The 113,813-nt window shown below is 71.9% G+C and carries 95 protein-coding genes, 3 pseudogenes and 2 riboswitches (1 of these 100 running past the window's edge); of the genes and pseudogenes, 45 read left to right on the top strand and 53 right to left on the bottom strand.

The window, feature by feature from the left end; translation table 11 throughout:
• The 5 genes from ACIA8X_RS33290 to ACIA8X_RS33310 all read right to left on the bottom strand — a co-directional run.
• A partial coding sequence (locus ACIA8X_RS33290) for an SDR family NAD(P)-dependent oxidoreductase (protein WP_399459929.1) occupies positions 1-10,267 on the bottom strand: 10,267 nt, incomplete at its 3' end.
• A 224-nt stretch (positions 10,268-10,491) separates the two neighbouring features.
• The gene (locus ACIA8X_RS33295) at positions 10,492-12,081 is read right to left on the bottom strand and encodes an aspartate aminotransferase family protein (RefSeq protein ID WP_399459855.1); all 1,590 of its coding nucleotides are present in this window, start codon (positions 12,079-12,081) and stop codon (positions 10,492-10,494) included.
• Positions 12,078-14,462 carry a BTAD domain-containing putative transcriptional regulator gene (locus ACIA8X_RS33300; RefSeq protein WP_399459930.1) on the bottom strand — a complete coding sequence of 795 codons (2,385 nt, stop codon included), beginning with the start codon at positions 14,460-14,462 and terminating at the stop codon, positions 12,078-12,080. The genes ACIA8X_RS33295 and ACIA8X_RS33300 overlap by 4 nt, the downstream gene beginning before the upstream one ends.
• 137 nt (positions 14,463-14,599) lie before the next feature.
• Positions 14,600-15,592 (bottom strand): hypothetical protein, encoded by a 993-nt coding sequence (locus ACIA8X_RS33305; protein ID WP_399459856.1) that lies wholly within the window; start codon positions 15,590-15,592, stop codon positions 14,600-14,602.
• A 171-nt stretch (positions 15,593-15,763) separates the two neighbouring features.
• Positions 15,764-16,552 carry a thioesterase II family protein gene (locus tag ACIA8X_RS33310; protein WP_393456944.1) on the bottom strand — a complete coding sequence of 263 codons (789 nt, stop codon included), beginning with the start codon at positions 16,550-16,552 and terminating at the stop codon, positions 15,764-15,766.
• A gap of 162 nt (positions 16,553-16,714) precedes the next feature.
• Here ACIA8X_RS33310 and ACIA8X_RS33315 point away from each other — a divergent pair, with 162 nt between their 5' ends.
• Positions 16,715-17,623, top strand: a complete 909-nt coding sequence (locus ACIA8X_RS33315) for a zinc-binding alcohol dehydrogenase family protein (RefSeq protein WP_393456941.1) — start codon at positions 16,715-16,717, stop codon at positions 17,621-17,623.
• A 298-nt stretch (positions 17,624-17,921) separates the two neighbouring features.
• Positions 17,922-18,944, top strand: coding sequence for a DNA-directed RNA polymerase subunit alpha (locus tag ACIA8X_RS33320; protein ID WP_393456938.1), 1,023 nt, complete (start codon positions 17,922-17,924; stop codon positions 18,942-18,944).
• A 128-nt stretch (positions 18,945-19,072) separates the two neighbouring features.
• Here ACIA8X_RS33320 and ACIA8X_RS33325 read toward each other — a convergent pair whose 3' ends face one another.
• A complete protein-coding gene (locus tag ACIA8X_RS33325) occupies positions 19,073-19,819 on the bottom strand; it encodes a zinc-binding dehydrogenase (RefSeq protein ID WP_399459857.1) in 747 nt (248 codons plus the stop codon).
• Here ACIA8X_RS33325 and ACIA8X_RS33330 point away from each other — a divergent pair.
• On the top strand, positions 19,811-19,978 hold the full coding sequence (locus ACIA8X_RS33330; protein WP_399459858.1) for a hypothetical protein: 168 nt from the start codon (positions 19,811-19,813) through the stop codon (positions 19,976-19,978). The genes ACIA8X_RS33325 and ACIA8X_RS33330 overlap by 9 nt on opposite strands.
• A gap of 45 nt (positions 19,979-20,023) precedes the next feature.
• Positions 20,024-21,838 (top strand): APC family permease, encoded by a 1,815-nt coding sequence (locus tag ACIA8X_RS33335; RefSeq protein ID WP_399459859.1) that lies wholly within the window; start codon positions 20,024-20,026, stop codon positions 21,836-21,838.
• On the opposite strand, the gene ACIA8X_RS33340 is transcribed toward ACIA8X_RS33335, so the two are convergent.
• From ACIA8X_RS33340 to ACIA8X_RS33355, 4 genes are all read right to left on the bottom strand, one after another.
• Positions 21,822-23,495, bottom strand: coding sequence for a hypothetical protein (locus ACIA8X_RS33340; RefSeq protein ID WP_399459860.1), 1,674 nt, complete (start codon positions 23,493-23,495; stop codon positions 21,822-21,824). The two genes, ACIA8X_RS33335 and ACIA8X_RS33340, sit on opposite strands and share 17 nt — an antisense overlap.
• On the bottom strand, positions 23,492-24,520 hold the full coding sequence (locus ACIA8X_RS33345) for a hypothetical protein (protein WP_399459861.1): 1,029 nt from the start codon (positions 24,518-24,520) through the stop codon (positions 23,492-23,494). Before ACIA8X_RS33345 ends, ACIA8X_RS33340 begins: the two co-directional genes overlap by 4 nt.
• Positions 24,521-24,525: 5 nt before the next feature.
• Positions 24,526-24,870: a hypothetical protein gene (locus ACIA8X_RS33350; RefSeq protein WP_399459863.1), complete on the bottom strand. Its 345-nt coding sequence runs from the start codon at positions 24,868-24,870 to the stop codon at positions 24,526-24,528.
• Positions 24,871-25,082: 212 nt separating this feature from the next.
• Positions 25,083-25,442, bottom strand: a complete 360-nt coding sequence (locus tag ACIA8X_RS33355; protein WP_393456923.1) for an NAD(P)-dependent oxidoreductase — start codon at positions 25,440-25,442, stop codon at positions 25,083-25,085.
• Between ACIA8X_RS33355 and ACIA8X_RS33360 the strand changes: the two genes are divergently transcribed.
• The 7 genes from ACIA8X_RS33360 to ACIA8X_RS33390 are packed head-to-tail and all read left to right on the top strand — an operon-like array spanning position 25,441 to position 31,683.
• On the top strand, positions 25,441-26,253 hold the full coding sequence (locus ACIA8X_RS33360; RefSeq protein WP_399459864.1) for an MFS transporter: 813 nt from the start codon (positions 25,441-25,443) through the stop codon (positions 26,251-26,253). The two genes, ACIA8X_RS33355 and ACIA8X_RS33360, sit on opposite strands and share 2 nt — an antisense overlap.
• Before the next feature lie 35 nt (positions 26,254-26,288).
• Positions 26,289-27,095 carry a LamB/YcsF family protein gene (locus ACIA8X_RS33365; RefSeq protein WP_393456917.1) on the top strand — a complete coding sequence of 269 codons (807 nt, stop codon included), beginning with the start codon at positions 26,289-26,291 and terminating at the stop codon, positions 27,093-27,095.
• A gap of 10 nt (positions 27,096-27,105) precedes the next feature.
• On the top strand, positions 27,106-27,837 hold the full coding sequence (locus ACIA8X_RS33370; protein WP_393456914.1) for an allophanate hydrolase subunit 1: 732 nt from the start codon (positions 27,106-27,108) through the stop codon (positions 27,835-27,837).
• Positions 27,834-28,835: a biotin-dependent carboxyltransferase family protein gene (locus tag ACIA8X_RS33375; RefSeq protein ID WP_399459865.1), complete on the top strand. Its 1,002-nt coding sequence runs from the start codon at positions 27,834-27,836 to the stop codon at positions 28,833-28,835. The genes ACIA8X_RS33370 and ACIA8X_RS33375 overlap by 4 nt, the downstream gene beginning before the upstream one ends.
• Positions 28,836-28,885: 50 nt before the next feature.
• Entirely contained in the window at positions 28,886-29,863 is a 978-nt protein-coding gene (locus tag ACIA8X_RS33380; protein WP_393456908.1) for an SDR family oxidoreductase, read from the top strand.
• Between the two features lie 26 nt (positions 29,864-29,889).
• Positions 29,890-31,062, top strand: a complete 1,173-nt coding sequence (locus ACIA8X_RS33385) for a pyridoxal phosphate-dependent aminotransferase (RefSeq protein WP_393456905.1) — start codon at positions 29,890-29,892, stop codon at positions 31,060-31,062.
• Positions 31,063-31,095: 33 nt separating this feature from the next.
• Complete coding sequence (locus ACIA8X_RS33390; protein WP_393456902.1) at positions 31,096-31,683, top strand: TetR/AcrR family transcriptional regulator; 588 nt, start codon at positions 31,096-31,098, stop codon at positions 31,681-31,683.
• Between the two features lie 87 nt (positions 31,684-31,770).
• On the opposite strand, the gene ACIA8X_RS33395 is transcribed toward ACIA8X_RS33390, so the two are convergent.
• Both ACIA8X_RS33395 and ACIA8X_RS33400 read right to left on the bottom strand, forming a co-directional pair.
• On the bottom strand, positions 31,771-32,466 hold the full coding sequence (locus ACIA8X_RS33395; protein ID WP_393456899.1) for a M24 family metallopeptidase: 696 nt from the start codon (positions 32,464-32,466) through the stop codon (positions 31,771-31,773).
• Between the two features lie 57 nt (positions 32,467-32,523).
• Positions 32,524-33,006, bottom strand: a complete 483-nt coding sequence (locus ACIA8X_RS33400; RefSeq protein WP_399459866.1) for a hypothetical protein — start codon at positions 33,004-33,006, stop codon at positions 32,524-32,526.
• A 166-nt stretch (positions 33,007-33,172) separates the two neighbouring features.
• On the opposite strand from ACIA8X_RS33400, the gene modA reads away from it, so the two are divergent.
• The 3 genes from modA to ACIA8X_RS33415 are packed head-to-tail and all read left to right on the top strand — an operon-like array spanning position 33,173 to position 36,032.
• Positions 33,173-34,015: a molybdate ABC transporter substrate-binding protein gene (modA, locus tag ACIA8X_RS33405; protein WP_399459867.1), complete on the top strand. Its 843-nt coding sequence runs from the start codon at positions 33,173-33,175 to the stop codon at positions 34,013-34,015.
• Positions 34,012-34,890 (top strand): ABC transporter permease, encoded by an 879-nt coding sequence (locus tag ACIA8X_RS33410; protein ID WP_393456890.1) that lies wholly within the window; start codon positions 34,012-34,014, stop codon positions 34,888-34,890. Before modA ends, ACIA8X_RS33410 begins: the two co-directional genes overlap by 4 nt.
• The gene (locus ACIA8X_RS33415) at positions 34,887-36,032 is read left to right on the top strand and encodes an ABC transporter ATP-binding protein (protein ID WP_399459868.1); all 1,146 of its coding nucleotides are present in this window, start codon (positions 34,887-34,889) and stop codon (positions 36,030-36,032) included. Before ACIA8X_RS33410 ends, ACIA8X_RS33415 begins: the two co-directional genes overlap by 4 nt.
• 62 nt (positions 36,033-36,094) lie before the next feature.
• On the opposite strand, the gene ACIA8X_RS33420 is transcribed toward ACIA8X_RS33415, so the two are convergent.
• Complete coding sequence (locus ACIA8X_RS33420; protein WP_399459869.1) at positions 36,095-36,685, bottom strand: TetR/AcrR family transcriptional regulator; 591 nt, start codon at positions 36,683-36,685, stop codon at positions 36,095-36,097.
• Between the two features lie 140 nt (positions 36,686-36,825).
• Between ACIA8X_RS33420 and ACIA8X_RS33425 the strand changes: the two genes are divergently transcribed.
• Both ACIA8X_RS33425 and ACIA8X_RS33430 read left to right on the top strand, forming a co-directional pair.
• Positions 36,826-37,749 carry an NAD(P)-dependent oxidoreductase gene (locus tag ACIA8X_RS33425; RefSeq protein WP_399459932.1) on the top strand — a complete coding sequence of 308 codons (924 nt, stop codon included), beginning with the start codon at positions 36,826-36,828 and terminating at the stop codon, positions 37,747-37,749.
• Positions 37,746-38,525, top strand: a complete 780-nt coding sequence (locus tag ACIA8X_RS33430) for an enoyl-CoA hydratase/isomerase family protein (protein ID WP_399459870.1) — start codon at positions 37,746-37,748, stop codon at positions 38,523-38,525. The genes ACIA8X_RS33425 and ACIA8X_RS33430 overlap by 4 nt, the downstream gene beginning before the upstream one ends.
• Before the next feature lie 65 nt (positions 38,526-38,590).
• Here ACIA8X_RS33430 and ACIA8X_RS33435 read toward each other — a convergent pair whose 3' ends face one another.
• The gene (locus tag ACIA8X_RS33435; protein ID WP_393456878.1) at positions 38,591-39,034 is read right to left on the bottom strand and encodes a DUF6299 family protein; all 444 of its coding nucleotides are present in this window, start codon (positions 39,032-39,034) and stop codon (positions 38,591-38,593) included.
• Positions 39,035-39,272: 238 nt separating this feature from the next.
• On the opposite strand from ACIA8X_RS33435, the gene ACIA8X_RS33440 reads away from it, so the two are divergent.
• Positions 39,273-39,467 (top strand): DUF5999 family protein, encoded by a 195-nt coding sequence (locus tag ACIA8X_RS33440; RefSeq protein ID WP_393456875.1) that lies wholly within the window; start codon positions 39,273-39,275, stop codon positions 39,465-39,467.
• A gap of 15 nt (positions 39,468-39,482) precedes the next feature.
• Here ACIA8X_RS33440 and ACIA8X_RS33445 read toward each other — a convergent pair whose 3' ends face one another.
• Both ACIA8X_RS33445 and ACIA8X_RS33450 read right to left on the bottom strand, forming a co-directional pair.
• Positions 39,483-39,881, bottom strand: a complete 399-nt coding sequence (locus tag ACIA8X_RS33445; protein ID WP_393456872.1) for a RidA family protein — start codon at positions 39,879-39,881, stop codon at positions 39,483-39,485.
• Entirely contained in the window at positions 39,878-41,047 is a 1,170-nt protein-coding gene (locus ACIA8X_RS33450) for an acyl-CoA dehydrogenase family protein (RefSeq protein ID WP_393456869.1), read from the bottom strand. The genes ACIA8X_RS33445 and ACIA8X_RS33450 overlap by 4 nt, the downstream gene beginning before the upstream one ends.
• Before the next feature lie 96 nt (positions 41,048-41,143).
• Here ACIA8X_RS33450 and ACIA8X_RS33455 point away from each other — a divergent pair, with 96 nt between their 5' ends.
• From ACIA8X_RS33455 to ACIA8X_RS33475, 5 genes and pseudogenes are all read left to right on the top strand, one after another.
• Positions 41,144-42,853, top strand: coding sequence for an AMP-binding protein (locus ACIA8X_RS33455; protein ID WP_393456989.1), 1,710 nt, complete (start codon positions 41,144-41,146; stop codon positions 42,851-42,853).
• 25 nt (positions 42,854-42,878) lie between these two features.
• Positions 42,879-43,691 carry a PaaX family transcriptional regulator C-terminal domain-containing protein gene (locus ACIA8X_RS33460; protein WP_393456866.1) on the top strand — a complete coding sequence of 271 codons (813 nt, stop codon included), beginning with the start codon at positions 42,879-42,881 and terminating at the stop codon, positions 43,689-43,691.
• 15 nt (positions 43,692-43,706) lie between these two features.
• Positions 43,707-44,258, top strand: a complete 552-nt coding sequence (gene cysC / locus ACIA8X_RS33465; protein WP_393456863.1) for an adenylyl-sulfate kinase — start codon at positions 43,707-43,709, stop codon at positions 44,256-44,258.
• Positions 44,255-44,493, top strand: a pseudogene (locus ACIA8X_RS33470) (phosphoadenosine phosphosulfate reductase family protein); the annotation flags it as partial. The gene cysC and the pseudogene ACIA8X_RS33470, both read left to right, overlap by 4 nt.
• Positions 44,475-44,674: pseudogene (locus ACIA8X_RS33475) on the top strand (hypothetical protein); the annotation flags it as partial. The pseudogenes ACIA8X_RS33470 and ACIA8X_RS33475, both read left to right, overlap by 19 nt.
• A 2-nt stretch (positions 44,675-44,676) precedes the next feature.
• Here the strand turns inward: ACIA8X_RS33475 and ACIA8X_RS33480 are convergent.
• On the bottom strand, positions 44,677-47,040 hold the full coding sequence (locus ACIA8X_RS33480) for a bifunctional salicylyl-CoA 5-hydroxylase/oxidoreductase (RefSeq protein ID WP_393456860.1): 2,364 nt from the start codon (positions 47,038-47,040) through the stop codon (positions 44,677-44,679).
• Positions 47,025-47,852: an enoyl-CoA hydratase family protein gene (locus ACIA8X_RS33485; RefSeq protein WP_393456857.1), complete on the bottom strand. Its 828-nt coding sequence runs from the start codon at positions 47,850-47,852 to the stop codon at positions 47,025-47,027. Before ACIA8X_RS33485 ends, ACIA8X_RS33480 begins: the two co-directional genes overlap by 16 nt.
• Positions 47,853-48,182: 330 nt before the next feature.
• On the opposite strand from ACIA8X_RS33485, the gene ACIA8X_RS33490 reads away from it, so the two are divergent.
• A complete protein-coding gene (locus ACIA8X_RS33490; RefSeq protein WP_399459871.1) occupies positions 48,183-48,635 on the top strand; it encodes an ATP-binding protein in 453 nt (150 codons plus the stop codon).
• 1 nt (position 48,636) lies between these two features.
• Here ACIA8X_RS33490 and argF read toward each other — a convergent pair whose 3' ends face one another.
• Positions 48,637-49,644 carry an ornithine carbamoyltransferase gene (gene argF, locus ACIA8X_RS33495; protein WP_399459872.1) on the bottom strand — a complete coding sequence of 336 codons (1,008 nt, stop codon included), beginning with the start codon at positions 49,642-49,644 and terminating at the stop codon, positions 48,637-48,639.
• A gap of 85 nt (positions 49,645-49,729) precedes the next feature.
• Positions 49,730-50,953, bottom strand: a complete 1,224-nt coding sequence (locus tag ACIA8X_RS33500; protein ID WP_393456848.1) for an arginine deiminase — start codon at positions 50,951-50,953, stop codon at positions 49,730-49,732.
• A 175-nt stretch (positions 50,954-51,128) separates the two neighbouring features.
• On the opposite strand from ACIA8X_RS33500, the gene ACIA8X_RS33505 reads away from it, so the two are divergent.
• Together ACIA8X_RS33505 and ACIA8X_RS33510 are read left to right on the top strand one after the other, a co-directional pair.
• A complete protein-coding gene (locus ACIA8X_RS33505; protein ID WP_393456845.1) occupies positions 51,129-52,166 on the top strand; it encodes an SPFH domain-containing protein in 1,038 nt (345 codons plus the stop codon).
• Positions 52,163-53,062 carry a hypothetical protein gene (locus tag ACIA8X_RS33510; protein ID WP_399459873.1) on the top strand — a complete coding sequence of 300 codons (900 nt, stop codon included), beginning with the start codon at positions 52,163-52,165 and terminating at the stop codon, positions 53,060-53,062. The genes ACIA8X_RS33505 and ACIA8X_RS33510 overlap by 4 nt, the downstream gene beginning before the upstream one ends.
• 3 nt (positions 53,063-53,065) lie before the next feature.
• On the opposite strand, the gene ACIA8X_RS33515 is transcribed toward ACIA8X_RS33510, so the two are convergent.
• Positions 53,066-55,606, bottom strand: coding sequence for a polynucleotide kinase-phosphatase (locus ACIA8X_RS33515; RefSeq protein WP_399459874.1), 2,541 nt, complete (start codon positions 55,604-55,606; stop codon positions 53,066-53,068).
• The gene (locus ACIA8X_RS33520; protein WP_399459875.1) at positions 55,603-57,087 is read right to left on the bottom strand and encodes a 3' terminal RNA ribose 2'-O-methyltransferase Hen1; all 1,485 of its coding nucleotides are present in this window, start codon (positions 57,085-57,087) and stop codon (positions 55,603-55,605) included. Before ACIA8X_RS33520 ends, ACIA8X_RS33515 begins: the two co-directional genes overlap by 4 nt.
• Before the next feature lie 181 nt (positions 57,088-57,268).
• On the opposite strand from ACIA8X_RS33520, the gene ACIA8X_RS33525 reads away from it, so the two are divergent.
• Positions 57,269-58,069, top strand: coding sequence for an SAM-dependent methyltransferase (locus ACIA8X_RS33525; protein ID WP_399459876.1), 801 nt, complete (start codon positions 57,269-57,271; stop codon positions 58,067-58,069).
• A gap of 107 nt (positions 58,070-58,176) precedes the next feature.
• On the opposite strand, the gene ACIA8X_RS33530 is transcribed toward ACIA8X_RS33525, so the two are convergent.
• Positions 58,177-59,100, bottom strand: a complete 924-nt coding sequence (locus ACIA8X_RS33530) for an LLM class F420-dependent oxidoreductase (protein ID WP_393456830.1) — start codon at positions 59,098-59,100, stop codon at positions 58,177-58,179.
• A gap of 241 nt (positions 59,101-59,341) precedes the next feature.
• Between ACIA8X_RS33530 and ACIA8X_RS33535 the strand changes: the two genes are divergently transcribed.
• Positions 59,342-59,515, top strand: coding sequence for a hypothetical protein (locus tag ACIA8X_RS33535; RefSeq protein WP_393456827.1), 174 nt, complete (start codon positions 59,342-59,344; stop codon positions 59,513-59,515).
• 174 nt (positions 59,516-59,689) lie between these two features.
• On the opposite strand, the gene ACIA8X_RS33540 is transcribed toward ACIA8X_RS33535, so the two are convergent.
• The 4 genes from ACIA8X_RS33540 to ACIA8X_RS33555 all read right to left on the bottom strand — a co-directional run bounded on the left by ACIA8X_RS33540 (position 59,690) and on the right by ACIA8X_RS33555 (position 62,519).
• Positions 59,690-60,160 carry a DUF6099 family protein gene (locus ACIA8X_RS33540; RefSeq protein WP_393456986.1) on the bottom strand — a complete coding sequence of 157 codons (471 nt, stop codon included), beginning with the start codon at positions 60,158-60,160 and terminating at the stop codon, positions 59,690-59,692.
• Positions 60,161-60,409: 249 nt separating this feature from the next.
• Positions 60,410-60,736, bottom strand: a complete 327-nt coding sequence (locus tag ACIA8X_RS33545; protein ID WP_093909631.1) for a nucleotide pyrophosphohydrolase — start codon at positions 60,734-60,736, stop codon at positions 60,410-60,412.
• A complete protein-coding gene (locus tag ACIA8X_RS33550; protein ID WP_399459877.1) occupies positions 60,733-62,043 on the bottom strand; it encodes an AAA family ATPase in 1,311 nt (436 codons plus the stop codon). Before ACIA8X_RS33550 ends, ACIA8X_RS33545 begins: the two co-directional genes overlap by 4 nt.
• An 86-nt stretch (positions 62,044-62,129) precedes the next feature.
• Positions 62,130-62,519 (bottom strand): cell division protein SepF, encoded by a 390-nt coding sequence (locus ACIA8X_RS33555; protein ID WP_399459878.1) that lies wholly within the window; start codon positions 62,517-62,519, stop codon positions 62,130-62,132.
• Positions 62,520-62,750: 231 nt separating this feature from the next.
• On the opposite strand from ACIA8X_RS33555, the gene ACIA8X_RS33560 reads away from it, so the two are divergent.
• Positions 62,751-66,830 (top strand): molybdopterin-dependent oxidoreductase, encoded by a 4,080-nt coding sequence (locus ACIA8X_RS33560; protein ID WP_399459879.1) that lies wholly within the window; start codon positions 62,751-62,753, stop codon positions 66,828-66,830.
• A 148-nt stretch (positions 66,831-66,978) separates the two neighbouring features.
• Positions 66,979-68,679 carry a hypothetical protein gene (locus ACIA8X_RS33565; RefSeq protein WP_399459933.1) on the top strand — a complete coding sequence of 567 codons (1,701 nt, stop codon included), beginning with the start codon at positions 66,979-66,981 and terminating at the stop codon, positions 68,677-68,679.
• Here the strand turns inward: ACIA8X_RS33565 and ACIA8X_RS33570 are convergent.
• Positions 68,657-69,175 (bottom strand): YceI family protein, encoded by a 519-nt coding sequence (locus tag ACIA8X_RS33570; RefSeq protein ID WP_393456814.1) that lies wholly within the window; start codon positions 69,173-69,175, stop codon positions 68,657-68,659. The two genes, ACIA8X_RS33565 and ACIA8X_RS33570, sit on opposite strands and share 23 nt — an antisense overlap.
• Before the next feature lie 122 nt (positions 69,176-69,297).
• On the opposite strand from ACIA8X_RS33570, the gene ACIA8X_RS33575 reads away from it, so the two are divergent.
• On the top strand, positions 69,298-69,852 hold the full coding sequence (locus ACIA8X_RS33575) for a MarR family winged helix-turn-helix transcriptional regulator (protein WP_399459880.1): 555 nt from the start codon (positions 69,298-69,300) through the stop codon (positions 69,850-69,852).
• On the opposite strand, the gene ACIA8X_RS33580 is transcribed toward ACIA8X_RS33575, so the two are convergent.
• Positions 69,798-70,565 carry a carbonic anhydrase gene (locus ACIA8X_RS33580; protein ID WP_393456808.1) on the bottom strand — a complete coding sequence of 256 codons (768 nt, stop codon included), beginning with the start codon at positions 70,563-70,565 and terminating at the stop codon, positions 69,798-69,800. The genes ACIA8X_RS33575 and ACIA8X_RS33580 overlap by 55 nt on opposite strands.
• Before the next feature lie 208 nt (positions 70,566-70,773).
• Between ACIA8X_RS33580 and ACIA8X_RS33585 the strand changes: the two genes are divergently transcribed.
• Positions 70,774-71,238 (top strand): DUF6174 domain-containing protein, encoded by a 465-nt coding sequence (locus ACIA8X_RS33585; RefSeq protein WP_399459882.1) that lies wholly within the window; start codon positions 70,774-70,776, stop codon positions 71,236-71,238.
• Positions 71,239-71,383: 145 nt separating this feature from the next.
• A complete protein-coding gene (locus ACIA8X_RS33590; RefSeq protein WP_393456802.1) occupies positions 71,384-73,909 on the top strand; it encodes an ATP-grasp domain-containing protein in 2,526 nt (841 codons plus the stop codon).
• Positions 73,910-74,238: 329 nt separating this feature from the next.
• On the opposite strand, the gene ACIA8X_RS33595 is transcribed toward ACIA8X_RS33590, so the two are convergent.
• The 8 genes from ACIA8X_RS33595 to ACIA8X_RS33630 form a co-directional block, all read right to left on the bottom strand.
• Complete coding sequence (locus ACIA8X_RS33595; RefSeq protein ID WP_393456799.1) at positions 74,239-74,532, bottom strand: hypothetical protein; 294 nt, start codon at positions 74,530-74,532, stop codon at positions 74,239-74,241.
• Between the two features lie 137 nt (positions 74,533-74,669).
• On the bottom strand, positions 74,670-75,347 hold the full coding sequence (locus ACIA8X_RS33600; protein WP_393456796.1) for a 4-carboxy-4-hydroxy-2-oxoadipate aldolase/oxaloacetate decarboxylase: 678 nt from the start codon (positions 75,345-75,347) through the stop codon (positions 74,670-74,672).
• 9 nt (positions 75,348-75,356) lie between these two features.
• On the bottom strand, positions 75,357-76,556 hold the full coding sequence (locus ACIA8X_RS33605; protein ID WP_393456793.1) for an aspartate transaminase: 1,200 nt from the start codon (positions 76,554-76,556) through the stop codon (positions 75,357-75,359).
• Positions 76,557-76,560: 4 nt separating this feature from the next.
• Positions 76,561-77,304, bottom strand: a complete 744-nt coding sequence (locus ACIA8X_RS33610; protein WP_399459883.1) for an SDR family oxidoreductase — start codon at positions 77,302-77,304, stop codon at positions 76,561-76,563.
• Between the two features lie 70 nt (positions 77,305-77,374).
• On the bottom strand, positions 77,375-78,685 hold the full coding sequence (locus ACIA8X_RS33615; RefSeq protein ID WP_393456787.1) for an MFS transporter: 1,311 nt from the start codon (positions 78,683-78,685) through the stop codon (positions 77,375-77,377).
• A 142-nt stretch (positions 78,686-78,827) separates the two neighbouring features.
• The gene (locus tag ACIA8X_RS33620; RefSeq protein WP_393456784.1) at positions 78,828-79,838 is read right to left on the bottom strand and encodes a biotin-dependent carboxyltransferase family protein; all 1,011 of its coding nucleotides are present in this window, start codon (positions 79,836-79,838) and stop codon (positions 78,828-78,830) included.
• Positions 79,831-80,544 (bottom strand): allophanate hydrolase subunit 1, encoded by a 714-nt coding sequence (locus ACIA8X_RS33625; RefSeq protein WP_393456781.1) that lies wholly within the window; start codon positions 80,542-80,544, stop codon positions 79,831-79,833. The genes ACIA8X_RS33620 and ACIA8X_RS33625 overlap by 8 nt, the downstream gene beginning before the upstream one ends.
• A gap of 37 nt (positions 80,545-80,581) precedes the next feature.
• Entirely contained in the window at positions 80,582-81,364 is a 783-nt protein-coding gene (locus ACIA8X_RS33630; RefSeq protein ID WP_393456778.1) for a LamB/YcsF family protein, read from the bottom strand.
• A 263-nt stretch (positions 81,365-81,627) separates the two neighbouring features.
• On the opposite strand from ACIA8X_RS33630, the gene nac reads away from it, so the two are divergent.
• Both nac and ACIA8X_RS33640 read left to right on the top strand, forming a co-directional pair.
• Positions 81,628-82,572 carry a nitrogen assimilation transcriptional regulator NAC gene (gene nac / locus ACIA8X_RS33635; protein WP_393456775.1) on the top strand — a complete coding sequence of 315 codons (945 nt, stop codon included), beginning with the start codon at positions 81,628-81,630 and terminating at the stop codon, positions 82,570-82,572.
• 101 nt (positions 82,573-82,673) lie between these two features.
• A complete protein-coding gene (locus tag ACIA8X_RS33640; protein ID WP_393456772.1) occupies positions 82,674-83,651 on the top strand; it encodes a 2-hydroxyacid dehydrogenase in 978 nt (325 codons plus the stop codon).
• Positions 83,652-83,778: 127 nt separating this feature from the next.
• Here ACIA8X_RS33640 and ACIA8X_RS33645 read toward each other — a convergent pair whose 3' ends face one another.
• Positions 83,779-84,420, bottom strand: coding sequence for a superoxide dismutase (locus ACIA8X_RS33645; protein WP_393456769.1), 642 nt, complete (start codon positions 84,418-84,420; stop codon positions 83,779-83,781).
• Positions 84,421-84,603: 183 nt separating this feature from the next.
• Entirely contained in the window at positions 84,604-88,197 is a 3,594-nt protein-coding gene (gene cobN, locus ACIA8X_RS33650; protein ID WP_399459885.1) for a cobaltochelatase subunit CobN, read from the bottom strand.
• A 47-nt stretch (positions 88,198-88,244) separates the two neighbouring features.
• A riboswitch (cobalamin riboswitch) is annotated at positions 88,245-88,357 on the bottom strand.
• Between the two features lie 76 nt (positions 88,358-88,433).
• Here cobN and ACIA8X_RS33655 point away from each other — a divergent pair.
• From ACIA8X_RS33655 to ACIA8X_RS33665, 3 genes are read left to right on the top strand one after another with little or no spacing between them, the layout of a single operon-like run.
• Positions 88,434-89,708 carry a cobalamin biosynthesis protein CobG gene (locus tag ACIA8X_RS33655; protein ID WP_399459934.1) on the top strand — a complete coding sequence of 425 codons (1,275 nt, stop codon included), beginning with the start codon at positions 88,434-88,436 and terminating at the stop codon, positions 89,706-89,708.
• Positions 89,709-89,722: 14 nt separating this feature from the next.
• Entirely contained in the window at positions 89,723-90,403 is a 681-nt protein-coding gene (locus ACIA8X_RS33660) for a precorrin-8X methylmutase (protein ID WP_393456977.1), read from the top strand.
• Positions 90,400-91,908, top strand: a complete 1,509-nt coding sequence (locus ACIA8X_RS33665; RefSeq protein ID WP_393456763.1) for a precorrin-2 C(20)-methyltransferase — start codon at positions 90,400-90,402, stop codon at positions 91,906-91,908. Before ACIA8X_RS33660 ends, ACIA8X_RS33665 begins: the two co-directional genes overlap by 4 nt.
• Positions 91,909-91,922: 14 nt before the next feature.
• On the opposite strand, the gene ACIA8X_RS33670 is transcribed toward ACIA8X_RS33665, so the two are convergent.
• Together ACIA8X_RS33670 and ACIA8X_RS33675 are read right to left on the bottom strand one after the other, a co-directional pair.
• Complete coding sequence (locus tag ACIA8X_RS33670; protein WP_399459935.1) at positions 91,923-93,137, bottom strand: HoxN/HupN/NixA family nickel/cobalt transporter; 1,215 nt, start codon at positions 93,135-93,137, stop codon at positions 91,923-91,925.
• Between the two features lie 35 nt (positions 93,138-93,172).
• Positions 93,173-93,928, bottom strand: coding sequence for a cobalt-precorrin-6A reductase (locus ACIA8X_RS33675; protein WP_399459886.1), 756 nt, complete (start codon positions 93,926-93,928; stop codon positions 93,173-93,175).
• An 18-nt stretch (positions 93,929-93,946) separates the two neighbouring features.
• On the opposite strand from ACIA8X_RS33675, the gene ACIA8X_RS33680 reads away from it, so the two are divergent.
• Complete coding sequence (locus tag ACIA8X_RS33680; protein ID WP_399459887.1) at positions 93,947-95,065, top strand: cobalt-precorrin-5B (C(1))-methyltransferase; 1,119 nt, start codon at positions 93,947-93,949, stop codon at positions 95,063-95,065.
• A gap of 13 nt (positions 95,066-95,078) precedes the next feature.
• On the opposite strand, the gene ACIA8X_RS33685 is transcribed toward ACIA8X_RS33680, so the two are convergent.
• The 3 genes from ACIA8X_RS33685 to cbiE are packed head-to-tail and all read right to left on the bottom strand — an operon-like array spanning position 95,079 to position 97,495.
• Positions 95,079-95,414, bottom strand: coding sequence for a glyoxalase superfamily protein (locus ACIA8X_RS33685; RefSeq protein WP_393456754.1), 336 nt, complete (start codon positions 95,412-95,414; stop codon positions 95,079-95,081).
• Positions 95,415-95,429: 15 nt separating this feature from the next.
• The gene (gene cobM, locus ACIA8X_RS33690) at positions 95,430-96,179 is read right to left on the bottom strand and encodes a precorrin-4 C(11)-methyltransferase (RefSeq protein WP_393456751.1); all 750 of its coding nucleotides are present in this window, start codon (positions 96,177-96,179) and stop codon (positions 95,430-95,432) included.
• A complete protein-coding gene (cbiE, locus tag ACIA8X_RS33695; protein WP_399459888.1) occupies positions 96,176-97,495 on the bottom strand; it encodes a precorrin-6y C5,15-methyltransferase (decarboxylating) subunit CbiE in 1,320 nt (439 codons plus the stop codon). The genes cobM and cbiE overlap by 4 nt, the downstream gene beginning before the upstream one ends.
• A 156-nt stretch (positions 97,496-97,651) precedes the next feature.
• Between cbiE and tsaD the strand changes: the two genes are divergently transcribed.
• Together tsaD and ACIA8X_RS33705 are read left to right on the top strand one after the other, a co-directional pair.
• Complete coding sequence (tsaD, locus tag ACIA8X_RS33700) at positions 97,652-98,713, top strand: tRNA (adenosine(37)-N6)-threonylcarbamoyltransferase complex transferase subunit TsaD (protein ID WP_393456745.1); 1,062 nt, start codon at positions 97,652-97,654, stop codon at positions 98,711-98,713.
• Between the two features lie 173 nt (positions 98,714-98,886).
• Positions 98,887-99,024, top strand: a complete 138-nt coding sequence (locus tag ACIA8X_RS33705; RefSeq protein WP_393456742.1) for a hypothetical protein — start codon at positions 98,887-98,889, stop codon at positions 99,022-99,024.
• 24 nt (positions 99,025-99,048) lie between these two features.
• On the opposite strand, the gene ACIA8X_RS33710 is transcribed toward ACIA8X_RS33705, so the two are convergent.
• The gene (locus tag ACIA8X_RS33710; RefSeq protein ID WP_393456739.1) at positions 99,049-100,455 is read right to left on the bottom strand and encodes a short-chain fatty acyl-CoA regulator family protein; all 1,407 of its coding nucleotides are present in this window, start codon (positions 100,453-100,455) and stop codon (positions 99,049-99,051) included.
• 402 nt (positions 100,456-100,857) lie between these two features.
• On the opposite strand from ACIA8X_RS33710, the gene aceA reads away from it, so the two are divergent.
• The 5 genes from aceA (at position 100,858) to ACIA8X_RS33735 (ending at position 108,840) form a co-directional block, all read left to right on the top strand.
• Entirely contained in the window at positions 100,858-102,141 is a 1,284-nt protein-coding gene (gene aceA / locus ACIA8X_RS33715) for an isocitrate lyase (protein WP_393456736.1), read from the top strand.
• Between the two features lie 98 nt (positions 102,142-102,239).
• Positions 102,240-103,838, top strand: a complete 1,599-nt coding sequence (gene aceB, locus ACIA8X_RS33720; RefSeq protein ID WP_399459889.1) for a malate synthase A — start codon at positions 102,240-102,242, stop codon at positions 103,836-103,838.
• On the top strand, positions 103,835-104,707 hold the full coding sequence (locus ACIA8X_RS33725; protein WP_393456730.1) for a 3-hydroxybutyryl-CoA dehydrogenase: 873 nt from the start codon (positions 103,835-103,837) through the stop codon (positions 104,705-104,707). The genes aceB and ACIA8X_RS33725 overlap by 4 nt, the downstream gene beginning before the upstream one ends.
• A riboswitch (cobalamin riboswitch) is annotated at positions 104,701-104,925 on the top strand. Its footprint overlaps the gene before it by 7 nt.
• Positions 104,926-105,079: 154 nt before the next feature.
• Complete coding sequence (metE, locus tag ACIA8X_RS33730) at positions 105,080-107,407, top strand: 5-methyltetrahydropteroyltriglutamate--homocysteine S-methyltransferase (RefSeq protein ID WP_399459890.1); 2,328 nt, start codon at positions 105,080-105,082, stop codon at positions 107,405-107,407.
• Between the two features lie 77 nt (positions 107,408-107,484).
• The gene (locus ACIA8X_RS33735) at positions 107,485-108,840 is read left to right on the top strand and encodes an MATE family efflux transporter (RefSeq protein ID WP_399459891.1); all 1,356 of its coding nucleotides are present in this window, start codon (positions 107,485-107,487) and stop codon (positions 108,838-108,840) included.
• Positions 108,841-108,871: 31 nt separating this feature from the next.
• Here the strand turns inward: ACIA8X_RS33735 and ACIA8X_RS33740 are convergent, their stop codons facing one another.
• The 8 genes and pseudogenes from ACIA8X_RS33740 to ACIA8X_RS33775 all read right to left on the bottom strand — a co-directional run.
• Positions 108,872-109,936 carry an enoyl-CoA hydratase/isomerase family protein gene (locus ACIA8X_RS33740; protein WP_399459892.1) on the bottom strand — a complete coding sequence of 355 codons (1,065 nt, stop codon included), beginning with the start codon at positions 109,934-109,936 and terminating at the stop codon, positions 108,872-108,874.
• Positions 109,933-110,097 (bottom strand): annotated as a pseudogene (locus tag ACIA8X_RS33745) (acyl-CoA dehydrogenase family protein); the annotation flags it as partial. The pseudogene ACIA8X_RS33745 and the gene ACIA8X_RS33740, both read right to left, overlap by 4 nt.
• Before the next feature lie 5 nt (positions 110,098-110,102).
• Positions 110,103-110,318 (bottom strand): hypothetical protein, encoded by a 216-nt coding sequence (locus ACIA8X_RS33750; RefSeq protein WP_399459893.1) that lies wholly within the window; start codon positions 110,316-110,318, stop codon positions 110,103-110,105.
• Positions 110,319-110,591: 273 nt separating this feature from the next.
• Complete coding sequence (locus ACIA8X_RS33755) at positions 110,592-111,140, bottom strand: DUF1062 domain-containing protein (protein ID WP_399459894.1); 549 nt, start codon at positions 111,138-111,140, stop codon at positions 110,592-110,594.
• A gap of 186 nt (positions 111,141-111,326) precedes the next feature.
• Positions 111,327-112,070, bottom strand: a complete 744-nt coding sequence (locus ACIA8X_RS33760; RefSeq protein WP_399459895.1) for a class II glutamine amidotransferase — start codon at positions 112,068-112,070, stop codon at positions 111,327-111,329.
• Between the two features lie 39 nt (positions 112,071-112,109).
• A complete protein-coding gene (locus ACIA8X_RS33765) occupies positions 112,110-112,961 on the bottom strand; it encodes an amino acid ABC transporter permease (RefSeq protein ID WP_393456711.1) in 852 nt (283 codons plus the stop codon).
• A complete protein-coding gene (locus ACIA8X_RS33770; protein WP_399459896.1) occupies positions 112,958-113,605 on the bottom strand; it encodes an amino acid ABC transporter permease in 648 nt (215 codons plus the stop codon). The genes ACIA8X_RS33765 and ACIA8X_RS33770 overlap by 4 nt, the downstream gene beginning before the upstream one ends.
• 8 nt (positions 113,606-113,613) lie before the next feature.
• Positions 113,614-113,813 carry the 3' end of a glutamate ABC transporter substrate-binding protein gene (locus ACIA8X_RS33775; RefSeq protein ID WP_399459897.1) on the bottom strand. The gene runs 754 nt beyond the window's last position, so the window shows 200 of its 954 coding nt (coding positions 755-954); the start codon falls outside the window, past its right edge; its stop codon occupies positions 113,614-113,616.

Genomic DNA, 113,813 nt, shown 5'->3' on the forward strand with positions numbered 1-113,813 from the left:
GACCCCGCTCCGCCACCAACACACACGCATCCGCCAGCCCCAACACCCCCGACACATGCGCCGCCACCACCTCACCCACCGAATGACCCAACAGGTAATGCGGGGTCACACCGTGGTGCTCGAAGAGGCGGAACAGCGCCACCTCCAGGGCGAACAGGGCGGCCTGCGTGTACGCGGTCTCGTCCAGCAGCGCGGCCCGCGCCGACCCTTCCTCGGCGAACAGGACGTCCTTGAGCGGGTGTTCCAGGCGGGTGTCCAGCTCGGCACAGACCTCGTCCATGGCACGGGCGAAGACCGGCTGGGCCGCGTACAACTCCCGTCCCATGCCCAGCCGTTGCGCCCCCTGGCCGGTGAACAGGAACGCGGTCTTGCCCGGCTGCTTGGCCCGGCCCCGTACCACCTGGGGCGAGGACGTTCCGTCGGCCAGGGCGTCCAACGCGGCCAGCAGCGAGGTCCGGTCGCTGCCGAGTACGGCGGCGCCGTGGTCCATGACGGCGCGGCCGGTGGCCAGGGAGTACGCGATGTCGGCGGGGGCGAGTTCGGCGTGCTCACCGACGTGGGCGTGCAGGCGTCGGGCCTGTGCGCGCAGAGCCTGCGGGGTACGTGCCGTGAGGATCCACGGCACCGTGGTTCCGTCGGCGGGAGCGGCGTCGTCTGACGGTGCGGGCAGTGCGGCCGGTGTGGACGCCTGCGGCGTCTCCTCGATGATGACGTGGGCGTTGGTGCCGCTGATCCCGAAGGACGAGACGCCGGCCCGGCGCGGCCGCCCCTGGACGGCCGGCCACTGCCGGTCCTCGGTCAGCAGGGTCAGCGCGCCCGATTCCCAGTCGACGTGCTGCGAGGGCTCGTCCACGTGCAGCGTCCTGGGCAGGACGCCGTGGCGCATCGCCTGGACCATCTTGATGATGCCGCCCACACCCGCGGCGGCCTGGGCATGCCCGATGTTGGACTTCAACGACCCCAGCCACAAAGGCCGATCCGCGCCCGGTCGCTCCTGACCGTAGGTGTTGAGCAGTGCCTGCGCCTCGATCGGATCACCCAGCGTCGTACCCGTACCGTGCGCCTCCACCGCATCCACATCCGCCGCACTCAACCGCGCGTTCGCCAACGCCTCACGAATCACCCGCTCCTGCGACGGACCGTTCGGCGCCGTCAACCCATTGCTCGCACCGTCCTGGTTCACGGCCGAACCCCGCACCACCGCGAGCACCGTGTGCCCATTGCGCCGCGCATCCGACAACCGCTCCACCAACAGCAACCCCACACCCTCCGACCAGCCGGTGCCGTCCGCCGACGCGGAGAACGCCTTGCACCGCCCGTCCTCGGCCAAGCCACGCTGGCGGGAGAACTCGACGAAGGTCGTCGGCTGTGCCATGACGGTCACGCCGCCGGCCAGCGCGAGATCGCACTCACCGCCGCGCAGGGCATTCGCCGCAAGGTGCAGAGCCACCAGCGACGACGAGCACGCCGTGTCCACCGTCATCGCGGGCCCTTCGAGGCCGTAGGTGTAGGCGATGCGGCCGGACAGGACGCTGGAGAGGTTGCCGGCGAGCAGGAAGCCCTCCAACTCGCCGGCGGAGGAGGCGATCCGGGCGGCGTAGTCGTCGTACATCGCGCCGGTGAAGACGCCGGTGCGTGACCCCCGCAACGAGCCCGGATCCACCCCCGCGCTCTCGAACACCTCCCACGCCGTCTCCAACAACAACCGCTGCTGCGGATCCACCGCCGTCGCCTCACGCGGAGACATCCCGAAAAACTCCGGATCAAACAGATCCGCATCATGCAAAAACCCACCATGCCGCGTGTAACTCGCCCCCACACGCTCCGGATCAGGGTCATACAACCCCTCCAGATCCCACCCCCGATTCGAAGGAAACCCACTCACCGCATCCACCCCACCGGCCACCAACCGCCACAACCCCTCCGGCGACGCCACACCACCCGGATAACGGCACGCCATCCCCACAATCGCGATCGGCTCGTCCGCGGCGCCCCGGGGCAGGGTGCGTCCGGTCGTGGCCGGCTTCCCCTGCTCGACGACGCGTTCCAGCAGGTAGGTGGCCACGGCGTCCGGCGCGGGGTGGTCGAAGACGAGGGTGGCGGGCAGCCGCAGGCCGGTGGCCCGGGTGAGCTGGTTGCGCAGTTCGACGGCGGCCATGGAGTCGAAGCCGATGTCGCTGAAGGCCCGCTCCGGGGCGATGGCACCGGCGCCCGTGTGTCCCAGGACGGCGGCGACCTTGCCCCGGACGAATTCGAGGACGGCTTCCTTGCGCGCCTCGGCGGGGAGCTCGGCGATACGGCGCGTCCAGTCCGACGACGTTGCCGCGGCGGTCGGCCGGGACTGTGCCGCGGTCGGCCGTGTGCGCGGTGCGAGGTCGCGCAGGAGCGGATGCGTCGCGTCGGCCGCCGTCCTCGCCGCCCGCAGGGGTACGAGGGCCAGCAGTGGGGTGTCCGCGGCCAGGGCGGCGTCGAACAGGGCCAGGCCGCGCTCGGGGGTGAGCGGGTTGATGCCGGCGCGCTCCCAGCGGGCCGTCTCCGCGTCGCCGAGGGTGGCGCCCATGCCGCGATCCGTGTCCCACAGGCCCCAGGCCAGGGAGGTCGCGGGCAGGCCGTGGGCACGCCGGTGCTGCGCCAGGGCGTCCAGCGAGGTGTTGGCGGCCGCGTAGTTGGCCTGGCCGGCGGTGCCGAGGAGGCCGGTGACCGAGGAGAACAGCACGAAGGCGCGCAGATCGAGGCCCTCGGTGAGGTCGTGCAGGTGCCGAGCGGCGTCCGCCTTGGGCGCCAGGACGGCGTCCAGGCGCTCGGGGGTCAGCGAGAGGACGGTCGCGTCGTCCAGGACGCCTGCGGTGTGCACCACTGCGGTCAGGGGCCGGTCCTGCGGGACGGAGTCCAGGAGCGCCGCGAGGGCCGCGCGATCGGTGACGTCGGCTGCGGCGATGCGTACCTGTGCGCCCAAGTCGGCCAGTTCGGCGGCGAGTTCGCTCGCGCCGGGCGCGTCGGGGCCGCGTCGTGCGGCCAGCAGGAGGTGGCGTACGCCGTGTTCGGTGACCAGGTGGCGGGCGAGCAGCGCGCCGAGGGCGCCGGTGCCGCCGGTGATCAGGACCGTGCCGTCCGGGTCGAGGCGGGTCGGGTCCGCATCCGTGCCGGGGGCGGCCGGCCCGAGTCGGGGCGCCCTCAACCGGCCTGCGCGCACGGCGATCTGGGGCTCGCCGGTGGCGAGTGCGGCGGCGAGCTGCTCGTCGGTGGAGTCGGTGTCGAGGTCGACGAGCACCAGTCGGTCGGGGTGCTCGGACTGTGCGGCGCGCACGAGGCCCCACACCGGGGCCGTGGCAAGGTCGGTGACGTCCTCGCCGGGCAGGACACCGATCGCCGCACGCGTCACCAGGGCCAGGCGCGCTTCGGTGAACCTCTCCTCGGCCAGGAACTCCTGGACCAGGCGCAGGGCGCGGTGCACGGCGGCGTGCGGGCCGTCCTCGGGCGACGGCAGGTCGTGGAGACGTACGACGACGGTGTCGGCAGGTGCGACGGCGCCGAGGTCGTCGGCCGCCTCGACCCAGTCGGCGGGCGCCTGCCCGGGTGCCGGGGCGAGGGCCGGCCACCGCACCTCGTACAGCGCGGAGTCGGTCGCGGGGGCGAGGGTGGCCGGGAGGTTCCTGGCGACGGGGCGCAGCGTCAGGGCCGCCACGTCGGCCACCGGGGCGCCGGTGGGGTCGGTGAGGGAGAGGGCGAACGTGTCGGTGCCCTGGGGGCTGATGCGGACCCGCAGTTCGGTGGCGCCCGTGGCGTGCAGCGTGACACCGGACCAGGCGAAAGGCAGCCGGATCGACTCGCCGGGGTCGGCGGGTGCGGCGCGCAGGACCAGAGGGTGCAGGGCGGCGTCGAGCAGGGCGGGGTGCAGGGCGAAGCGGTCGGCGCCGTCCTGGCCGGGCTCGGGCAGCCGTATCTCGGCGTACAGGTCCTGGCCGTCGCGCCAGGCGGCCACCAGGCCCTGGAAGGCGGGGCCGTAGCCGTAGCCAAGTCCGGCCAGGCGGGGGTAGACGTCGGTGAGCGGTTCGGGTTCGGCCGTGGCGGGCGGCCAGGGCGCCGGATCGCCGGCCGCCGGTGCCGGGACGTCCTGCCGGGCGAGGGTGCCCGTGGCGTGCCGGGTCCACTGGCGGCGGGCGGCGTCGTCGGTGTCGGGGCTGGCGTGGATGGTGAAGGCCCGCCGGCCCGAGGCGTCGGGCGCGCCGACCGTCACCTGGACCCGGACGCTCTGTCCGGCGGCCAGCGGCAACGGGGCCTGCAGCGTGAGGTCCTCGACGTGCGGTGCGTCCGTGACGTCGCCCGCGGCGACGGCGAGTTCCAGGAAGGCGGTGGCCGGCAGCAGCACGGTGCCGTCGATGGCGTGGTCGGCGAGCCACGGGTGGCTGTTCAGGGAGAGACGGCTGGTGAGGACGGTGTCGTCGCTGTCGGCCAGTTCGACGACGGTGGCGAGCAGGGGGTGGTCGGGAGTGTCGAGGCCGAGGCCGCGCGGGTGCACGGGGGGCTGGGGGGCCAGCCAGAAGTGTTCCCGCTGGAACGGGTAGGTGGGCAGGTCGAGGAGGCCCGCGCCGGGGAAGAACCCGGTCCCGTCGAGGGGGGCGCCGGCGGTGCGGGCGCGGGCGACGCCCTCGGCCAGGGCGAGGGGCTCGGGGCGGCCCGGGCGCAGCAGGGCGACGGCGGTCGTATGGTCGCCGGTGTCGTCGAGGGCGCCGTGGACGAGCGCGGTGAGCACGGCGTCGGGGCCGAGTTCGACGAAGACGTCGGTGCCGTGGCGGGCCAGTTCCCGGGTGGCGTCCAGGAAACGCACTCCGGCGCGGATCTGTCCGCTCCAGTAGTCCGGCGACGTCAGCTCGGCCGCATCCGCGAGCCTGCCGGTCACGGTGGACACCAGGGGGATGGCGGCCGGCTGGAAGGCGAGACCGGCGGCGATCTCACGGAACTCGTCGAGGATGCCGTCCATGTGCGGCGAGTGGAACGCGTGGCTCACCTTCAGCTCGGTGGTCTTGCGCCCTCGCGCCCGCCAGATCTCGGCGACGGCCCGTGCGGTGTCGGCGTCGCCGGAGATCACCACGGAGCGCGGCCCGTTGACGGCGGCGATGGACACCGCGTCCTCGTGGCCGGCCAGCGTGGGCAGCACTTCCTCCTCGGCGGCCTGCACCGCGATCATGGCGCCGCCGGAGTCGGCGGAGGCCATCAGACGGGCGCGGGCGGTCACGAGGGCGGCGGCGTCGTCGAGGGTGAGCACCCCGGCCGCGTGGGCGGCGGCGACTTCGCCGACGGAGTGTCCGGCCACGAAGTCCGGCGTCATGCCGTGGTGGGCGAGGAGCCGGAACAGGGCGACTTCGAGGGCGAACAGGGCGGGCTGGGTGTAGGCGGTCCGATGCAGCAGGGCGGCGTCCGGCTCGTCCTCGGCGGCGAACATAACGGCGCGCAGGGGCCGTTCCAGGCGGTCGGCGAACGCGGCGCACACCTCGTCCAGCGCCTCGGCGAAGACGGGGTCGGCGGCGTACAGCTCACGGCCCATGCCGCCCCGCTGGGCGCCCTGGCCGGTGAACAGGAAGGCCGTGCGGGTGGCGTCGGCGGCCCGGCCGGTGATCAGGTTCGCCGCCATGTCCCCGGCGGCCAGCGCCTCCAGGGCCGTCAGGCGCTCCTCGACCGTGTCGCCCAGGACGGCGGCCCGTTCGGCGAAGGCGGTGCGGGTGGCGGCCAGCGACCGGCCGACGGCGGTGGCGTCGGCGTCCGCGCCGAGCCGCGCGCGCAGCCGTGCGGCCTGGGCGCGCAGCGCCGGAAGGTCGCGGGCGGACAGCAGCCAGGGGCCCGGAACGCCGGTGCGCGGGCCCGGCTCGGGTTCGGTCACCGCCTCGGCGGCGGGGTCGTGTTCCAGGACGACGTGCGCGTTGGTGCCGCTGATCCCGAAGGAGGAGACGGCCGCCCGGCGCGGCCGCTCGCCCGTGTCGGGCCAGGCCGTGGTGTCCGTGAGCAGGGAGACCGGGCCGACGGACCAGTCCACGTGCGGGGTGGGCTCGTCCACGTGCAGTGTCCTCGGCAGGACGCCGTGCCGCATGGCCTGCACCATCTTGATGACCCCGCCGACGCCGGCGGCGGCCTGGGTGTGCCCGATGTTGGACTTCAGCGAGCCCAGGCGGAGCGGCGCGGAGGCGTCCCGGCCCCGGCCGTAGGTGGCCGTGATCGCCTCGGCCTCGATCGGGTCGCCGAGCCGGGTGCCGGTGCCGTGTGCCTCCACGGCGTCCACGTCGGTGGCGGTGAGGCGGGCGTCGGCCAGGGCCTGGCGGATGACGCGCTGCTGGGCCAGCCCGCTGGGCGCGGTCAGCCCGTTGCTCGCACCGTCCTGGTTGACCGCTGAGCCCCGGATGACGGCGAGGACCTGGTGGCCGTGGCGGCGGGCGTCGGAGAGCCGCTCGATCAGCAGCATGCCCACGCCCTCGCTCCAGCCGGTGCCGTCGGCGGCGGCCGCGAAGGACTTGCAGCGTCCGTCGGGGGCCAGACCGCGCTGGCGGGAGAACTCGACGAACATGCCGGGCGAGGACATGACGGTGGCGCCGCCGGCCAGGGCCAGGTTCGTCTCACCGGCGCGCAGGGAGCGGATCGCGAGATGCAGGGCGACCAGGGAGGACGAGCATGCCGTGTCGACCGTCACGGCCGGGCCGAGCAGACCGAGCTGGTAGGCGATGCGCCCCGACATCACACTGGACGTGCTGCCGGTGAGGACATGGCCGTGGACGCTGTGCGGCGCGTCCTGCAGCCGGGGCCCGTACTCCAGCGCGGTCGCGCCGACGAAGACGCCGGTACGGGTGCCGTGCAGGGCGGCGGGCAGCACGCCGGCGCGTTCGACGGCCTCCCACGAGGTCTCCAGCAGCAGCCGCTGCTGCGGGTCCATGGCCAGCGCCTCGCGCGGTGAGATCCCGAAGAAGTCGGCGTCGAACTCCCCGGCGTCGTGCAGGAATCCACCGTGGCGTACGGCGCTCTTGCCCTGCCGGCCGGGGTCGGGGTCGTACAGGTCGGCGTCCCAGCCCCGGTTGTCGGGGAAGGCGGAGATGGCGTCGACCTCGTCGACGAGGAGCCGCCACAGGTCTTCGGGCGACGCGACGTCGCCGGGGTAGCGGCAGGCCATGCCGATGATCGCGATGGGCTCGTCGCCCGCGGTGCCCGGGCCGTCGGAACCCTCGCGGTCGGTGCCGAGGAGTTCGGCCGTGACGAACTCGGCGAGGCCGGCGGGCGTGGGGTGGTCGAAGAGCGCTCCGGTGGGCAGCCGCAGGCCGGTGGCGGCGGCCAGGGAGGCACGCAGTTCGGTGAGCATCAGGGAGCTGAAGCCCAGCTCGCTGAAGGCGGTGCGGGGGGCGACGTGCTCGTCGGGCGCGTAGGCCAGTACGGCCCTGATGTGGGCGTCGACGAGGTCGCGCACGGCATGCGCGCGGTCGGCGGCGGGCAGCCCCGCCAGGTGCGCGCCGAGCTCGCCGCGCGGGCTCGGCACGGTGTCGGCGTCCGCGCCCTCCGCACCGGCGAGGGCCTTCGGCGCCGCGGCGGGCCCGGACGGCCCGGCTGCCGGGGTGTGCGTCGCGCCGGCGCGTGCGGTGGTGTCGAACCAGTGGTGCCTGCGCTGGAAGGCGTAGGTCGGCAGGTCGACGCGGCGGGCGCCGTGCGCCTCGTACAGGGCGCCCCAGTCCACGTCGGCGCCGTGGACGAACGCCGTTGCCAGCGCGGTGAACAGGCTCTGCGGCTCGGGCCGGTCCCGGCGCAGCACGGAGACGGCCGTGGCGGCGTCGGGGTCCTGGAGGCTGTCGTGGGTGAGCGCGGACAGGACGCTGTCGGGCCCGGCCTCGACGAAGGTGGTGACGCCTTCCGCCTCCAGCCGGCGGATGCCGTCGGCGAAGCGGACGGTCTGCCGGATGTGCCGGACCCAGTACCCCGGTGTGGTCAGGTCCCGCTCGCCGGCGAGCGCGCCGGTGACGTTGGAGACCACGGGGATGGCCGGGGCACGGTAGGTGAGGCCGGAGATCGCCTCGTGGAACTCGTCGAGGACGTCGTCCATGTGCGGTGAGTGGAAGGCGTGGCTGACGGTGAGCCGCGTGGTCTTGCGGCCCTGCGCGCGCAGCCGCTCGGCGACGGCCTCGACCGCCTCGGCGTCACCGGAGATCACGGTGGAACGCGGGGAGTTGACGGCGGCGACGGCCACGGTCCCCTGATGGTCCGCGAGCAGGGAGGAGACCTCGTCCTCCGTCGCCTGTACGGCGATCATCGCGCCGCCGGCCGCGGCGGACTGCATGAGGCGGGCGCGTGCGGTGATCAGGACGGCCGCGTCGGCCAGGTCCAGGACTCCGGCCACGTGGGCGGCGGTGACCTCGCCCACGGAGTGGCCCGCGACGTAGTCCGGGCGGACGCCGAAGGACTCCAGGAGCCGGAAGAGGGCCACCTCCACGGCGAACAGGGCGGGCTGCGTCTGTGCCGTCTCCTCCAGGCCGTCGCCGGTGCGCACGGTGTCCGCCACCGGCCGGTCCAGATACGGGTCGAGGGCGGCGGCCACCTCGTCGAACGCGGCCGCGTAGACGGGGAACGCCTCGTACAGCTCCTGTCCCATGCCGAGGTGCTGGGCGCCCTGCCCGGTGAACAGGAAGGCCGTATGTCCCTCGCGGACGCCGCCGGTGACCACGGCGGGCGACGGGGAGTTCCCGGCGAGGGCGGCGGTGCCCGCGAGCAGGCCCGGTGCGTCGGGTGCGAGGACCACGGCGCGATGCCGCAGGACGGCTCGGGTGCGGGCCAGGGACCAGCCCACGTCGACGGGTGAGGCCTCGGTGACGGCCGGGGAGGTGCGCAGACGGTCCGCCTGGGCGCGCAGGGCGGCCTGGTCGGCGCCCGAGATCACCCAGGGCAGCACGGGTGGCACGGTGCCGGCCCGGCGCAGTTCCGTGACGCTCGCCACGGGGTTCTCGGCGACCACGACGTGGCAGTTGGTGCCGCCCATGCCGAATGAGCTGACGCCGGCCACCAGGGGGCGCCCGGGGTGGGGCCAGGCGGTCAGTTCGCCCTGCACGCGCAGGCCCAGCTCGTTCAGGTTGATGGCGGGGTTGGGGGTCTCGAAGTTCAGGCTGGGCGGCAGCGCGCGATGGTGGATGCTCAGCAGGGTCTTGATGAGCCCGGCGATGCCCGCCGCGCCCTCCAGGTGCCCGATGTTGGTCTTCACCGAGCCGACGCTCAAGGCGTCGCCGGCCGGTCGGCCGGCACAGGCGCCGAGGGCCGAACCCAGCGCCGTGGCCTCGATGGGGTCGCCGACGGGGGTGCCGGTGCCGTGCAGTTCCACGTACTGCATGTCCTCGACGTCGACGCCGGCCCGTTCGCGGGCGGTGCTCAGGACCTGCTCCTGGGCGATCCGGCCCGGCACCGTCAGATGGGTGGTGGCGCCGTCGTGGTTGACCGCGCTGCCGCGGATGACGCCGTAGATCCGGTCACCGTCGGCCAGGGCCCGCCGCAACGTCTTCAGTACGACGACGCCGCCGCCCTCGCCGGGCACGAAGCCGTTGGCGCGCGCGTCGAAGGTGTACGTCGTCCCGTCCGGGGACAGCGCGCCGAACAGCTGCTCGGTGACGGTGTGCTCGGCGAGCAGGTTGAGGTTGACCCCGGCGGCGAGCGCGGCGGTGGACTCGCCGCCGCGCAGGCTCTCGCAGGCCAGGTGCACGGCGACCAGCGAGGAGGACTGGGCGGAGTCCACGGTCATGCTCGGCCCGCGCAGCCCCAGGTGGTGGGAGACCCGGTTGGCGATCAGGCCGCGGTTGACGCCGGTCATGGTGTGCTGGGTGAGGGCGTCGACGCCCTGCTGGTGGAGCAGGGTGGTGTAGTCGTCGCGCAGGGTTCCCACGAACACGGCGGTCCTGCTGTCCCGCAGGGACGCCGGCACGATGCCCGCGTCCTCCAGGGCCTCCCAGGCGAGTTCCAGGACGAGCCGCTGCTGCGGGTCCATGGCGGCCGCCTCGCGGGGCGAGACGGCGAAGAACGCGGCGTCGAAGTCGCCGACGTCCGGGAGGAATCCGCCGCGGGTGATCGCGGGGGGCACGGCCGGGTCGAAGCGGCCCTCGGGTACGTCGGTGATGGCGCTGGTGCCGCTGCGCAGCAGCTCCCAGAACGCCGCGGCGGACGAGGCCCCGGGGAATCGGCAGGAGAGTCCCACGACGGCGATCGGCTCGTCGCGCTCGGGAGAGCCGTCAACGGCCGCCGGACCATGCTCGCTCATCATGAACTTCCGCTGCCCTTTCACTACTGGATTCCTGTGCGGGCCGACCTGGAGTTTTCGCGGGCGCCGGAGATCGGCGCGGTCGGCATCAGCGCGGTTGGGGAAGAAAGGGCGCCGCACAACCGGAAAGGCGGCCCCTGTGGCATGGGTGCGGACAGTTCCAAGCCCGCACACCACGCGGTAATCGGGTATTCGAGGAATTCACCACACGCTGTGCTGGAAAAGACTCAGGAGGCAAGAACCAGGCGGTCGCCGGCCTGGTCGCGCACCAGGGCGCAGACGTCCCGCAGGGCGTGTTCCAGGCGGTCGATCTCCTCGTCGGTGAGGAGCACGGACGGCTCGAAGCGCAGCGTGTGCACGGCGCTGGCGGTCGGGAAGGTCCGGATGGCGTGCCCGTGCAGGAGGTGCCCGGCGATGACGTAGCCGAACAGCGAGGAGCGCGCCGCCTCCCGCAGCGTGTCGTCGGCGGCGTCGGACTGGTCGTGGAACTCGAAGCCCAGCATCAGGCCGTGTCCGCGCACCTCCTTGACCACGTCCGGGAAGTCGGCGCGGATCCCGTGCAGCATCCCGGCGAGCGCGGCGCCGCGCTCGTGCGCGAGGCGGTAGCCGCGGCCGCCGTCGGCCTCCAGCATCTCGATGACCTTGAGGGCGATGTGGCAGGAGAAGCTGTCCTTGGCGAAGGTCGAGCTGTGCAGCAGCTCGAACTCCGGGCGGTAGCGACCTTCACGCACCAGCGTCACGGACGCCTTGGCGATGCCGCCGCCCAGGGACTTGGCGAAGACGTAGTAGTCGCCGCGCAGGCCGAGGCGGGTGGCGCCCAGGAAGGTGCCGGTGCGGCCCAGGCCGCTCTGGATCTCGTCGATGACGACGGGACAGTCGGCCTCTTCGGCGAACGCCTTGATCTCCTGGGCGAATTCGGCCGACAGCGGCCGGATGCCGCCCTCGCCCTGGATCGGTTCCAGCAGAACGGCGCAGATGGTGTGGTGGCCGCGTTCGACGAGCCGCACCGTGCCGTCCCGCACGGTCGGCTCCAGGAGCGTGCCGCGCTCCTCCTGGAGCACCTCCTTGAGCGCCGCGGGGTCGTCGCACGGCACGAACCGGGCCTGTGCGCCGAGCGCCGCGAACGGGGTGCGGTAGGACTCGTTGTGCGTCAGCTGGACGCTGCCCATCAGCTTTCCGTGGAAGCCCGCCTTCAGCGCCACGAACACGGGAGGCTTCGCACGCCGCAGCTGGTTGCGGCGGCCGATCTCCGCGATCAGGAGGTCGGCCTCGTCCTGTCCCGCCGTGGGGCGGGGCAGGCCCAGGCGGTTCCACAGGGCGTCCGGCACCGTGGCCGCTCCCGCCCGCACGGTCTCCCGTACGCGCTGTGCGCTCGCCTCGATCTCCTCGAAGACCTTCGACAGGCGCATCACCCGGTCCAGTTCGGCGTGTTTGACCGCCGCTTCGATGCCTTCGGCGCCGCTGTTGGCGAAGGTGGCGTAGTACGGCTCGTCGGAGCCGGTCTCGCGGTGGATGATCCGGTTGAGTTCGGCGGCGAGCCGGTTCGCGTACGGGTGCGAGGAGAACTGCGCGAGCACCGGGGTCTGTTCGTCGAGGAGTTCCCGTGCGCGGGCCACGATGTCGGGATGGTTGTGCCCGAAGATGAGCGCCCCGTAGCCGGCCGCGTAGTCGAGGACGGGTATCTCCTCTCCGTTCGCGCCTTTGCGGTAGAGCGTGTTGCCGCTCGCACGCACGTACTCGACATCCAGACCGGCCGTGGAAAGCAGCCTACGCAAATTGGGTTCCGCGAGCTCACGGACCACGGATTCGGAATTCATGCCACTCCTTTTCGGATGCCCCGCAGATGCTTCCTGACATCCTGTTCCAGGTCGTCCCAGCGCGCGGTCATACCGAGGTCATTCCGCACGGCCGGTGGCGGAGTGGGCGCCGAATTACCGGATATGTGCTGGGAGTGTTGCCGACGAGCGGCCGACAGCAGCAGTGCCACCAATTGCTCGCCGGTGGCCCGCGTTGGCTGCACCAGGGTCACCGACGTGGCGTGGCTCCTGCCGCCGGCCCAGGTCGGCCGGCGCAGCAGCAGCTCGGGCGTCGCGGCCGCGACCACGAACAGGCGCCCCGACTCCGCGGAGCCGACGAGATCCTCGATGGCGTCCAGCACCCGGTCGTCGGCGCGGTGCAGGTCGTCGACGCACAGCACCAGCAGCATGTGCCGGGTCGCCGTGAGGAACAACTCCCGCCAGGCGTCGAGTACGTCGCTCATCGCGTCCGCTCCGGCAGGCGCCTCGTGCACGGCATCGGGCGCCGCGAGGAGTGGGGCGAGCCGGGACGACATCCGCTGCGCCGCCGCGGGCGAGTCGATGACCTCGCGCACCTTGTCCGCCAGGGCGTCGCGTGCGGCGTCCGGCGTGGCGTCGGGCCCGATGCCACAGAACGCCGACAGGATCTCGGCCTGGGCCCGCAGCGGATGGTCGGTGGGCGCCGCCGGTGAGTTGCCGGTCAGGAACAGCGGCGCGTCCGGCCGGTTGCCGGCCCACCGGCCGAACTCCCTGAGCAGCTCGCTCTTTCCCGAGCCGTCCTCGCCGAGGAGGGTGACCAGATGGGGCACCAGACGGTGCCGGGTCCGCTTCAACAGGCCCTGGAGCACCTCCAGTTCATGGGCCCGGCCGGAGTCCGTGGCGTCGTCGGCGTTCCGCTCCTGCACTTCGACCGCCTGCCACGAAGCGGGCGAGGCCGCGGTGGGCAGGTAGGAGACGGCGCTCTCGGTGGCCGTCCGGACCGCGTCGCTGGCCCACACCTGTCCGGCGGGCACCTCGGACAGCAGGAACTGGGAATCGTCGAGCGTCGTACCGACCACCGTGGGCACGCCGTCCTGGCCGCGGCGACGCAGCCGCACCTCCCCCATGGTGACGCAGACGTGCACGGTCAGCCGCAGCTGCCCGGCGTCGCGGGGCGTGGCGACATCCAGGACGTCACGCACGGCGAGCGCCGCCAGGGTGGCCTGCCGGACGTCGTCCGCGCCCGCCTCGTTCAGGCCGAACACGGCCAGCGACACCGATCCCAGGCAGGCCGTCACCGTCCCCCCGAATCGTTCGATCTGTTCCCTGACGACCTCGGCCGCGCCGTCCAGCAGCTCGTCCAGGTCGTCACGGGCCTCGGCTCCCGCCTCCTGGGCGATCCGGGTGCGCACGGAGACCACGCTGACCGTGCGACGGTCGCTCCCGGTCTGCGGCGCGGGGGCGTCGGGAGCGTCGGGAGCGTCGGAGACGGACGGGGCAGCCGTGAGCGGGGTGTCCGGCGCGGGTGTCCGCGGGGTGCTGCGCCCGGTGCCGTCGCGCGGATCGGACGCCGGTTTCCCGCCACGGGAGGGCACCAGCGCGGGGCGCAGCCGGACAGCGGGCCGTGCGACCCGCGCGTCCGGTCCGGCCAACGCCCCCCGGTGGACGGGGCGGTCCATCGACAAGGACGGGTCCTGGGTGAGGATCGCCTGCTGGAGCTGCTGAAGACCACGGCCGGGTTCCAGACCCAGGTTCTCCACCAGCGCCGCACGCACCTGGCTGTAGGCGTTGAGCGCGTCGGCCTGCCGGCCGCACCGGTACAACGCGAGCATCAGCTGCGCCGAGGATCGTTCCCGCAGCGGCTCGGCCTGCACCATGGTCTCCAGTTCGGGCAGGATCTCGTAGTGGCGACCGCACAGCAGCTGGGCTTCGAAGTAGTCCTCCGTGACATCGAGCCGGGTGCTCTGCACGGCCGCCAGTTCGGGCCAGTCCAGACCGGCCTCCACCAGATCGGCCAGGGCGGGCCCCCGCCACAGGGCCAGCGCCTCGCGCAGCAGCCCGGCCGCCGCCTGCGCGTCGCCCTCGGCCTGTTTTCGCCGGCCGAGGCCCACCCAGGTGTGGAACAGATGCAGGTCGACCTGCTCCGGGTCCACGCGCAGCACATAGCCGGGGGCCTGCGTCAGCAGCGCGGGAGCCTCGTCGCCGCCGGCACCGCGATACGAGGCGAGTACGCCGCGCAGCCCGTAGACCGCGTTCTGCAGGATCTTCCGTGCTGTCGCCGGGGCCTCCTCGACCCCCCACAGGGCGTTCAGCAGCCGGCTGGTGGCGACCACCCGGTTGGCCTGGAGCAGCAGATAGCCGAGAGTGGCGCGCTGTTTCGTTCCGCCCAGAGCGACGGTCCGCTCATCGGCGACGACCTCCATCGGACCCAACAACCGGAATTGCATCGTTCCCCCAGATCGACAGCCGAGCGGTCAAAATCCGGTCACCATGCTGCAAGGGAGCGATCCAAGCCCACACAAATCTGATACAAGCTCCAACCAATGCCATCACCTGGCTGTCAGAGCATCTCCAGTACCGCGCACCCCGGACTGTCGGCGGAACCGCCCCCGACCAGCACCACCTTGTCCCCGGCGGCGAGTTCGGCGGACTCCAGCAGATGGATGAGACCGGCGGCCTGGTCACCGGACGGAAGATGCCCGACCCCGGTGCCCCAGTCCCACGTGGTGCGTTTCTCGTCGACACCCCACGCCGCGCGCCTGTCCCAGCGTTGCAGACCGGAGCCCAGGTGCGGGAAGACGAACCGCGCGACGTCGTCGATATCGAGCCCCGAATCCGTCAGAGTCCGCTCCACGACCTCGCGCTCCCGGTCGGCGAGCGGTGCCGCGAGGTCGTCGGGGCGGACCGCCGTCGCGGCCGCCTTGTCACGTGCCCGTTTCCGTACGGCCGACGGAATCCGCCACGGCAGGTCGGAGCGCAGCAGACACTGCGGCTGCTCCTCCGCCACCGCGGTGGCCAGAACGCGCGCCAGTCCGCCGCCGGTTCTCAGCACCACGCCCGTCGCACCGTCGGCGAGCACCCGGCCCGGCCCCGTACGGAACCGGTCGCCGGTACGCGCGGCCGCGCAGTCTCCGGTGGTGATCACCGCGGCGGTCATGTCCGGGGACGCGGAGAGATACCGGGCCGCCAGATGCAGACCCAGGACGCCGCTGCCGGCGGCGCCGCGGACCTCCAGCGCGGTGGCGCGCGGGCACCGGAGCGCCTGCCGTACCACCTCGGCACGGCAACCGGCCGCCTGCGCCGACCAGGAGGAGGCGTGCAGGACCAGGTCCACGTCACCGGCCGGCACACCCGAGCGGCGGCGCGCCAGATCGGCGGCCCGCGCAACGAGGCCCGGCAGCGCGCCGTCCTGCGCCACGCGCACCGCGCGGTAGGCGTCCCGCCGGCACTGCCGGGCGTCGTACAACCCGGCGGCGACGGCCTGCTGGACGTCCTGGCTGTGCCCCAGCGACATCGCGGCCGCGCCGATGAACAGACCTTCCCAGCGCGTCACGCGCTCACCCCCTTCACCTCACGGACAGCACCCGGGCCGGCGTGCCGGCGCGCGGCGGCTCGGCCGGGCACCCGGGCTAGGTCCTGTCGTCAAATTCCCGTCGTCGCCCGAAGGGCGGCCGTGCGGCGCGTGCCGGGCGTCGCACGGCAGACGGGAATTTGACGACAGGACCTAGCGGCCCTCGGCCGCCGCGAGGCGCCCCGCGTCGGTACGGCTCAGGGCGGCGGTGACCGCCTCGGCCACCCCCGGCAGTTGGGTGTCGAGGAAGAAGTGCCCGCCGCCGAAGACCCGGGTCGTGGTGGTGGCGGTGGTCAGCTCGCGCCAGGCCCTGGCCTCGTCCACGCTCACCACGGGATCGTCGTCCGCGACCAGCACGGTGAACGGCACGTCGAGGCGCGGGCCGGGTCGCCAGACGTATCCGCCGATCGCCCGGTAGTCGGCCCGCAGCGCCGGCATGACCATCTCCCGCAGCTCCGGGTCCTCGAGCACCCGCGGAGTGGTGCCTCCCAGCAGCCGAACGACCCGCAGGATGTCCTCGTCCGTGCGCAACGCGTCGTACCGGGCGGGCCGGGCGGTGGGGGCGCCCCGGCCGGAGAGGATCAGTGCCTCGGGCCCGGGCAGGGACCGCTCGGCGAGACGGCGGGCCACCTCGTAGGCCGCGACGGCGCCCATGCTGTGCCCGAACAGGACGTACGGACCCGTCATCGCGCTCCGTACCTGTTCGGTCAGCGCGTCGGCGAGGCGGCCCATGTCGTCGACGGGCTGTTCGCTACGGCGGTCCTGACGGCCGGGATACTGCGCCGCCAGCACCTCCACCGCCGGAGCCAGCGCCCGCGCCAGCGGCAGGAAGGCGCTCGCCGCGCCACCGGCGTGCGGGAAGCAGATCAGCCGCGGTGCCTCACTGCCCTGCCGCGGCGCCGGATCCTGCGGATGGAACCTGCGCAGCCACTCGCCCGCCATTCCCACTCCCTCGGTCTGCCCGCTCAAGTCCGCCCCGTGCGGCGCACGGCCGCGCCCAGCGTGCCGCACGCCGTTCAAAGAGCGCACAAACCGCGCACAAGTCCAGCCATTGCGCTGAGCAGTTCGGCCGCCCGCTCGCCAGGGAGCGCGATACTGAGCCTCATGATCGCGATCCGGTTCGACCGCTTCGGCGGCCCCGAAGTCCTCCAGACAGTTGAACTTCCCGTCCCGGAACCCCAGCCCGGACAGGTCCGGATCACCGTCGAGGCCGTGGGCGTCAACTTCGCGGACACCCACCAGACCGACGGCTCCTATCTGAGCGCCGACCTGCTGCCCTACATACCCGGAAGCGAGGTCGTGGGCCGCACCCCGGACGGCCGGCGCGTCCTCGCCCGTGTCTCGGGCGGGTACGCCGAACAGGTCCTGGCGTCCGAGACCGCACTCGTCGACATCCCCGAGGACCTTCCGGCGGCTCACGCGCTCGCCCTGCTCACCCAGGGCCTGACCGCCTGGCACCTGCTGCGCACCGCCGCCCGGCTCGCGCCCGGCGAGAGTGTCGTCGTCCATTCCGCGGCCGGCGGTGTGGGCAGTCTGGCGGTACAACTGGCCCGGCACTTCGGCGCCGGACGCGTCCTCGCCCAGGCCTCCACGCCCGACAAGCGTCGACTCGCCCTCGAACTGGGCGCCGACGGCATCGCGGAGTACCCCCTCTCCGAGAAGGCGGACGTCATCCTCGACGCGGTGGGCGGCCCCCTCTTCGACCAGGCCCTCGACTCCCTCGGCCTCTCCGGCCGCCTGGTCACCTACGGCAACGCCGCCCGGCTCCCCTTCACCCCTGTCGACCCGGCCCGTCTCAGCCGCCTCAACGCGGCCGTCATCGGCTTCTGGCTACGCCCCGCCCTGAAGGCCCCCGATGGCTACACCGAGCCCCTCCGCGAACTCCTCGGCCTCACCCGCCGCGGCGTGCTCCGACCGGTCACCGGCCCCAGCCACCCGCTGACACAGGCCCGCCGCGCCCACGAGGACCTCCTGGCACGCCGCACCACCGGCAAGGTCACCCTGCACCCGTGAACCGCTCAAAGCCCGGTCAAAAGGGCGTCGTCCGCGTGACATACCCACGCCCCGGCCCTTTGCCTCCACACCGCCCCCACGCCATGATCAACCACGGCACACCACGCCCCCAGAACGTGACCGGGCCGTCCGAATCCCCCGTTGAGTCGGCCCGGTCACCACTCCCTCAAGCCTCCCCGCGGGGATGGAGTCGGGCGGTTCGGCCTCTTTCGGAGGCAGTATCGCCCGAACCGCCCGTACCCTTCATGGTGTCTACGGCGCCACGAAACGGGCGCCAAACCACTGGAGGCAACACCTCGTGCTGATTGCTCAGCGTCCGTCCCTGACCGAAGAGGTCGTCGACGAGTTCCGTTCCCGGTTCGTGATCGAGCCGCTGGAGCCGGGCTTCGGTTACACCCTCGGCAACTCCCTGCGTCGAACCCTCCTGTCGTCGATTCCCGGCGCTGCTGTCACCAGCATCCGTCTCGACGGTGTCCTGCACGAGTTCACCACCGTGCCGGGCGTCAAGGAGGACGTCACCGACCTGATCCTCAACATCAAGCAGCTGGTCGTCTCCTCGGAGCACGACGAGCCGGTCGTGATGTACCTGCGCAAGCAGGGCCCGGGTCTGGTCACCGCCGCCGACATCGCGCCCCCGGCCGGTGTCGAGGTACACAACCCCGACCTCGTCCTCGCCACGCTCAACGGCAAGGGCAAGCTGGAGATGGAACTCACGGTCGAGCGTGGCCGTGGTTACGTCTCCGCCGTGCAGAACAAGCAGGTGGGCCAGGAGATCGGCCGTATCCCGGTCGACTCCATCTACTCGCCGGTGCTGAAGGTCACGTACAAGGTCGAGGCCACCCGTGTCGAGCAGCGCACCGACTTCGACAAGCTGATCGTCGACGTCGAGACCAAGCAGGCGATGCGTCCGCGTGACGCCATGGCCTCGGCCGGCAAGACGCTGGTCGAGCTGTTCGGTCTCGCCCGCGAGCTGAACATCGACGCCGAGGGCATCGACATGGGCCCGTCCCCGACGGACGCCGCCCTCGCCGCCGACCTGGTGCTGCCGATCGAGGAGCTCGACCTCACTGTCCGGTCGTACAACTGCCTCAAGCGTGAGGGCGTCCACTCGGTGGGTGAGCTGGTCGCGCGCTCCGAGGCCGACCTGCTCGACATCCGCAACTTCGGTGCGAAGTCGATCGACGAGGTCAAGGCGAAGCTGGCCGACATGGGCCTGGCCCTCAAGGACAGCCCGCCCGGATTCAATCCGACGGCCGCCGCCGAGGCCTTTGACGCGGGCCATGACTCGGACGCGGGCTTCGTGGAGACCGAGCAGTACTGAACGCCTCGCCACGGCCGGGTCATCCCGGCGGGGAGCCGATGAGGAGGGGGCGGCGCGGCATGCGACCGCCCCTTTCCGCGGGAAGCCCCGGGAAGCCCCGGGAGGCTTCGGGATGCCTCCGAAAGACCTCAGGGAGTGAGCACGACCCTGCCGAACACCTGGCCCACGTCCATGTCGCGGTGGGCCGACACCGCCTGGTCCAGTGGCAGCACTGCGTGCACGACCGTGCGCAGGTTCCCGTGGGCGGCATCGGCGAACTGGGACGACCGCACGGCCTGCCGGTCGGGGCCGGGCACGGTGTCGGAGCTGAAGGTGGCGAACGACAGGGACCGGCGGAAGGCGTCCATCAGCCGCATGCCGAAGTCCGCCGGCGGCTGCCCACCGAGCACGCCGACGGCCACATAGCGCCCGTTGGAGTTCAGCCTGTCCAGGAAAAGGGAGAGCTGGGGACCCCCCACGACATCGATCACCACGTCGAAGCCCGACGGCGCGTCCGAGCCGCCCTCGCCGGAGCGGTCGAGGACGTGGGTCGCGCCCAGGTCCCGCAGGCGGGCGCCCCGCTCGGCCGATGAGGTGGTGACCACCACCGCGCCGGCCCCGCCTCCGACCGCGAGCTGGACCGCCGTGATCCCGATGCTGCCTGCCGCCCCGCGCACGAGCACGGTCTCGCCTGGCGCGAAACGGGCGCGGTCCAGGGCGAAGTGGGCGACCACACCGGAGCCGCCGAGAGTCACCGCGTCGGTGCCGGTCAGTCCGGCGGGCAGCGGAAGCGGACCACCCGCGCCGTCGCCGAACTGGCCCACCGCGCCCAGACGGCCGGCCGGTTGCGCCCCGGCTTCGTCGTCGACGACCTGATCCTCATGCTCATGGCCCACCGGGGCCTCCAGGACGTGCCGCGTGCCGCCCGGATCACGGCGTCCCGCCGCTTCGCCGCCTACGTCATCGAGGCGTTCCGCGCCATACCGGAGACGGGAACGCCTGCGCCACCACCGAACCCGGCGCGTCCCCTGCCCCACCGCCGCCCGCGCGGCTAGCGTTGCTCCTTCGCAACTGCGGTGGAGGGGGCGGAGTTGGGGCGGTTGAGCGGCGGCCGGGGTGCTGTGCGGGCGGGGTCGGTCCAGGACGCGGACGAGCGGCGGCGGCTGTCCACATCGGACCTCGTGGGGCTCGCCGCCGGTGGGGTTCTCGGGTCCGGGTGGCTGCTGGCCGCCGGTCCGGCCTTCTGGGGGCTCGGTAAGTACGCCGTGTGGGGGTGGGTGGCCGGCGCGGCGCTGATGCTGCTGATCGCCGCCGTGATGGTCGAGCTGGGGATCGCCGTCCCGAAGACGGGTGGGCTGATCTTTCTTCCGCTGCAGGCCGCCGGCCCGCTCGTGGCCTCCGTGGTGGCCGCGGGGCTGTGGATCGTGTACGCGGTGAACCCGGCGAGCGAGGCGGCCGCCATGGTCCGCGGGCTGGCGTACAAGTTTCCGTCGCTGCTGGAGAACTCGGGTGAGCTGAAGAGAGCGGGCAAGCTCACGACGGGCGTGGACCAGCCCTACGACCTCTCCCACACCGGCCTCCTGTGCGCTGTCGTCTTCATGGCGCTGATCGTGGGGCTCAACCTGCTGCCGCCCCGCCGGCTGATCAGGCTGAACCTCTTCATCACCCTGGTGAAGATCGTCATCCCGTTGCTGGTCGTCGTCTGTCTGTGGCTCGCCGCGCTCGACACCGGGCACAGCTGTCAGCCACGCGACGTCTGGTATCTCAGCGGCGGGACGGAGAGCGCCAAGGTCCTGAAGGAACAGGCCGGGAATTCCTCGCACTTCCTGTACACGGTGCTGGGCGGCAGCATCATCTACGCGTACATCGGCTTCCAGGCCCCGCTCGACTTCGCCGGCAACGTCAAACGGCGCGGCATGGGCGAGGCCGCACGGCTACGCTGGGCGGTGTACGGCACCCTCGTCGGCGCGTTCCTGCTGTACGCGGCGTTGCAGTGGGTGTTCGGCCAACAGTGCGGGCTGCTCAAGGGGAACATGCTCGACTCGCCGTACGCCAAGATCGCCTTCGTGTTGGAGATGACCGGTCTTGGCTGGCTGATTCGCGTGAACGCGTTGCTGTCCCCGATGGGCTCCGGCATCGTCTTCACGCACGCCCTGACCCGCGAGGTCGCCGCCCTCAGTCGCGCCCACCTCACCCACCGGGGACTGCAGACGGCACGCCGGGCCTCGTTCCGGTTCCGGGGCGGCGCGATCGACGCGTACTGGATGATCCTGCTGGTCAACTTCTCGATAGGGCTGGTGATGCTGGCCCTGACGCGGGGCAGCTGGGAGGAGCTGGTCGCCCTCAACAGCGTGCCCGCGCTGGTGGTGTACGCCATGCCGGGCGTCGTCCTGGTGGCGCTGAAACCGCCGGGGTTCCGGGGAACGCGGCGGATCCTGCACCTGGCCCTGTCCTACACCGCGTTCGTGGCGATCGCCGTCGTCATCCACGAGGCCAGGTGGGACGACGTGTGGCGGGGCATGGCCGCCGTGGGGATCGGCGCGGCGCTGCTGCTCGGGCTGCCGTGGCTGGCGGGACTCGACCTGCCCTTCGTGGGACGCCTGTTGCGGCGCTACGACGCCCGGGAACACGTCTCCCGCCTGGCCGACCCGGACGACCCCGCCGTACGGCCGGTGCTGCTGTTCCTCGCGTATCTGGCGGTACTCGTGACGTGCACGCTGCTCGGGCACGAGTACGACCTCTCCCGGGTGACGCTGCCGGTCACCGCTCTGTCGGCCGCTGTTGTGTTCCCCCTATTGGTCCGGGCCTGCCGGCGCTACATGGCGGCCGTACCGCCCACCCTGCCCGCTCCCCGCCAGGAACCTCGGATGAAGCCGTCCGCCACCGCGGAGCCGTCCGTCACCGCAGAGACTTGACGACCCACTCGGCCGCCTCGCTCCGCCCGGCCGCCCGCAGCGCGGCCACCGTGTCATCGCGGTGGCCCACGTCCGACCAGCGGCCCACCGTGGCCCGCAGCAGCAGCTCCGCGTCCGGCAGCGGCAGCTCCAGCACCTGGCCCACGACCTCCACCACGTCGGCCCGCGTCACCAACTGCTCGTTCTCCAGGAACCGTTCGAGCAGCGTCCAGGCCACGTTGTCGAGGCCTGCCCGGTGCAGCCGGCCCGCGACATCGGCGACCAGCTCGGCGTCGACCGTCCCGGGCGAGGCGGGGTCGGAGAGTTCACGGCAGGCCGCGCGCACGGCGACCGAGTGGCGGGCGTCGTGCAGCGCCCGCAGACAGTCCACGAACCCGTCCCGGTCCGCGTCCGAGCGCATCACGGCCACGGCCAGCCGGCGCCCCGCCTCCAGCGCGGCCCGGGTCCGGTCCCGGCTGCGCTCGACGCGGTCCAGCAGGGTCACCAGGTCGGCGCCGGAGCGCCCCTCGACGCGTACGGCGGCGGCGTGGCGCAGCAGCCGGGAGCACTCGGGGGCGGCGTCCTCCAGGGGCAGCCACTCGTCCAGCTGTCGCAGTTCTTCCAGCGGGCGGGGCGCGGAGCCGGAGGCGGACGGGCCCGCCACGATGTCGGTCAGCAGGTCCCGGGTGGTACGGGTCAGGACCGGTTCGCGGTGCCAGGACGCCACGAGCACGGCCAGCTCCTGCACGTTCTTGTGCCCGGCCGCGTAGTGCCGCACCAGGGCGCACTTGGCGGGGGACGCCTCGTCCTTCGCGAGGATCGCGCAGAGCTTCACCAGGTGCCGGGGCTGCGTGGTGCGGCCGATGTGTTCGGCGAGGGCGTCGTGGCCGCTGCCGCGCCGGGCGATCAGCCTCGCCACCAGGCGCTTGGTCCGCTCCACCTCGGTCGCGTCCGAGGCACCCAGCCGCTCCTCGACCCAGTGCTCCAGGACCCGTCCGGCCGGGCTGAGATGCTGGAACGCGCCCGCCAGGTCGGCGATCTCCTCGCCGCCCTCGCTCGCTCCTTCGGCGCCCGGCGGGCCGTCGGCGATCGCCCGCAGGGTCAGCCCGAGCAACCGGTCGGCCTCGCGGTGGCAGCCCTCGTCGCGCAGCGCGGTGTGCAGCAGCGCCTTGTCGAGGTTGGTGCGGCCGGAGCCGGCGCCCGCGAACACCTTGACGGTGCGCTTGGCGAGCGCCGACTGCCGCTCCTCCAGAACCCGCACGAACACCGCCACGTCGAACGCCGTCCGCTGGCAGGCCACGTCATGCACGATGCTCGCGGTGATCGTGGCGGGCTCGCTCCCGGACTCCGCCTCCTGCTGCATCACGGCCAGTTCGGCGGCCTCCCCGACGGGCCGCGACAGGGCGGCCGTGGCCATCAGCATGACCGCGTCCCGCCGGTCGAAGTGGTGGACGAGTTCGACGAGTTCGTCCACCGGGCGGCGCAGCGCGAAGGCGTGCAGGGCGCGCATGGCCATGGCCCCGCGGTGCTCCTCCCGCATCCTGCGCAGGATCCCCACGAACTGCGGGACCTCGATCCGGGTCACCCAGGCGTACGCCTCGTTGAGCGACTCGGTCAGGTCCGGCTGGAACAGGTGGTCCGTGCGACGGGCACCGTCGATGCCCTCGGTGGCGGTCATCCGCCGCCCAGCATCGCGGGTTCGATCTCACCCCAGTACCTGACGAAGTCGACCGGGTCGGGCAGCAGTTCGCCGGCCCTGGCGTCGACCCTGCGGGCCAGCTCGCGGCTCTGCTCGTCGCCGGCCTTCAGCCGCACCACCACACGGCCCGCGAGGTCGGGGCGGCGCATCAGTTCGGGCAGGTTGCGTTCGCCGTTGAGGAGCAGTTCGCGGACCCACTCGTCGACCGTGACCGGTGCGCGTGTGCGGGACCGGCGGCCCTTGGCGTGGTTGGTGAACAGCGCGGCCGCCTCCGAGGCGTCGTTCAGCAGCATCCGGGGGGTGTGGTGGACTCCGCACTCCTGCATGCCCTCGTCGATGCCGGCGCGCAGTGCGCCGAGCGTGAGGTCGTCGGGGTGCTCGGGCATGCCCTGGGCCAGCACGTTCAGCAGGTGGCCGCTGAAGGTCGTGCAACCGTCGAGGGGAGCGGGGAGGTTCGGGCAGGCGCCCGCCCAGGCGTTGTGGACGTTGCCGCCGACCGCGGTGAGCACGCAGGTGCCCTGGTACCGGGTGCCGAGGACGCCGGGCAGGGCGGACTCGGGGCCCAGGTGCGGCAGCATGCTGGAGTAACAGCAGTCCGCGATCAGCACTTTGAGGCCTGCCTTGCTCTTCCTGATCGCCCGGTACACGTACCACGCGGACAGCCAGGTCCAGGGCTCGTTGACCCGGGAGGAGCCGAGCGCGAAGTGGACCTGGCCGCCGGGCACGTCCTGCCAATAGGCGCCGTGTCCGACGTACACCACCAGCAGGGTGTCCTGCGGCCCCTCGCCGGCCGCGGCCGCTTCGTGGAGGGCGCGCATCACGCCGTCGGCGGTCCGCACCTCGTCCCGGTCCAGCACCGGGGACCGGGCTGCGGTGCCCCACCGTGGGTCCCGGTCGAGCGCTGCGCCGTATGCGCGGGCGCTGGCCTCGATCGTCGGATACCCGTGTATGCCGGAGTCGTCGGCGTACGTCCCGACCCCCACCACCACCGCCCGTGACGCCATGCCGGTCAGCTCCCCTCGGGGGCGTCGGGGCCGTCGGTGCGCCGCGGCGGCTGCGGGTCCTGCGGAGGCTCGGGGGGCCGGACGACGACGATGACGGGCGGCGGGTCGAGCCTGCGGCGCCGCCAGTTGTCGACCGCCAGTTGCGTGGCGGCCTGCACCGCGGCCCCGACGGCACCGCCGAGCACGGCCTGCAGCATCGTCTCGGCGAGGCCCCCGTCGAGGGTGCCGTCCCGCCCGGCCGGTTCCAGCCGCCAGGCCAGCCCGGTCGCCTGCCCGAGCTCTTCGAGGAGTTCCTGCGGGTCGTCCAGGCCGACCGGCCCCTCGACCTTCACGGAGATGGTCGCCGTCATGTCCGCCATGTCTCCCCCGCCGCCGTGTGCCGTACCCATCCACTCTGCCAGGCCGGACACCGGCTTCACGAGGGCGAACCGATGCCCGTTGCCGACTCGGTGCGCCCCTGGTCGCCGTCTGCGCGCCCCTGGTCGCCGCCCGAACGGGTGCTGAGAGCGCGGGGAGCGGGGAAGCGCACGGCCTCCTCGCCCCGGCGTCCACGGACAACCGGTCAGTAGAACTCGACCGTGTTCACGCGGTTGAGCAGGTCCTGTCCGTCGAGGAGCCGGGTGGCGTTGGCCGCGAAGAGTTCGGCGATGAGGCGGTCCTCGGCGGCGTTGAGGGCGGCGGTGTGGGGGCTCACCAGGACGCGGTCGTGGTCCCAGAGGGGGCTGTCGCCGGGCAGCGGTTCCGTCTCGAAGACGTCCAGGGCGGCGAAGCCCACCTGGCCGCTGTCGAGGGCGTCGACCAGCGCGGCCTCGTCCACGACGGTTCCGCGGCCGACGTTGACTACGGTCGCGCCGGGCCGGAGGGCGTCGAAGAACCCCTTGTCGAGGAGGTGTTCGGTCGCCGCGGCCGACGGCGACCTCATGTTCGGCAGCACCCTCTCCGCCGTCCTCATCACCACGCTCGGCGACGCCGCGATGACCTCCTGGGCCTGGCGGATCCCGTTCCTGCTCGCGGTCCCGCTCGGCTACGTCGGCTTCTACATCCGCAGCAGGCTGGAGGAGACCCCGCACTTCACGGCACTGCGCGAGGAGAAGACCGTCGCCCGCAACCCGCTGCGAGAGGCACTGACCTCCAGGCGGCACCTCAAGGCGATCGCGCTCACGATCTTCCTGCCCGCGCTCAACGGCCCCGGCTACTACCTGCTGTTCGTCTACATGCCGACGTACCTGAAGACCTCGCTCGGCGAGCACAACTTCTCGATGGTGCGGGCGCTCATGGTCACCGCGTGCAGCCTGGTCGCCATCGTGATCAGCATCCCGCTCATGGCACGGCTGTCGGACCGCGTCGGCCGCAAGCCCGTGCTCGCGGGCTCGGCCGTCGCCATGGCCCTGGTCTCGTACCCGATGTTCCTGCTCATCACCACGGGCGAGTTCGGGCTCGCGTGCCTCGGCACCGCGGTGCTCGCCATGGCCTTCTCCGGCCACGCGGCCGTCGTCCACACCGTGCTCGCCGAGATGTTCCCGACCAGCGTGCGCTACTCCGCGTACAGCATCGGGTTCAGCGTCTCGACGATCATCTTCGGCGGCAGCGCCCCGCTCGTGATGACCGAACTCATCGAGTCGACGGGGTCCAACCTGATCCCGGCGTTCGCCTCGATCATCACCGCCGCGATCACCCTGGTCACCGTGGCGTTCCTGCGGGAAACCAAGGGCCGCCCGCTCGCTTCCCACTGAACCGTCCTTCTGAACCGCACTTTGGGAGACACCCCATGGCATCCGGAACCCACTCGGTGGCGGTCGTCGCCGACCTCGGCGAGAGCTTCGGCAACTACACGATCGGCGACGACGCGGCCCTGCTCGGCCTCGTCACCGCCTCCAACATCGCCTGCGGCTTCCACGCGGGTGACCCGCGCATCATGGATCAGACCGTCGCCGACTGTGTGGCCCGCGGCATCGAACTGGGCGCCCACCCCGGCTACCCCGACCTCGTCGGCTTCGGCCGCCGGCTCATCGAGGCGTCGGAGGAGGAGATCCGCACCGACGTGCTCTACCAGCTCGGCGCGCTCGACGCCTTCGCGCGCGTGCACGGCGGCACGATCAGCCACGTGGCCCCCCATGGCCGTATGGGATCGATAGCCCAGACCGACGCCAAGCACGCCCGTGCCATCACGGACGCGATCGCCGCGTACGACACGGACTACATCGTCATCTGTCAACGCGGCCTGCTCGCCGAGGAGTCGCGCAAACGCGGCCTGGACGTGGGGTACGTCTTCCTCGCCGACCGGGGCTACGGCGACGACGGCATGCCCGTGCCGCGCTCGCACGAGCAGGGCCTGATCTACGACCCCGAGGTCATCGGCGAGCGGTGCGCGCAGGTCGTTCAGGAGGGCACGGTCCGCTCGGTCGACGGCAATGTCGTCCCGCTCGGCCACGACGTCGACGTCCTGCTGCTGCACGGCGACCACCCCAGGGTCCTGGCGAACGGCACCGCGCTGCGGGCCGCGTTGGAGAAGGCGGACGTCCGGGTCACGGGGCTGAAGGACGTGCTGGCCGAGAAGGCGAACGTGGCGGTCTGAGGGCGCTTCGATGGCCACCGCACAGTTCCCCGCCGTCACCGTCGAGCCCTTCGGGGACTCGGCGGTGATGGTGACCGTTCCGCATCCCGACCCGGCCCTGCGCAGGGCGGCGATCGTGGCCTTCCGCGAGCGGTTTCTGGCGGACCGGCCGCACGGAGTGCTCGACGTCGTCTCCGGCCTGGAGTCGCTGCTCGTCGAGTTCGACCCGCTGCAGACCGCGCTCGCGCACGTGGAGTACGCCGTACGGCTGCTCGCGCGGGGCCTGCCGGTGCACGAGCCGCTCCGGCCGCGTTCGGCTCTGCGGTTCGCCATCCCCGTCGTCTTCGACGAGGAGACCGGACCCGACCTGGCATCCGTCGCCGAGGAGGTGGGGCTCGCCCCGGCCGAAGTGGTCGAGGCGATCGCCCAGTCCACGTTCACGATCTCGCTGCTGGGCGCGGCGATGGCCCCGATGATGGACGGGCTCCGGGTGCCCCGACCGGTACGCCGGCGCGCGGAGCCGCGTACCGATGTGGCGCCCGGGGCGATCATGGTCGCCGGTACGAACGCGATCATCCAGCCGTTCCCCGGACCGACTGGTTGGCGAGTGGTCGGGCGCACCCCGCACACCATCGTCGACATCTCGCGCCCGGAACCCGTGTCGTTCGGCACGGGCGACATCGTGCGGTTCGTGCCCGTCACACGGGACGAGGCGGCCGCGCTGGACGCGGGCTTCCTGCTGCCGACGGAGGTGCCGGCATGACGACGGTGGGCCTCGACATCACCGGCACGGGGTGGATCACGACGTTCCAGGATCTCGGTCGCCGGGACTCCGAACGCCGTGGCGTCCCCACCGGGGGCGCCGCCGACCAGCACTCGGCGGCCGTGGCGAACGTCCTCGTGGGCAACCCGCGCGGGGCGACGCTGATCGAGAGCCTCGGGGGTAAGCCGGCGTTCGTGCCCGACGCGGACGTCCTGGTCGCCGTGACCGGCGGGCCCGCCCGGGTCACGGTCGGCGGCGCGCCCGTCGACAGCTGGTCGCCGGTGGTGGTACCGGCGGGCCAGGAGCTACGGGTCCGCGGTGACGTCGGCCTGGGTGCCCGGACCTACCTGGCCGTCAACGGGGTCCTCGCGGCCGAGACCCTGCTGGGCAGCGCGGCCCCGGACGCGCGGATGGGCTTCCCGCAGACCCTGGGGACACGCGTCCGCCTGGAGTCCGACTTCCGGGGATTCCGGGGCAGCCACTTCACTCCCCCGCTCTTCCGGCTCCCCGTCCCCGTGCTGCGCTGCCCGGACGGGCCATGGGTTATCGACGTCGTCGAGAGCCACGGGATCCATGCGATTCCCGGGGTCCGGGAGCTCATCGCGGAGTCGTCGTACGTCGTCACGGGCCGCTCGAACCATGTCGGCCTGCGACTCGACGGACCGGTGCGCCATCCGGACTCGGACACGGAGATCGTCTCGCACGGGGTTCCCATCGGTGCCCTGCAGATCCCGCACGCGGACGAGCTGATCGTCCTCGGCAGGTACCGGAGCCTGACGGCGGGCTATCCCATCGTCGGAGTCGCCTCGCGGGCGTCCCTCCCGCTGCTCGGGCAGGCCGGGCCGGGGCGGGAGCTGCGGTTCCGGTGGGTCGACCGGGAGACCTCGGTGCGGCGGTTCGCGCGGCGGGAGAGCGAGTTGCGGGTGCTGGAGCGGGCGACGGCCGACGCGTTCGGTGCGCTGCGCTTCGAGTCCTCGGCGCACTTGATCCGACGCTAGTTGAGAAAGTATTCTCACTTGATACAGACGTCTCAATTGGAGGAAGAACCGTGACGAGGACCGCGACGAGGACCGCGCTCATCACAGGCGCCGGCAGCGGGATCGGGTTCGAGGCGGCCCGGCTGCTCGCCCGGGACGGCGTCGCCGTCGTCCTCGTCGGCCGCCGGCAGGAGGCGCTCGACAAGGCCGAGGCGGCCATCCGCGCCGAGGGCGGCACCGCCCACGCGATCGCGGCCGACATCACCCGCCCCGACGAGGTGACCCGGCTCGTCGACCGGATCCACGCCGAACTCGGCCCGGTCGACGTCCTCGTCAACAACGCGGGAAGCGCGTCGTCGGTGCTCAACCCGCAGTGGCTGCCGCACGAGGAGTGGCGCGAGGTCCTGGACGTGAACCTCACGGCGGTCTTCCAGCTCACCCAGGCCGTGCTGCCCGACATGCTCGGCCGCGGCGACGGAACGATCGTCACGGTCTCCTCGCTCGCCGCCGTCAACCCCAACCTGCTCGGCGGTGCGGCCTACGGCGCGGCCAAGGCGGGGGTGCGCAACTTCATGACCTTCCTGCACAACACCTTCCGCAACGAGGGCCTGCGCGCCATCACCGTGCTGCCCGGCGAGACGGACACCCCGATCCTCGACAACCGCGCCCGGCCACCGGCCACCGAGGAACGCGCCCACATGCTCCGCCCGGAGGACGTGGCAGAGGCCATCCGCCTCGCGGTCACACTGCCCCAGCGAGTCGTGCTCCAGGAGATCGTCGTCGCCCCGACCCGCCAGCGCGACACGTCTACCGACCTCGACATCAGCCGCAGGGCGGGCGCTCCGACCGATCCGTCGACACGGGTCCGGCCCGCCGGTACCACGCCCCAGGCCGACACCTCGGCGCACGTCCACCCCAGCGGCACGGCACCCCAGGCCGGTCCCGCCGACTCGGCGGCGCAGGTCCAGCCAGCCGGCACCACGCCCGAGATCCGCCCCACGGACGCCGAGCGCCGGGAGCGGCCCTCCGACGCCCGCCCCCAGGACTGACCACCCCCCGCTTCCAGGAGGAGCGCATGTCGCCCACCGTCACCACCTCGCCGCTCTCGTTCGTGCCTGCCGCGGCCGTCGCTCGGATCGCCGCTGCCTCGCGTCGGGTGCAGCAGCCGCAGTCCGGGGGCGATCTCGTGTCCCTCGCCATGGGCGAGCCCGACTTCGACACGCCCGCGCAGGTGACCGAGGCCGCGAACGCCGCGCTGCGCGCCGGACGTACCCACTACTCGCCGCTGCTGGGCGAACCGGCGCTCCGCGAGGCGCTCGCGGAGAAGCTCGCCGGTATCGCCGGAACGGCCGTCTCCGCCGCCGACATCCTGGTCACCCAGGGCGGCACCGCCGGCCTCGCCGCGTCGATCCTCGGCATCGTCGACCCCGGCGACCGGGTCGTCATCCCCGACCCGACGTACTCCCTCTACGGCGACCTGGTGAGCATGGCCGGCGGTGTCGTCGTCCCCGTCCCGCTCGCCCCCGACCTGCACTGGGACCTCGACCGGCTGGCCGACGCCCTCGCCGGAGCGAAGCTCTTCGTGTTCTGCAACCCGAGCAACCCGACCGGAATCGTGCACAGCCGCGCCGAGTTGGAGGCGCTCGCCGAGCTGCTCGACGGCACGTCCACCCTCGTCATCTCCGACGAGGCCTACGCCGACCTCGACTTCACCGGCCGGCCCTTCACGTCCGCGCTCTCTCTGGACGGCCTGCGCGACCGTACGGTCTACTGCCAGACCTTCTCCAAGAGTTACGCGATGACCGGCTGGCGGGTGGGCTACCTCTGGGGCCCGTCGCCGCTGATCCAGTCCGCCGCGCGCATCCACAACACCTTCAACGGCTCCGTGAACACGGTCGCCCAGGACGCCGCACTCGTCGCGGTACGGACCTGCGCCGCCGACATCGCGCTCATGCGCGCGGAGTACGAGCGGCGCCGCGAGCTCATGCGGACGGAACTCGCCAGGATCCCGGGACTCACGCTGAGTTCCCCGGAGGGCGCGTTCTACCAGTTCCCGCGCTACGACCTCGACCTGCCCTCGACCGAGGTGGTGGCGGCGCTGCGTACGACCTACGGCGTGGCCGTCCGGCCGGGCAGCGAGTTCGGCGCCCGGGGCGAGGGGCACCTGCGGTTGTCGTACGCTGCCGACGCGGAGTCCATCACCGAGGGCGTCCGCCGACTGGCTCACGGCCTCTCGGCCCTTCAGTGAACGCCGTCTCGTATGCAACGGGGGAGTCGACCCATGCGCAGTGACACCCAGCGCAATCGCAGGCAGCTCATCAAGGCCGCCGCGGTGCTGTTCGAGAACTCGCCGACGCCGGTCAGCCTGGCCGAGATCGCCAAGCACGCCGAGGTGTCCACCGCGACGGCCTACCGGCACTTCTCCTCCGTCGAGGAGATCCTGCACGCCTTCCGGGCCCAAGTCGGCTCCGAACTGCGCGACTTCAGCGCCCGGCAGACCACCCGCGGCATGCAGCGGCTGGAGGCGGTGTCCCGCTACTGGGTGTCGCTCGTCCTCGAACACGGCGGGGCGATGGCCCAGATGCGCTCGCACCGCGGCTACCTGGAGCGGCTGCGCGAGAGCACCGGCTATCTCGTCCCGCAGGCCGAGGCACTCGCCGAGCCGCTGCGGCAGACCACGGAGGACCTCGGGCTCGGCAACCTGGGCGACGAGGCGCTGTACCTGTGGAACGCCCTGTTCGACCCCCGCGACATCCTCGACCTCATCAAGAGCGGACGCACCGAGGACGAGGCCGCCTCCCGCCTGGTGGCCGCATTGCGCGGCGCGCTCATCGGCTGGTCGACGGCCCCGGACCGCAGGGACGACTGAACGACGGTCAGGTCGCGACGAGCAGGCGGGCGTTCCGGATCGGCCGAAGGCAGGCGTTCCGGATCGGCCGAAGGCGGACGGCTCCTCTCAGCCGAGGGTGAGCAGCTCCTCGTAGAACCCGCCGAACTCCCGCCCCCGGTCGACGAGATGGATCTCCAGGATCCAGTGGCAGCGGCGCCCGGCCTTGTCGGTGCGCCGCAGCGGGGTGTCGTTGCCGGGTGCGATGTACGACTCCACGTCGGCGCCGTCGATCCACTCGTGCGGGAACTCCCCGACCAGGTGCCCGGCGTGCCAGCCGCCCAGCTCCCAGCCGGCCTCGGCGGCCAGCCGCTCGACCTCGGCGTACAGCCGCTTGCCGGTGATGTCGGGGTCGCCCTCGAAGAACCGCTTCCCGGCGGCGAAGACCTTCGGCAGGTCGTCCGCGAGGCGCCGCTTGACCGGGTCGTCGCCCAGCACGAAGGTCCGCCCGAAGTCGGCCTCGTACTCCTCGAAGATCGGCCCGAAGTCGGCGAACACGAGGTCGTCCGCGCCGATCACCCGGTCCGGCGGGTTCTCCCGGTACGGCAGCAGCGTGTTCGGCCCCGAGCGCACGATCCTCTTGTGCCAGTGCCGGGTCGTCCCGAACAGCTCGTTCGCCAGATCCCGTACCCGGTCGCTGACCGCCCGCTCCCCCTCCCCCGGCGCGACGAGCCCGCGCTCCTCGATCTCCGCGAAGAGCCGCTCGGCCTTCGCCTGGGCATCCAACAGCCTTGCCGCGCGCGTGGGTTCGTCGTCGTCCGCCATGGGGCGAAGGTAGGTCGCGAGACCGATTCCCGGCAACCGGGATTTCGACCGGGTCGGTCACGTCCAGGCGGGGTAGCCGCCGTCCACCCGGATCGCGGTGATCCCGCTGATGTAGCGGGCGCCGCAGCGGTCCTGCGGCAGGACGAGTTGCGGTCCGGCCCGGTCGAGCGGGGTTTCGTCGATGGTGGCCGCGAGGAGGACCGGCGCGCGGCCGAAGTCCGGGTCGGTCTCCGCCCAGGACAGCAGGGCGTGATGGCCGTCCGCTCCGGTCACGGCGATCAGGAAGCGCAGGCGGTCCTTGCGTCGGGCGGCGTCGAAGGCGGGCTCGGCCGCCGCCAGCACGTCGTACAGGAGCGGGCCGGTGAAACGGTGGTGCCGGATTCCGCTGGCGGAGCACTCGAAGCTGACCTCCGCGGCGTGCTGAGGCCAGGCAGGCAGGTCGGCGACGGTGATACGGGCCGGGCGGGCCAGGTCACCGGCGAGAACGACTTCCGCCGGCGCAACGGCGGCCGTACCGGCGGCTGCGAGGGACTGACTCACGGGCTACCACCTCCCGGATGACCGTACCCGGGCGGGCCTCCTGTACAAACGCATATACCAGCCTCCGCAGGTCACAGCCAGGCTCATGCGATGCGACAAGGGACTTACACCTTGCATATGCGGCAGTATGCTCGGCGTATGCACAACGAGAGGGAGTAACCCCGTGATGACCCGTTCCGCGCGCCGGACCCGCCACACCCGCCGCACCGCCCGGATGCTGCGGGTGACCGGCGTGAGCGCCGCCGCGCTGCTGGCCCTGAGCGCCTGCTCCTCCTCCGACTCGGACTCCGCGGGGTCGGACTCCTCCCCTTCGGCGTCCGGCTCCCCCAAGCTCTCCGGCACGGTGACCGTCTTCGCCGCCGCCTCGCTGAAGGAGAGCTTCGAGACGCTGGGCAAGGAGTTCGAGAAGCAGCACCCGGGCACGAAGGTCACCTTCAGCTTCGGCGGCAGCGACTCGCTGGCCGCGAGCATCACCGGCGGGGCCCCGGCGGACGTGTTCGCCTCCGCCAGCCCCAAGACGATGAAGATCGTCACGGACGCCGGGGACGCCTCCGGCACACCCGCCACCTTCGTCCGCAACCAGTTGGAGATCGCCACGCTGCCGGGCAACCCGGACAAGGTCGACTCCCTGAAGGACCTCACGAACTCCGGCCTGAAGGTCGTGCTGTGCGACAAGGAGGTGCCGTGCGGGGCCGCCGCCCAGAAGGCCCTCGACGCGAGCAAGCTGAAGCTCACGCCGGTGTCGTACGAGCAGGACGTCAAGGCGGCCCTCACCAAGGTCGAGCTGAAGGAGGCGGACGCCGCGGTCGTCTACAAGACCGATGTGCTGGCCGCGGGTGACAAGGTGGAGGGCGTGGAGTTCCCCGAGTCCGCCGACGCCGTCAACGACTACCCGATCACCCTGCTCAAGGACGCGACCAACGCCGAGGCAGCGAAGGCGTTCATCGCGCTGGTGCGGTCCGCCGAGGGCCAGAAGGTCCTGACCGAGGCCGGGTTCCTCAAGCCATGACCTCCCCGCACGACAAGTCCGCTGCCGTGGCCGACACCCTGACGGGTGGGCCACGGCGTCGGCGCGGCCGGACGGGCTTCAACGGGTTCAAAGGCTTCAAGGGCGCGCCACTGCCTCTCCTGGTGCCCGCCCTTCTGGGCCTGGCGTTCCTGATCGTGCCGCTGATCGCCCTGCTGGTCCGCACCCCCTGGCACAGCCTGCCGGACCAACTGACCAGCCCCGAGGTGTGGCAGGCCCTCCAGTTGTCCCTGATCTGCGCCACGGCCGCGACCGCGGTGAGCCTGGTCCTCGGCGTGCCCCTGGCCTGGCTGCTGGCCCGCGTCGAGTTCCCCGGACGCGGCCTCGTACGGGCCCTCGTCACCCTGCCCCTCGTCCTGCCGCCGGTCGTCGGGGGCGTGGCGCTGCTGATGGCGCTCGGCCGCAACGGTGTCGTCGGGCAGTGGCTGGACGCGTGGTTCGGGATCACCCTGCCCTTCACCACCGCCGGGGTCGTGATCGCGGAGGCGTTCGTCGCGATGCCGTTCCTGGTCATCAGCGTCGAGGGCACGCTGCGGGCCGCCGACCCGCGCTACGAGGAGGCCGCGACCACGCTGGGCGCCTCCCGCTTCACCGCGTTCCGCCGGGTCACGCTGCCGCTGATCGCGCCGGGCATCGCGGCGGGCGCGGTGCTCGCCTGGGCGCGGGCGCTCGGCGAGTTCGGCGCGACGATCACCTTCGCGGGCAACTTCCCGGGCCGTACCCAGACCATGCCCCTGTCCGTCTACCTCGCCCTGCAGAGCGACCCGGAGGCGGCCATCGCCCTCAGCCTCGTCCTGCTGACCGTCTCGATCGCGGTCCTCGCGGGACTGCGCGACCGCTGGATGACCGCGTCATGACCGACATCGACAAGACCTCGACCGACACCAACACCAACGCCGACACCGACACCGACACCGACGGCACGGTGCTTCCCGTCGACGAGGGTCTGAACGCCCGTCTCGTCGTCGACCGGGGCCGCTTTCACCTCGACGTGTCCCTGACGGCCGCCCCCGGTGAGGTCGTCGCGCTGCTCGGCCCCAACGGCGCCGGCAAGACCACGGCCCTGCGCGCGCTGGCCGGGCTCGTCCCGCTGACGGGCGGTCATCTACGGCTGGACGGCGCCGAGTTGGACCGTACGCCACCGGAGTCCCGCCCGGTCGGCGTCGTCTTCCAGGACTATCTGCTCTTCCCTCACCTCACCGCCCTCGACAACGTCGCCTTCGGCCCCCACTGCCACGGCGTCGGCAAGGCGGAGGCACGGGCGCAGGCCGCCGAGTGGCTGCGGCGGATGGACCTCGCCGAGCACGCCGACGCCAAGCCCCGCCGGCTCTCCGGCGGCCAGGCCCAGCGCGTCGCCCTCGCCCGCGCCCTGGCCACCCACCCACGACTGCTGCTTCTCGACGAACCGCTGGCCGCGCTCGACGCACGCACCCGCCTCGATGTCCGCGCCCAACTCCGGCGCCACCTCGCCGACTTCGAGGCGGTCGCGGTCCTCGTCACGCACGACCCGCTCGACGCCATGGTCCTGGCCGACCGCCTGGTCGTCATCGAGGACGGACATGTGGTGCAGGAGGGCACCCCGGCCGACATCGCCCGCCATCCGCGTACGGACTACATCGCCCATCTCGTCGGCCTGAACCTCTACAAGGGCGAGGCCCAGGGGCACACCGTACGACTGGACGCGCGGCCGGAGATCACGGCCACAGGGCCGGAGATCACCACCACCGAAGACCTCACCGGCCCGGTCTGCGTCACCTTCCCCCCGGCCGCGGTGACCCTGTACCGCGAACGCCCGACCGGCGCCAGCGCCCGCAACCTCTGGCAGTGCGAGGTGGCCGGCCTGGAGACCCACGGGGACCAGATCCGCGTGGCCCTCACCGGCGAGTTCTCCCTCACCGCGGACCTCACCACGGTGGCCGCCGCCGAACTCGGCCTCCACACGGGCGCGTTGATCTGGGCGACGGTGAAGGCGACGCAGACCCACGCGTACCCGGCGTGACGCGCGGCGGCAGCCGCACCGCGCCGGAATCACGCTCAGGGCGACAGGTCGAGGGCGACAGGTCAGTCGCCCTTGCCCACCGCCGCGTCGAGGAGCGGCCCGAGCTCCCGGGCCACGGCCGTCAGGGCGCGGACGTCCCGCTCGGCGCGGGCGATCAGGAGGGCACCCTCCAGTGCGCTGATCATCAGCGTGGCCAGCGCCCCGGCCCGTTCCTTCGGCACGCCCATGTCGGCCAGGGCCTCCGCCACCGGGCCGGTCCAGGCGGCGAAGGCCGACGCCGCGGCCTCGCGCGTGGACACCGTGGACTCCGCCCAGTCCACCGTGGCGGCGGCCACGGGGCAGCCGCCCACGAAGCCGACGGCGGTGTACTCGTCGGTCCACTGGCGCACCATCTCGCCGAACAGCCCACTGGGCGTCGGCTGGGTCAGCGCGGCGCGGAAGCGGGCGACACGGTTGCCCGCGTAACGCCCCGCCCACCCGACCGCCTCGTTGACCAACTGCTCCTTGCCGCCGGGGAAGTAGTGCTGGAGCGAACCGCGCGGCGCCCCGGCATGCACGGCCACCTCCCGCATCCCCGTGGCGGCGACCCCGTCGCGCCGGATGAGCTGGGCCGCACTGAAGACCATCCGCTCGCGCGGCCCGCGTTCGGACATCCTCGGTCCCTCCATTCGTCTCGTACGCCCCATTCGTTGGCCCCGCCCGACATCCATCCTATGACCACTGTCATAGACGTCGGCTACTATGACCGCTGTCATAGTCCTGGCCCGTGGCCGGCCGAGAGTGGTGGTGCGTCGTGTACGTCGGTTTCGTCGGCCTCGGGGTGATGGGGCAGCCCATGGCACTCAACCTCGCCCGCGCCGGGACGCCCCTCGTCGTGTGGAACCGCACCCCCGCCCGGTGCGAGCCCCTGCGTGCGGCCGGAGCCGAGGTAGCGGCGAATCCCACCGAGGTCTTCGACCGGGCCGAGACCGTGATCCTCATGCTGGCCGACGAGCCTGCCATCGACACCGTCCTGGGGCGCGGCACTCCTGACTTCGCCGCACGCGTCGCCGGACACACCGTCGTCCACATGGGCACGACCTCGGCCGAGTTCTCGGGCGGTCTGCAGGACGACATCCGGGCGGCGGGCGGGAGGTACGTCGAGGCCCCGGTCTCCGGCTCCCGCGTGCCCGCCGAGCGGGGCGAGCTGGTGGGGATGCCGGCGGGTGACGACGACGCCGTGGCCGCCGTACGGCACCTGCTCGCCCCCATGTGCCGGGAGACGTTCGACTGCGGCCCGGTCCCGGGCGGGCTGCTGATGAAGTTCTCGGTGAACCTGTTCCTGATCACCCTGGTCACCGGGCTCGCCGAGGCGTTCCACTTCGCCGACCGGCACGGGCTCGACCAGCGCCTGCTCCGGGACGTGCTGGACGCGGGCCCGATGGCCAGCGCCGTCTCCCGCGTCAAGGGACCCAAACTGCTGGCCCGCGACTTCGGCGTCCAGGCGGCCGCCACCAACGTGCTGGAGAACAACCGGCTGATCGCCGAGGCCGCCCGCAAGGCCGACCTGGCCTCTCCGCTCCTCGACGTCTGCCACAGCCTCTTCCGGGAGACGGTGGCGCAGGGCCACGGTGGCGAGGACATGGTGGCCGTACTGCGGGCGCTGGAGGCCCGGACCGACGGGGACTCGGATCCCGTGGCGCCCACCACAGCCGTACGTCAGGAGGAGCACGCATGAGCTGGACGATCGAGCGGCGCGGCCGTGTCGCCGTCGTCACCATGACGACCAACCCGGTGAACGCGCAGAACCGCGCCTTCTTCGCCGACCTGCGCGACGCCTTCGACCGGCTCGAACGCGACCACGCCGACTCCCCCGTCGTCCTGACCGGCACGGGCACCCGCTTTTCCGCCGGTCTCGACCTCGGCGAGAACTTCCCCCTGCTCGCGAGCGGTCCGGCGGCCGTCGCGTCCTGGTTCCAGGACTACCGGGCCACGAACATGCGGCTGTTCACCTACCCGCGCCCCATGGTCGCCGCGGTCAACGGGCACGCCTTCGCCGGCGGACTGATCACCGCCGCCGTGTGCGACTACCGGGTGGCGGTGGCGCAGGGGGCGCGGTTCGGGCTGAACGAAGTGCCCATCGGCATCCCCATGCCCGCCGTGTACGTCCGTATGCTCGCCCACGCCTGGGGCGAGCCGGTCGCCTCCCGGGCCTGCCTGCTCGGTGAGATCTTCACACCCGAGCAGGCGCACGCCCTGGGCATGGTGCACGAGCTGGCGTCGGCCGATGACCTCCTGGACCGGGCCGTCGCCGTCGCCGAGGGGACGCCCGAGGACTGCATCGAGCAGTACGCGTTCACCAAGCGGGCCTGTCAGGCGGCCGCCCTGCGCGACATCGCCGAACTCGCCGACCCGCTGGACGAGGAGCTGCCCGGCTGCATGACGAGCGACCGGGCCCGGCAGGCGCACCGCCGCTACTGGCACCAGCTCAAGGGGCGCCCCGCCGAGTGGTGAGGCCCCACCGCGCCCCTCCTGACCGGAAGAGACGCGGTGCGCGTCGTGCCGCGGCGGGATACCGCCTACGCCTTCTTCAGGGTGATGTCCTGCTTCAGCACCGCGTGGAAGCGGGGCAGGGGCAGGATGCCCACGGGGTGGAGTTCCACGATGGTGGCCTCGACGTCCGCCTTGCCGCGCTTGAGCGTGGTGGGGGACGGCTTGCTCTTGTTCGACCAGCGGTGCAGCTTGCCGTCGCACACGGCGGAGGTGCCACCGATGGCGTACCGGACGGTCTCGGACCTCTGGCCGACGGAGGAGCTCACGTACACCGGTCCCACGCTGTCGACGCAGCGGTAGGTGCCGGACAGGGTGACGGTGCCGTCCGCGGCCATGAGGCCCTTGGAGTCGACGGTCACGGTCTCCTCGGGGTCGGCGGGCGCCGAGGAGTCCGCGGGGGCCGAGGGGGCGGCGACCAACAGGAGCAGGGCGGCGCAGGCGGCGGTGGCGAGCGCGGGGCGCAGGGGCATGGGATGACCTCCCGGATGGGCGGAGTGGGGGCTACCACTCGTACCCGGCAGGTGTGCCGACGGACGTGACCGTCACCCACTCGGTGGCGAGTCCGCCCCGACCTTCGTGGATCGGTCAGAGTGTTGTCCGCGTGTTGTCACGGTTCACGACCGGCCGTTCCGATGAGTTCGCGGCGGGCGCATGGTCTACCCATATGGACGACCCACACGGCTCGTCCATCCAATGTGGAGGTGCGCCATGTGTTCCCACCAGTCCTCGTACCCGTCCTCCGAAAGCCCCGTCGCCCATGTGGTGGCCGCCCACCCCGAGCAGGGCTGGAGCCTCCTGTGCGACGGCGCGATCGTCTTCGACGACAGCGGCCAACTGCTCCCCGACGGCCGCGTCGTCGCACCGCACCGGGTGCCGGCCGCGCGGCTCGCGATGGCCGCGTGAGCGTGTGAGCACGTCTTACGGCAGCACCGCGAACCCGTCGAGCTCCACCATCGCCCGTTCGTCCCAGAGGCGTACGACCTCGACGACCGCCATCGCCGGATAGTCCCGGCCCGCCGACTTCCGCCAGATACGGCCGAGTTCAGCGGCCTGAGCACGGTACGCGGCGACGTCGGTGGCGTAGACGGTGACCCGGGCCAGGTCCGCGGGGGTGCCGCCGGCGGCGGTGAGTGCGGTCAGCAGATTGGTCAGGGCCCGCTGGAACTGCTCGGGCAGGGTGTCGCCCGTCACCTTGCCGTCCGTGTCGAGGGCGGTCTGACCGGCCAGGAACACGACGCGGGAGCCGGTGGCGACGACCGCGTGGGAGAAGCCGGTGGGCGGGGAGAGATCGGGCGGGTTGACGCGCTCGGTACTCACTGGGCGGCCTCCGTGTTCGCGTACAACTCCTTGGCGATGATGCCGCGTTGGACCTCGCTGGCGCCCTCGTAGATACGCGGGGCGCGCACCTCGCGGTAGAGGTGTTCGAGCAGGTGACCGCGGCGCAGGGCACGCGCACCGTGCAACTGGACCGCCGCGTCGACGACATACTGCGCGGTCTCGGTGGCGAGCAGTTTCGCCATCGCGGCGCGCTTCGGGACATCCGCGGCCCCTTCGTCGTACGCCGTCGCCGCCGCGTACACCATGAGGCGGGCCGCCTCCGTGCGCAGGGCCATCTCGGCGACCTGGTGGGCGACCGTCTGAAGGTCCTTCAACTTGCCGTCGAAGGCGTCCCGTTCGGCCGTGTGGGCGAGGGTCGCGTCGAGGGCCGCCCGCGCCATGCCGACGGCGAAGGCGCCGACGCTGGGCCGGAAGAGGTTGAGGGTGCCCATCGCGACCCGGAAACCTCGGTCGGCCTCGCCGAGCAGGTCGGCGGCGGTGACGGGGACGGCGTCGAAGGCGAGGGCGCCGATGGGGTGCGGGGACAGCATGTCGAGGCCCGCTCCGGTGAGACCGGGACGGTCGGCCGGGACCAGGAAGGCGGTGACGCCTCGGGCGCCGGCGCCGGGGGTGGTGCGGGCGAAGACGGTGTAGAAGTCGGCCTCGGGGGCGTTGGAGATCCAGCACTTCTCGCCGGTGAGCCGCCAGCGGGCGGGGCCGTCGGGCTCGGCGACCGGCGCCTCTCCCGCCCACACGGTGTCGCGTTCCGCCTTCAGCCCCAGCGCCGCCGCGTCCGACCCGGCCCCCGGCTCGCTCAGCGCGAAGGCCGCCACCGCGCTCCCCTCGGCCACCCTGGGCAGCCAGCGCTCCCGCTGGGCCGGGGTGCCGTACGCATGCACGGGATGGGCGCCCAGGCCCTGGAGGGCGAGCGCCGTCTCGGCCTCCGTGCAGGCATACGCGAGGGACTCCCGCATCAGACACAGGTCGACCGCTCCCGAGGTGAACAGCCGCTCCAGCAGCCCCAGTTGACCGAGTTCGGCGACGAGTGGACGGTTGACGTGCCCGGGCTCGCCCTTCTCCGCGAGGGGGCGCAGCCGTTCGGCGGCCAGGGTGCGCAGCTCGGCACACCAGGCGGTTTGCGTCGGATCGAGTGAGAATGCGGGCATTGCCGACCTCCCTGCGGAGCCGTCCGCGACGGACGCTCTCGACGGACCTCCTCGACGGATTCCCACGGACCTCCCGACGATATCGCGCACCATTGACTGTCGTCACCAACACGATACGCTCCCTGTGCGAGCCCACCACGACGCCAACACGGCAGCCCACAAGGCACCCACCAGGCAAGGGGGCGAACCGCCATGGCCGGTCTGCACCGCTCCGCCCACGTCGACACCTTCGCCCGCGAGCACCTGCCACCGCCCGACCAGTGGCCCGAGCTCCACTTCGACCTTCCGGGGCTGCTTTACCCCGAACGGCTCAACGCCGCCGCCGAACTCCTCGACGGCCCAGGCGACGAGCGGCCCGTGTTCCACACCCCGTCCGGCGCCACATGGACGTACGGCACACTGCGTGCCCGCGTCGACCGGCTCGCACATGTGCTCACCGACCAGCTCGGCGTCGTCCCGGGCAACAGGGTGCTGCTGCGCGGCCCGACCACGCCCTGGCTGGCCGCCTGCTGGCTGGCGGTGCTGAAGGCGGGTGCGGTCGCCGTCACCGTGCTGGCCCAGCAGCGGCCGCACGAGCTGCGGACCATGTGCGAGATCGCCCAAGTGCGGCACGCGCTGTGCGACATACGCGCCGTCGACGACCTCGCCAAGGCCGAGATACCCGACCTGCGCATCACGACGTACGGCGGCGACGCCCCCGACGACCTGCTGCGCCGCCCGGCACCCGACACGCCCTACCCCGCCGCCGACACCGCGGCCGACGACGTCGCGCTCATCGCCTTCACCTCCGGCACCACCGGACGGCCCAAGGGCTGTATGCACTTCCATCGGGATGTGCTCGCGATAGCCGACTCCTTCTCGGAACATGTGCTGCGCCCCCATATGGGCGATGTCTTCGCCGGCAGCCCCCCGCTCGGCTTCACCTTCGGGCTCGGCGGGCTCGTCATCTTCCCGATGCGGGCCGGCGCCAGCGCCCTGCTCCTCGAACAGGCCGGTCCCAAACAGCTGTTGCCCGCGATCGCCGAGCACCGGGTGTCCGTGCTGTTCACCGCCCCGACGGCGTACCGCGTCATGCTGGACGAACTCGACTCGCACGACGTCTCCTCGCTCCGCCGCTGCGTCTCCGCGGGTGAGAACCTGCCCGCCGCCACCTGGCAGGCCTGGCACGAGCGGACCGGGCTGCGCATCATCAACGGCATCGGCGCCACCGAGCTGCTGCACATCTTCATCTCCGCGGCCGACGAGCACATCAGGCCCGGGACGACGGGAATGCCGGTACCGGGGTGGCACGCGCGCGTGGTCGACGACGAGGGCCGGGACCTGCCCGACGGGGAACCCGGGCTGCTCGCCGTGCGCGGGCCCGTCGGCTGCCGCTATCTCACCGATCCGCGGCAGCGCGAGTACGTACGCCACGGCTGGAACATCACCGGCGACACCTACGTCCGGGAGGGTGACGGCTACTTCCGCTATGTCGCCCGCGCGGACGACATGATCATCTCGGCCGGTTACAACATCGCGGGCCCGGAGGTCGAGGAGGCGCTGCTGCGCCACCCGGATGTGCTGGAGACGGCGGTGGTGGGACGGCCCGACGAGGCACGCGGACAGGTCGTGGTGGCATACGCGGTGCTCAGGGGGGGTGCGCGACGGGACGTGGAGGCGCTGCGCGCGTTCGTCAAGGCCGAGCTGGCGCCGTACAAATGCCCGCGTGAGATCGTCTTCCTGGACGCCCTCCCGCGCACCGCGACCGGCAAGCTCCAGCGGTTCCGGCTGCGCGACGGCGGTCAGCCGCGGGGTGACCAGCAGTGATCCGCAAGACCTGACAAGACTTAAGATGATCAACGTGTCCGACCAGCATGCACCACGGTCTCTCATCGTCACGCTCTACGGCGCCTACGGCCGCCATATGCCCGGCCCGGTGCCGGTCGCCGAGCTGATCAGACTGCTGGCCGCGGTCGGCGTGGACGCCCCTTCCGTACGCTCGTCGGTGTCACGGCTGAAGCGACGCGGGCTGCTGCTTCCGGCCCGTACGGCACAGGGCGCGGCCGGCTACGAACTGTCGGCGGAGGCCCGGCAGTTGCTCGACGACGGCGACCGGCGCATCTACACCGTCGCGCCGCCCGAGGACGCGGGCTGGGTGCTCGCGGTGTTCTCGGTGCCGGAGTCGGAGCGGCAGAAGCGGCACGTGCTGCGCTCCCGGCTGGCCGGGCTCGGCTTCGGGACGGCGGCCCCCGGTGTGTGGATCGCGCCCGCGCGGCTCTACCTGGAGGCCCGGCACACCCTTCAGCGACTGCGCCTGGAGGAGTACGTCGACTTCTTCCGCGGGGAGCACCTCGGCTTCACGCCGACCGTCGAGGCCGTCGCCCGCTGGTGGGACCTGGCCGCGATCGCCAAGGAGCACGACGCGTTCCTCGACCGCCACGCGCGCGTGCTGCACGACTGGGAGCTGCGGCAGGACACCCCGCCCGAGGAGGCCTACCGCGACTACCTCCTCGCCTTGGACTCCTGGCGCCACCTCCCCTACACCGACCCCGGCCTGCCCGCCCGGCTGCTGCCCGAGGACTGGCCGGGCGCGCACTCGGCCGCCGTCTTCCGGGGACTGCACGAGCGTCTGCGGGACGCGGGGGCCGGGTACGCCGGGCTATGACCTCCGGCACATCATGTGCCACTAACGGAACCCTCAGGTTCCTCTGCGCCCCTTCTCACCGGGCTGCCGAGCGCGGGCAAGACGACCATCGCCCGCCTGCTCGGGGACCGGCTGAAGGCGGAGGGACACCGCGTGGAGGTCCTCGACGGCGACGAGATACGCCGCTTCCTCTCGGCCGGCCTCGGCTTCTCACGGGAGGACCGCAACACCAACGTGCAGCACATCGGGCTGGTCTCCGCGGTGCTCGCGCGCAACGGCGTGCTCTCCGTCGTCCCCGTGATCGCGCCCTACGCCAACAGCCGCGAGGCGGTGCGCAAACGGCACGAGGCGAGCGCCACACCCTACGTCGAGGTGCATGTCGCCACGCCGGTCGAGGTGTGCGGCGAGCGGGACGTGAAGGGGCTGTACGCCCGGCAGGCGGCGGGGCGGCTCACCGGGCTGACGGGCGTCGACGACCCGTACGAGCCGCCGACCGACCCGGCGCTGGTCCTCAGGACCCAGGACCAGTCACCGCGGGAGTCGGCGGACGCCGTGTACGCGGTGCTGGCGGAGCGGGGGTTGGTATGAGCGACTTCGCCCTCTCGCACCTGGACGCGCTGGAGTCCGAGACGGTGCACATCTTCCGCGAGGTCGCGGGCGAGTTCGAGCGGCCGGTGATCCTGTTCTCCGGCGGCAAGGACTCCATCGTCATGCTGCACCTCGCCTTGAAGCCGTTCGCCCCCCCGCGGCGGTCCCCTTCTCACTGCTGCATGTGGACACCGGACACAACTTCCCCGAAGTCGGGCGCAGGCGCCGACGCTCACGCAGGACGTCACCGCGAACGTCTGCCACCTGGCCGACCGTCCGCTGCGGACCGGCGACCGTGTCCCGCCGAGCCCCTGGCCCTTGACGACTACGCGGTCTCCCGCCGCACCGGCGCGTTCATTCTGATCGACCCGGCGGACGGGTCGACGCTCACGGCGGGCATGGCCGAGGTCGGCTGAGGTCAACTCCCCAGTGTGAGCCGGGGCTTGGGAGCGTCCGTGCGTCCGGTCTGCGGGCGGCGGCTGCCCGCCCGGTACGGGGCCGGCCAGCCGACGCCCGGACCGTCGTAGCCCTGCTCGGCCGCCGCGTGCAGCGTCCAGTGCGGGTCGTAGAGGTGCGGGCGCGCGAGGGCGCACAGGTCCGTACGGCCCGCCAGGATCAGGGAGTTGACGTCGTCCCAGGAGGAGATCGCGCCGACCGCGATCACCGGCAGACCGGTGGTGTGCCGGATCCGGTCGGCGTACGGCGTCTGGTACGACCGCCCGAACTCCGGCTGTTCGTCGGCCACGACCTGCCCGGTCGACACGTCGATCGCGTCGGCGCCGTGCGCGGCGAAGGCGCGGGCGATCTCGACGGCGTCCTCGGCGGTCGTGCCGCCGTCGGCCCAGTCGGTGGCGGAGATACGGACGGTCATGGGCCGTTCCTCGGGCCATACGCTCCGTACGGCGTCGAAGACTTCAAGCGGGAAGCGGAGTCGTTTCTCCAGAGAGCCGCCGTAGGCGTCGGTGCGGCGGTTGGTGAGCGGGGAGAGGAAGCCGGAGAGCAGGTAGCCGTGCGCGCAGTGCAGTTCGAGGAGGTCGAAACCGGCGCGGGCGGCGCGCCAGGCGGCGGCCGTGAACTGTTCGCGGATGTCGGTGAGTTGGGCGCGGCTCAGCTCGCGCGGGGTCTGGCTGTCCGGCTTGTAGGGGAGTGGCGACGCGGCCACGAGCGGCCAGTTGCCGTCGTCCAGCGGCTCGTCGATGCCCTCCCACATCAGCTTGGTCGAGCCCTTGCGCCCGCTGTGCCCGAGCTGCACGCCGATCGCGGTACCGGGTGCCCGGTCGTGCACGAACTGGACGATCCGCCGCCAGGCGTCGCCCTGTCTGCCGGTGTAGAGGCCGGCGCAGCCGGGGGTGATCCGCCCCTCCGGGCTGACGCACACCATCTCCGTCATCACCAGGCCGGCACCGCCGAGGGCGCGGGCGCCGAGGTGGACGAGGTGGAAGTCGCCGGGGACGCCGTCCGTGGCGGAGTACATGTCCATGGGGGACACGACGACCCGGTTGCGCAGGGTCAGGCCGCGCAGCCGGAACGGGGTGAACATCGGGGGCGTGCCGGGCGGGCAGCCGAAGTCGCGCTCCACGGCCTCGGTGAAGTGGGCGTCGCGCAGGCGCAGGTTGTCGTGGGTGACGCGGCGGCTGCGGGTGAGCAGGTTGAAGGCGAACTGGCGGGACGGCTGGTCGAGGTAGAGGCCGAGGTTCTCGAACCACTCCAGGCTGGCGCGGGCGGCGCGCTGCGTGGAGGCGACGACCGGTTTGCGCTCGGCCTCGTACGCGGTCAACGCGCTTGCGAGGTCGGGCTGTTCCTCCAGGCAGGCGGCGAGCGCGAGGGCGTCCTCGACGGCGAGCTTGGTGCCGGAGCCGATGGAGAAGTGGGCGGTGTGGGCGGCGTCGCCGAGCAGCACGATGTTGTCGTGCGACCAGCGTTCGTTGACGACGGTGCGGAAGGTGGTCCAGGCGGACTTGTTGGACTTCAGCGGCCGTCCGCGCAGCGCTTCCGCGAAGATCTTGGCGCAGCGTTCGACCGACTCCTGCTCGTCGAGTTCCGCGAACCCGGCCCGCTCCCATACCTCTTCCCGCATCTCCACGATCACGGTGGAGGCGTCGGCCGCGTAGGGGTAGCCGTGCAGTTGCATCACGCCGTGCTCGGTCTCGGCGATCTCGAAGCGGAAGGCTTCGAAGGCGAAGTCCGCGGCGAGCCAGATGTAGCGGCAGTGGTGTTCGGCCACATGGGGGCGGAACACATGGGTGTAGGCCTCGCGGGTGGTGCTGTGCACACCGTCGGCGGCGATGACGAGGTCGTACGTCTCGGCGAGCCAGGCGGGGTAGGGGGCCTCGGTTTGGAAGCGGAGTTCTACGCCGAGGGTGCGGCAGCGGTCGTGGAGGATTTCGAGGAGGCGTTTTCTGCCTAGCGCCGCGAAGCCGTGTCCTCCGGAGGTTTGGTGGGTGCCTCGGTGGGTGATGTCGATGTCGTCCCAGCGGGTGAAGTGCGCTTGCATGGCCTCGTAGACCACGGGGTCGGCGTGTTCGATGCCGCCGAGGGTTTCGTCGGAGAGGACTACTCCGAAGCCGAAGGTGTCGTCGGGGGCGTTGCGTTCCCAGACGGTGACCTCGCGGTCGGGGTCGAGGCGTTTGAGCAACGCCGCCGCGTAGAGGCCACCTGGGCCGCCGCCGATGACCGCAACTCGTAGGGGGTGGCTGGTCGTCATCGGCGACTGCGGGTTGGTGGGGGCTGGTCGCGCAGTTCCCCGCGCCCCTTTGGTTGGCACAGTCACCGCCCCCTCCATTTGGGAGGGCGCTTCTCCGTGAAGGCCGCGTGGAACTCGGCGTAGTCCTCGCCGTTCATCAGCAAGGCCTGGGTCGACGCGTCCAACTCCACCGCTGCCGCCAGTGGCATGTCCAGTTCGGCCGTCAGGAGTGCCTTTGTCTGGGCGTACGCCAGGGCCGGGCCGTCGGCCAGGCGGTGGGCGAGGGACTGGGCGGCCTCGTCGACGCCGCCCTCGTCCGTCAGCTCGCTGATCAGGCCGATCCGCTCGGCCTCGGGTGCGCGTACCGGTTCGCCCAGCATGAGCAGGCGGGTCGCGTGGCCGAGGCCGACGACCCTCGGCAGGAGATAGGCCGCGCCCATGTCGCCGCCGGACAGGCCGACCCGGGTGAAGAGGAAGGCGAAGCGGGCGCTGGGGTCGGCGACGCGGAAGTCGGCCGCGAGTGCCAGTACGGCACCTGCACCGGCCGCCACCCCGTGCACCGCCGCGATCACCGGGAACGGGCACTCCCGTACGGCCCGCACGACCTGCCCGGTCATCCGGTTGAAGTCGAGCAGTTGGGCGGTGTCCATGGACAGGGTCGCGCCGATGATCTCGTCGACGTCGCCGCCGGAGCAGAAACCGCGGCCCTCGCCGGCCAGCACCAGGGCCCGTACCGCCCTCTCCCTGGACAGCTCGGCGAGCAGATCACGCAGGTCGGCGTAGGCGCCGAAGGTGAGCGCGTTGAGTTTCTCGGGGCGGGCGAGGGTGACGGTGGCGACCCCGTCGGCGCACTCGACCCGCAGGTGCTCCCAGTCGGTCGTGCGGGCGGCTGAGCCGGTGAAGGGACTCATGACGTGCGGCCTCCTCGGGCGGACGGCGGGCACTGACTCACTGAGCTCTACCCTTCGAGCTCTCTCCTTCGAAGCTATCACCCAACTTTGACTGTCGTCACGACCGCGCGATAACCCATCTGGGTGTGATCTCGGAAGTGACCTGGCCGCGTCACATCCGTCACGGATCGTCGACGCCCCCGTAACGGCGGGATCAACCGCGCGAGGCCGACCGTTCACCGGGGTAAGCCGCCCAACAGTCGGGGCCGAAGGTCCCGAACGGTGCCCGTCGGATGCCTTTGTCGGGTGGCGCCGTACCATTCATAAGGTTGAAAGCAGGACAGCCTGCTCATGAACGGACCCGCCTTGCAAGATCGCTCGCCCGCCTCCGCCTCCTGGCGCATCGCACTGCCGCACACCGCCGCGGCCGTGCCCGTCGCGCGTGCACTGGTCCGTACGGCGCTGACCGAGCTGGAGCATGCCGCCGACAGCGACACCGCGGAGCTGCTCACGGCGGAGCTGGTCGCGAACGCCGTGGAGCACACCGCGGGTAACGGCCCCATAGAGCTGGTGGTGGAGCTCCTGCCCTCCGGCTGCCAGGTCGAGGTACACGACCCGGACCCGGCCCCACCGGGCGATCTGACCAAGCCGAGCGGCATGGATCCCGACCCCTGGCAGGAACACGGTCGGGGCCTGCTCCTGATCCGCGCCCTGAGCTCGTCCTGCGGCCATCGCCCAACGGCCTCGGGCAAGGCAGTGTGGTTCAGACTGCCAACGGTCCCCTCCCAACGCCGCCCAATCTGACTCACCCCAGCGTCGCGACCAGCACCGCCTTGATCGTGTGCATCCGATTCTCCGCCTCGTCGAAGACCACCGAGTGCGCCGACTCGAACACCTCGTCGGTCACCTCAAGAGACTCAAGGCCGTGGGCCTCAAAGATCTCCTGCCCCACCTTCGTCCCGAGGTCATGGAACGCCGGCAGACAGTGCAGAAACTTGACGTCCGGATTCCCAGTGGCCCGCAGCACATCCATGGTCACCGCATACGAGCCAAGCGCAGCGATCCGCTCGGCCCAGACCTCCTTCGGCTCCCCCATCGAGACCCAGACGTCGGTCGCGACGAAGTCCGCGCCGAGTACACCCTCGTCGACCTTCTCGGTGAGGGTGATGCGAGCCCCGCTGGTCTCGGCGAGCTTGCAGGCCTGGCCGATGACGTCCTGGGAGGGCCAGTAGGCCTGGGGAGCGACGATCCGTACGTCCATGCCGAGCAGGGCGCCGGTGATCAGGTAGGAGTTGCCCATGTTGAAGCGGGCGTCGCCCAGGTAGGCGAAGGCGATCTCCTTGAGCGGCTTGGCGGTGTGCTCGGTCATGGTGAGCACGTCGGCCAGCATCTGGGTGGGGTGCCAGTCGTCGGTGAGGCCGTTGTAGACGGGCACGCCGGCGTGCGCCGCCAGCTCCTGCACCTTCTGCTGGCTGTCCCCGCGGTACTCGATCCCGTCATACATCCGCCCGAGCACACGCGCGGTGTCCTTCACGGACTCCTTGTGCCCGATCTGCGAGCTCAAGGGGTCCAGGTACGTCGTCGAGGCGCCCTGGTCGGCGGCCGCGACCTCGAACGCGCAGCGCGTGCGCGTCGAGGTCTTCTCGAAGATCAGCGCGATGTTCCTGCCCCGCAGGTACCGCGTCTCGGCCCCCGCCTTCTTGGCGGCCTTCAGCTCGGCGGCCAGCTCGACCAGCCCACGGAACTCCTGCTCGGTGAAGTCGAGCTCCTTGAGGAAGTGGCGCCCGGCGAGGGCGGTCGGGACAGTCGCCATGGGGGCGCTCCAGAGGTACGTGAACAGGACTCTGGAAGTCTATACGACGATAGGCATTTCTATACAGCGCCCCGTGCGGACACGTCTACACAGGCGCGCGCTCGACCGGACAGCTCATACAGCGCGGCCCTCCCCTCCCCCGCCCCAGCTCACTCCCCGGAATCTCGATCACCTCGATGCCCTGCTTGCGCAGATGCGTGTTGGTGGTGGCGTTGCGCTCATAGGCGACGACCACACCCGGCTCGACGGCCAGCACATTGCAGCCGTCGTCCCACTGCTCGCGCTCGGCCGCGTGGACGTCCTGGGTGGCGGTCAGGACGCGGATCTCGCTCAGGCCCAGGGCGGCGGCGATCGCACGGTGCATGTGCTCCGGCGGATGGTCGGTGACCTTCAGCTCCTTGTCGCCGGCGCCCGGTTCGATGGTGTACGAGCGGAGCATGCCGAGCCCGGCGTACTGGGTGAAGACATCGCCGTCGACCATCGTCATCACGGTGTCGAGGTGCATCAGGGCGCGCCGCTTGGGCATGTCGAGGGCCACGATCGTCTCGGCCGAGCCGGCGGCGAACAACTTGTGGGCGAGCATCTCGACGGCCTGCGGGGTGGTCCGCTCGCTCATCCCGATGAGGACCGCGCCGCTGCCGATCACCAGGACGTCCCCGCCCTCGATGGTTGACGGGTAGTCCGCCTGCCCCTCGGACCAGAAGTGGAACGTTTCGTCACAGAACAGCGGATGGTGCCGGTAGATCGCCTCGAAGTGCACGGTCTCGCGCTGACGGGCGGGCCAGCGCATCGCGTTGACGGAGACACCGTCGTAGATCCAGGCGGAGGTGTCGCGGGTGAAGAGGTGGTTGGGCAGGGGCGCGAGCAGGAAGTCGTCCAGTTCCATGACATGGAAGCGCACGGAGGTCGGCTCGGGGTGCGCCTCCAGGAACTCCCGCTTGGTCATGCCGCCGACGAGCGCCTCGGCCAGTTCGGGCGCGGGCAGGCCCTCGAAGGCCGCACGGAGGTGGTCGGTGGCGAGCACCCCGTACTCCTTCTCGTCGAAGACCCGGTCCAGGACGAGTTTCCGGGCCGCCGGGATCTCCAGGGCCTCGGTGAGCAGGTCACCGAAGAGGTGGACGGTGACACCGCGGTCGCGCAGCACGTCGGCGAACCCGTCATGCTCGGCGCGCGCCCGGCGCACCCACAGCACGTCGTCGAAGAGCAGCGCGTCCTTGTTGCTGGGGGTGAGCCTCTTGAGCTCCAGATCCGGCCGGTGCAGGATGACGCGGCGCAGCCGCCCGGCCTCGGAGTCGACATGGAATGCCATGCCTCCATCCTGACCATCGGGGGCCGCCTTCACCCCCACTTGCACCCTTCTTGTTCTCGGCCCTCATTCCCGGCCCCATTCCCGGCCCCATTCTCGGCCCTCATTCTCGTCCCCTTGACGACAACCCCGTCCCATGATTATCGTCTCATTGACGAGAAATAGTGGAGGGGATCACATGGCCGACATCACCCGGCGCCTCGGCTGGCGCCATCTGCGCGGCGCGCCCACGGCGCACATCCGTCACCACCGTGGCGGAAAGCTGCTGCACGACGGCCCCGGGCTCAGCTTCTGGTTCCGTGCGCTGACCGCCGCGCTCTCCGAAGTGCCGGTCGACGACCGGGAGTTGGCGATGACCTTCCATGCCCGTACGTCCGACTTCCAGGACGTGGCCGTCCAGGCGACGGTCACCTACCGGATCAGCGACCCCGCGGTGGCCGCATCCCGCCTGGACTTCTCCGTCGACCCGGACACGGGCGCCTGGCGGGGCACCCCGCTGGAGCAGCTGGGCACGCTCCTGACGGAGACGGCGCAGCAGCACGCCCTGGACGTCCTGGCCCGTACGCCTCTGTCCGCGGCGTTGGTCGACGGCGTCACCGCGGTGCGGGAGCGGATCGCGGCGGGCCTCGCCGGGGAGCCCCGGCTCCCCGCCACCGGCATCGAGGTCGTCGCCGTACGCGTCATGGCGCTGCGCCCGGAGCCCGAGGTGGAGCGGGCGTTGCGCACCCCGGCCCGCGAGCAGATCCAGCAGGAGGCGGACCGGGCGACGTACGAGCGCCGGGCGGTGGCCGTCGAGCGGGAGCGCACGATCGCCGAGAACGAACTGGCCAGTCAGATCGAACTCGCCCGCCGCGAGGAGCAGTTGGTGGACCAGCGGGGCACCAACGCGCGCCGGGAGGCCGAGGAGCACGCGGCGGCCGACGCGGTCAGGGCCGAGGCGGAGGCGGCACGGACGGTACGGCTCGCGGAGGCGGAGGCCACGCGGTCCGTACGGCTGGCGCGGGCCGAGGCCGAGGGGGCGCGTGAGGTCGGTGAAGCGCGGGCGCAGGCACAGGCGGCGTGGCTGCGGGTGCACGCGGAGGTGGACGTGGCGACGCTGCACGCCCTCACCGGGACCCGGCTGGCGGAGAACCTGCCTCGCATCGACAGCGTGACGGTGTCGCCGGACGTGCTGACGGGGCTGCTCGCCAGGCTCGGTACGCGGGAGCAGGCGTGAGCCTCGCACCGCGGGTCGTCCTCGTCCATCGCACCACGGAGTACGAGGAGTTGGTGGCCCGGCACGGCACGCACGGCCAGGCCGCCTTCTTCCTCTCCTCGCGGGGCCGCGACATCGCGGAGGTCGCCGAACGCCACCACCGCACGCGCCAGGCGCTGACGGAGGTGGCCTCGGCGATCCCTCTGACCTGGCGTCAGAGCCGGGTGGAACGGGCCGACCTGGACCGGTTCCTGTTCGCGCCGGAGGACGTGGTGGTCGTGGTCGGGCAGGACGGGCTGGTCGCGAACGTGGCCAAGTACCTCGCCGGACAGCCGGTGCTGGGCATCGACACCGACCCCGGCCGCAATCCGGGCGTCCTGGTGCGTCACCGCCCCACCGACGCCGGCCCGTTGCTCACCGCCACGCAGTCGGGAGGGGTCCGCTGCGACGAACTCATCATGGTGGAGGCCGTCGCCGACGACACACAGCGGCTCGTGGCCCTGAACGAGATCTACCTGGGTGCCGTCGGGCACCAGACGGCCCGATACCGCCTGGGCCTGGAGGACGACGGGGGTGTCGTCGAGGCCCAGGCCTCGTCCGGGGTGCTGATCGGCACCGGGACGGGGGCGACCGGATGGATCCGGTCGGTGTGGCAGGAGCGGGGAGGGCAGCTGCGGCTGCCCTCCCCGACGGAGGAACGCCTGCTGTGGTTCGTACGGGAAGCCTGGCCGTCCCCGGCCACCGGTACGTCACTGGTGGCCGGGGAACTCGCCGCCGCGCACCGTCTCCACCTCACCGTCGAGTCCGAGCGGCTGGTCGCCTTCGGGGACGGGATGGAGACGGACGCGGTCGAGCTGACCTGGGGTCAGACGCTCCGTGTCGGCGTGTGCCGGGAGCGGCTGCGGCTCATCGGCTGACCGTCACAGCCGCGGGTCCACCGGCTCCGACTCCAGCGCCAGCACCCCGAACACCGCCTCGTGCACCCGCCACAGCGGCTCGCCCTCGGCCAGCCGGTCCAGGGCCTCCAGTCCCAGCGCGTACTCGCGGATGGCGAGGGAGCGCTTGTGGTTGAGGAACCGCTTGCGCAGGCGGGCCAGGTTGTCCGGGCGGGTGTACTCCGGGCCGTAGATGATCCGGAGGTACTCGCGGCCCCGGCACTTGATGCCGGGCTGCACGAGCCGCCCCTCCTCGCTGCGGACCACCGCACCGATCGGCTTGACGACCATGCCCTCGCCGCCGCGGCCCGTCATCTCCAGCCACCAGTCGACGCCCGCCCGCACCGACTCCGGGTCCCCGGTGTCGACGTACAGCCGTCGGGTGGTCTGGAGCAGACCACTGCCGTCGTGCTCCACCAGCCGGTCGAGGAGCGCGAGCTGCTCGTCGTGCGGGAGAGCGGCGAGGCTGCGGCCCTGGACCGCGAGGATCTGGAAGGGGGCCAGGCGTACGCCGTCGAGGCCGTCCGTCGTCCAGCAGTAGCGGCGGTACGCCTCCGTGAACGCTGCGGCGTCCGACGCCCGTTCACGCTGGCGTGCCAGCAGGTCCGACACCTCGACACCGCGCGCCGAAGCGCCCTCCAGCGCGGCCAGCGCACCCGGGAACGCCGCCCCGGAGGCTGCGCCGACCGCCGCGTACTGCGAACGCAGCAGGCCCGAGGCCTTCAGCGACCACGGCATCAGCTCGGCGTCGAGCAGCAGCCAGTCCGTCTCCAGCTCGTCCCAGAGCCCGGCCTCGCCGGCCGCCGCGCGGACGCGGTCGAGGATGGTCTCCGTCACGGACTCGTCGTCGAAGAACGGGCGGCCGGTGCGGGTGTAGATCGATCCCGTGGGGCCGTCCACGCCGAACCGCTTGCGCGCCGCCTCCGCGTCCCGGCACACCAGGGCCACGGCCCGCGAACCCATGTGCTTCTCCTCGCACACGACTCGCTCGACCCCGTCCGCCCGGTACTGCGCGAAGGCCTCCACCGGGTGCTCCAGGTAGCCCTCTTCATGGCTGGTCGCCGTCGGTGCCATGGTCGGTGGGAGGTACGGCAGCAGGCGCGGGTCGACCGCGAAGCGGCTCATGACCTCCAGGGCCGCCGCCGCGTTCTCCTCACGGATGGCGACACGGCCCTGGTGCCTGGTCTCGACGGCCCTGCGCCCGTGCACGTCCGCCAGGTCCAGCGGCCGCCCGTCGTGCCCGCCCGGTGCCTCCGTCCGCAGCGGCTTGGTCGGCTCGTACCAGACCTTCTCGGCCGCTACGTCGACCAGCTCCCGCTCCGGCCAGCGCAGCGCGGTCAGCTTGCCGCCGAAGACGGCGCCGGTGTCCAGGCAGATCGTGTTATTCAGCCACGTGGCCTCCGGGACCGGTGTGTGGCCGTACACCACGGCCGCCCGGCCTCGGTAGTCCTCGGCCCACGGGTAGCGCACCGGCAGCCCGAACTCGTCGGTCTCCCCTGTGGTGTCGCCGTACAGCGCGTGCGAGCGCACCCGCCCGGACGTGCGGCCGTGGTACTTCTCCGGCAGACCGGCGTGGCAGACGACCAGCCTGCCGCCGTCGAGGACGTAGTGGCTGACGAGCCCGTCGATGAACTCCCGTACCTGCGCGCGGAACTCCTCGCTCTCGGTCTCCATCTGCTCGATGGTCTCGGCGAGTCCGTGCGTGTGCTGGACCTTGCGGCCCTTCAGGTAACGCCCGTACTTGTTCTCGTGGTTGCCCGGGACGCACAGCGCGTTGCCCGACTTCACCATCGACATCACGCGGCGCAGCACGCCGGGGCTGTCCGGGCCGCGGTCGACGAGGTCACCGACGAAGACGGCGGTACGACCGTCCGGGTGCGCGCCGTCGACGTAGCCCAACTTGCCGAGCAGCGACTCCAGTTCGGAGGCGCAGCCGTGGATGTCGCCGACGATGTCGAAGGGGCCGGTGAGGTGGGTGAGGTCGTTGAAGCGCTTCTCGGTGACGACGGTGGCGTTCTCGACGTCCTCCACACCGCGCAGGATGTGTACCTTGCGGAAGCCCTCGCGCTCCAGGTGCCGTATCGAACGGCGGAGTTCGCGGATGTGCCGCTGGATGACCCGGCGCGGCATGTCGGCCCGGTCGGTGCGGGCGGCGTTGCGCTCGGCGCACACCTCCTCGGGCACGTCGAGCACGATGGCGATCGGCAGCACGTCGTACTGCCGCGCGAGCTCGACCAGCTGCCGGCGGGAGTCCTGCTGCACGCTGGTGGCGTCGACGACCGTACGGCGGCCGGCGGCCAGGCGCTTGCCCGCGATGTAGTGCAGGACGTCGAAGGCGTCCCGGGTCGCGCTCTGGTCGTTCTCGTCGTCGGAGACCAGGCCGCGGCAGAAGTCGGAGGAGAGGACCTCGGTGGGCTTGAAGTTCCGGCGGGCGAAGGTCGACTTGCCGGAGCCGGAGGCGCCGACGAGGACGACGAGGGAGAGGTCGGTGACGGGCAGGGCACGCCCCTTCGGTGTCTGGTTCATGCTGCCTTCGCCTCCTTCTCGTCGTTGTTGATCATCGTGGCCGTGCCCATCTCGAAGACGGCCATCTGCGTGGGCGGCCCCACCTCGGGGTCGTCGAGCCCGACGGGCACGAACTCCACGCCGTACCCGTGCCGTTCGGCGACGGCCCGCGCCCAGGCGCGGAACTCCTCGCGCGTCCACTCGAACCGGTGGTCGCCGTGCCGGACGTGCCCGGCGGGGAGGGACTCCCAGCGGACGTTGTACTCGACGTTCGGGGTGGTCACCAGGACCGTCCGCGGACGCGCGGCGCCGAACACCGCGTACTCCAGGGCGGGCAGCCGGGGCAGGTCGAGGTGCTCGATGACCTCGCTGAGCACGGCGGCGTCGTAGCCCTTGAGACGGTTGTCGGTGTAGGCGAGGGAGCTCTGGAAGAGCTTCACGCGCGAGGCCTGCCGCTCCCCCATCCGGTCCAGCTTCAGCCGCCGCCCGGCGATGGTCAGCGCCCGCATCGACACGTCGACACCCACGATCTCGGTGAACGCCGGGTCCTTGAGCAGGGCCTGCACCAACTGCCCCTGCCCGCACCCGAGATCGAGCACGCGCGCGGCACCGGACGCCTTGAGCGCAGCCATGATCGCGTCCCGTCGCTGCACGGCGAGCGGGGTCGGCTTCTCCTCGGTCTCGCTCTCGGCCTCGACGGCGTTGTCGATGTCCTCGACCTCGCTGTCGTCGGCCTCCGCGAGCCGCACCAGCTCCAGCCGCTCCATCGCCTCCCGGGTCAGCGACCAGCGGCGCGACAGATACCGGCTGGTGATCAGCTTCTGCTCCGGGTGGTCCGGCAGCCAGCCCTCACCGGCGCGCAGCAGCTTGTCGACCTCGTCGGGGGCGACCCAGTAGTGCTTGGCGTCGTCGAGGACGGGGAGCAGGACGTAGAGGTGGCGCAGGGCCTCGGCGAGGGTCAGCGCCTCCGACTCCAGGACGAGACGGACGTAGCGCGAGTCGCCCCACTCGGGGAACTGAACGTCCAGCGGCACGGGCTCGACCCTCACCGCCCAGCCGAGCGGCTCGAACAGCCGCCGTACGAGTTCCGGGCCGCCCCGGGCCGGCAGCGCGGGCACCTCGATGCGCAGGGGCAGCGGCTGGGCCGCGCGCTCGGGACGGGCGTTGCACACGCCTCGCATCGCGCTGGAGAACACGCCGCTGAGCGCGACCGCGAGCAGCGAGGAGGCGGCGTACGGCCGGTCGTTGACGTACTGCGCGAGCGCCGCGTCGGGCGCGCCGCCCCGGCCCTTGCCCTTGCCGCGCCGGACCAGTGCCACCGCGTCGACCTCCAGGAGGAGCGCCGCCGTGCAGCGCTCGGCATCGGCCTCTGGGTACAGGACATGGGCCGTGCCGTAGGAGGTGGAGAACGCCTGCGCCTTCTCTGGGTGCTTGTGCAGCAGGAAGCCGAGGTCGGTGGCCGGGCGCTCTGGGGAGCCGGTGGTGGTGATGGTCAGGAACACGGTGGGCAGGCCTTGGAGTAGTCGTCTGAACTGCGGATACGCCCACCGTACCGAGCGGGCATCGGCAGCACCCGGAAATTTTCGCTAGCCTCCGTGATCGTCCGGGCGTTCGAACAGCGCACGACCGACCGCCCACGCATGCCCACCATCCCCCACGCATGCCCACCAGCGGAGGCCTCACGTGACAGACGCCGGATTACGCGCGACCCCCATCGACACCAGCAAGCCCCACTCGGCCCGCATGTACGACTACTTCCTCGGCGGGAAGGACAACTACCCGGTCGACGCGGAGGCGGCCGAGCAGGTGGTCTCCCTCTTCCCCGCCGTGCGGGAGATGGCGCGGACCAACCGCTGGTTCATGCACCGTGCCTCCCGGCTGCTGGCGGAGCGGGGTGTCCGCCAGTTCCTCGACATCGGCACCGGGATTCCGACCGAGCCGAACCTCCACCAGATCGTGCAGGGGATCGCCCCCGACGCCCGGGTGGTGTACGCGGACAACGATCCGATCGTCCTCAGGCACGCCGAGGCCCTGCTGCACAGCACCCGCGAGGGGAGGACAGCCTACGTCCACGGTGACGTACGGGAACCGGGACGGATCCTCGCGGCGGCGCGGGAGACCCTCGACTTCACGCAGCCGATCGCGCTGTCCCTCGTGGCTCTGCTGCACCTGGTGGTGGACGAGGACGAACCCGGCCGGATCGTGAGCGAGTTGCTCGAAACGCTGGCGCCCGGAAGCTATCTGACGCTGTCCCATGCGACGGGGGACTTCGACCCGGAGACCTGGGAGCGGGTCGTCGAGGTGTACCGCAAGGGCGGCACCCCGGCCCAGGTGCGGGCGCGCGACGAGTTCGCCGGCTTCTTCGCCGGGCTCACATGGGTGGATCCGGGCGTGGTGCTCGCCGCCGAGTGGCATCCGGAGCTCGGTGAGCGGCACGAGGGCGAGGAGATACCCCTGTACGTGGGGGTCGGCCAGAAGCGATGACGACGCATCCGGCGGATCGCCCTTGTCGGCCCGATCCGCCGGATCCCGATGCGCCGGATCCCGATGCGCCGGATGACGCATGGATCGGTCGGGTCGGCCCTACGGCCCTACGACAGCTGTGACTGCACCTGGGAGGAGATGAGCTCCAGGTGGTCCAGGTCGTCGAGGTCGAGGACCTGGAGGTAGATCCGCCGCGAGCCGATCTCCTGGTACCGGCCGATCTTGTCGACGACCTCGTCCGGGGAGCCGGCGAGCCCGTTGAGCTTCAGCTCGTCGACCTCCCGCCCGATCGCGGCGGCGCGGCGGGCGATCTCCTGGTCGTCCTTGCCGACGCAGACGACCAGGGCGTTGGAGTAGACGAGGTCGTCGCCCTTGCGGCCGGCCTCCTCGGCGGCGGCCCGCACCCGCCCGAACTGCCGCTCGCTGTCCTCGATCGAGGCGAACGGCATGTTGAACTCGTCGGCGTACCTGGCGGCGAGCCGGGGCGTGCGGGTGGCGCCGTGTCCGCCGATCAGGACGGGGATCCGGTCCTGGGCGGGCTTGGGCAGGGCGGGCGAGTCGGTGAGGTCGTAGTAGGTCCCGTGGAAGTCGAAGGTCTGGCCGGCCTCGGTCGCCCACAGCCCCGTGACGATGGCGAGCTGCTCCTCCAGCCGCCCGAACTTCTCCTTCGGGAACGGGATGCCGTACGCCTTGTGCTCCTCCTCGAACCAGCCCGCGCCCAGGCCGAGTTCGACCCGACCGCCGGACATCCGGTCGACCTGCGCGACCTGGATGGCGAGCACGCCGGGCAGCCGGAAGGTGCCGGCGGTCATCAGGGTGCCGAGGCGGATCCGCTTGGTCTCGCGGGCGAGGCCGGCGAGGGTGATCCAGGCGTCGGTGGGGCCGGGAAGGCCGTCGCCGGAGCCCATCTTGAGGTAGTGGTCCGAGCGAAAGAACGCGTCGAACCCAAGGTCTTCGGTGGCCTTCGCCACGGTGAGGAGGGTGTCGTAGGTGGCCCCCTGCTGGGGCTCGGTGAAGATGCGAAGATCCATACCTCCATCCTGCACGCCGCGGTGCGGGCCGGGCCCACCGGTCCCCCCGCCTCTCGCGTCCCCGGTCGGGTGAATTCCCGCCACGCGGTTGCCGCCCCTGGGCCAGGCCAGTGACCGCCCCCGACGGTGATCGTTGGCTCGGTCGGAGCCGGACCGCCCGGCGCCCGCGCCGGCCGGTGACCGCCGGAGCGTCACCGTGTCGGCCCCCTTGTGTCGGGGGCCGGAGGCCGAGGAGGCCGTCATGTCCGAGGAACTCGCACCACCGCAGAGCGGGGGCGGTCAGCCCAAGGGGCTGTTGCAGCAGATGGAGGAGCTGATGGCGGCGCTCAATGCGGACCTGTCTGCTCTGGACGCGGATCTGCAGGCGACCGGCGGGTCTGGCGTGGGGAAGCGGCAGGACGGGGAGGCCGGCTGAGTTCCGGGCCGCTCAAGGCTGAGGTGACGGGGGTGCGCGCCGCGGCCGGGTGCGGGCCCTGCTGGGGGCCTGCGGCCCCCAGACCCCCGCTTCGGCCCTGAAGGGGCCTCGTCCTCAAACGCCGGACAGGCTGAAATGCCGGGACCGGCGTTGCGAGGACGACAGCCCGCAGCCCTACCCCGCCTCCCGCTCCGCCAACACCTGATCCCGATCCGCCAGTCTCCGCAGCATCTCCAGCACCCGATCCCGGGACTCGTCCGCCGCGTCGATCGCCTCCATGCACCGCCAGTACGTCGACTCGCCGTCCGCGGCACTGGCCACACCCACCAGGGCGATCCCCACCTCCCCCAGCAGGCTCCCCAGCTGCATGAGCGACTGCCGCGCATCCCCCAACTCCGTGAGCTGGGCGGCGCGTAAGTCCCCCTCCGCGAGGTTCGGCGCCTCCAGTACCCCGCAGCCGCGCCCGGCCAGTTCCGTCAACCCCAGTGCCTCGCCGCGTAGTTCAGGTGGGCCGAAGACCGCCAGCCGACTTCCTATCGCCTGAGCCAGGGCCTGCGCCTGCCACACCTCGGTCATGGTCTCCGGCAGGCTCCCGCTGCCGGCCAATGCACGCCTGCTGGTCTTGATGAGCCGCACCGCGTCCATCCGCTGTCCCCGTCTGTCCGACGCGCTGCCCACGCGTCCGCCCGAACTCCCTTGTTCACTACCCAGAGTGAAGGGCGTTGAGACGAAAAGCCAGAGGAAGGCGGAAATCTCTGGACAACTTTTCGGCTACAGGCGCCAAATTGGATACGGAGAGTGAAAGTGGACGAGGATCCTCCCGGCGCCGGAAGCGCCCCTTCCGTGCACGGAGCACTTCCTCCACTCACCGAAGTACCCTTCCGCGCACCCTCCCTACGGCGCCGGAAACCTCCGCTCGTTCCGGTCGATCTTCGCGTCCAGTGCCGCCAGCGGATCGATCGCGAGCACCTCGCAGAGCTGGAGCAGATACGCCAGTACGTCGGCGACCTCGTCCGTCACCCGCTCCGCGGTCCGCGCGTCGTCCATGACCCGGGCCGACTCCTCCGGCGTCAACCACTGGAAGATCTCCACCAGTTCGGACGCCTCGACGCTCAGCGCCGCGACGAGGTTCTTCGGGGTGTGGTACGGCTGCCAGTTGCGCGCGGCGGCGAACTCGGCCAGCCTGCGCTGCAGCTTGGCCACATCAAGAGGTTCGGTCACGGCTCCAGGTGTACCACCGTCACCCCGCCCACCTCCGCCACCCCCGAGGCGTCGCTCACCGCCCCGACCACCCGGATGTGCCCGCGCTCGCACATCCGCGCCGCCAGCCGCACCACTTCCCCGCACTGCCCGGGATCCAGCGCCCGATCGAGCCCGTCGGCCAGCACGGTCAACGTCTGCATGGCCTCCGGCACCTCGCCGGCCGGGTCGACCTCCAGCACCCCGGGACCGGTCAGCAGCACCAGCGACAGCGCGAGATACCGCAGCTCACCGTCGCCCAGCCGGCCGAGCTCCGTGCGGATCCCGTCCCCGCGGTCGAGCACCGCCCGGATCGTCCCGTCCCCCAGCACCTCCGCGGCCACGTCCGCCACCGCCCCGGCGCACCCCGCCCGCACCGCGGCCACGAACTGCGCATGGCGCCGCGCGCACTCGGTCCGGGTCCGCCACAGCACATCGGCGAGGTTGTCGCAGCCGCCGAGCAGTCGACCGGACCCGACCGGCACCCGGCCCCGCATCCGGTCGGGCCGCGGATCGCACGCGAAGACCGACCGCAACGCCACCACCATCTGCTCCGCGGCGGCGAGCACGCGGCGCTGCCCGTCGGTCTTGCCCGCGACCCGCAGCGGGAGCAGCGCCGTTCCGAGCCGGTCGTCGGGCAGGGGCGCCCGGGTCACCGGCGACTGACCGGCCGTGTGCCAGGCGGCCTGCACATAGGGGCGGCTCGGATCACGCAGGGCCGTCTCCAGCAGCACGACACCGCCGGCGCTCAACCGCTCCCCCACGATGCGCAGTTCGGGCTCCGCCTGCACGGCGACATCGAGCCGGACCGGCCCCTCGGGACCGTCGGCGGTGCAGCCGATCCGGAAGCCCCGTCGGCGCTGGGCATCGGGCCGGGCCCGCTCCGGCACGCACGCGTCCGGGTCGGGGAACGCCTCCCCGACCCCGGCACCGCCGGCGAGCCGCGCCAGCGCCTCGTACGCCCTCAGGGCAGTCGTCTTCCCGCAGCCGCTCGGCCCCGCGAAGAGCGTGAACGGCCCCAGCGGTAACGCCACCCGCCGATGCCCGGCGAACGCCGACAGCCGCAGCTCGGTGAGGTGGGACCGGTCGGGGCGCACCGCGGACGGCTCACCCAGAGGGCGTTCCGGCGACGGCGGGGGTACCGAATGGCCCTTCTGGGGCGGTGGGGAATCCACGTGTCCCTGCCGGGACGGCGGGGAACCCCCGTGCCCCTTCCGGGACGGCGGCGAACCCGCACGGCCCTTCTCAGACGGCGGGGAAACGGCACCAGACGCAGATGAGACGGCCATTCCCGGACCGTAGGACCCCCGCCGTCAGACGAACCGTTCCGTCCCGGCGCCTTCCTACGATCGAGGTACCGCCCGGCCGGGCCGCCTCAGGGGCCCGGCACCCCCGCCCCCTCCATCAGCCCGCTCACCTCGGTCCCGGGCGGCGTCAGCAGGAACACGTTCCGGTCGACCCGGTGCATCCCGCTCCCCAGCCCGAAGACGACGCCTGTGCTGAAGTCCAGGACCCGCTTGGCGGTATCGGTCTCCGCTCCCGTCAGGTCCAGCAGGACCGGAATCCCCGCCATCAGCGTCTCGGCGACCTCACGGGCGTCCGCGAACACATTGACCCGCAGGACGACGAACCGCCGCCGCGTCTCCGTCTCCGCCTCCGGGTGCACCCGATGGTCCACCGCCGACGGCCAGGCGTCCCGGCCGCGCAGCGGCACGACCTGGGCGAGCCCTTCCCACTGTTCATCGGTGACGTCGTGGCTGTTCACCGGCTCCCCCCGCCCTGACTCGCCTTCATTGCCTGCACCTGCCAATTCTTACGCCAAGTCACCCGTTCGGCCCAACAGCGACACGATGCGCGACCGCCACACGTCCCTCACATCGCGCCATGGAGGGCTGTGTGGCCGACGTAACTCCTCATGATCAAGGGATGTGACATCGACGTAACGGGCAATTCGTACGCTTCACGTACCACCGCGACCGCCGGAGAAGGGCAGCACGTGACCTCGACCACCTCCACGACTCAGGTCCGGACGGTCTGCACGTACTGCGGGGTCGGCTGCGGAATCCTGCTGGACGTCGGGATGGGGCCCGACGGACGGCGTACGGTCCTGAAGGCCTCCGGCGACAAGGCGCACCCGGCGAACGCGGGCCGGCTGTGCACGAAGGGCGCGACGACGGCCGAGATGCTGGCCGCGCCGGGGCGGCTGACGACCGCGCTGGTCAGGGACGACCGGGGCGAGGAGCCGGTGCCCGCCCCGATGGCCGACGCCATCGCCGAGACCGCCCGCCGGCTGCGCGCGATCATCGACGAGCACGGGCCGGACGCGGTCGCCTTCTATGTCTCCGGGCAGATGAGCCTGGAGGCCCAGTACCTGTCCAACAAGCTGGCCAAGGGGTTCGTGCGGACGAACCAGATCGAGTCGAACTCGCGGCTGTGCATGGCCAGCGCCGGCATGGGATACAAGCTGTCGCTCGGCGCCGACGGGCCGCCCGGGTCGTACGACGACTTCGAGAAGGCGGACGTCTTCCTGGTCATCGGCTCGAACATGGCCGACTGCCACCCCATTCTGTTCCTGCGGATGATGGAGCGCGTCAAGGCGGGCGCGAAGCTCATCGTGGTCGACCCGCGACGCACCGCCACCGCCGCCAAGGCCGATCTGTTCCTGCAGGTCAAGCCGGGCACCGACCTCGCCCTCCTCAACGGCCTGCTGCACCTGCTCGTGGAGAACGGCCACACCGACCCCGACTTCATCGCCGCCCACACCGACGGCTGGGAGGCGCTGCCCGAGTTCCTCACCGACTACGCGCCCGCGGCCGTGGCGGAGATCACGGGCATCGACGAGAACGACCTGCGCACCGCCGCCCGGCTGATCGGCGAGGCGGGCGAGTGGATGAGCTGCTGGACGATGGGGCTCAACCAGTCCACGCACGGCACCTGGAACACCAACGCCCTGGTCAACCTGCATCTGGCCACCGGGGCCATCTGCCGTCCGGGTTCCGGGCCCTTCTCCCTCACCGGCCAGCCCAACGCGATGGGCGGGCGTGAGATGGGGTACATGGGGCCGGGGCTGCCGGGGCAGCGGTCGGTCGCCGTCGAGTCCGAGCGGGCCTTCGTCGAGGAGCTGTGGGAGCTGCCGCCGGGCACCCTGCGCGCCGACGGGGTCGGCAAGGGCACCGTCGAGATGTTCCAGAAGATGGCCGACGGCGAGATCAAGGCCTGCTGGATCATCTGCACCAACCCGGTCGCCTCGGTCGCCAACCGCCGTACGGTCATCGAGGGTCTCGAGGCCGCCGAGTTCGTCGTCACGCAGGACGTCTTCGGGGAGACCGAGACCAACGCCTACGCCGATGTGGTGTTGCCCGGCGCCCTGTGGACCGAGGGCGACGGCGTCTTCGTCAACAGCGAGCGCAATCTCACCCTGACCGCGCCGGTCGCCGACCCTCCCGGTGAGGCGATGGCGGACTGGCGGATCATCGCGGCCGTCGCCTGTGCGATGGGCTACGAGAAGGGGTTCTCGTACGACAGTGCCGAGGACGTCTTCGAGGAGATACGGCGGGCCTGGAACCCGGTGACCGGCTGGGATCTGCGCGGGGTGACGTACGAGCGACTGCGGGCCACACCCGTGCAGTGGCCGGCCGCCGACGTGGACGGGCCCGAGCGCAATCCGATCCGGTACGTCGACGCGGACGGCGGGCTGCGGTTCCCGACCGCGAGCGGGCGAGCCGCGTTCCACGCGCGGCCGCACATGCCGCCCGCCGAGATGCCGGACGACGACTACCCCTTCGTACTGAACACCGGGCGGGTGCAGCACCAGTGGCACACGCTGACCAAGACCGGGCGGGTCGCCAAGCTCAACAAGCTGAACCCGGGGCCGTTCGTGGAGGTGCATCCCGAGGACGCGGGTTCGCTGGGGATCGCCGACAGGGACCGGGTGGAGGTCGCCTCGCGGCGGGGGCGGGCGGTGCTGCCGGCGGTGGTGACGGAGCGGGTGCGGCCGGGGGGCTGTTTCGCGCCGTTCCACTGGAACGACCTGTTCGGTGAGTATCTGAGCGTCAACGCGGTGACGAGTGACGCGGTGGATCCGATCTCCTTCCAGCCGGAGTTCAAGGTGTGCGCCGTGTCCCTGACGCGGGTGGCGGCTCCGGTGCCGGAAGAGCCGGTGGAAGCGCTGACGCCGACGTCCGTCACCCCCGGCTCGGCCGATCCCGCCGCTTCGGCCGATCCCTTCGGTCTGGAACCCGCCCCGCCACCCGTGCTGACCGCCCAGGAACGCCTCTATCTGACCGGCTTCCTCTCCGGCATCCGGACCGGCGCGCCCGGCATCCCCGTCCTGCCGCCGGACGCGCCCTTCAGCCCCGAGCACGCGATGTGGGTCAACGGCGTGCTGGCCGGGATGTACTCACGGACGGCAGCGGAGCCGGTCACGCGTGATGGCCGTGAGGTGCGTGAGGTCGTGGTGCTGTGGGCCTCGCAGACCGGCAACGCCGAGGAGTTCGCCACCGCCACCGCCGAGCGGCTGGGCGCGGCGGGGCACCGGGCCACCCTCGTCGGCATGGAGGACGCCGACGTCCTCGCTCTCGCCCGCGCGGCCGACCTCCTCTTCATCACCAGTACGTTCGGCGACGGTGACGCGCCCGACAACGGGTCGGGCTTCTGGGACACGCTGTCCGACACGGGGGCGCCACGGCTGGACGGGGTGCGGTACGCCGTGCTCGCCTTCGGCGACTCGTCGTACGACGACTTCTGCGGGCACGGGCGCCGGCTCGACGCGCGTCTCGACGAGCTGGGGGCGGTACGGCTCGCGCCGCGTACCGACTGCGAACCGGACTACGAGCCGTCGGCGGGCGCCTGGCTGGACCAGGTGCTCACCGCGCTGGAGCCGGGGGCGGCCGGCGCTCCGACGGCGACCACGACGGCACCGGCACCCGAGCCGACGTCCAAGCCCAGCACGCGCCCCGCCAAGCCCGCCCCCACCACCGCCCGCCTCGTCGGCAACCGGCTGCTCAGCCTGCCCGGCGCGGACAAGGAGGTGCGGCGCTTCACCTTCGACACGAGCGGAACTCCGCTGACGTACGAGGCAGGCGACGCGCTCGGCGTCCGGCCGGTCAACTCGTCGGCGCTGGTGGAGGAATGGCTGGCGGTGACCGGCGTGGACGGGTCGACCGCCGTGGAATTGGACGGCGTTGGCGAGGTTCCCTTCGCCGAGGCCCTGCACCGGCACCTCGACATCACGAAGATCACCTCGGATCTGCTCCGCTTCGTCGCCGAACGCGTCCGCGACGACCGGGAGTTGCGGCGGCTGCTGCGTCCCGACAACAAGGACCGGCTGGCGCAGTGGAGTTGGGGGCGGCAGGCCGTGGACGTCATCGGGGAGCACCCCGTGCGGGCGGGCGCCGTGGAGTGGGCCGGGGTGCTCAGGAAGCTCCAGCCGCGTCTGTACTCCATATCGTCCAGCCCGCTCGTCGACCCGCACAGCGTCTCGCTGACGGTCTCCGTCGTGCGGTACGAGAACCTGCACGGCCGGGCCCGCGGAGGCGTCTGCTCACCGTTCCTCGCCGACGCGGAGCAGGACACCGAGGTGCCGGTCTTCGTGCAGCGCTCCCCGCACTTCAGGCCGCCCGCGGACGCCGCGACGCCGATGGTGATGGTCGGCCCGGGTACCGGTGTCGCGCCGTTCGTCGGCTTCCTCCAGGAGCGGCGCGCGCTCGGGCACCGGGCCCCCAACTGGCTGTTCTTCGGGGAGCAGCACCGGACCAGCGACTTCTACTACGAGGACGAGCTGACCGAACTGCTCGACGAGGGCACGCTCGCCCGCCTCGACACCGCCTTCTCCCGCGACCAGCGCAACAAGGTGTACGTCCAGGACCGGATGCGCGAGCACGGCCCGGAGCTGTGGCGCTGGCTGCAGGACGGCGCCCACTTCTACGTCTGCGGCGACGCCTCGCGCATGGCCAAGGACGTGGACCAGGCGCTCCGGGACATCGCGGTCACGCACGGTGGGCTGGCGGAGGCCGAGGCGTCGGCGTACGTGAAGCAGCTGGCGGCGGCGAAGCGGTACGTGCGGGACGTCTACTGACGGTTCCCGGGAACCCCGGAACCTACGGTTCCGGGATACTCCAGGGATCTTCTCACCCCCCTCACACCGGACTCTTCACCTCCCTCGGCGCCTCGCTCACCAGGCCTGATTACGGTCCGGTGGCGTGCAGTCGGCAGAACAGCAGCCGGTGACACCGGCCCGGGGGACACAGTCGCCGGCGCCCGCCGTCCCGGGAACGGAATCCCCCGCCCAGTGGCACCGCGTCCTCACCCTCCTCGCGGCGATCAGTCTCTTCATCGGCACGCGTGCGATCTGGACGCAGGCGGCGAGCCACCGTCTCGTCGTGGCCGCCGCCATCTCGGCGTGCTACGCGTCGATCCTGGCGTGCGGGGTACTGGCGCCGGTCGTGCGGCGGGCGAGGTCGTTGGCGCGGGTGGATCTGTGCGTCCTGGTGACCGCCGTGACGCTGGCGCTCTGCGGGTGGGCGATGAACCACCGCGGCAGCGACGAGGCGATCCTCACCACTCAGGCCGCCCGTGCGCTGGTCGCCGGGCATCCCGTCTACGGGCAGCCCTGGCCCTGGTTGTTCGGCCACGGCGTCGCGCTCACCCCGACGGTCACGGGCGGCTACGACTTCACGTACGGCTATCCGCCCCTGACCCCGCTGCTGACCGCGCCCCTGCTGTGGCTGGGGCACGGGGCCCTGCCCGCGACGGTCGTGAGCATGGCCGCCCTGCTGGCCGGCACCGTCGCGCTGTGGCGGCTGCTGCCCACACCGTGGCGGTCGGCGGCGACCATGGCCTGCCTCGGCTTCGGGTTCCTGCCGTCGTACGCCCGCCTCGGCTATCCGGCGATCGTGGCGCTGGCCCTGCTGGTGCCGGTGGTCGTGCGGTGGCCGCGGATCGGGCGGGGCGGGCGGCTCGGTGCGGGCGGGCTGGCGCGGGCGGCGTGTGTCGGGGCGGCGTGCGCGGCGCAGCAACTGCCGTGGTTCGTGGTGCCGTTCCTGCTGACCGGGATCTACGCGGTGCGGCGCGGGGAGCTGGGCGCACGCGCGGCGGCGCTGGTGGTGGCGCGGATCATCGGGGTCGCCGGGGTCGTATGGCTGCTGATCAACACGTACTTCGTGGTCAGCGAGCCGGGCACCTGGATCCGGGGGATAGCGCTGCCGCTGACGCAGGGCGCGATCATCCACGGGCAGGGCGTGGTCGGCATCTCGCTGTACTTCACCGACGGCAGCGACCGGCTCGACTGGTACTCCCACGCGAGCATGCTGCTGACTGCGGGGCTGCTCGCGCTGTTCGTGGTGTTCGTACGGCGGCTCGGGCCCGCGGCGACCGTGCTGCCGTGGTGCGCGTTCTTCGTGGCGACCCGGTCGCAGGACGGCTACTACGTGATGATGACGCCGCTGTGGCTGGCGGCGGCCGTCACCGCGCCGGCGTCGGAGTTCGCCACGGCCTGGCAGCCGCGCCCGCACGTGCTCGCCAGGAGGCCGGCCCGGATCGCGGCGGCCGCGCTGCTGCTCACCCCGGCCCTGGCGAGCGTGGCATGGGCGGCGACCGGGACGCCTCCGCTGGACATGCGGCTGACGTCGGTGCGGTGGGCGACGCGGGCCGCCGTGTCCCGCCTGGAGGTGGAGGTCACCAACACGGACGCCGACGCCCTGGCGCCCCACTTCACGCTCACCACGGGCCAGGGCACGAACGCGTACTGGACGGTCGTACGCGGCCCGGCCACGCTGCCCGCGCACGCCACGGCTCGCTATGAACTCCGGCCTCCCCCAGGGGTGTTCCGCCTCCCCCGTCCGGGCGTGCGGATCCGGCTGCGGGCCTTCACGGCCGTACCGCAGACGCTGTCGAGCGCCGACGTCAGGCTGCCGCGGTCCGGGTGAAGCGGAGGGTGGCGGCGATCGTGGCGTGGCCGCGCATCATGCCGAGCTGGTTCCAGCCCATGCCGAACTGCTCGCGGTCCACGGTGAACTCGGTGTCCAGGGTGAGCGCGTCGGCGTCCGCGCCGACGAGGCGTGCGGTGAGGGACTGGGGGCGGCTGACGCCGCGGGCGGTGAGCTGGCCGACGACGTGCACGCTGTCGCCGTCACGGAGTTCGGCGCTGCGGACCGAGAAGGTGATCTCGGGGTGGTTGGCGGCGTCGAAGAAGTCTGCGGAGCGCAGATGCTCGTCGCGCTTGGCGTTGCGGGTGTCCAGGGAGGCGACATCCAGGGTGATCGTGCCGACGGCGGAGCCGTCGGGCCGCACCTCGCCGGTGCCGGTGACGGCGGCGAAGGCACCCTTCACGTTGACCAGGCCCCACATCGTCCGGTGCCGGACGGCGACGGTGGAGGCGGTGGGGTCGAGCTGCCACAGCCCGGTTTCGACGGCGACGGTCATGATCCTTCTCCTGCGGCCTTGTCGTTCAAATTTGGATGACTGCACGCTAGCCCATAATCCAAATATGGACAACCATTCCGAGGGTGCCTCGTCCAAAAATGAACGACAGGTAGAATCGAGCCATGTCCGCCGCCGATGAACACCCCGCCGACCAGCTCGAATGCCCCTCCGCCCAGGGCGGCGGCCTGCTCCCGGCCGAGCTGCGCGGCTGGATGCTGCTGCTGGCCGCGACCGGGGCCGTGGAGCAGCAGCTGCGGACCGTCGTCAAGGAGCGGCTGGACGTCTCCCACGACGAGTTCCTCATCCTGTGCCTGCTGGCCGAGCAGCCCCCGGCGGGCAGCCTGCGCATGACCCGCATCGCGGAACTCCTCGGCCGGCCCAAGACCCGGCTCACCTACCAGATCGCCTGCCTCCAGCACGCCGGCCTCGTCAACCGCAGGTCGGTGTGCGGCGACAAGAGGGGTGTCGAGGTCGCCCTCACGGAGCAGGCCCGCCGCCTGCTGACGGAGGCCTCCGAGATCCTCGGCGAGACGGTCAAGGCGGCCCTCGCGCGCTTCGTCGGGGCGGAACAGCGGGAGGCACTGTGCCATCTGCTGCCGGACCTCGCCGGGGAGGCGCCGCGTCAGGCGGAGGGCGCTCCGGTGAGGACCTCCACCTGGCCCGTGTCGAGCGAGTAGTAGGCGCTGACGACGGCCAGGTCGCCCTTCTTCACCAGCGGGGAGAGATCGACGTTGGTCCGCAGGGCGCCGGCGGTCTGCTTGATGTGGACGCGGGTCATGGCGTCGACCGGGTCGGTGTGCTTCTGCTTGGCGACCTCCTCGTAGGCCGGGCGCAGGGCCTCGGCGATCGACTGGAGGTTGCCCGGCAGCGGCTTGTCGTCCTTCAGTGCCTTGTACGCCGCCTTGACCGCACCGCAGCGCTGGTGGCCGAGGACGACGATCAGCGGGGTCCCCGCGGTCATGGGCCCGTACTCGACGGAACCGGTGACGACCGGGGCGACCACCTGGCCGCCGGTGCGCATCACGAACAGGTCGCCGATCCCGGTGTCGAACAGCAGCTCCGGCGGCACGCGGGAGTCGATGCAGGAGAGTATGACGCCGTAGGGCTTCTGCTCCTCGGCGACGAACTGACGCCTCTTCGGGTCACGGTCGGGGTGCTGGAGCGCACCGTCCACCCAGCGCTTGTTGCCCTCCATCAGCCGCGCGAACGCCGACCACGGCGAGTCCGGCCGCGCACCCGCGGCGGCGGAGGGAGTCGACCCTCCGGCGACCGTCGCCTTCTGCGCCGAGCCGGTGTCCGCCTTCGCCGAACAGCCGGTGATCATGGCCGCGGAGGCCACGAGCCCTCCGGTGAGAATCGCTCGGCGCTGCGGTCGCGAGACACTGCCCATGGCACTCTTCCCTTCTGGTGTTCGCCCTGGTGGGGCGGGTGTTTCCACTGTTGCGAAGCAGCGGTTAACGCCCATACAGGGCTGATGCAGCGCACGGGAAGGACGCGTCCAAATCATGGAGCGTGGCCCGTTGGCGGATGCGGGCAGGGCGAACGTTCAGTGGGCGAGCGGCGTCGTAGCAGCAGCCGCTTTCGAAGGGACCGCCGCCATGACCGCCGTATCTCTCACCGCCCGTACCGTGTCCAGGGCCGCGCTGACTGCGGGACTGCTCTGCGCGGTCGCCGCCTGCGGCACCGAATCGAAGAGCGCGCCGGCCGGTGGCGGGGCCACCTGGCAGGAGCCCGCCTCGTACGCCTACACGCTCCGATCGACCGAAGGGGAGCGGACGTTGCTCGGCACCTTCCGGATCACGGTCCGCGACGGCGCCGTGGTCGAGGCGGTGGGCCTGGACGACAGCGGTCGGCGCGTGGTCGAGGATGTCCCCGACGCGGTGCCCACCATCGGGGAACTCCTCGACGAACTGGAGCAGGCGCGGCGGGACGACGCGGACAAGGCCGAGGCGGAGTACGCGGCCGAAGGGCATCCGGCGCGGATCTCCCTGGACTGGGAGGAGAACGCGATCGACGACGAGGCGCTCTACGTCATCAGCGCCTACGAGCCGACCGGGGGCTGACGACCTCCGGCGTCCCCCTTCTCGACCGCGTCGGTGATGTTTCGGCACCATTGTGGCTTCGGCCAACTCGGGTCTGCCATCAGCGAGTTGTTTTCGGAGAACGGCCCGATGGACGGTGCGCCGCCGCGACCGATCCACTGGGCGTGTGGACAACAGCGACGAGCCGGGCACGACCGGCGTGATGGTGATCGAGCCCCTGGGCAACGCGGGCCCCTTCCTCGTGGAGGCCGCCGACCGGCTGGGCATACGGCTGTACGCGGCCACCGACGAGCGGGTCCACGCCGGCTACGAGCCGTGGCTGACCCGCGGCCTCGCGGGGGTGTGCCTGACCGAACTGGCCGACACCGCACGCGCGTTGGACGACATGGAGAAGTTCTGCCGCGCGCATCGCATCAGGGGTGTCGCGGCCTGCTGGGAGTTGCTGACCCCGCTGGCGGCCCTGCTCGCCGCGCGCCTCGGGCTGCCGGGCAACGACCCGCTGCGCGCCAAGGCGGCCCGCAACAAGATCGCCATGGCGGAGGCGTTCCGGGCGGCGGGCGTGGCGGCCCCGGCGGAAGCGGTGGTCACGACCGCCGAGCAGGCCCATCATGTCGCCGCCTCCGGCCGGCTGGGCTGGCCGCTCGTCGTCAAACCCGCCGAGCAGGGCGGCTCTTGGGGCGTGAGCGTGGTGGACGGACCGGAGGGGCTCGACGCCGCGGTGGCCGCCGCCGGGCTCGTCACCCACGCCGAGCCGCACGGTCTGCCGCTGGACTCGCGGGTACTGCTGCAGAGCTATGTGCCCGGTGACGAGTTCTCCGCCGACACCGTCGTGCACGAGGGGGTGCCGTACCCGCTGCCCGTGGTCCGCAAGGACACCACGGTGGGCCGGTACCGGGTGGAGACCGGGCACTCCTGCCCCGCCGGGCTCGACGCGCGCACGGTGCGGGCGGTCCAGGAGGCCGCGGCGCGTGCCGCGCTCGCCGTCGGGGTGCGCGACGGCATCGCGCACACCGAGGTGAAGATCCTTCCGGGCGGCGAGCCGATCGTCATCGAGACCGGGGCCCGGCTGCCCGGGGACAACATCTGCGAGATCGTCGAGGCCGCGACGGGCGTCAGCGAGGCCGCCGCCTATCTGCGGGCCGTGACCGGCCGGGTGCCGGACACGACACCGACCCGGGACGCGGCGGCCGCGGTGCGCTTCCTGCTGCCCGACCGGGCGGGGGTACTGGAGGGCGTCGTCATCCCCGACGTGCCCGGCACCCACAGCCGGCTCCACATCCGTCCCGGGCAGCGGGTGCCGGAACCGGCCGACAGTTCCGGCCGGGTCGGCCATGTCGTGGCGCGGGCCGCGTCCGTCGACGAAGCCCGCCGCCTTGCCTCGCGGGTGATCGCCGGCACCCGAGTGAAGGTGAGCTGGTCCATGGCCAGGCCCGTGCGGAAGCCCGTGCGAAAGATCGCGTTCCTGCGGTCCGTGGAGATCCGACGCGCCCACCCGTACATCCAGCGCTGCGTCCGCGACCTGGCCGAACTCGGCATCGAGAGCTGCCTGTTCCACACCCACGGCACCGCGGACGACGGGGACTTCCCCGGCCCTCGTCACCGCCTCGACCCCGCCGTCACCCCCGCCGACCTGGCCCGGGAGGTCGTTCAGTGGGGCGCGGACGCCGCCGTCTCGATCTCCCTGCCGTGCGAGAACGCCCTGCGGGACGCGACGGTCAAGGAGCTCCTCGACGCCCAAGGCGTCCCCACGGTCATGACTCCACTCCGGTCGACCCTGACCCTGTGCGACAAGTGGGAGACCAAGCAACTCCTCGTCCGCGCGGGCCTGGACACCCCACGCGGCGTCAAGGTCGACTCCGATCTGCTCGCCGGGCGCGGCGTGGCCGTACCCGCCTACGCGGACGCCCTGCGCGCGTCCGCCGCCCGCATCGGCCACCCGCTCCTGTCCAAGCCGCTGTGGGACTCGACCAGCATGGGGATCAGGGCCCTGCCCGACGCCGCGGCCCTGGAGGCGTACCTGGCCGATCCGCCCGAGGTGTCGGCGGTGATCGAGGAGTGCGTCGTCGGCGCGCTGTGCTCGGTGGACATCGTGGGCGAGCCCGGCGCGTACCGGGTACTGCCGGTGTGCTGGACCGGCACGGCGGGCACCGAGCCCGTGTTCACCTTCGCCGATCTGCGCTGGTGCGGCCCCCGACCGCGGGCGGACGCCGATTTCGCACCCGTGGCGGCGGGGCTGGTGGCCCTGTGCGAGGACCTCGGCGTCCAGGGGTCCGTCAACGTGGACATGATCTACACCGGTTCCCGGTACGTGGTCCTGGAGATCAACCCACGGATCGGCGGCGCCACCACCCTGTCCTGCGCCGCCTCCGGAACGAACACGTTCAGCGCGCTGGCGGACATGGCTCGCGGCGGCTACGTCCCCGCTCCCGTGCGCCGTACGGGATGGGCCATCGAGTTCCTGTCGCCCGACCGCCTGTCGGACCCGGTCCGCGCGGAGCTGATGGCTCGTCTGAACGTCATCACCGCCCATGAGTTGGTGATCGACGACACCAGTCACGGCGACATCGTCGTGTTCACCCTCGCCGAAGGGGACGAGCGACAGACCGTCAAGCACCTTCAGGAGCTGCACCGGACGACGGGCTGGCCGCGCGCGGAGATCCTGGACAAGACCCGGGCCCTGCTCACCCCATGACGCGGACGGCACCACCGGGCAGGGGCCCCGACCCACTGTCATGGGTCGGGCCCCTGCCTGGTTTCCGCGGGGTGCGCTGCCGTCGGCGGGACCCCATGGACCGTCTGCCACGGCCCGTACTCCACCGGTGGGTCTCGCCGTGCGGCACCGGTCCGCTCCCGCCGGCGGATCCCGTCGATCAGCCTCCGTCGACATGCGGACGGCACGCCGACCTGCGCAACAGGCGACCGCGGTGCCACACGGGCCTGCGCTCATCCGGGATCCCCACGTCCCACACCGCGATCATCACGGCATGGGACGTGGCGAGAATCCCCGTTTCACCGCACAACCTAGAAGGCCTTGTTGTCGCAGCCCATCGCCGAGCCCAGGTGGGTGCCGTCCTGGCCACCCGCGATGCCCTCACCGTTGAGCGCGTTGCCCAGCGCGCCGTTGAGCACGCCGACCTGGCCGAGGACGTCGACGTTCAGGTCGTGCGACTTGCAGTTGGAGCTCTGCAGCACGCTGAACTTGTCACCGCCCTTGCCCTTGCCGTCGAGGCCCTGAGCGGTGGCCGTGCCGGCGCTCATGAGTCCGAGGCTCCCGAGGGCGACGACCAGGACTGCCGCCTTGCGAAGGTTGTGCATGTCTTCTCCGATGGACTGAGGTGGGAGCGATCCGTGGAAGATCGACTTCGTACAGTGAGCAGAGATTAATGGGAAAAGTCCCAATATATTCTCAGACGCGCCGGATCACTGTGCCTCAGGTTCACCCTCGGTAGGCGTCAGTCGTCCTCGATCACCAGCCCTTTCGACGCCAACAGCGGCGCGAGGTCGCACATCTCGATGACGGACTTGCCCGCCCGGTAGGCGGCGATGTAGCCCGCCTCGGCGTCGACCCTCTCCTGCGACGCGGTGACCACGTCCGCCGCGTCCTCCCGGCGCACGACGACCACACCGTCCGCGTCGGCCCGCATCACGTCGCCCGGCCGGACGAGCACCCCGCCGACGGTGACCGGTTCGCACATCGGTCCGACGGTCTCCTTGACCGTGCCCTTGATGGAGACGCTGCGTGAGAAGACCGGGAAGCCCAGGGCGCGCAGGTCCTCGGTGTCCCGGACCCCCGTGTCGGTGATCAGGCCGCCGAGGCCCTTGGACTGGCAGGCGTTGGCGAGGACGTCCCCGAACGAGCCCGCCTCCTCGTAGGCGCCGGCGGAGACGACGACGACGTCGCCCGGGCGGGCGTAGGCGATGGCGGTCTGGAGCATCAGGTTGTCGCGCGGCGCGCACTGGACGGTGAACGCGGGGCCGCACAGGGACATCCGGTGGTCGACCGGCTTGATGGCCGACTCCAGGGCTCCGAGGCGGCCCTGTGCCTCGTGGATGGTGGCCGAGGAGTAGGCGCTGAGCTGCTCGACGACCTCGGGGTCCGGGCGGTCGAACTTGGTGTTGACGCGGATCATGGTGGCCTTTCAGGACAGGGCGGCGCACACCGTCGCGATGCGCGCGCACGCCTCGGTCAGGACGTCCGTGGACGTGGCGAACGAGATGCGGAAGTAGCCGGGCGCGCCGTAGGCGGAGCCATGGATCACGGCCACCTGCTGGGCGTCCAGGAGGTGGCGGGCGAAGTCCTCGTCGCTCTCGATCCGGGCTCCTGACGGGGTGAACCGCCCTATGGCCGCCCGGCAGTTGACCAGGAGGTAGAAGCCGCCGTCGGGCGTGGTGCAGCTCAGTTCCGGGACGTCGTTGAGGAGCTTCACGGTGGCGTCGCGGCGCCCGCGGTAGACCCGTACGGTCTCCCCCACGAAGTCCTGCGGCCCGGTGAGCGCCACGGCCGCCGCGGCCTGGCTGACGGAGGACGGGCAGGAGGAGATCTGGGACTGCAGGGTGTTGATCGCGGTCACCAGGTCCGCCGGGCCCACCCCGTAGCCGATGCGCCACCCGGTCATGGCGTACGTCTTGGACACGCCGTTGGTGAGGAACACCCGGTCGGCCAGGCGGGGTTCGACGGCCGCGAGCGACGGGGCGTCCTCGTCGCCGTACCAGATCTCGTCGTAGATCTCGTCGGTGAGGACCCGCACCTGCGGGTGTTCCAGCAACACCTCGGCGAGCGCCTGCAGTTCGGCGGGTGTGTAGGCGGCTCCGGTCGGGTTGCCGGGCGTGTTGAGCACGACCCAGCGTGTCCGTTCGGTGAGCGCCGCGCGCAGGCGTGCCGGGGTCAGCTTGAAGCCGTCCGACTCGGGGCAGTCGACGATGACGGGGGTGCCGTCGTTGGCGAGGACCATGTCGGGATACGACACCCAGTACGGCGCCGGGATCACGACCTCGTCGCCCTCGTCCAGGGTGGCCATCAGGGCGAGGAAGATGACCTGCTTGGCTCCGCCGCCGACCGTGATCCGGGGGTCGGTGACGGTCAGCCCGTGGCGTCGGCGGACCTTCTCCGCGATCGCGGCCCGCAGTCGTGGTGTGCCGTTCACGGGGGTGTACTTGGTCTCCCCGGCCCGGATCGCCTCGATCGCGGCGGCCTTGACGTGGTCCGGGGTGTCGAAGTCGGGCTCGCCCACGGTCAGGTCGAGGATCGTGTGCCCCTGGTTCTTGAGTTCGCGCACGCGCTGCGCCGCGGCGGTGCTGGGCGAGGGGTTGATACGGCGTACGCGCGCTGCCGTACTCATGCGCTCAGCCCTCCCTGCGCTCGAAGTTCAGGCCGCCGGGGACCTGGAAGGTGGGCAGGATCTCGATGTGGCCGATGTTGACGTGCCGGGGCGAGCCGACGGCGAACTCGATGGCGTCGGCGATGTCCTCGGGCTTGAGGGACTCGTAGCCGTCGTAGAACTGCCGCTGGGCCTCCTCCATGTCGCCGAGCAGCCGGCCGAAGATCTCCGTCTCCACGCGGCCGGGGCAGATCTCGGTGACGCGGATCCGGCGGCCGTAGCCGTCGACGCGCAGCTGGCGGGAGAGGGTGTGCACCGCGGCCTTCGTGGCGTGGTAGATCGTGTTGCCGCCGAAGTTGTAGACGCCGGCGATGGAGCTGATGTTGACGATGTGGCCGAGGTCGCGCTCGACCATGCCGGGCATGAGCAGCCGGACCAGGTGCAGGACCGCCTGGATGTTGACGGCGATCTGCTCGTCGACGGCGAACTCGTCGGCGGTGAGGATGTTGCCGGTGCGCGAGACGCCCGCGTTGTTGACGAGGACGTCGATCTCCAGGCCGTCCAGTACGGCGGTCAGGGCGTCGGTGTCGGTGATGTCGACGGCGTGCGGGACACAGCCGGTGGTGCGGGCGAGGGCGTCGAGCCGTTCGGCGTTGCGGGCCAGGGCGTGGACCTCCAGGCCCTGCTTGGCGAGTCGTTCGACGACGACGGCTCCGATGCCGGTCGACGCCCCGGTGACGAGGGCCGTCCTGTAGTCGGAGATGGGCATGGTGGGGTGCTCCTCAGGGTGGGGGTGGGGGGTTGGTTGCCGTGCGGGTGTACGCGGTTGTTCGTGGCTGTCAGGCGTCGCGCAGGGGGAGGTGCGCGCGGTCCTTCACCCGGCTGACCGCGATGAGCGTGCCGAGGGCGGTGAGGACGGCGTAGAACGCCGGCATGTTGACGTTGCCGGTGCGGTCGATCAGGTACGTCATCAGCAGCGGGGCCGTGCCGCCGAACAGGGCGGCGGAGACGTTGTAGCCGAGGCCGTAGGCGGAGTAGCGCACGCGGGTCGGGAAGAGCTCGACGAGCAGGATGTGGATGACGCCGGTGTGTCCCGCGAACACGACCGCCATGAGACAGGCGCCGAGGACCGCGAGGGCGACGTTGCCGGTGCCGATCAGGAGGTAACAGGGGATGCCGACCACGGCCATGGCGATCGCGGCGCCGGCGATGACCTTCTTGCGGCCGATCCGGTCCGACAGCCTCCCCATGTAGGGGATGGCGATACAGATCGCGACCAGGCTGGACGCGGTGACGAGGAGGCCCTGGACCTTGCCGAAGTTCAGCTCGTTGCTCATGAAGGTGGGCATGTAGCTGAACAGGACGTAGTAACCGGAGCCGTTCATCAGGGGGATGAACAGGGCCAGGAGCATGGCGCGGCGGTGCTCGGGCGAGGTGAAGGCCTCCTTGAGGGGGTTCTTGGACAGGCCGCCCTCTTCTTGCAGGCGCGTGAAGTTGGGGGTGTCGCTGATGCGCTTGCGGATGTAGATGCCGGTGATGCCGAGCGGCACGGCGAGCAGGAACGGGATGCGCCAGCCCCAGGACTCCATGCGCTCGGCGCCGAGCCCGCTGGTCATGGCGGCGGCGATCAGGGTGCCGGTGAGCAGGGAGAGGAAGGAGGCTATCTGGGCGTAGCTGGTGTAGAGGCCGCGCTTGCCCTCCGGGGCGTGCTCGGCGAGGAAGCTCATCGCGCCGGACGCCTCGCCGCCGACGGAGAAGCCCTGGGCGACGCGCAGCAGGATCAGCAGCACGGGCGCGGCGACGCCGATGCTGGCGTAGGTGGGCAGGAGGCCGATGGCGGCGGTGGCGACGCTGATGAGCAGGATGACGAAGACCAGCATCCGCTGGCGTCCGATGCGGTCGCCGAGGTGGCCGCAGATGACGCCGCCGAGGGGGCGGAAGAAGAAGGAGACGGCGTAGCCGAGGAAGACCAGCTGGATGGCGTTGTCGGAGCCGGGGAAGAAGACGGCGGCGAGCGTGCCCGCCATGAAGCCGAAGATGCCGTTGTCGTAGAGCTCGGCGAAGATGCCGACGCATCCGGCGAGGGTGACCTTACGGGCTGTTCTCGGGTCGACGGTGTTGGGTACCGACTGAGCGGCCATGGTGCTCATGGCGTCTCCTGTCTGGAGCGGGCGTGGGATGAAGGGCGTTCGGCTCCGTGCGGGCGGGGGCTGGGCGGGGTGGAGCGGGTGCCGTGCGGGCGGGTCTCGGGTACGGCGGCTTCGCGCGGCGGGCGGAGGGGGCGCGCCGAGATCAGGTGGCGTCGGGTACGGGGATGTCGAGCGCCTCGAACGTCGTGCGCACGCGGGTTCTCAGTAAGTCGATGGCGTTGCGCTGCGCGCGGTACGCGTTGACCGCCTGGTCGACGGTGCGGTGCCGGAAGTGGATGGTCTGCCCCGGGCGGACCTGGCCGAGCGCGGACAGGCCGGTGGCGGTGACCACGGCGAGGACGGGGTAGCCGGCCGTGACGCCGCGGCCGCGGTGCAGGACGAGGAGTTCGTCCCCGGCCGGTACTTCGACGGCCCCGATCGGCACGCCTCGGGAGAGCACCTCGCCCTGGGAGACCCGGCGGGGGACGTCGCCGCGCAGCCGCAGTCCGATGTGGTTGCTCTGCGGGCTGACGGTGAAGGGGGCGCCGAAGAGGCGGGCGGCCGTGTCTCCGAACTCGGCCCGGTCGGGGCCGTCGGTGACGTCGATGGTCCAGGCGGTGGTGGGGGCGGAAGCGGTAGCGGTGGGGAAACCGGGGACGGGGGCGTGCAGGCGGAACAGCGGGATCCGGGAGTAGGGGTGGTCGATGGGCGGACAGCCCGTGCGCAGGGCGAGTTCGTCGCCGTCGCGCAGGGCGGGCCCGAAGCCCAGGATCGTGTCCGGGGCGCAACTGCCCTGGAGGTACTCGGCCTCGAACGAGCCGAGCACCGCGAGATAGGCGCGCAGCCCCTGCCGGATACCGGTGACGCGGACGGTCTCCCCGGCGCGTACCGACACCGGTTCCCACTGCGGGCGGACGACTCCGTCGACGATCACGTCGGCGGGTGCCCCGGTCACGGCGATGAGGATGTCGCCGGACGGGACGCAGGCGAAGTCGAGGGCCGTGATCTCCAGCAGCGGGGCTCGTTCGTCGTTGCCGCACAGGACGTTGGCGACCCGCGCCGAGTGCTGGTCGGCGGCCCCGTTGGCGGGCAGTCCGTAGCGGGCGCGGCCGACGCGGCCGAGGTCCTGCACGGTGGTGATGCCCGCGGTGCGGATCGTCAGGGTGTCAGCCATGGCAGGCCGCCAGCGGGGTGTCCGGATAGTCGTCCCACTGCTCGGGCGTGATGGGTACGAAGCGGAAGGTGTCGCCGGGCTGGTAGGCGGTGAGCGGGTCGCTGTGCAGGTCGAGGACGCGCACCGGGGTGCGGCCGAGGAGGGGCCAGCCGCCGGGTGAGGGCATCGGGCAGATCACCGCCTGCCGGCCGGCGACGGCGACCGAACCGGGGTCGACGCGGGTGCGGGGCGATGCCAGGCGCGGTACCGGCCGGGGGAAGGCGGGCCCGTCCATCATGGGTGCCCCGGCGGGCGCGCCCAGGCAGCGCACGGTGAGGTCCGCTCCGCAGTGGAGGGCGATGACCTCGCTCTCCTCCAGGCCGAGTTGTGCGGCGACCTCGGGGAGGTCGGGCCCGTACTCCCCGCCGTAGACGACGGGGACGACGAAGCGCCGGGAGGGAGCCTGCCGCGCGGAGCCCGGACGGAGACGGGCGGCTTCGTGCCACAGGACGCGCCTGACGGTGTCATGGTCCGTGCCGGCGCAGTCGAACTCCACCAGCAGCGCGTCGTACGTGGCCACGACGCCGTGGACACCGGTGAGCTGGACGGCGTCCAGCGCGTCGGCGAGGGCGTGCACCAGCCGCCAGGCCTCCTCGGCGGCCATGCCCACGGCCTTGGCGATCAGGGCGGAGTCACCGCAGTCCGTGATCGCGACGTTGCCCGTCATGTCGGGCGCCTCGCGCGTCCCACAGTCCCTCGCCATCTCATACGCCCTTGCCGCTCAGCACGTCCTCAAGAGCGGTGATCTTCACGTCGGCGGCGAGGAGTTGTTCGCGGACGCGGCCGGCGAGTGCGATCGCCCCGGGTGTGTCCCCGTGCAGCAGGACGGTGTCGCAGGTGACCGGGACGTCCTTGCCGTCGACGCTGCGGATGACGCCCTCGGTGACCATCCGAAGCGTCCGCCGGGCGATCTCGTCCGGGTCGTGGATCACCGCGCCAGGCTCGGAGCGCGGGACGAGGGTCCCGTCCTCACGGTAGGCGCGGTCGGCGATGCCGACGATGCCCACGCGCAGTCCGCGGGCGCGGGCGGCGTCGGCGAGTTCGCCGTCCTGCGCGAGGACGATCAGCGACTCGTCCAGCGAGGCGACGGCCTCCACCACGGCGCGGGCGTAGTCGGGGCGTACGGCGACCAGGTTGCCCAGGCGCCCGTGCGGGGCGACATGACGCACCCGGGTGCCGTGCGCGACGGCGAAGGCCTGGAGCGCGCCGACCTGGTAGAGCACATCGGTACGGACCTCCTCCGGCGTGAGATCCATCGCACGGCGGCCGAAACCGACCAGGTCGGGAAAGCTGGGATGGGCGCCCACGGCCACCTGCCGCTCGACGCAGCGCCGCACCGTGGCGTCCATGATGCGCGGGTCACCGGCGTGGAAACCGCAGGCGACATTGGCCGATGTCAGCAACTCCAGGAGGGCTTCGTCGTCGCCCATCGTGTAGGCGCCGAATCCCTCACCGAGATCGGCGACGAGATCAACCGTATGAGGCATGACGTCCTCCGGGAGAAGGAAACGAAGAAGATGAAGAAACGAAGGCGAGAAAGGCGGGAAAGAAGGAGCGGAGGGCTCGGAATTCCGGAAGCTGTTTCTCTTCTGCGTTTCCGGGGGGTGTTCCGGCGTGCTGGTTCCGCACAACTTAATCCCCTGCTCGCCCGGCCGCCAATACGCGTTCGGTTTGGCGTTATCACGAACGGTTATGACGAGGCTCATAGCCCGGGCCCTACGATGAGGCTCCGCTCATGGGAAGGCCCTGCATGGACACCAGGCGGCTGTACTCCTTCATCAAGATCGTCGATGCGGGGAGCATCACGCGCGCGGCCGACATCCTGCACATCGCGCAGCCCGCGCTCAGCCAGCAGCTGTCCGCGCTGGAGGCACAGTTCGGGCAGCAACTGCTGATCCGCAGCAAGCGCGGGGTCGCCCCGACCGAGGCGGGTCGCGCGCTGTACCGGCACGCCCAGCTCATCCTGCGCCAGGTGGACCTCGCGCACGCGGCCGTCGAGGTCTCCGGACGGGCTCCGGCCGGCAGTGTCTCGGTGGGGCTCGCGCCGTACAGCCTGGGCGCCGCCCTCGCGTTGCCGCTGCTCAAGAGCGTGCGGGAGCGCTACCCGGAGATCTTGCTGCACATCAACGAGAACTTCGGCGGCGTGATCAGCGAGGCGATCATGACCGGCCGCATGGACATGGCGTTCATCTACGGCGCCGGCCCGCTGCGGGGCGTGCAGTTCGAGCCGCTGCGCACGGAGGACCTGTTCCTGATCGGCGCTCCCGGCGCGGCGGCCCCGGCGGGCGGGGGCGAGGTGAGCCTGGAGGACCTCAAGGGCGTGCCGCTGCTGCTGCCCAGCCGGATCCACACGATCCGGCAGGTGGTGGACGCCGCCTTCCAGCAGGCGTCGCTCCAGCCGAACGTGGTCGGCGAGGTCGAGTCGGCGCTCACCCTGGTGCACGCCGTGGAGGCCGACCTCGGTGCCACCGTCCTGCCGTGGTCGGCGGCGCGCGCGATCCTCGACGTCGGCTCGCTGCCCGTGCGCCGCATCGTGAATCCCGTGATCCAGGTCAAGCTGTCCTTGGTGACCTCGGACAATCAGCCCCTCTCCGAGCCCGCCCTGGCGGTGCATGATCTGTTCCTGGAACTCATCACCACTTATGACGGGCCGCCCGACGAGCAGCCGCCGGGCGGCGATAAGGATCCGCAATAGCGTCACACGAAAGCCCTATTTGTTTCCGGTGCGTGTCGCGGCTAGCTTGCTGCGAAATCAGCTGCTAATCGGCTGCGGAATTCGCTGCACTGGAGACATGAGTGAAGAAGCGCGTGCTCGCGACCCGTGACAACCTGCCCGGCCACGGCTTGGACCGCCTCTCCGCGGCGGCGGACGTGGTGGCCTGGTCCGGGTCCGACAAGCCCGGCCCGTCGGACCTCGCCGCGCTCGCGGCCGGCGCGAGCGGCGTCCTGGCGCTGGGCAACGACCCGGTCGACGGCGCTCTCATGGACGCCGCCGGCCCCTCTCTGCAGGTCGTCGCGCTGGCCAGCATGGGCTTCGACAACGTCGACCGGGCCGCGGCGGCGGAGCGCGGCATCGTCGTCACCCACACCCCCGGGGTGCTGGCGGAGACCACCGCCGACCTCACCTTCGCGCTGATTCTCGCCGCCCGCCGCCGGCTCGCCTCCGCTTCGGCGAGCCTCGGCGCAGGCGCCTGGGACGTGTTCCGGATGCACGACTACCTCGGCCTGGACGTCCACGGAGCCACCCTCGGCCTGATCGGCTACGGCCAGATCGGCCGCGCGGTGGCCCGCCGGGCCCACGGCTTCGGTATGCGCGTACTCCACCACGACCCGTACGCCTCCCACACCCCCGACGACACCCTGTCGACCCCGGTGAGCCTGGCCGGGCTGCTGGCCGACTCCGACGTCGTCTCGCTGCACGTGCCGCTCACCGACGAGACCCGGCACCTCATATCGGCGCGCGAACTGGACGCGATGAAGCCCACGGCCACGCTCGTCAGCACCGCGCGCGGCGGTGTCGTGGACGAGGAGGCGCTGCTGAAGGCCGTGCGGGAGGGGCGCCTGCACTCCGCCGGGCTCGACGTCTACGAACGCGAACCCATGGGCGCGGAGCTGTCCCCGCTGGTGGCGGAACCGCACATCGTCACGCTGCCGCACATCGGATCGGCGACCGAGTCCACCCGGGCCGCCATGGTCGACCTGGCCGTCGACAACATCCTCGACGTTCTCGCCGGCCGCCCGGCCCGCACGCCTCTTCCCGGCGGCGCACGATAGGTGACCGATGCCTGGCGCATGCAGAAGGGCCCCCACAAGTCACGTCCTTGCGGGAGCCCTTCGTCCTGCTGCCTGCCGGTGAAGGTTGAGAAGACGATCACGAGCAGGACATCTGGGTGCTACGCCGTCACGGCGCGAGGAGCAGGCTGTCGCCACGCTCCTTGGCGGCGGCGTAGCGCTTGGCCACGTCCTGCCAGTTGACGACGGCCCACATGGCGTCGATGAAGTCGACCTTCTGGTTCCTGTACTGCAGGTAGAAGGCGTGCTCCCAGGCGTCGAAGACCAGGATCGGGGTCGAGCCCTGGCCGACGTTGCCCTGGTGGTCGTAGACCTGCTCGACGATCAGCCGGCCGCTCAGCGGCTCGTACGCCAGCACACCCCAGCCCGAACCCTGGGTCGTGGCCGACGCCTTGGTCAGCTGCGCCTTGAAGCCCGCGAAAGAACCGAAGGACTCGGCGATGGCGTCCGCGAGTTCGCCCACGCCGTCCTTCTCCAGGGGCTCGCCGCCGCCGTCGCCGGTCATGTTCTGCCAGTAGATCGAGTGCAGGATGTGGCCGGAGAGGTGGAAGGCCAGGTTCTTCTCCAGGCCGTTGATCGAGCCCCACGTCTCCTTGTCCCGCGCCTCGGCGAGCTGCTCCAGCGTGTCGTTCGCACCTTTCACGTACGCCGCGTGGTGCTTGTCGTGGTGCAGCTCGATGATCTCGGGGCTGATCACGGGCGCGAGCGCCGAGTAGTCGTACGGAAGCTCCGGGAGCGTGTAAACCGCCATGTCCAACGTCCTCCGACGTTATTGCGAGTGATATGCAACTACACGCTAACAGTAGGAGCGACAGCTTAGCGATCAGGCCTTGGACCTAGGACCTCGGCCGTGTCGCGGAGGAAGCGGTGCGGAAATGCCGCGGGGCGACGTCCTCAACGGACGTCGCCCCGCAGTCAGCTCTCGGAAGGGCCGTCAGCCCTCGCCCTCCAGGTCCCCCTCGGTCTCCAGGTACACCTGCCGCAGCGCCTCCAGCACCGCGGGGTCCGGCTTCTCCCACATCCCGCGCGACTCCGCCTCCAGCAGCCGCTCGGCGATGCCGTGCAGGGCCCAGGGGTTGGCCTGCTGGAGGAACTCACGGTTGGTCTCGTCCAGGACGTAGGCCTCGGTGAGCTTGTCGTACATCCAGTCGGCGACCACGCCGGTCGTGGCGTCGTAGCCGAACAAGTAGTCCACGGTGGCGGCGAGTTCGAAGGCGCCCTTGTAGCCGTGGCGGCGCATCGCCTCGATCCACTTGGGGTTGACCACGCGCGCGCGGAAGACGCGGGACGTCTCCTCGACGAGGGTGCGGGTGCGGACCGTCTCGGGACGGGTCGAGTCTCCGATGTACGCCTCGGGGGCAGTGCCGCGCAGGGCGCGGACGGTGGCCACCATGCCGCCGTGGTACTGGAAGTAGTCGTCGGAGTCGGCGATGTCGTGCTCGCGGGTGTCCGTGTTCTTGGCGGCCACCTCGATGCGCTTGTACGCCGTCTCCATCTCCTCGCGGGCCGGGCGGCCGTCGAGTTCGCGGCCGTAGGCGTAGCCGCCCCAGACCGTGTAGACCTCGGCGAGGTCGGCGTCGGTGCGCCAGTCGCGGGAGTCGATGAGCTGGAGCAGGCCGGCGCCGTACGTGCCGGGGCGGGAGCCGAAGATACGGGTGGTGGCGCGGCGTTCGTCGCCGTGGGCCGCCAGGTCCGCCTGGACGTGGGCGCGTACGTGGTTGGCCTCGGCCGGTTCGTCCAGCGACGCGGCCAGGCGTACGGCGTCGTCCAGCAGGCCGATCGTGTGCGGGAAGGCGTCCCGGAAGAAGCCCGAGATGCGCAGGGTGACGTCGATGCGGGGGCGGCCCAGCTCCTCGGCCGGAATGGGCTCAAGGCCGGTCACGCGACGGGAGGCGTCGTCCCAGACCGGGCGGACGCCGAGCAGGGCGAGAGCCTCCGCCACGTCGTCGCCCGCCGTGCGCATGGCGCTCGTGCCCCACAGCGACAGTCCGACGGACGTGGGCCACTCGCCGTTGTCGGTGCGGTAGCGCTCCACCAGCGAGTCCGCGAGGGCCTGGCCGGTCTCCCAGGCGAGGCGGGAGGGGACGGCCTTCGGGTCGACCGAGTAGAAGTTGCGGCCGGTCGGCAGGACGTTGACCAGGCCGCGCAGCGGGGAGCCGGACGGGCCCGCCGGGACGAAGCCGCCCTCCAGCGCGTGGACCGTGTGGTCGAGTTCGTCCGTGGTCGCGGCCAGCCGCGGGACGACCTCGCGGGCCGCGAACTGAAGGATGGCGGCGACCTGTTCGCCGTGCCCGGTGGGAACGGCGGCCGGATCCCAGCCCGCGTCCTCCATCGCCTGGACCAGGGCGCGGGCCTTCTCCTCCGCCGCGTCGGCCGTCGTGCGGGTCGCGGCGGACTCGTCGAGGCCGAGGGCCTCGCGCAGGCCGGGCAGGGCGGTGGCGCCGCCCCAGATCTGGCGGGCGCGGAGGATGGCGAGGACGAGGTTGACGTGGTCCGCGCCCTGTGGCGGGGTGCCGAGGACGTGCAGACCGTCGCGGATCTGGGCGTCCTTGACCTCGCAGAGCCAGCCGTCGACGTGGAGGAGGAAGTCGTCGAAGCCGTCGTCCTCCGGGCGGTCGTTCAGGCCGAGGTCGTGATCGAGCCTGGCCGCCTGGATGAGGGTCCAGATCTGGGCGCGGATCGCCGGGAGCTTGGCCGGGTCCATGGAGCTGATCTGGGCGTATTCGTCGAGGAGTTGCTCCAGGCGCGCGATGTCGCCGTAGGAGTCGGCGCGGGCCATCGGCGGCACGAGGTGGTCGACGAGGGTGGCGTGCACGCGGCGCTTGGCCTGGGTGCCCTCGCCGGGGTCGTTGACGAGGAACGGGTAGACCAGCGGGAGGTCGCCGAGGGCCGCGTCGGGGCCGCAGGCGGCGGACAGGCCGGCGTTCTTGCCGGGCAGCCACTCCAGGTTGCCGTGCTTGCCGAGGTGGATCATCGCGTCGGCGCCGAAGCCGCCGTCCTCGGCGCGGGCCGCGATCCAGCGGTAGGCGGCGAGGTAGTGGTGGGAGGGCGGGAGGTCCGGGTCGTGGTAGATCGCGATCGGGTTCTCGCCGAAGCCGCGCGGCGGCTGGATGATGATCAGCAGGTTGCCGAAGCGCAGGGCCGCAAGGACGATGTCGCCCTCCGGGTTGCGGCTGCGGTCGACGAACATCTCACCGGGCGCCGGGCCCCAGTGCTGCTCGACGGCCGTGCGCAGCTCCTCGGGGAGGGTGGCGTACCAGCGACGGTAGTCGGCCGCCGGGATGCGGATCGGGTTGCGTGCCAGCTGCTCCTCGGTGAGCCAGTCCTGGTCGTGGCCGCCGGCCTCGATGAGGGCGCGGATCAGCTCGTCACCGTCGCCGGAGGCGAGGCCCGGCACCTCGGCGTCCGAGCCGAAGTCGTAGCCCTCGTCACGCAGGCGCCGCAGCAGGGCCACCGCACTGGCCGGGGTGTCCAGGCCCACCGCGTTGCCGATGCGGGAGTGCTTGGTCGGGTAGGCGGACAGCACGAGCGCGAGGCGCTTGTCACCCGCGGGGATGTGGCGAAGTCGCGCGTGGCGTACGGCGATTCCGGCGACGCGGGCCGCGCGCTCCGGGTCGGCGACGTACGCCGGGAGGCCGTCCTCGTCGATCTCCTTGAAGGAGAAGGGGACGGTGATGAGGCGGCCGTCGAACTCGGGTACGGCGATCTGGCTGGCTGCATCCAGCGGCGAGACGCCCTCGTCGTTCTCCTCCCAGGCCGAGCGCGATCCGGTGAGGCACAGGGCCTGGAGGATCGGGACGTCCAACCCGGTGAGCGCGCCCGCGTCCCAGGACTCGTCGTCGCCGCCCGCCGACGCCTCGGCGGGCTTGGTGCCGCCCGCGGCGAGGACGGTGGTGACGATGGCGTCGGCTGCGCGCAGCGCCTCGATCAGCTCGGGCTCGGGGGCGCGCAGGGAGGCGACGTACAGGGGCAGCGGTCGGGCGCCCGCGTCCTCGATCGCGTCGCACAGGGCGCCGACGAAGGCGGTGTTGCCGCTCATGTGGTGGGCGCGGTAGTAGAGCACGGCGACGGTCGGGCCCTGGACGTCCTCGCGGGCCGTGCGCTCCAGCGGACCCCAGGTGGGCGCCGCAGCGGGTGCCTCGAAGCCGTGACCGGTCAGCAGGACCGTGTCGGAGAGGAAGCGGGCGAGCTGCTCCAGGTTGGCCGGTCCGCCGTGCGCGAGGTAGGCGTGGGACTCGGCGGCGATACCGATGGGGACGGTGGAGGCGGCCATCAGCTGGGCGTCCGGGGCCTGTTCACCGGTGAGGACGACGACCGGGCGGCCGTCGGCGAGCAGCAGGTCGAGGCCGTCCTCCCAGGCGCGCAGCCCGCCGAGGAGGCGTACGACGACCAGTTCGACGCCGTCGAGGAGGGCGGGGAGGTCGTCGAGGACGAGGCGGGAGGGATTGGCGAAGCGGTAGGGCACCGGGCCGGCCGCCGCTCGGGCGCTGAGCAGGTCGGTGTCGGACGTCGACAGGAGCAGGATCATGCGGCGTCGGCCTTCCTCGGGGTGTCCGCGCCCCGGGTGGTGTCGGACGGCGGGAGTTCCTGACTCATCCGGCCCTTGGTGGCCGGATTCACAGTGGCGGGACCGCGCCGGATTCGCACCGGGCTTCCTCCCCTGTCGCCGTCGTGGCGATGGCGGACCGGGTGATCCGCCGAGGACATCGTAAGGGTCCCGGGACCGGGAAAAGGCCGGAGGATACACCGGGTGTGATGGTAGGTATGCTCGCCGCCATGTCCACGGCTGACCTTCGTTCATCGTCCCAGGCCACAGCGGCCACACGGGACCGCGGTGACGCCTGCCCGGGGACTCTGCGACTGCACGCGGCGGACGACGGCGCGCTGGCCCGTATCCGGGTTCCCGGCGGGGTGTTGACCGTGCCGCAGGCGCAGGCGCTCGTCGATGTGGCGGAGCGGCTGGGCGACGGCGAGCTGCATCTGACCTCGCGCGGCAATGTGCAGGTGCGAGGGCTGGGCGACGGCTGCGGCGGCGAGTTGGCCGAGCTGCTGGACGCCGCCGGACTGCTGCCGTCCCGAGGGCACGAACGGGTCCGGAACATCGTCGCCTCGCCCCTGTCCGGCCTCGACGGACAGGGCCTGCTCGACGTACGGCCCTGGCTGACGGCCCTCGACGCCGCGCTGTGCGCGAGCGAGGCGGCGCGGGCGCTGTCGGGACGCTTCCTGTTCGCGCTGGACGACGGGCGCGGGGACGTGGCCGGGCTCGGTGCCGACGTGACCGTACGGGCGTCGGCGGAGGGTGGCGCGGAACTCGGCCTCGGGTCGGCCGAGGAGGCGCTGCGGATCGCTGCCGAGGAGGCGCCGCGGGCCGCGTTGGTGGCCGCGGAGGCGTTCCTGGACAGGGCGCGGGGCGTGTGGCGCGTGGACGAACTCGCGCTGCCCGAGGGCGAGTTCCTCGATCTGGTCGGGCGCCGCCTCGCGGACGAGGGCATCGGGCACGAGCGGTGCGCCCGCGACTCCGGCCGTACGGACGGCCCGCCTCCCGGAGCCGTCGGCACCGGTCTGTCCGTGCATGTCCCCCTCGGTCGCCTCACCGGCCGTCAGTGGCGGGAGCTGATCGGCACCGCCGAGGGTGAGATGCGGCTCACGCCGTGGAGCGGTGTGGTTCTTCCCACACCACGAGCACAGGCCGTCGAGGCTCTGGCCCGTCTCGTCGCCGCCGGCCTCGTCACCGATCCCGGCTCCATCTGGCCGCTCATCGGTGCCTGCATCGGCCGGCCCGGATGCGCCAAGTCACGGGCCGACGTACAGGCCGACGCGACCGAGGCCCGCGAGGCGGTCGGCCCGGGCGGTCTCCCCCTGTACTGGTCGGGGTGCGAACGCCGTTGCGGGCATCCCCGCGGTGACCGGATCGACGTGGTCGCCGCCCCGGGAGGCGGCTACCTGCTCTCCACCGCCGTAGCCGGCCAGGAACCCCGGACCACCACCATGGACCATCCCCTCCGACTCGCCGCCGCCCTGGCGGCGATCACCGCATGAGCCGCATCACCCGCATGAGCCGCACGAGCCGTATCGACACCGAGAGCAGTGAGACGAACACCGTGACCACGTACGACTACGAGAAGGACGGCGCGGCCATCTACCGCCAGTCCTTCGCCACCATCCGGGCGGAGGCGGACCTCGCGTCCCTGCCCGCCGACGTCAGCCAGGTCGCGGTCCGGATGATTCATGCCTGCGGGATGGTCGACCTGGTGCGGGACCTGGACTACACGCCGGCCGTGGTGGCCCGCGCCCGCGAGGCGCTGCGGGCCGGCGCGCCGATCTTCACCGACGTCCAGATGGTGGCCAGCGGTGTGACCCGCAAGCGGCTCCCCGCCGACAACGACGTGCTGTGCACCCTCTCCGACCCGTCCGTCCCGGAGCTGGCGGCGAAGCTCGGCACCACCCGTAGCGCCGCCGCCCTGGAACTGTGGCGGGACCGTCTTGAAGGCTCGGTCGTGGCCGTCGGCAACGCGCCCACCGCCCTGTTCCGGCTGCTGGAGATGATCGAGGAGGGGGCTCCGCGGCCCGCCGCCGTCATCGGTGTGCCGGTCGGCTTCATCGGTGCCGCCGAGTCCAAGGACGCCCTGGCCGCCCATCCGTCCGGCCTGGACCACCTGGTCGTGCGCGGCCGGCGCGGGGGCAGTGCCCTCGCCGCCGCCGCGCTCAACGCGATCGCGAGCGAGGAAGAATGAGCGGCAAGGAGTCGACCGCGGGACGGCTGTACGGGGTCGGGCTCGGCCCCGGTGACCCGTCCCTGATGACCGTACGGGCCGTCGAGGTCATCGCCGAGGCGGACGTCGTCGCGTACCACAGCGCCCGGCACGGCCGGTCCATCGCCCGCTCGATCGCGGCGCAGCACATCCGCGCCGACCACATCGAGGAGCGGCTGGTCTACCCGGTCACGACGGAGACCACCGACCATCCCGGCGGCTACAAGGGCGCCATCGAGGAGTTCTACGCCGAGGCGTCGGCCCGGCTCGCCGCGCACCTCGACGCCGGGCGCACGGTCGCGGTCCTCGCCGAGGGCGATCCGCTCTTCTACGGCTCGTACATGCACATGCACAAGCGGCTCGCGGACCGCTACGACACCGAGGTCATCCCCGGTGTCACGTCCGTGTCCGCCGCCGCGGCCCGCCTGGGCACCCCGCTCGTCGAGGGCGAGGAGGTGCTGACCATCCTGCCGGGCACGCTGCCCGAGGAGGAGCTGACCGCACGGCTCGCCGCGACGGACGTGGCCGTGGTGATGAAGCTGGGGCGGACCTTCACCAAGGTGCGCGGCGCGTTCGAGAGTGCGGGGCGGCTGGGCGAGGCGCGGTACGTCGAGCGGGCCACCATGGCCGGGGAGCGGGTCGGCGAACTGGCGGACGTGGACCCGGAGTCGGTGCCGTACTTCTCGGTGGCCGTGCTGCCCAGCCAGGTCGACGCCGAGCGGCCCGAGGCCCGGGAGCGGGGCGAGGTCGTCGTGGTCGGCACCGGGCCCGCCGGTCCGTTGTGGCTGACGCCCGAGACGCGCGGTGCGCTCGCCGCCGCCGACGACCTCGTCGGCTACACCACCTACCTGGACCGGGTGCCGTCGCGTCCCGGTCAGGACCGGCACGGTTCGGACAACCGGGTCGAGTCGGAGCGTGCCGAGTTCGCGCTCGATCTGGCCCGGCGGGGGCGGCGGGTCGCGGTCGTCTCCGGCGGCGACCCGGGCGTCTTCGCCATGGCGACGGCCGTCCTGGAGGTCGCCTCGCAGAAGGAGTACGCGGACATCCCGGTGCGGGTGCTGCCCGGTGTGACCGCGGCCAACGCGGCGGCGGCCCGCGCGGGCGCCCCGCTCGGGCACGACTACGCCACCCTCTCGCTCTCCGACCGGCTCAAGCCGTGGGAGGTCATCGCCGAACGGCTGCGCGCGGCCGCCTCGGCCGACCTGGTGCTGGCCCTCTACAACCCCGGTTCCCGCAGCCGCACCTGGCAGGTGGGCAAGGCCCGGGAGTTGCTGCTGGAGCACCGGTCGCCGGACACGCCGGTCGTGGTCGCGCGGGACGTGGGCGGCTCCGGGGAGCGGGTGCGGATCGTACGGCTGGCCGACCTGGATCCGGCCGAGGTCGACATGCGCACGATCCTGCTGGTCGGGTCCTCGCAGACGCGGGCGGTGCGGCGCGGGGACGGCGAGGAGATCGTCTGGACCCCTCGCCGGTATCCGGAGGCGTGAGGCGGCGGCGCGGGTCAGCTCTCCTCGGCCGAGGCCGAGGCCGAGGCCGCGGCCGCGGCCGCGGTCGCGGTCGGGGCCGGGGCCGGGGCCTCAGTGGCCTGCGCCAGGCCCGCCGTCCACTTCTCCTCGATGCGGCCGACCTTCCACACCACCAGGGCCACGGCCCAGGTGGCGAAGAACAGGCCGACGATGACGTAGCCGATGATGTTGAGGTCGAGACCGGACACCCACTCCCAGAACGGGCCGTGCAGGTCCGCCTGTTCGGCGATCAGGCCGAGGATCTCGACCGTGCCGATGATGAGGGCGACGGCGACGGACAGGCCGGTGATGGTGAGGTTGTAGTAGACCTTGCGGACCGGCTTGGAGAACGCCCAGCCGTAGGCGAAGTTCATGAACGAGCCGTCGATCGTGTCGAGCAGGGACATGCCCGCCGCGAACAGGATCGGCAGGCACAGGATCGCGTACCAGGGCAGGCCGGAGGCGGCGCCCGAACCGGCGAGGACGAGCAGGGAGACCTCGGTCGCCGTGTCGAAGCCGAGGCCGAACAGCATGCCCAGCGGGTACATCTGCCAGGGCTTGGTGATCGACTTCATGAGGCGGCCGAGGAGCCGGTTCATGAAGCCTCGGTTGTTGAGCTGTTCTTCCAGGGCGGCCTCGTCGAAGTGGCCCGAGCGCATCTGCCGGAAGACCTTCCAGATGCCGACCATGATCACCAGGTTGATGATCGCGATGAGGTAGAGGAAGACCCCGGAGACGGTGGTGCCGATCCAGCCGGTGATGTCGTGCAGTCCGGAGTCGTCGTTCGCGACCGGACCCGCCAGAGCCTTCACGCCCAGGGAGAGCAGGAAGGCGAGGACGAAGACGATGGTCGAGTGGCCGAGGGAGAACCAGAAGCCGACCGACAGCGGCCGCTGCCCCTCGCTCATCAGCTTGCGGGTGGTGTTGTCGATGGCGGCGATGTGGTCGGCGTCGAAGGCGTGCCGCATGCCCAGCGTGTACGCGGTGACGCCGATGCCGATACCGGACGACTTCTCACCCAGGCTGTAGTGGTGCGGGGCCACGACGGCGACCAGCGTGAACCAGCCGATGACGTGCAGGGCCAGGATGAACGCGGCCATCCCGCCAAGGCTCGTCCATTCCTTGCGGGTCATCGAGGCGCGGACGCGGTGCCATCTCGTTGTTGTGTTCTTTTCAGCCACGCCCTTGAGGTTGCTGCAAAGGGGTTGCAGGTAAAACTAGAGGGCGGCAAAGCTCGGGTCAGGTTTCAGCCAGCGGCCGGGAAAGACGTGCGGGCGACCAGCCATCGCAGCGCCTGCTCCGGTTCGGCCACGACCCGCACACCCTCGGGGACCGGCGGTCTGCGCACCACGACCACGGGCAGCCCCGCCTCCCGGGCGGCCGTCAGCTTCGGCGCGGTGGCCGCTCCCCCGCTGTCCTTGGTCACCAGGACGTCGACGCGGTGGCGGCGCAGCAGTTCGCGTTCCCCGTCGAGGGTGAAGGGGCCCCGGTCGAGCAGCACCTCCATGCGGGCCGGGTGCGGCGCTTCCGGCGCGTCCACGGACCGTACGAGGAACCACAGGTCGTCCAGGTCGGCGAAGGCGGCCAGACCCATGCGTCCGGTGGTGAGGAACACCCGTCGGCCGAGGGCGGGCAGCGCTCGCGCGGCCTCCTCCAGGGAGCCGGCCTCGCGCCAGTCGTCACCGGCTACCGGGACCCAGCCGGGGCGCCGCAGCGCGAGCAGGGGAACATGGGCGGTGGCGGCGGCAAGCGCCGCGTGGAAACTGATCGTCCCGGCGAAAGGATGGGTGGCGTCGATGAGCGCGTCCACCCGGTGCTCGCCGAGCCACGCGGTCAGCCCCTCCACACCGCCGAAACCGCCGATCCGGACCTCGCCCGGAGGCAGCCGGGGGCTGGCCACGCGCCCGGCGAGGGAGCTGGTCAGGGTCAGGCCCGGGGTCCGGTGGAGCAGTTCGGCGAGGCGGCGGGCTTCCGTGGTCCCGCCGAGTATCAGCACGTGCATGAAAGTCCAGGTCCGTTCATGAGCAGCGAAGTCAAGGGTGGCCGCAGGGCCCAGCTGGAGCACACCGGCCTGCGGCACGGGTGGACCACCGGCGCCTGTGCGACGGCGGCCACGACGGCCGCGTACACGGCGCTGCTGACCGGCGAGTTCCCCGACCCGGTGACGATCACGCTGCCGAAGGGGCAGACACCGTCGTTCGCGCTGGCGGCCGAGGAACTGGGCGACGGATACGCGATGGTCGGCGTCGTGAAGGACGCGGGCGACGATCCGGACGTCACGCACGGCGCGCTGATCCGGGCCACGGTGCGGCGGCTGCCCGCCGGGGCCGGGGTGGTCTTCAAGGCGGGGCCCGGGGTCGGCACCGTCACCCGCCCCGGCCTGCCCCTGCCCGTCGGCGAACCGGCCGTGAACCCCGTACCCCGCCGGATGATGCGCGACCACGTCGCCGAGGTCGCCGCCCGGCACGGCGGCACCGGCGACGTCGAGATCACGGTGTCCGTCGACCACGGCGAGGAGATCGCCCGCTCCACCTGGAACCCGCGGCTCGGCATCCTGGGCGGCCTGTCCATCCTCGGCACGACCGGAATCGTGGTGCCGTACTCCTGCTCGGCGTGGATCGACTCCATCCGGCGGGGCGTGGACGTGGCCCGGGCGGCGGGGCGTACGCATGTCGCCGGGTGCACGGGGTCCACGTCGGAGAAGACGGTCGTCGCCGAGTACGGCCTGCCCGAGGACGCCCTGCTCGACATGGGTGACTTCGCGGGGGCGGTACTGAAGTACATCCGCCGCCACCCCGTCGACCGCCTGACGATCTGCGGCGGCTTCGCCAAGCTCTCCAAGCTCGCCGCCGGCCACCTCGACCTGCACTCCGCCCGCTCCCAGGTCGACAAGGGCTTCCTCGCCGACCTCGCCCGGCGCGGCGGCGCGAGCGAGGCGCTGGCCGCGGAGGTGGCCGAGGCCAACACCGGGCTGGCCGCGCTCCAGTTGTGCATGGCCGCCGGGGTGCCGCTCGGCGACCTGGTCGCCACGACCGCCCGCGACGAGGCACGGGCCGTGCTGCGCGGGGCGCCGGTCGCGGTCGACGTGATCTGCATCGACCGGGCGGGGACGGTGGTGGGGCGCAGCGCGGTGACCTGACGGCAGGTGCCGTTCACTCGCTGCCGACCGCGCCCACGCGAAGGCGGTTGCCGTCGGGGTCCCGCAGCTCCAGTTCACGCCCCCAGGGGACGTCATCGACCGGGACCCCGAACTCCGTGGCGACGGCGTCGAGGTCGGCGACGCGCAGGTACACCAGGGTGTCCGGCCGGGCGTCCCCCTCGTGCTCCGAGAGGAACAGCCGGATCCGCCCGCGGGCCACCTCGGTGAAGACGGGGAACCCGGGCTCGAAGCGGTGCTCCCACTGCTGGGTGAAGCCCAGGCGCGCGTACCACCGGACCGCGAGCGCGGCGTCCCGCACCCGCAGGATGGGGATGACCTCTTCCTCCATGACCCGAGCCTCCCGTCAGCAGGCGTGCCGCTCGCGTTCCGTCGAGTACAGGTGGCTGTCCCGGAACTGCTCCGCCCCGAGCGTGCGCCCCACCATGATCACGGCCGTGCGCAGCACACCGGCCTCCTTCGTCTTCCCGGCGATCTCGTCGAGGGTGCCACGGATGATCAGCTCGTCCGGGCGGGAGGCGTAGGCGACGACCGCGGCGGGGCAGTCGGCACCGTAGTGCGGGAGGAGTTCGCCGACCACGCGGTCCACGTACTTGGCGGCCAGGTGCAGCACGATCAGCGCACCGCTGCGCCCGAGGGTGGCCAGGTCCTCGCCCTCGGGCATGGCGGTGGCCTGCTGGGCGATTCGGGTGAGGATGACGGTCTGGCCGACGGTCGGCACGGTCAGCTCCCGCTTCAGGGAAGCGGCCGCGGCGGCGAAGGCCGGGACACCCGGGACCACCTCGTACGGCACCCCGGCCGCGTCCAGCCTGCGCATCTGCTCGGCGACCGCGCTGAACACGGACGGGTCCCCGGAGTGCAGCCGCGCCACGTCGTGCCCCTCCTCGTGGGCGCGCACCAACTCGGCGGTGATCTCGTCCAGGTTGAGGTTCGCGGTGTCCACCAGGCGGGCGTCCGGCGGACACTCGGCCAGCAGCTCGCGCGGAACCAGACTGCCCGCGTACAGGCAGACCTGGCAGGCGGCGAGCCTGCGGGCGCCGCGCACCGTGATCAGGTCGGCGGCACCGGGGCCGGCGCCGATGAAGTACACGGTCATCTGTCTGCTCCCGAAGGGGTGTCGAGGGTTTTCCGTACGGCCCACTGGGTGACCGGCATCGCCTGCCGCCACCCGGTGAAGCCGCCCACGGGCACGGCGTGCGCGACCGCGAGCCGCACCAGCTCACCGCCGTGACGCCGGTGGGCGTCCGCGAGCAGCGCCTCGGACTCCAGCGTCACCGTATTGGCCACGAGCCGTCCACCGATCGGCAGCGCCTCCCAGCAGGCGTCGAGGAGGCCGGGCGCGGTGAGCCCGCCACCGACGAACACGGCGTCGGGCTGCGGGAGTTCGGCCAGGACGGCGGGCGCGGCGCCCGTGACGACCCGCAGGCCGGGCACGCCGAGCCGGTCGGCGTTACGGGTGATGCGCTCGGCGCGCACCGGGTCGCGCTCGACGGTGACCGCGCGGCACGACGGGTGGGTGCGCATCCACTCGATGGCGATCGAACCCGACCCGCCGCCGACGTCCCAGAGCAGTTCGCCGGGGGCGGGCGCGAGCGCACCGAGCGTGGCGGCGCGAATGTGCCGCTTGGTGAGCTGCCCGTCGTGCTCGTACGCCTCGTCCGGGAGGCCGGGCACGGCGCCGAGGCGTGGGGCGTCCGGGGCGCGCCGGCATGCGACGGCGACGATGTTGAGGGGATCGCCGGGCGGCTGGGAGTCCGGCCAGTCGTCGGCGGTGGTCTCGGCGGTCGTACGTTCCTCCGCGCCGCCGAGTTGTTCCAGCACCCGCATCCGGCTCGGCCCGAAGCCGCGGTCCCGCAGCAGCGCGGCGACCTCGCCGGGCGTGCCGGCGCCCGCGCTGAGGACGAGGAGCCGCCGGCCGTCGTGCAGGGCGGCGGCGAGCCGGGCGGCGGGGCGGCCGACGAGCGTGACGACCTCTACGTCCTCCAGCGGCCAGCCGAGGCGGGCGGCGGCGTAGGAGACGGAGGAGGGGTGGGGCAGGACGCGCAGGGTGTTCGCTCCCGCGGCTCCCTCGGCCCCCTCGGCTCCTGCGACTCCCTCGGCTCCCTCGATTTCCTCGATGAGGGCGCGTCCGATGCCGTAGAACATCGGGTCCCCGCTGGCCAGTACGGCGATCCGGCGGCCGGCGTGTGTCGCGAGCAGGGCGGGGACCGCGGGGCGCAGGGGTGAGGGCCAGGCGATCCGCTCTCCGGTGCACTGCGGGGGCAGGAGATCCAGCTGACGCGGGCCGCCGACGAGGACCTCGGCCTCACGGAGCGCGGCACGAGAGGTGTCGGTCAGGCCCGCCCAGCCGTCGGCCCCGATCCCGACGACGGTCACGGCGGTGGTGGTCGGTGCGGGACGTGCGGCGGTCACTGCTCGGTACCTCGGGTGTCGGGGGCAACGCCCGGGAGGGGCGCCAGGGGCGCACTCTACTGGGCGACGACCAGCACACCCTTGCTCGGGTACACATCCACCCACCTTTATTGCACACTGATCGCAATAACATGAAGTAAGCAGGAAGAGGTGGGCATGGGCTCTCGGATCGTGCTGGGCATCGAGTCGTCCTGTGACGAGACCGGCGCGGGGCTGGTCCGGGACGGGCGGCTGCTGGGGCATGCGCTGGCGTCGAGCATGGACGAGCACGCCCGCTTCGGCGGCGTCGTACCCGAGATCGCTTCCCGGGCACACCTGCAAGCCCTGCGCCCGGTGGTCCGGCGGGCGCTGGACGAGGCCGGGCTGCGGCTGTCCGACATCGGCGCGGTCGCCGTCACCACCGGGCCGGGTCTGTCGGGTGCGCTCCAGGTGGGGCTGGCGGGGGCGAAGGGCATCGCGTACGCGCTCGGTGTCCCGCTGTACGGCGTCCACCACCTCGCCGGTCACGTCGCCGCCGACACCCTGGAGCACGGGCCGCTGCCGAACCCCTGCATGGTGCTGATCGTCTCCGGCGGCCACACCTCGCTCCTCCTCGTGCGCGATCTGGTCCTCGATCCGATCGTCCATCTCGGGGACACCCTCGACGACGCCGCCGGGGAGTGCTTCGACAAGGTCGCGCGGGTCTTCGGGCTGCCGTATCCCGGCGGTCCGGCCATCGACCGGGCAGCGCGCGTGGGGGATCCGCGCGCTGTCTCCTTCCCGCGCCCGCTGACCGGTCCGCGTGACGACCCGCACGCCTTCTCCTTCTCGGGGCTCAAGACCGCCGCCGCCCGCTGGGCCGAGGGGCACGCGGGGCGGGAGCTGCCGGTGGCCGACGGTGCCGCCTCGCTCCAGGAGGCGATCGCGGACGTCCTGACCCGCAAGGCGGTGGCCGCGTGTGCCGAGCACGGGGTCGGCACGCTGGTCGTGGTCGGCGGAGTGGCCGCGAACTCGCGGGTGCGGTCGCTGGCCGAGGAGCGGTGCCGGGCCGCCGGGATCGAGCTGCGCGTACCGCCGCTCAGGCTGTGCACGGACAACGGCGCGATGATCGCCGCGGTCGGCGACCTCCTGGTCCGGGCCGGGGCCGAACCGGCGCCCCTGGATGTGTCGATCGACCCGTCGGCACCCCTGGAGTACGCCGCGCTGCGACCGGGGGCGGCCCTGGTGGGTGTGGCCTGATGGACATCCAGATCTTCAGGAACGCCGAACTCCTCGCCCGGACCACGTCGTCCTTCTCCTGCCGTGCGGCTTCGCCCCGCAGCGCACCTTGCGCGAGTGGGAGGGGGCCCTCACGGGTCTGCCTGGTTGGCGGGACCTTCCCGCGGTGCGGGCGGGCGGGCGAGGTGTGGGTGGTGGACGGGCCGGCGTGCTTCAACCGGCCGGGGCCGCGCGTGGTGCGCGGGGCGGAGGTGCTGGCGTACGTCCTGCACGGGGTGGTGGCGGGGGTGCCGGTCGCCGAGGGGGAGGCACGGCGAGTGGGCGGCGGCTGACCGGCTCGGGGCGCGCAAGGCCCGTCACCGCGCCGGATCCGCCACCGGATACGGCACGAAGGTGCTGCTGTTCTGGTCGATCCGCAGGGGGCGGTCCAGGGGCGGCACCGCGCGCTGGGGACAGTCGAGGCGTTCGCAGACGCGGCAGCCCATGCCGATCGGCGTGGCCGCGGAGGCGTTGGCGAGGTCGAGGCCGTCGGAGTAGACGAGGCGATGGGCGTGGCGGATCTCGCAGCCGAGGCCGATGGCGAAGGTCTTGCCGGGCTCGCCCCAGCCGCCGCGGTGCCGGGTGAGGGCGCGGGCCGTCCACAAGTACCGTTGCCCGTCCGGCATTTCGGCGATCTGGACATGGATCCGGCCGGGCGCGGCGAACGCCTCGTAGACGTTCCACAGCGGGCAGGTGCCGCCCGCCCGGGAGAAGTGGAACCCGGTGGCCGACTGCCGCTTGGACATGTTCCCGGCCCGGTCCACCCGGACGAAGGAGAAGGGCACACCGCGCAGCCGGGGCCGCTGCAGGGTGCTCAGCCGGTGGCAGACGGTCTCGTGGCCGAGGCTGTAGCGGTCGGCGAGGCGTTCGATGTCGTAGCGCACCTCCTCGGCCGCCGCGTGGAAGGCGGTGTACGGCAGGATCAGCGCGGCCGCGAAGTAGTTGGCGATGCCGATGCGGGCCAGGGCGTGCGTGGGGGAACCGGGCGGGAAGTCCTCGCCGGCCTGGCGGTCGAGTTCGGCGCCGTATTCGAGCAGGGCTAGTTGGAGGGCCATCCGGAACGCCCGCTGTCCGGGGCGGAGCCGGGCGGACAGGTGGAGGGTGCGCGCGGCTTCGTCGTAGTGGTGCAGATGGTCGCCGGTCGCGACGGCCAGGCGGACGCCGTGGGCGTCGGCGAGTCTGGCCGTCAGGGCCTGGACGACCTCGCCGGGTCGGATGCCGATGTCCTCGGCGAGCCGTTCGGCGGCGAGGTCGGTGTCGTGCAGGTAGTTCTGGCGGCGGTAGAAGAAGTCCCGGATCTCCTCATGGGGTGAGGACGCGGCACCCCGATCGCCGTCGCGGCCGTCCGCGGCCCCGGCGAGCCGCTCGGACAACCGCTGGTTGCGACGGCCGAGGTCCAGCAGGACCTGGGCGACCTCGGGCATCCGGGAGGCGAGCTCGGCGAGGTCGGACGGGGACACCCGCGCTTCGGTGATCTCGCCGGCGAGCGCCTCGCGCAGGTCCGCCAGCAGCCGGGTCGTGTCGCGCTCGGAGAAGAAGCCGGGGTCGACGCCGAAGGCCTCGGTCAGCCTCAGCAGGACCGGGACGGTGAGCGGGCGGGAGTCGTGCTCCATCTGGTTCAGATAGCTGGGCGAGATCCCGAGGACGCGGGCCAGCTCCGCCTGGCTCATCCGGCGCTCCTCGCGCAGCCGCCGCAGCCGCGCGCCCGCGTAGGTCTTGCTCACCGCTCTCCTCAACGACGCCGGCCCGGGCATCCGGTCATCGCCCGGGACGGTCGCCAGCGTACGCGAACCGAGGGCGCCGCGACCCTTCGCAACCTTGGCAAAAGAGGGCGCGAAGATTCGCAGAAGTTGGCACTCATCCACCCTTGATGGCACTGAGTGCCACTGCCAGAGTCTCAGTGCGGCCCGCCGAACCTCCGGCGGCCAGGCACCGCACCGGGCACGATTCACGCCCTGACGTCGGAGATCCCGGCAGCAACGCCGCGCCACCGGGCCAGCATTGCTCAGCTCCGCCCAACGGCAGGTGGGGCGGGCCGCACTCCAGGCGAAGACACACAGTGCCACCTCTCGCGGCGACAGCGTGAGGATTGGCAGACCGCACAACCGAGGGAGACGGTGACACTCATGGCAGAGGCGAGGACGCAGGCGGCCGAGGAGCTCGCGCGGCGCTGGGCCACCGACCCGCGCTGGCAGGGCATCGAGCGCACCTACACCGCCGAGGACGTCGTGCGGCTCTCCGGCAGCGTCCGTGAGGAGCACACCCTGGCCCGGCGCGGCGCCGAGCGGCTGTGGCGCCAACTGCACGAGCGGGACTACATCCACGCGCTCGGCGCGCTCACCGGCGGCCAGGCCGTCCAGCAGGTCAAGGCGGGCCTTCAGGCGATCTACCTGTCCGGCTGGCAGGTCGCAGCCGACGCCAACCAGGCCGGGCACACCTACCCCGACCAGAGCCTGTACCCGGCCAACTCGGTGCCCCAGGTGGTCCGTCGGATCAACAACGCCCTCCTGCGCGCCGACCAGATCGCCACCGCCGAGGGCGCGGGCGACACCACGGACTGGCTCGCGCCGATCGTCGCCGACGCCGAGGCCGGGTTCGGCGGCCCGCTGAACGCCTTCGAGCTGACCAAGGCGATGATCGCGGCGGGGGCCGCCGGCATCCACTACGAGGACCAGCTCGCCTCGGAGAAGAAGTGCGGTCACCTCGGCGGCAAGGTCCTGGTGCCGACCGCCCAGCACATCCGCACCCTGAACGCGGCCCGGCTCGCGGCCGACATCGCCGATGTGCCGACGCTGGTCATCGCGCGTACGGACGCCCTCGCCGCCAACCTCGTCACCAGTGATGTCGACGAGCGCGACGCCGAGTTCGTGACCGGGGAGCGGACCGCGGAGGGCTTCTACCGGGTGCGCAACGGGATGGCGCCGGTGATCGCCCGTGGCCTCGCGTACGCCCCCTACGCCGACCTCATCTGGGTCGAGACCGGTACGCCGGATCTCGCGCAGGCGCGGGAGTTCGCCGAGGCGATCCACGCCGAGCACCCGGACCAGATGCTGGCGTACAACTGCTCGCCGTCCTTCAACTGGAAGGCCGCGCTGGACGACGACCAGATCGCCAAGTTCCAGCGGGAGTTGGGGGCGATGGGGTATCGGTTCCAGTTCATCACGCTGGCCGGGTTCCACTCCCTGAACCACGGGATGTTCGACCTTGCGCGTGGTTATGCCGAGCACGGGATGACCGCGTATGTCGATCTGCAGGAGCGGGAGTTCGCGGCGCAGCAGCACGGGTTCACTGCCGTCAGGCATCAGCGGGAGGTCGGTACCGGGTACTTCGACCTGGTGTCGACCGCTGTCAATCCTGCCTCTTCTACCACCGCGCTCTCCGGGTCCACCGAGGAAGAGCAGTTCCACTAGGTCCGGTTCGTCGTCTGCGGGTGCGTGGGGGCTGGTCGCGCAGTTCCCCGCGCCCCTTTAGGGGCGATGCCCTGAACGTTTCCAGTCGGGAGAGGCCGATGTCTACCACCGCACTTGCTCACCGTGTCCGCGTCCTCGCCGCTGCCGGGCACCGGCACGACGAGATTCTCACGCCCGCCGCTCTCGACTTCGTCGGCCGGCTGGCCGCCGCCTTCGGGGAGCGTCGGCGGGAACTGTTGAAGGAGCGTCGTCGGCAGGCCCTGCGGCTGGCCAGTGGGGCGCCGCTCGACTTCCCCATGGTCACCTCGGCCGTGCGCGCCGATCCGACGTGGCGGGTGGCGCCGCCCGCGCCGGGTCTCGCCGACCGGCGGGTGGAGATCACCGGCCCGCCCGAGCGCCGTATGACCGTCAACGCCCTCAACTCGGGCGCCCAGGTGTGGCTGGCGGACTTCGAGGACGCCACCTCGCCCACCTGGGACAACATCGTCTCCGGTCAGCTCAACCTGCTCGACGCCATCGAGCGCCGGATCGACTTCACCAGCCCCGAGGGCAAGGAGTACCGCCTCGGGGACCGTGACCGGCTCGCCACCATCGTCGTCCGGCCCCGCGGGTGGCACGTTGACGAGGAGCACCTGGAGTTCGACGGGCGGCCGGTGCCCGCGGCTCTCGTGGACTTCGGGCTGTTCTTCTTCCACTGCGCCCAGCGCCAGATCGACGCCGGCCACGGCCCGTACTTCTATCTGCCCAAGCTGGAGAACCGCTACGAGGCCCGCCTGTGGAACGACATCTTCGTCCTCGCGCAGGAACTCCTCGGCATCCCGCGCGGCACGGTCCGCGCCACCGTTCTCATCGAGACGATCACCGCGGCCTTCGAGATGGAGGAGATCCTCCACGAGCTGCGCGAGCACGGTTCCGGTCTCAACGCGGGCCGCTGGGACTACCTGTTCAGCCTGATCAAGACCTTCGGTCATCGGACGGACTTCCTGCTGCCGGACCGGGCGAAGGTCACCATGACCGCCCCGTTCATGCGGGCGTACACCGAGCTCCTCGTGCGCACCTGCCACAAGCGGGGCGCCCACGCCATCGGCGGCATGGCCGCCCACGTGCCCGGCAGGGACACGGCCGCGAACGAGGCGGCGCTCGCCAAGGTGCGCCTGGACAAGGAGCGGGAGGCGGAGGACGGCTTCGACGGGTCGTGGGTTGCCCACCCGGGCCTGGTGTCCGTCTGCCGTGACGTGTTCGACGGTGTCCTCGGCGCACGGCCGCACCAGATCGACCGTACGCGCGACGACGTGGAGGTCGGCGCCGCCGACCTGCTGTCGGTGCGCCGGATCAGTGGGCCGCCCACTCCGGAGGGCGTGCGCGTCAACATCGCGGTCGCCCTGCGGTACTTCGCGGCCTGGCTGCGCGGCCAGGGCGCGGTCGCGCTGTATGGGCTGATGGAGGACGCGGCCACCGCCGAGATCGCCCGGGTGCAGATCTGGCAGTGGCTGCGGCATCGGGTGATCGACCGCGCGACCGTACTGCGGCTGCTCGACGACGAGGTCGTGGCGCTCGGCGCCGAGTACCCGTGGGCGCCGGTCGACGAGATCCGCGCGCTGTTCGAACGGACCGCGCTGGCAGGCGAGTTGCCGGAGTTCTTCACGCCGGACGCCTACAGCCGTCACCTCGTGCGGCGGACGGAGGCCGGAGCATGAGCGGGGGCGTCGGGCGCGTCGGTGTGGTCGGCGGCGGGCAGATGGGGGCCGGGATCGCCGAGGTGTGCGCGCTGGCCGGGCTCGACACCGTGGTGTGCGAGGTGGACGCGGTCGCGGCCCGCGCCGCCCGGGAACGGGTGACGGCGTCGCTCGACCGCGCGGTGCGGCGGGGCAAGCTGGAGCAGGTCGCCGCGCGGGACGCGCTCGCGCGGACGGTGTTCACCGGCAACCTGGAGGATCTGGCCGACCGGCAGCTCGTCGTCGAGGCCGTCGTGGAGAACCCGGACGCCAAGATCGAGGTGTTCACGGCGCTCGACAAGATCGTCGAGGATCCGGCGGCCGTGCTGGCCACCAACACCTCCTCCCTGCCGGTCATGCGGCTCGGCAGGGCGACCGGCCGCGCGGACCGGGTCGTGGGCCTGCACTTCTTCAACCCGGTGCCCGTCCTGCCGCTGGTGGAGGTCGTGACCTCCCTGCACACCTCGGCCGCGACGATCGCCACGGTCGAGGGCTTCGCCGCCCGCACGCTCGGCAGAACCGTGATCCGTTCCCAGGACCGGGCGGGCTTCGTCGTCAACGCGCTGCTCGTCCCCTACCTGCTGTCCGCGATCCGGATGGCGGAGTCCGGCTTCGCCATCGCCGCCGACATCGACACCGGCATGGAACTGGGCTGCGCCCACCCCATGGGCCCGCTGAAGCTCGCGGATCTGATCGGTCTCGACACCGTCGCCTCGATCGCCGAGTCGCTCTACGACGAGTTCAAGGAACCCCTCTACGCTCCTCCCCCGCTGCTCCAGCGGATGGTGGAGGCGGGGCTGCTGGGCCGTAAGAGCGGCCGGGGGTTCCATGTGTACGGCCGGGTAGGCTGATCCGTGCAGCTGGTTCGCCCCGTCCTCCAGGCGGGATGCGTCGCAAGAGGGAACCCGGTGGGAATCCGGGACTGCCCCGCAGCGGTGAGCGGGAACGACCGCCGTCATACGCACTGGGCCCGACGTACAGGGCCCGGGAAGCGACGGCCAGTAGGTGTCCTCCGGTCAGGAGGGCGTGCCCGCGAGTCCGAAGACCTGCCAACTGCCCGCGCGCGAACCACTCGTGCGCGGACATCCCGGTGACCTCGAGGGCGGGTCGGCGTACACGACCGAACGGACGGCCATACGGCCGCTGCCGTCCGGTCCGTCGCCCCTTCGCGCTCTCGTCCCGTCCCCGGGATCTCAGGGATTCATCTCGCGAAGGAGATCTCCGTGACCACCAAGTCCGCAGCCGCGGCAGCACGCGCCACCGTGTACGGCTACCCCCGTCAGGGCCCGAACCGGGAGCTGAAGAAGGCGATCGAGGGCTACTGGAAGGGCCGGGTCGACGCCGACGCCCTCCGCTCCACCGCCGCCGACCTGCGCGCATCGAACTGGCGGCAGCTCGTCGAGGCCGGCATCCACGAGGTGCCGACCGGCGACTTCTCGTACTACGACCAGGTCCTGGACACCACCGTCATGGTCGGCGCCGTCCCCGCCCGGCACCGCGCCGCCGTCGAGGCCGACGCCCTGGACGGCTACTTCGCCATGGCGCGCGGCACGCAGGACATCGCGCCGCTGGAAATGACCAAGTGGTTCGACACGAACTACCACTATCTCGTCCCGGAGTTGGGCCCGGACACGGTCTTCACGGCCGACTCGACGAAGCAGGTCGCCGAGCTGAAGGAGGTCCTGGCGCTGGGCCTGACCGCGCGGCCCGTCCTGGTCGGACCGGTCACCTACCTCCTGCTCGCCAAGTCCGCGCCCGGGGTCGCCGCGGACTTCGAGCCGCTCACCCTCCTGGACCGGCTGCTGCCGGTGTACGCCGAGGTCCTCGCCGACCTGCGCGCGGCCGGCGCCGAGTGGGTCCAGCTGGACGAGCCCGCCCTGGTCCAGGACCGCACCCCGGCCGAACTGAACGCCGCCGAGCGGGCCTACCGCGACCTCGGCGCCCTCACCGACCGGCCGAAGCTGCTGGTCGCCTCGTACTTCGACCGGCTCGGCGACGCCCTGCCGGTGCTGGCCAAGGCGCCGGTCGAGGGGCTCGCGCTGGACTTCACTCAGGCCGCCGCCGCCAACCTGGACGCGCTCGCCGCCGTGGGAGGGCTGCCCGGCAAGCGCCTGGTCGCCGGTGTCGTCAACGGCCGCAACGTCTGGGTCAACGACCTGTCGAAGTCCCTCGCCACCCTGGGCACCCTGCTGGGCCTCGCCGACCGGGTCGACGTGTCGGCCTCCTGCTCGCTGCTGCACGTGCCGCTGGACGCGGCGGCGGAGCGCAACATCGCACCGCAGATCCTGCGCTGGCTGGCCTTCGCGAAGCAGAAGACCGCCGAGATCGTCACCCTCGCCCGGGGCCTCGCCCAGGGCACCGACACCATCACCGCCGAACTCGCCGCCAACCGCGCCGACCTGGCCTCCCGCGCCGGTTCCCCGATCACGCACGACCCGGCCGTCCGGTCCCGTGCGGCGGCCGTCGCGGACGCGGACGCCCGCCGCTCCCAGCCGTACGTCGAACGGGCCGCCGCCCAACGCGCCCACCTCGGCCTGCCGTTGCTGCCGACCACGACCATCGGCTCCTTCCCGCAGACCGGCGAACTGCGCACCGCACGCGCCGACCTCCGCGCGGGCCGCATCGACACCGCCGGCTACGAGGAGCGGATCAAGGCGGAGATCCAGGAGGTCGTCTCCTTCCAGGAGACGACCGGCATCGACGTCCTGGTGCACGGCGAGCCCGAACGCAACGACATGGTCCAGTACTTCGCCGAGCGGCTCACCGGCTACCTCGCCACCCAGCACGGCTGGGTGCAGTCCTACGGCACCCGCTACGTCCGCCCGCCGATCCTGGCCGGCGACATCTCCCGTCCCGATCCGATGACGGTGCGCTGGACGTCGTACGCCCAGTCCCTCACCTCCCGCCCGGTCAAGGGCATGCTCACCGGACCGGTCACCATGCTGGCCTGGTCCTTCGTCCGCGACGACCAGCCGCTCGGCGAGACGGCCCGCCAGGTCGCCCTGGCCCTGCGCGACGAGGTGAACGACCTTGAGGCGGCCGGGACCTCGGTCATCCAGGTCGACGAGCCCGCGCTGCGCGAGACGCTCCCGCTGCGTGCCGCCGACCGCGGCGCCTATCTGGCGTGGGCGACGGAGGCGTTCCGGCTCAGCACGAGCGGAGTGCGGCCGGACACCCAGATCCACACCCACATGTGCTACGCCGAGTTCGGCGACATCGTCCAGGCCATCGACGACCTCGACGCCGACGTCATCAGCCTGGAGGCCGCCCGCTCGCACATGCAGGTCGCCCGGGAGCTGGCCGCGCACGGCTACCCGCGTGAGGCGGGGCCGGGTGTCTACGACATCCACTCGCCGCGGGTGCCGAGCACGCGGGAGGCGGCGGAACTCCTGCGCACCGGGCTGAAGGCCATCCCCGCCGAACGGCTGTGGGTCAACCCCGACTGCGGTCTGAAGACCCGCGGCTGGCCGGAGACCCGCGCCTCGCTGGAGCACCTGGTCGCCGCTGCCCGCACGGTGCGCGAGGAGGTCGCGGGGCGCTCCGCGTCCTGACGCCGTGACCGGTCGGTTCCGCGGCGGTTCTCCGCTTCCGCCGAACTGCGGGTTCCCGCGGTGTGATGATCGAACGTGTGATCAGCAGGGGAACGGGACCGGCCGGACGCAGTACGTGGATCGGGATAGCGGCGGCAGCGCTCCCGCTGTACCTGACGATGATCGCCGCCTCGGCCGGCGCGCTGGTCGACACCGCTCTGCTGGGCAACCACTCCACCGCCGTGCTCGCCGCCTTCGCCGTGAGCATGGCGGTGTTCAGCCCGGCCACCGCCACGGTGGCGGGCGCGCTGCGCGGTGTGATGCCGTTCGTCACGCCGCGCAGGGAGGATCCCGACCGTCTCCTGCCCGTGGTGCACAGCGGGACGTGGCTCGCGATCACCGTCGGTGCCCTCGCCGCGGCGGCGGTCGCGTCCGTTCCTCTGATCGGCCGGGCGACCGGGGTTCCCCGCACCGCTCTCGACCAGCTGGGGACCTTTCCCTTGCTGCTGGCCGGCAGTGTGCTCGCCATCGCGGTCGGCTCGTCGGCCACGTCCGTCCTGGTCGCGCTGGGCGACTCCAAGCTGGTGATGCGGGCCGGGTTGCTCGGCACCGCCGCATCCACCGCGCTGTCCGTGCTCCTCGTGGGTGGTCCCGGCCCACTGCCGAGTTACGGCCTGACGGGGGCGGGCGTCGCCATGCTCGCGTCCAGCGTGATCAGCGCCTCCGTCAACCAGGTGGCCCTCCGTCGCTCCACCGTGCTGGCCGGCCGCTCCCTGTATCCGGGCAGGCCGGATGTGAGACAGGTCTGGCAGTTGGGCTCCGTGGGGATTCCGCTCGCCGGCACGGTACTCGTCAAGTTCGCCGTCCTGGGCGTACTGACCTTCGCCGCGGCCCGGATCGGGACGGCGGACGCCGCGGTGCACAGCGTCGGAATCTCGCTTGTCAACCTCATCTTCACGGCTGCGGTGGCGGTCGGCCAGGCCACCATCCCGCTGGTCTCCGAGTACGCGGAGAAGCACGACAGCGCGCGTATCCGCCGCAGCGTTCGGGCAGGGACCTGGCTGGCACTGGCCGTCGTGGGGTTCATCGCATCAGTGATGATCGCCCTCGGTCCGTGGATCGTTCCGCTGTTCACCGGGGATGCCGAGGTACGGCCGCAGATCACGGACCTGCTGCCCCTGGTGCTGGCCGTGGTCGTCACCGACGCGCTGCAGGCGGTCGTCGGCTTCGGACTGATCGGCCTCAAACGCACCGTGCCGAGTTTCGTGTCGACCTTCGTCTGCTACGGAGTCCTGGCCGCTGTCGCCGCCCCGGTCGCCACGGCCGGGGGCCTTGCCGCCCTGTGGACGGCTCTCGCCGTCGCCAACTTCCTCCAGGCGGTCGGCAAGGCGTACTCCTTCCACCGGCACAGCACCTTCACCGAGAACCGCGACCAGGCGCCGGTGGTCACCTGAGAGGCCCGGTCGGCGCTGCGCCGCACTCTGCTCACCCGGCCGACTCCTCGGTGCCGTCGGGTCCGGCGAGCCCGAGTTCGCGCTCGCCGAGCGGCGTGAAGAAGCGCTCCACGTCGGCGCCGGTGACCTCGGCGAGGGTGGCCGGTGACCAGCGCGGGTTGCGGTCCTTGTCGATGACCTGGGCGCGGATGCCCTCGACCAGGTCGGGCGCGGTCAGGGCCGCGCAGGAGACGCGGTACTCCTGGTCGAGGACCCGCTCCAGCGGGCCGAGCCGACGGGCGCGGCGCAGGGCGGCCAGGGTGACCTTGAGGGCGGTGGGCGACTTGGCCAGGAGGGTCTCGGCGGTCTCCTTGGCGTCCGGGTCGCCTTGGGCGAGCAGCCGCCCGACGATCTCCTCGACCGTGTCGGCGGCGAAGCAGGAGTCGATCCACTCCCGCCGTCCGGCCAACTCCCCCTCCGGGGCGGGCCGCACATGACGGTCCAGGGCTTCTCGTACGGGCAGTTCGGCGAGGTCGTCGACGAAGTACCGCAGCGCGATGGACGGCATGTGGTGGTCGGCGAGCCCGCACAGCAGGGCGTCCCCGGCGCCGATCTGCGCACCCGTCAGGGCGAGGTGGGTGCCGAGTTCGCCCGGGGCCAGGGCGAGCAGGTAGGTGCCACCGACGTCCGGGACGAAGCCGATGCCGGTCTCGGGCATGGCGACCCTCGACCGCTCGGTGACGATCCGGACACTGCCGTGCGCGGAGACACCGACGCCGCCGCCCATGACGATGCCGTCCATGAGGGCGACGTACGGCTTGGGGTAGCGGGCGATACGGGCGTTGAGGTGGTACTCGTCGCGCCAGAACGCGGCGGAGGCCGTGCCGTCCCCGTCGCGCGCGTCGTCGTGGATGGCCCGGATGTCGCCGCCCGCGCACAGGCCGCGTTCCCCCGCGCCCCTGATGACGACGGTCTCGACGGCCGGGTCGTGCTCCCACGCGGTGAGCGCCTCGTCGATGCGGCGCACCATCGCGTGGGTGAGGGCGTTGATCGCCCTGGGCCGGTCCAGGGTGATGTGGGCGGCCCGGCCCTCCGTGGCCAACAGGACGTCGGTCATCCGAGTGCCTCCGTCAGGCCGCGGGCCACGATGACGCGCATCATCTCGTCGGTTCCTTCCAGGATCTGGTGAACGCACAGGTCACGGACGATCCTCTCAATGCCGTACGCGCTGAGACAGCAGTAGCCCCCCCCGTGGAGTCGGAGGGCACGGTCGGCCACCGTCGTCAGGCGACGGCCGGCTGTTCGGCCACCCGGAGATTCAGGGCCCGGTGGTAGCGGCGCAGCAGGAGCAGGGCCGTGGCGGCGAGGCCGGTCAGGAGGCCGAGCCAGACTCCTTCGGTGTCCCATCCGGCGAGCCGGCCGCGCTGGCGACGGGGGTGGTGCCCGGGGGCTGACCGATCCGTCGCCGGCTCCGGTGGCGGGACTGGAGCAGCACCCACTGCCTGCCGATGTCCCCGCGGGGGCGGCGTACTGCACCGTCACCCTGGCCTTTCCGTCCTCACCGCGCAGCTGCGCCCCAGTCCTTCTGCGACATGGCCTGCCGCAGCGACGCGGCGTCGGAACCGCTGACGAACGCAGCGGCTCCCGACCAACGCCCGACGGCGACCGCGCGGACAGACGCGCGAAGGCGCACAGCCGCCGGGCGGCCGTCGGACGGCGACGCCTACGTGGAAGACCAACGGAGCATATGTGGAAGGGGAGTTGAGGAGGCGTCAGCGCTTGAGCACGAAGGTGAAGTCGTCGGAGAGCTTGCCGCTCAGCCGGACCGGCGAGACGAGTTTCCCTTCCGCGATCAGCCTCTCGACCTCCGCCCGCGAAAGACCGCACCCTTCAGCGATCAGCCGCACCGGCCGGACGGGGATCCGCGCCGCGAACCGGACCGAGACGTCGATCACCTCGCGGTCCAGGTGATCCGGTCCGCCGGTGTCGAGGCGCCAGGCGTCGTCCCAGTCGAGGGCGATGCGATTACGGCGCCACAGGGCCGGATCCTGGAGCAACTCGGCTGTCAGAGCAGGGTCGTTGTCATGCAGCCGGTCCAGCAGTTCAGGTCGTACGGAGCGCACGTTCATCCGCTCCAGGACCGTGAGCTTGGCCGTTTCCCCGCAAGCGGTACAGAGCACGAGGAGCCAGGCATCGATGAGCTTGTGGTTCGCGTTGACGCGGAATTTGCCGCTTGCCCGGAAGCGCTCGGACGCGCACGTGTGGCAACGGCGCAGAACGAGCGGCAGGCAGGTGGGCGCGACCACCCAGATTTTGAGCACAGAAGTACACCGGTTTCAGTGAGAAGACCGCAGCAGGAAGCAGCGCGGCGCACAGACGCGACGCGCGACCAATCAGCGCTTGGGGGGTCTCACACGGTGTACAACGGCACGTCCTTGATCAGACGACTTGGACCGGCAGCACGGTAGTGGCGCACGGCTCCGCCGGTCGACTGGTTTTCGAACACCTCAACGCACGGAGACCCGCAGGCTGGAGCGGTGGATCTCCAGGACCCGGCGGTAGGGCAGGACGTGCCAGTCGCCGTCGGGCTGCGGGACGCCGCTGGAGGCGACGACCACCCGGTCCTCGTCGGCGCGGTAGCGCAGCCGGAAGAAGTCGGGGCCGCGGCGCCGACTGACCTCGGACTCCGGGTCCTCTTCGGAATACGCGTACAGGGCCTGCTCGGTGAGCAGCAGGCAGTTGAGGCTGGCGAAGGAGGCGCGGGCCCGGATGTCCGCGGCGGCCTGGGCGAGCGCGTCGGCCGGGTCCTCCTCCCCCAGCAGCGTCAGCACGCGCAGGAAGTACCGCTCGGAGTCGGTGCTGCCGGCCGCCCGGGCGAGCAGGTCGGCGTCGATGAGCCCGTCGAGTGCGTCGTACGGCGTGAAGAAGCCGTTGTGCGCGAAGGCGAGGGAGCCGGCCGTGAAGGGGTGGGTGTTGCCGGGCACGACCGGCAGGTCGGGGCTGGCCAGCCGCAGGTGGAGCAGCGCGGCGTCCGTGAGCGTGCCGGTGAGGACGGTGCCCCAGAGGCGGGTGTCGGCGGCCGGGGCGGTGTCCTTGACGATGCGCAGGCCGGTGCCCTGTCCGGGCCAGGCGGCGATGCCCCAGCCGTCCCGGTGTTCGCGGCTGAGCTCGGTGAAGGGGGCGGCCAGATCGCTCAGGGCGTCGGTCAGGGGCAGCGGGGCGCGGGTGACCACGCCCATCAGGCGGCACATGGGTGTTTTCCTCGCGGGTTTCGGCGACGCTCGGGGAGTTCAGGAACGGCGGGCTTCCAGCCAGGACGCCGTCCGGGACAGGGCCGCGTTGACGGCGATGAAGGCCACGGCCGCGACCAGGTAGGTGGACAGCACGGCGTGGTAGTACTCGCCCAGCACCTTGGCCTGGTGGAGCAGTTCGAGATAGCTGACGACGTAGCCGAGCGTCGAGTCCTTCAGCAGCCGCACCAACTGGCTGACCAGGGCCGGTGCCAGCGCCCGCAGCGCCTGTGGCACGACGACGTACCGCATGGCCTGGCCGTGTGTCATGCCGATGCTGTACGCGGCCTCGGTCTGCCCGCGCGGCAGGTTCAGCACACCGGCCCGGTAGATCTCGGCGACGACGGCGGCGTTGCCCAGCACGATCGGGATCACCAGCTGCCAGAACACCGGGAGGGTGAGGCCGGCGCTGGGCAGCCCGAACAGGAAGACGTAGAGCAGGAGCAGCAGCGGCACGGACCGGAAGAGTTCGACGTACGTCCGGGCCGCCCCGCGGACCAGGCGGTTGCGGGACAGCCGGCCGAGCGCGATCAGCCCGCCCAGCGGGAAGGCGAGCGCGGCTGCGACGGCCGTGGCCAGCAGGGTGTGGCCGAGTCCGTCGAGGAGGAACCGCAGGACCGGCCACTGGCCGAACATCCACCACTGGCTGCGGTCGAGCTGACCGTGCGCCGCGAACTGCCGTACCGCCAGGGCGAACAGGGCTGCGAGCACGACCACGGAGACGGCCGTGGCGATCCGGATACGGCGGCGGGCGCGGGGTCCTGGCGGGTCGAAGAGGAGGTGGAGGTCGTCCTGGCGCCGCTGCCGCTTGGCCGTCGGCGCGGAGGTCGTCGGGTTCGTCACCGTCGTCATCGGCTCACCGCCAGTTTCCGTTCGATGCGCCCGGTGACGAGGCCGGCGGAGAGGGTGATCGCGACGTAGACGACCGTGGTGATCGCGAAGGTGGTCAGCGGCTGGTCGTACCGCAGGGTCACGAACTCGGCCTGGCCGGTGAGTTCCGCGACACCGACCGCCGCGGCCAGCGAGGTGCTGAGCGCGCAGCCGACGAAGAGGGAGCCCAGCGGCTGCACCATGGGCCGGATCGCCTGCGGCAGGATCACGAACCGCAGGCACGCGCCGAAGCCGAGGCCCAGCGCGCGGGCCGCCTCCACCTGCCCGCGCGGCACGGCGCGTACCCCGGAGCGCACGACCTCGCACACGAACGCCGCCCAGTACAGGGCCATCGCCGTGGCCGCGGTGGCGAACAGCGGGTACAGCAGCCCGAGGTCGGGCAGCCCGAACACGAACAGCACGAGCAGCACCAGCAGCGGGACGTTCCGGAACAGCGCGACGTACGCGGCGCCGAACGACCTGAGCGGCGCCACCGGGCAGATCCGCAGCACGGCCACCACCACGCCGGCCACGACCGCGCCCACGAACACGAGCGCGGTCAGGGCGAGTGTCAGCAGCAGCCCGTGGGCCAACTGGCCCGCGATGTCGGGGAGATGGGCGCTCATGGCGTCGGTCAGCTGCCCTCGACCGAGCCGATCACCGGCGGCTTCGGGGCGTCACCGGTCACGGCGGTGCCCAGCGTGGCCTTCCACAACTTCGCCCACAGCCCGCTGTCCTCGATCTTCTTCAGCCACGCGTCGACGAACTTCTTCATCTCCGGCGACTGCTTCGGTACGCCGATGCCGTACGGGTCGGTGGTGAACGGCTTGCCCA

The organism is Streptomyces sp. NPDC051738 (assembly GCF_044453205.1).
Lineage (GTDB): Bacteria > Actinomycetota > Actinomycetes > Streptomycetales > Streptomycetaceae > Streptomyces.

What these genes read in the sequence shown, in the direction of transcription:
- ACIA8X_RS33295 (WP_399459855.1), bottom strand. Translation starts at nt 12,081, where the DNA reads ATGAATTCCGAATCCGTGGTCCGTGAGCTCGCGGAACCCAATTTGCGT.
- ACIA8X_RS33300 (WP_399459930.1), bottom strand. Translation starts at nt 14,462, where the DNA reads ATGGAGGTCGTCGCCGATGAGCGGACCGTCGCTCTGGGCGGAACGAAA.
- ACIA8X_RS33310 (WP_393456944.1), bottom strand. Translation starts at nt 16,552, where the DNA reads ATGGCGGGCGAGTGGCTGCGCAGGTTCCATCCGCAGGATCCGGCGCCG.
- ACIA8X_RS33315 (WP_393456941.1), top strand. Translation starts at nt 16,715, where the DNA reads ATGATCGCGATCCGGTTCGACCGCTTCGGCGGCCCCGAAGTCCTCCAG.
- ACIA8X_RS33330 (WP_399459858.1), top strand. Translation starts at nt 19,811, where the DNA reads ATGGCCCACCGGGGCCTCCAGGACGTGCCGCGTGCCGCCCGGATCACG.
- ACIA8X_RS33340 (WP_399459860.1), bottom strand. Translation starts at nt 23,495, where the DNA reads ATGACCGCCACCGAGGGCATCGACGGTGCCCGTCGCACGGACCACCTG.
- ACIA8X_RS33345 (WP_399459861.1), bottom strand. Translation starts at nt 24,520, where the DNA reads ATGGCGTCACGGGCGGTGGTGGTGGGGGTCGGGACGTACGCCGACGAC.
- ACIA8X_RS33350 (WP_399459863.1), bottom strand. Translation starts at nt 24,870, where the DNA reads ATGACGGCGACCATCTCCGTGAAGGTCGAGGGGCCGGTCGGCCTGGAC.
- ACIA8X_RS33360 (WP_399459864.1), top strand. Translation starts at nt 25,441, where the DNA reads ATGTTCGGCAGCACCCTCTCCGCCGTCCTCATCACCACGCTCGGCGAC.
- ACIA8X_RS33355 (WP_393456923.1), bottom strand. Translation starts at nt 25,442, where the DNA reads ATGAGGTCGCCGTCGGCCGCGGCGACCGAACACCTCCTCGACAAGGGG.
- ACIA8X_RS33365 (WP_393456917.1), top strand. Translation starts at nt 26,289, where the DNA reads ATGGCATCCGGAACCCACTCGGTGGCGGTCGTCGCCGACCTCGGCGAG.
- ACIA8X_RS33370 (WP_393456914.1), top strand. Translation starts at nt 27,106, where the DNA reads ATGGCCACCGCACAGTTCCCCGCCGTCACCGTCGAGCCCTTCGGGGAC.
- ACIA8X_RS33375 (WP_399459865.1), top strand. Translation starts at nt 27,834, where the DNA reads ATGACGACGGTGGGCCTCGACATCACCGGCACGGGGTGGATCACGACG.
- ACIA8X_RS33385 (WP_393456905.1), top strand. Translation starts at nt 29,890, where the DNA reads ATGTCGCCCACCGTCACCACCTCGCCGCTCTCGTTCGTGCCTGCCGCG.
- ACIA8X_RS33390 (WP_393456902.1), top strand. Translation starts at nt 31,096, where the DNA reads ATGCGCAGTGACACCCAGCGCAATCGCAGGCAGCTCATCAAGGCCGCC.
- ACIA8X_RS33395 (WP_393456899.1), bottom strand. Translation starts at nt 32,466, where the DNA reads ATGGCGGACGACGACGAACCCACGCGCGCGGCAAGGCTGTTGGATGCC.
- modA (WP_399459867.1), top strand. Translation starts at nt 33,173, where the DNA reads ATGACCCGTTCCGCGCGCCGGACCCGCCACACCCGCCGCACCGCCCGG.
- ACIA8X_RS33410 (WP_393456890.1), top strand. Translation starts at nt 34,012, where the DNA reads ATGACCTCCCCGCACGACAAGTCCGCTGCCGTGGCCGACACCCTGACG.
- ACIA8X_RS33415 (WP_399459868.1), top strand. Translation starts at nt 34,887, where the DNA reads ATGACCGACATCGACAAGACCTCGACCGACACCAACACCAACGCCGAC.
- ACIA8X_RS33420 (WP_399459869.1), bottom strand. Translation starts at nt 36,685, where the DNA reads ATGTCCGAACGCGGGCCGCGCGAGCGGATGGTCTTCAGTGCGGCCCAG.
- ACIA8X_RS33430 (WP_399459870.1), top strand. Translation starts at nt 37,746, where the DNA reads ATGAGCTGGACGATCGAGCGGCGCGGCCGTGTCGCCGTCGTCACCATG.
- ACIA8X_RS33435 (WP_393456878.1), bottom strand. Translation starts at nt 39,034, where the DNA reads ATGCCCCTGCGCCCCGCGCTCGCCACCGCCGCCTGCGCCGCCCTGCTC.
- ACIA8X_RS33440 (WP_393456875.1), top strand. Translation starts at nt 39,273, where the DNA reads ATGTGTTCCCACCAGTCCTCGTACCCGTCCTCCGAAAGCCCCGTCGCC.
- ACIA8X_RS33450 (WP_393456869.1), bottom strand. Translation starts at nt 41,047, where the DNA reads ATGCCCGCATTCTCACTCGATCCGACGCAAACCGCCTGGTGTGCCGAG.
- ACIA8X_RS33460 (WP_393456866.1), top strand. Translation starts at nt 42,879, where the DNA reads ATGATCAACGTGTCCGACCAGCATGCACCACGGTCTCTCATCGTCACG.
- ACIA8X_RS33480 (WP_393456860.1), bottom strand. Translation starts at nt 47,040, where the DNA reads ATGGAGGGGGCGGTGACTGTGCCAACCAAAGGGGCGCGGGGAACTGCG.
- ACIA8X_RS33485 (WP_393456857.1), bottom strand. Translation starts at nt 47,852, where the DNA reads ATGAGTCCCTTCACCGGCTCAGCCGCCCGCACGACCGACTGGGAGCAC.
- ACIA8X_RS33490 (WP_399459871.1), top strand. Translation starts at nt 48,183, where the DNA reads ATGAACGGACCCGCCTTGCAAGATCGCTCGCCCGCCTCCGCCTCCTGG.
- argF (WP_399459872.1), bottom strand. Translation starts at nt 49,644, where the DNA reads ATGGCGACTGTCCCGACCGCCCTCGCCGGGCGCCACTTCCTCAAGGAG.
- ACIA8X_RS33500 (WP_393456848.1), bottom strand. Translation starts at nt 50,953, where the DNA reads ATGGCATTCCATGTCGACTCCGAGGCCGGGCGGCTGCGCCGCGTCATC.
- ACIA8X_RS33505 (WP_393456845.1), top strand. Translation starts at nt 51,129, where the DNA reads ATGGCCGACATCACCCGGCGCCTCGGCTGGCGCCATCTGCGCGGCGCG.
- ACIA8X_RS33515 (WP_399459874.1), bottom strand. Translation starts at nt 55,606, where the DNA reads ATGAACCAGACACCGAAGGGGCGTGCCCTGCCCGTCACCGACCTCTCC.
- ACIA8X_RS33530 (WP_393456830.1), bottom strand. Translation starts at nt 59,100, where the DNA reads ATGGATCTTCGCATCTTCACCGAGCCCCAGCAGGGGGCCACCTACGAC.
- ACIA8X_RS33535 (WP_393456827.1), top strand. Translation starts at nt 59,342, where the DNA reads ATGTCCGAGGAACTCGCACCACCGCAGAGCGGGGGCGGTCAGCCCAAG.
- ACIA8X_RS33540 (WP_393456986.1), bottom strand. Translation starts at nt 60,160, where the DNA reads ATGGACGCGGTGCGGCTCATCAAGACCAGCAGGCGTGCATTGGCCGGC.
- ACIA8X_RS33550 (WP_399459877.1), bottom strand. Translation starts at nt 62,043, where the DNA reads ATGGCCGTCTCATCTGCGTCTGGTGCCGTTTCCCCGCCGTCTGAGAAG.
- ACIA8X_RS33570 (WP_393456814.1), bottom strand. Translation starts at nt 69,175, where the DNA reads ATGACCGTCGCCGTCGAAACCGGGCTGTGGCAGCTCGACCCCACCGCC.
- ACIA8X_RS33575 (WP_399459880.1), top strand. Translation starts at nt 69,298, where the DNA reads ATGTCCGCCGCCGATGAACACCCCGCCGACCAGCTCGAATGCCCCTCC.
- ACIA8X_RS33580 (WP_393456808.1), bottom strand. Translation starts at nt 70,565, where the DNA reads ATGGGCAGTGTCTCGCGACCGCAGCGCCGAGCGATTCTCACCGGAGGG.
- ACIA8X_RS33585 (WP_399459882.1), top strand. Translation starts at nt 70,774, where the DNA reads ATGACCGCCGTATCTCTCACCGCCCGTACCGTGTCCAGGGCCGCGCTG.
- ACIA8X_RS33595 (WP_393456799.1), bottom strand. Translation starts at nt 74,532, where the DNA reads ATGCACAACCTTCGCAAGGCGGCAGTCCTGGTCGTCGCCCTCGGGAGC.
- ACIA8X_RS33600 (WP_393456796.1), bottom strand. Translation starts at nt 75,347, where the DNA reads ATGATCCGCGTCAACACCAAGTTCGACCGCCCGGACCCCGAGGTCGTC.
- ACIA8X_RS33605 (WP_393456793.1), bottom strand. Translation starts at nt 76,556, where the DNA reads ATGAGTACGGCAGCGCGCGTACGCCGTATCAACCCCTCGCCCAGCACC.
- ACIA8X_RS33610 (WP_399459883.1), bottom strand. Translation starts at nt 77,304, where the DNA reads ATGCCCATCTCCGACTACAGGACGGCCCTCGTCACCGGGGCGTCGACC.
- ACIA8X_RS33615 (WP_393456787.1), bottom strand. Translation starts at nt 78,685, where the DNA reads ATGAGCACCATGGCCGCTCAGTCGGTACCCAACACCGTCGACCCGAGA.
- ACIA8X_RS33620 (WP_393456784.1), bottom strand. Translation starts at nt 79,838, where the DNA reads ATGGCTGACACCCTGACGATCCGCACCGCGGGCATCACCACCGTGCAG.
- ACIA8X_RS33625 (WP_393456781.1), bottom strand. Translation starts at nt 80,544, where the DNA reads ATGACGGGCAACGTCGCGATCACGGACTGCGGTGACTCCGCCCTGATC.
- ACIA8X_RS33630 (WP_393456778.1), bottom strand. Translation starts at nt 81,364, where the DNA reads ATGCCTCATACGGTTGATCTCGTCGCCGATCTCGGTGAGGGATTCGGC.
- nac (WP_393456775.1), top strand. Translation starts at nt 81,628, where the DNA reads ATGGACACCAGGCGGCTGTACTCCTTCATCAAGATCGTCGATGCGGGG.
- ACIA8X_RS33645 (WP_393456769.1), bottom strand. Translation starts at nt 84,420, where the DNA reads ATGGCGGTTTACACGCTCCCGGAGCTTCCGTACGACTACTCGGCGCTC.
- cobN (WP_399459885.1), bottom strand. Translation starts at nt 88,197, where the DNA reads ATGATCCTGCTCCTGTCGACGTCCGACACCGACCTGCTCAGCGCCCGA.
- ACIA8X_RS33655 (WP_399459934.1), top strand. Translation starts at nt 88,434, where the DNA reads ATGCTCGCCGCCATGTCCACGGCTGACCTTCGTTCATCGTCCCAGGCC.
- ACIA8X_RS33660 (WP_393456977.1), top strand. Translation starts at nt 89,723, where the DNA reads ATGAGCCGCACGAGCCGTATCGACACCGAGAGCAGTGAGACGAACACC.
- ACIA8X_RS33665 (WP_393456763.1), top strand. Translation starts at nt 90,400, where the DNA reads ATGAGCGGCAAGGAGTCGACCGCGGGACGGCTGTACGGGGTCGGGCTC.
- ACIA8X_RS33675 (WP_399459886.1), bottom strand. Translation starts at nt 93,928, where the DNA reads ATGCACGTGCTGATACTCGGCGGGACCACGGAAGCCCGCCGCCTCGCC.
- ACIA8X_RS33680 (WP_399459887.1), top strand. Translation starts at nt 93,947, where the DNA reads ATGAGCAGCGAAGTCAAGGGTGGCCGCAGGGCCCAGCTGGAGCACACC.
- ACIA8X_RS33685 (WP_393456754.1), bottom strand. Translation starts at nt 95,414, where the DNA reads ATGGAGGAAGAGGTCATCCCCATCCTGCGGGTGCGGGACGCCGCGCTC.
- cobM (WP_393456751.1), bottom strand. Translation starts at nt 96,179, where the DNA reads ATGACCGTGTACTTCATCGGCGCCGGCCCCGGTGCCGCCGACCTGATC.
- tsaD (WP_393456745.1), top strand. Translation starts at nt 97,652, where the DNA reads ATGGGCTCTCGGATCGTGCTGGGCATCGAGTCGTCCTGTGACGAGACC.
- aceA (WP_393456736.1), top strand. Translation starts at nt 100,858, where the DNA reads ATGGCAGAGGCGAGGACGCAGGCGGCCGAGGAGCTCGCGCGGCGCTGG.
- aceB (WP_399459889.1), top strand. Translation starts at nt 102,240, where the DNA reads ATGTCTACCACCGCACTTGCTCACCGTGTCCGCGTCCTCGCCGCTGCC.
- ACIA8X_RS33725 (WP_393456730.1), top strand. Translation starts at nt 103,835, where the DNA reads ATGAGCGGGGGCGTCGGGCGCGTCGGTGTGGTCGGCGGCGGGCAGATG.
- ACIA8X_RS33740 (WP_399459892.1), bottom strand. Translation starts at nt 109,936, where the DNA reads ATGACCGACGTCCTGTTGGCCACGGAGGGCCGGGCCGCCCACATCACC.
- ACIA8X_RS33760 (WP_399459895.1), bottom strand. Translation starts at nt 112,070, where the DNA reads ATGTGCCGCCTGATGGGCGTGGTCACCCGCGCCCCGCTGCCCCTGACC.
- ACIA8X_RS33765 (WP_393456711.1), bottom strand. Translation starts at nt 112,961, where the DNA reads ATGACGACGGTGACGAACCCGACGACCTCCGCGCCGACGGCCAAGCGG.
- ACIA8X_RS33770 (WP_399459896.1), bottom strand. Translation starts at nt 113,605, where the DNA reads ATGAGCGCCCATCTCCCCGACATCGCGGGCCAGTTGGCCCACGGGCTG.